Origin of the sequence: Aequorivita sublithincola DSM 14238 (assembly GCF_000265385.1) — a bacterium.
Lineage (GTDB): Bacteria > Bacteroidota > Bacteroidia > Flavobacteriales > Flavobacteriaceae > Aequorivita > Aequorivita sublithincola.
The window spans coordinates 172,884-272,500 of the sequence record NC_018013.1; the positions used below are offsets into that span (position 1 = coordinate 172,884).

Genomic DNA, 99,617 nt, shown 5'->3' on the forward strand with positions numbered 1-99,617 from the left:
AATACCAGTGTAATATGACTTGTCAGAACATTCTAATATGTAAACATAGTATTGGTAGTACATTTTTGTTATGTTAGTTTGAAAACCTTCGACTTTAGTTTATCATGAGCGCAGCCCAACCTTACAACGACACTCTACTGTCATACTGAGCGCAGTCGAAGTGCTTTGCTATCCAAAACAACATCGTTCTAACTAAGGGGTTCGACTGCGCTCTCCTTGACATTTGGATTTTTGATTAACATTCTGCTGTCACACTGAGCGTAGTCGAAGTGCTTTGTGGGTAGCAACATGTTTTTTACCACTAAGAGGGGTCGACTGCGCTCACCCTGACATTTGGATTTTTGATTAACATTCTGCTGTCACACTGAGCGCAGTCGAAGTGCTTTGTGGTTAGTAACATGTTTTTTACTACTAAGAGGGTTCGACTGCGCTCACCCTGACAACCGAAAACAGACAACCGACGACTAATTAGCCGGCGTAATCATAATATGCGATCTATGCGTACCCGCATCCATTAACCAAGGCATACCGGGATCTTGTGGTTTTGTGGGCAGGCCTGTGCTTTCGCCAGTCATATAAGGTTTGTAAATTACGTAACGTATTTTACTGTTTTGAAGTTCGCCGGTTTCGGGATTATAATCTTTTTCCTCTCCAGCTACTATATACGTCATAGAGGGTTCAGTAGGCATTATTAGCGTTCCATTATCTATTTCATTCTTTCTTGCTTCCCGCTTTTCTTCATTGGTTTTACCTTCTGCGGCCAACTGTCTGCCTCGCGCCATAAAAGGTTCTAACTCGGCACCATAACAAGCTACACTTATGCCTTCGTTATTGGGGTCGTCTGCCAAGCAGACCATGCGGTTTGTACCTTCTTTTAAGGTAACCAATTTTCCTTCGGGATTATAACCAAGAACTGTAACACCCACCTTATACATTTCTGGCGCAGCCAAAATTGCTGTTTTTATCTGAATGTCTTTAGGTAAGATTTTAGTTTGCGAAAATGCAGAAAATGTAAATGCAAAAGCGAGGAGGAATAGTAGTTTTTTCATAGTTGAGGTTTTTTTAAAGTGAAGGTTTAAGATACGGCTTTTTGGAGAAATATAGTACAGTTGAATAAGTTAGAGTTTTAGATGTTGGGGAAAAATGAGTTATTAATAGTAATGTTGAAGTGTTCACGGGCAAAAGACCAAAGCTATCGGGAGTCGCAGAAGCTGGGAAATTACTATTTTCATAGCCTACAAGTCAATTAATCGCCCTTAAAGAAAAAGGAGCCTTTGCTTTATGTAAGCAAAGACTCCTTATTTTGATTTTGAAAGGTTAAATATTTTCAACCTCTAAAATTTCCAGTTTTCTTTCTCCTTCCCTAAAAGGCCAATTTATAATATCGCCTACCTGTCTGCCCACTGTGGCAACGGCAACATCGCATAAAATAGAATATTTCCTTTTTTTATTGTTTGTTTTAGTGGTTGACACAAATACATATTCATTTTCTTTGTTACCCGTATGATCTTTAATTTTTACGCGACGGTTTACCGTGACAATATTATCTGGTAAATCTCGCCTATATACTTGTTCGGCATTTTTTAATTCTAATAGTAATAATTCTTCTTCTTGTTTAGTTACCTTATTTCTTCGTATATGATCTTTAATCATATCATATATTCCGGTTGTTAAAATTACATTTTTTGACATACTATTATTTTTTTTAGAATTTCCTTCTTAATACTATTTAGTAGTGACTCAAACATTCAAAATAGTGCGCAATATATTGAGCTCCTGTTTTTGAGTGCTAACAGCAGTTAAGAAGAAAAATAGATTAAATTTTGAGAATAATTTAAAGAGTAGCCCTGTTATGAGTCGTAACAGGGATTAATGTATAAACTCTTTTGAATCTTTTAAAAAAATATCGTCCAGTAAGTAGGATAATGACAGCGCTACCCCTAAAGGAGTTTTTGTAGTATATAGAATGCGAGCTGCTACCATTTTATTAATAATTAACGAGTTACAAAGATAATCATTATAATCAATCTTTCCAATGTTAGAGCTAAGTCTTGGGTTATTTCGTTATTTGTTTAATGCTAATGCTGGTATTCGACACGGTAGATAATGATACTTGCAGAGGTGGGGATACGAGCGGGACGCTCGGGTTAGCCGAAAGTTATTATAAATTAAATTTCTCTTTTGCTCCTTTCCAATTTTTATTTAATATAGGTTTATTTACCGATGTTTCCCCGTTAGATAATTCACCGGAAAAGTGGCAATATTTTTCAGGGAAATCTGGGTTTTTATATTTGTTCCACAATTTAAAAGCTTCATATTGCATTGGCTTTTTAATATCAAAAGCTATTTCTTTTCCTGTCCTAATGCACTAACCATTTTCGTTTTTAGAAATGTCAGTGTTTTTAGTTTCTGCTTTTTGAATATTTTTTTTGAATACTTTGCTATAGCTTTTATTATTAAAAAATTCAGAAAGCTTATCTATTTCAATTTCTGATTTTACATATTTATTTGAACTTAAAATATTCTTTTTTTCATAAACGGGTACTTTTTTATAAAGTAACTCAGCTTGATCGACAACGGTTGAAAAATACTGCCAAGCTTCTTCATCTAAATTATTTCCCCCAGTGAAAGAAGCTATTGATTTTTTCTCCATTAAAACACCAGCTTCTATATTATTATTTTGAGAAAAACCATACAAATTCATTGTAGTTAATATTGCTTTAGACTCATTTGCATAATATTTGGCATGAAGTCTTTTTTCATGTAATATTTCAATATTTGGAAATTGCTTAAAGAAATCGAAATCCTCTTGCTTCATACTTTTTGACATATCCTCCTCATTCTTGCCGAACAAAACAGTGATTCTTATTCTATCATCGTGAACCTTTGTGAGCAATGAAGATTTGTATCTCTCATGTAGTTGGATGTATGGTGAAATTAATATAATATCACCATGAGCTGTTTCAAATATTTTCTCTAGCTCTGAGTTTAACTCATTTCCTTTTAAAAATTTCGCCATAATTTTAATTTAATGTTTGCTTTTTTAGAGACACGTGCGGGACGCTCGCGCCAGCAGGGAATTTAACTATCAATAATATAAAACATTACGGAATACATTTATATTTCATAAATAAAAAATGGCTCTATGCTTCAAAGTAATTATTTGGATTCTGATTAATAGACCAGTGTAGAGATTATTTTACTATATCAAGGAATTTAGTCGCCTTTTTTTCGATAATTAAATCTGCAACCTTATTTGATTCTTCTGGGTGAATAACAGAAATTAATGAATTATAACAAACAGATTCCCACAGCTTGTGTTCTTTACTACCTACTTTTTCTGGTTCTTCAGAAATGAGATAAAAATTATTATCCTTCAATGATTTATTATACTTGTTCGTTAAGGATGATAAAAGCGTAAAATAATGGCTAATATCTTTATCTAAAACTTGTAAAGATTTATTAAAAGAAAGGGATTTAGCACCAATAAGGGATCCGTTTAGCCCAATACAGTCCATTTCAAAAGGGAAGTAAATTGATGGGAAGGTTTCTGGGTTAAATTTATAATAAGTGTGAACTTTATGGTCTACTTTATTTATTAATTTTCTTTTAATTATACTTCTTGAAACCGAAATATCATTATCTGCTATATCAAAATTTTTATGTACAGATTCCTTGAACAAAAAGTTAATTAACTGTTCAAAAGATGTTTCACTAACCTCATCATAAAGTCCTTTTGGCTTAGAAAATTGTAGCAGACCATTAGCGTAATTGCTCAAATAATTAAAATATGATATATCAGATAATTTATCAAAATTATAGAAGATTTTTAACTCCTCTTTATCTGCATTTATACTTTCGCACTTTTCAATAATTTGATTAATAATGAAATTTACATTTACATTTTTATTATCAAGCAATGTATTTGCCAATCTCTTTTTATTGTCTGAAAAATAATATCGAAACTTTTCACCATCAAACAAAAGCATACCTATTGCTACAGAATCTTCTGTTGCAATGTTAGGTGACAGTTTAAGGATGGAGTAAAAACTTTTCATTGGTGTAATCTATAAACGTACTCGTCAAAAACTTTATTGTTTCTTTCTTTATTGAACAAAAACTCTTTTAATGCGATAACAGAATCTAAATCAATGTTATAAAAACCAGCTATTTGACTCATAAATTTATCAAAATCTTTTTCGCAACGTCCTATGCAAAGATAAAAATATTCTCTTTCGTTGTTGATAAAACTGTTAGTAACTTGAATGTACTTTTTAATCAAATAGCCTAAATCTGAAACTAAAAGATGGTCATTACCACTTGCGGCCACAAATTCAGGGTTTAAATCTTTATAGGACATTGTACTAAATATAAAAGCATTATCTATGGCTATTACATTAAATTTATTTTTGTGTGGCTCTAATATTAAATTGTAATTGGTTGGTTTTCTGTCATCATTTTCAACCCACGTATCAAATAATGTTATATGAAAAACGTCTAGCGGATTGTTTATTTTATTAAATGCTTTCTTTTTTTCTGTAACTATTAAAGCATTTACATCAATTGCATTTTCTATATACTTTGAGCCAAAACAGGGCGTATTGTAGTAATGCGGCTTGTGGTTTATTGATAAATTATCTTTGGCTAAAATTAATGCGGGCGCAATGGTTATTAATTTAATTTCTGGTGTTGCAACTTCCCATTTATTTAAGAAATAAGAAGCCAAAAATTCATTTATTAGTGAATAGGGCGGCACTTTGCCTTTATCATTTTTTGCTACATACATTTGATAATCGCTCCCTAAAACTCTTAAAGGACTGTGCCCTTCAGTGGGAATTTCTTTTAGTATTGCGTTTGTATGTATTGCTTTAATAATCATTTATGCTTTCCATATTCATTTTGGGGCTCCGCAACCATCCCCAACTCCCCTACACGCTCACCATAACCATCCCAAACACGAACCTGCCCATTCATCAACATAGGCAATAACCAATCCCGAAGCTCTGTGAGCTTTTGGTTTTGTTTTGAATTAACTATTATTTTATGGTGTAAGGGATCAGCTATTTTTTTGAAAGATTCTAAAATGTTCTTTTCAGGAATACAAACTTTTAAACCAAAAAGGTCATCTTTTGTTATTGAACCGAATGTGGTTCCAGAAGCATTTCTACGATCAAAAATTTGTTTGAAATATTCCATTTGACTCCATAGAAAAGAAACAGATCCTTCTTTTTCTCTCAATGCTGCCAATCCACGACCAATACAGCAATCTTCCATTGCTTGATTTAATGTTCCTACAGGCGCTCTTACCGATAATAGGATATCATTCTCTTCAGCCATTCGGGATGGTTCGGTTGTATACTTTCTAACAGTGGGGAATCTTGAACCAAAATCTGTAGAACCTTGATAAAAAACCGTTCCAATTCCATCTTCATTATATGAACTTCCAGATGGTGATTGTCCCATTGTAATATCTGCTATATCTGATAAAACACCATCTTCCCACCCCTCAGGAATCTCCCGCTTCAACTCCGCATTAAAAACCATCTTCCCACCAGACGATTTATAAGGTTTCCCATTAGCATCAGGAAAATCAAACTGCACAAACGAATAATCATAAAGCGTTTTTGCCATCGCTTCTAACTCTTGGTTTATTTTGTTGTTTACTTCTATTTTGGCATCTAAATCGGAAAGGACTTTGGCTATTTGTTTTTGGGTTTCAAGATTTGGCAACTCTATTTCTAAAGTATTTAAAAAACTAATAGTTAAAGCTTTCTGAACGGCTCCAATATTATTATTATTGATTTGCCTAAAAAAGAAACTTGATTTTAACCATTGAATTAAATAATCTTTGTTAATAATTGTCGGATCAATATTTTTGAGCCAAGTCAAATTTCCATCTTTAAAATAAAAATCATAGTCAAGATTGACTAAAAGAGTAATTCCTAAAGTACCAACAGATGTAATAAGTATGTCTCCATTTTTCGGAGCTCCAAACTTATCTTTTAAAAAGTCGAATCGCTTTTTTGAAATATAATGGTTCTCTTACATTTTCACCTTTAGAAATTTCAATAATTTCTTTACTTCTGTAAAAAGGTATGCCAATCTTGACATATTCACTTTTCAAGATTCTTTTACTAGAGGAAACCTGACAAAATTCTGAAAATTTATATTTATTCTTCAAAATGAAAATGTTTCAAATTATCCTGAATCTCCTTTTCCAAACCTTTACTTTCAGCAAAAAGAATTTCTAAATTACTTTCAATACCTTTCATTTTAGCAGTAAATTCTTCCGCAGTAATGTCTACGTATTCTATTTTAACTTCAAAATATTGCCCTGCGCTTAGGCTATAATTTTTGGCTTTTATATCATCGTAACTAACAACAACAGAGAAATCTTCCTTTGCTTCTTTCGCATTAAAAACATCTATAATTTGTTGTTCCTCAGCTTCGCTTAAAACTGTTTTTTGGTTTTTTCCTTCTTTTACTTTGGTACCTAAATTAGAAGCATCTACCAAAACCACATCTTTTGTATTCGTTTTATCTAAAAACAAAATGCTTACATTGGTTCCCGTAGTTGCAAAAATATTTGAGGGCATACTTACTACGCCTGCCAGCATTTTGCTTGCTACCAGTTTTTGTCTAATTTTTTTATCTATACCAGATTGTGCGGTTATAAAACCTGTTGGCACCACAATGGCTGCTTTTCCTTTTGCAGTTAAGCTGTACATAATGTGTTGTATAAACAACAAGTAAATAGCCATAGATTCCTTTTTGCTTTTTGGAATATTTGGGATGCCTGCAAAAAAGCGTTCTTTATTGGCTTTACTGTCTAAATCTGCACTATAATCACTAAAGTCTAGTTTAAACGGCGGATTGGAAACTATATAATCAAACTGTTCTAATTGTCCGTTTTCTTGTTTGTGATAGGGTTTCAAAATTGTATTGCCCTGTATAATATTGCGTATAGAATGTACTAGATTATTTAAAATAAGGTTTAAACGCAATAAGGCAGAAGACTTTTGGGAAATATCCTGCGAGTAGATGGTACATTTATCTTCGCCAATGGCGTGTGCAATATTCATTAACAAAGTTCCGGAGCCCGCACTTGGGTCGTAGCAGGTTACATTGTTTACATTGGTATCTGTTACCAAACAGGCTGCCATAATTTTGGCTACGGCATGCGGTGTAAAATACTCTGCATATTTACCACCACTATTGGTGTTGTAATCTTTTATTAAATACTCAAAAATAGTTGCAAAGAAATCAAATTTCTGCGTAAAAATATGCTCAAAACTAAAGTCAACTAATTTGTTTACCAAGGCTTTGCAAAAAGCATCTCTATTGTCGGAAACATATTTGCTTATATTTTCAAACAACACAACTTTTTCGCCACCTTGTGTAAGTACCGAGAAAATATCGCTATTTGTTTTGGCAACGTCTAATAGGGTTTGGTCAAAAATATCGGCAAATTGGTCTTCGTTTTGATGTACAAATAAACGCGATAATAGATTTTTAGGTGCTATGCGTGCTGTGTTTTCACTTATTTGCATGCTTAGCATTTCTAAATCATCGTCTGTATATTTTTCTAAGGCTTTATCAAAAGCAGCTGCTTCTGCTAATGCTGGTTCTAGTTGTTTTAATTCGTAAACGTATTTGTCGTTTAGGAATTTATATAAAAACACTTGGGTAATTATCTTAAATTCGTTTCCGTCATTTCCTAAACCATAATTGGCGCAGACGCTTTTAAGGTCGTCTATAAGTGCTTTGGTTTGGGTTTCAAATAGTGCAGTTTTTGACATTTATTATATTTTCAATTTTAAATTATTTTATTTCTATTTAGTACGCTAATTACTAATCGTTTTACGGTTTCCATTTCTTCTGGTTTGCTTGAAGCTATAAAAAGTGTTAAACTTGCTAAAGTATCGTTACTAATTATTGGCTGATTATTATTAGTAAAAAGAATTTTATTTTGGTGTAAAAACTTAAGAAAACAGGCTGCTGCAATTCGCTTATTCCCATCTACAAATGAATGATTCTTTACTATGAGATATAAAAGCATAGCTGCTTTTTCTTCAATAGTAGGATAGAAATCACGGTTCCCAAATCCCTTTTCAATTTGAGCAATAGAGCTTTGGAAACTTTTATCTTTTTCTTTTCCAAAAATCCCTGAATTAAATTCAGTTTGCATCTGGTTGATTAGTTTTTGGTAATCTGCCAAACTTGGATAATCGGCTTGTTTTAAAGTTAAACCCTTTGTGTCTAATTGTTCGTGATCATAATCATCTAATAGGCTTAAACCACTCGTAAAAATTGTAAGCCACTTATCATCAGTTGTTTTTTCTTCAATAGCTCTACTTAAAATTTGAATACCATTTTTTAAGATGTGTAATTCTTGTTCCTTTTGGGCTAATCGTTTTTCGTTAATAGCGTACCCTTCAGTTAAATATTGTTTTAAAATACTATTTGCCCATATTCTAAACTGTGTACCTCTTTGTGATTTAACTCTATAACCTACAGATATTATTACATCAAGATTGTAATGCTCAATTTTTCTTTTTACGTTCCTTTCCCCTTCTTTTCGAACTGTCAAGGATTCCTTGACAGTTGCATCTCTATTTAATTCACCTTCATTGAAACAATTATTAATATGAAGACTAATGTTTTGTTTTGTTTGTTCAAATAATTGACTTAATTGATTTTGAGTTAACCATACTGTTTCACCATCAAATTCAACATCAACTTGTATTTGATTCTTGTTTGTCTTATAAATTAGTACTTCATTCATATGCTTTCTATCAAACTGTCGCATATTTTGCGACAGTTGCATCCTTACTCAATTCACCTTCTTTAAATACATTATTTACATGTTTAGCAATAGTCTTAATATCTCTATCAAAAAAAGTAGCAAGTTGATTACGATTTAACCAAACTGATCTATTGTCAAGCTGAACATAAACTTCAACTTGATTATTTTCAAACTGAAAAATTTTTATTTGATTTTGTTCTTTCACTATTTCTTTTTGATTAAATATTTTAGGCAACTCTTCCGTTGTATTCATTCATATATTCTTTTACTATAATGCTGTTTATCCGTTTTACATCGGTTGTATTAACTGCTATATTTTGATCTGTTTTAAATTGGTTAATCACCAAACGCATTACCATCCTCTCTACATAACTCTCGTTTTCTAAAATCTTTGAGTTTTGTAGAATTTCTTTATCTACCGCTGTTTTTAATCCTTTTAAAGCATCAAATAATTTGCGTTCGCTATCTGTTAAAGGGTTCTTTTCCATTAAACGTTTATGGATTCGGGCGTACTTGGCATCATAATCATACTTTGCTCTTAATAGTTGATTTTCGCGTTCTAATGTTTTGGCTTTATCGTAAATAGTGTTTAAGGCTTTAATATTGGCTTCCATTTCTTCTTTAGAAACTTCACTTAAATTTTTCTTTTTAAATAAACGCTCTAATTCTTCGCGCAAGGATACAAACACAGGGTCGCGAGGATCAAAATTTCCGCCAAGCATTTCGCGTGTTTTCTGTAAGATGTTTTTAAGCTCGTCTGCCAATACCATTTCTTCTTCTTTTATTTTGGTAAAAGCGAAGATTACGTCTTCTAAAGCGAGGTTTAAAATATTTGTAGTATCTACGTTATGTTCTAATGCGTCTCTTGTATTTATTAAACTTAATCTATCGTTTGCTAGACGTGCAAGAACCGTTAGTTTTCTGAACTCCAGTTTTTCAAGTAATTCAAAATTACCAGACAAACGAATAAGATTGTAGAGTTCTTTGGCGTTATTTAATGCTTTTGCAATTTGGCGTATTTCTGTGCGGTCGTTTATGTCGCTTATTTGCTCGCCAAAAACAGTTGCATTCTCTGTATTGAATTTAAAAAGAACGTCTTTAATCTCTTCAATTTCTTGTTCTATTTCTTCAGGCTTCTTAAATAGATTAGAGTAATGCTGCATTTCATCACCTAATTCAGATTGCAATTCATTAAAATAATCTTGGTTGGTTTTATCAAACTCCTTTTGAATATCGGCAAAGTCAACTACATACCCATATTTGTGCTTCTTGTAGGTTCTGTTTACGCGCGTAAGGGTTTGAAGTAAATTGTGCGATTTGATTTTACGACCGATATATAATTTCTTTAAACGCTTGGCATCAAAACCAGTTAGCAACATATTATATACGAACAGGAAATCTATGTTACCAGCTTTATAATCTGCGACCCAGTCGTTTCGGTCTTGCTTGGTGCCAATGTCATGTAAAATTACCTGTGCGGTGTTTACTTTGCTGTCGTCATTCTTTTTTCTTCCATAACTCGCAGGTTCTTCTGCTGCAAGATTTAAGATAGAAGTTGTAGTATCAGCATACTTTTCCTGAAAAACCTCGTGCATCATTTTAGCCTGATCGGAAGAATCACAGACTACCATTCCACCAATCGTATTATCGTCCATTGAGATTCGTGCTTGTTCCATATCTTTTACAATATAGTCCAGCATGGGTTCTACAAATCTATGATGAGAGTAAATAACTTTCTTTTCTGAATTGCCTTGTAGCACTTTAAGTTCTTCAAGGGTTTTCTTTAATGCCAGTTTATAATTGGTTTCAATTTCTTCACGAATCAATCGTAAAGTATATCCATCTTTAATAGATAAATTGTAATAGTATTTATGAATATAATCGCCAAATAAGGTTTTGGAATTATATTCTTTTCCTAATAATGGCGTGCCTGTTAAGCCTATTTTAATAGAATGTTTATCGGCTAATTCTAGATTGGCTAAAAAGCTTCCTTTGGGATTATAGCTTCTGTGTACCTCATCTAAGAAAAACACACGTTGTACCCCTAAATTATAGTCATTGTTTTTTATTACATCTGGATCATCTTTAAATTTCTGAATATTTACTACTGTAATTTCAGCTTTTCCAGAATCGTTGTGAATGACTTTTGTGGATTTTATATCTCTTGTAAACGCATCTCTACTATTTACTTTATGAACCACTAAGCCGCGAGCTGTAAATTCCTTGGCAGCTTGGGTTAATAAATCCAATCGATCTACAATAAAGTAGAATTTTGGAATAATGTTTTTCTTTTGATAATAATCTGTAAGATGTTTTACATTAAAATACGCCAAGGCTGTTTTTCCAGAGCCTTGTGTATGCCAAATAATTCCTTTTTTTATCCCAGCTTCTAATTTGTTTTCTATCGCTTTTGTTGCAAATAACTGCGGATAACGCATTACATGTTTTTCTAATCCATTTTCTTCTTCTACGTAAGCGAGAGCATATTGTAATATGAATTTTAAACGATCTCTTTGAAATAAAGATGTGGAAATAGCATTCGTTGGAGTAGTTGGACTTTTATTGGATAGATACTCATTCGAGTTTTTAATACTAAGAAGGTTCGTATCTTTTAATATAAAGTTTTCGTCCTCTTCTGAAAGTGGCGCGAGCAACTCATTTAAATCAAAAGTTTCTTCTTCCCTGAAGTAATTGAAAATTGGTTTAAAATAATTGGTGGTACTATAAAATGCACCTTCTAACATTTGAGTATCATCTTCTGAATACTTCATATTGTTAGAAAACACCATTAGCTGAGTGATGTTTATGAACTTTCGGAATTTCTTATTCTGAAAACGGCGTTGCATCCGTCTGTGTTCATCTTGAACGCCATCTCTATTATTAGGTTTTTTCACCTCAATAAAAACCAAAGGCATTCCGTTTATTAAAAGTATGATGTCTGGCCTAAACGTTTCATCATCCTTTTGATACGGTAATTCAGTAACTACGTGAAAAGAGTTATTATCGAAGTTTTTAAAATCAATTAGTTTTATTCCAGATTGGTCTATTAATTTGTTATAAAACGCTCGCCCTAAATCTTCATTTTCCAAAGAAAGACTTACTTCTTGATAAAGACGATTTATATCCGCCTCAGAAATTCCTTGATTAATTTCTTTAATAGATTTTTTGAAAATATCAGAAAAAATATTGGTTTCAATATCCCACACCTGTTCTTTTAGAGATAGGTACTTATAGCCCAACTGTGTAAGATGGAGAATAGCCGGTATTTTTACTCGGGAGTCTTCGTTGAAAGCCATAAATTGGTTAAAGGTTTTTCAAATATAAAACAATAAAAAAGCATCCCAACACAGAAATCCGTATTGGAACAAGTTAATCGGGGAGAATATCAAATATATCAAAACCCTAGAAAACTTTACCTATAAAAGGAACTTTCTCGATAAAATAGCATAAAACTTACCCCGCAATCCTAACAGTTATCGGGACCAAAAAACAACGAACAATTCATTTTCAAGGCTTTCATATTTTGTAATTAAAAAAAATGTTTTATTTTAGTATTAAATCTCCCCGCTAACCTTTAAATATTTTTAATTATGGATTCAAAACGAAAAAAAATTAGAAGAGATTGGAAAAAGAAGATCGCTCTAAGGGAGGAAGAAGTTATGGAGATGCTTGGATTAAGCAAAAGTACTATGAGAAGGCTTCACAGCAATAGAGAGATCCCACATTCAAAATTGGGAATTACCAATTTATATATGCCAAAGGAACTCAAAAAGACATAGTCTTAAAGTAATGATTTGTTTCATGGTTTTGTGTTTCTAAGTGTTGCGAAAACCAAAAGTATATTCAATCAATTTAAAAATATATTAAACCACCAAAGCATTAACAAATCATAGTCTTATTCACCCACTACATTCAATAAAACACCCTTGCTCAAATCTGCATCCCCTTACCAAACAGAAAATATTTCTTAATGAATAGATGGGTATTTAAGGGCAAATATGTTTGCCTATCATATACTTTGTAATTGGTTTAAGAGTTTTTCCAGTCTCTGGATGTAAGCCATAACCCGTAAAGTATTGAAGCCTGCCTTCCTTGTTTTTTCCATACCACACTTTAACACTGCCATCATCATTAAAAAATTGGGTTTCACAATTAGGCAGTATTTTTCTAAAGTCAGTTATCCGCTCCTCCTTATAAACTTTTAAATTTCCGTCCTTTAGTTTCTGCGAATCAAAGGACGTTTCTACATATTGTGTCCCCTCCCATTCCATCCAAGTTTGTTTGTTAAAATAATGATATCCAAAAAATCCAATACATATTAAAAAACATACTGCTATAATTAATCCCAAAACATTTTTTATCCTTCTGGATTTATCAGCCTTATCCCCTTCCTTTGCTGTAAATGCCTCAGTCTCGCTCCCGCCATTCACTATATCCACCTCTTCCTTTAGATTGCTATTTTTATTTTCAAAATCCCGATAATCCGCATATCCCAAATATTTAGCCAAGGCCTGTACAACTCTTGGCTGCTTAATAATAATCTCATCCCCAATATTTGCTTCGTTATATAAATTCCGTAGACTTTTTTCACCATAGGGGAAACTATACGTCAATATTCGCGATAACTCTTCCCCACAAGCGGTTAATGAAGGCTCAATTCCATTTTCCTCTAGCAGGCTTTCCTTCACTTTTTCATAAGCCTTTAAAAGTAATTCTCTATGCATATCGACTGTTTTCAATGTTTTAAAGCTACAAAAATCAGATGGAAAATACTTGGAAATTCTTTTCCAAAACCTTTCCATTCCCTTTCCACCCTTTCCAAGGCATTCTTCCTTCATTTGCCTCAGTATTGCAATGCCGCCCTGGGTGTAACAGGGTTTACAAAACATTTCAATACTACTATTGGAGCCGCAGCGTAAAATGATTGGCCATTTTGGGAAGTAACCTCTCGCCTTACTCCTGTGCTCCACACTTCTCAAATTGGAAGGATTCTCTTCCACCTTAACGTGTTGCTGTAAAATTCTCCAGATAAGTATCTGGACAGTTACACTAGTATCAACTATCAAATCAAACAAAATGAAGAAACTAATTTTAATATTACTTACGGTTTTCCTCAATATGGGTGTCTTTTCCTGTACCCCACAAGCAATTTCAGAGGATGTAAAGAGCACACTGGCTTGTTGTGGAGGTACTGGTAATTTTCCGCCCCCGCCACCACCCCCTGACGGAGGAGGATAAAAATATCCCAAATTCTTAGTACTTTAGAGGAATGAAAAACAAAACATTTTCATTCCTCTTTTTTTGTCTTATCTCTTTATGGGGAGGGCGGTTCACCCTTGAAGCACAAATACAGCGAGACACCATTAACAAATATTATAATTCAATAGTGAGCCCCAATGGAAAAATTGCCATTTCTGAAGGTATTAAATTCTATACCAGTAAAAAAGAATATGACACCAACTTAAATGACACCTTAAAAATTATTCAGGATTTAAGATTGATTGCGATGGGACAATTCGAAATTGGTAATATATATGATAGTGAAAGTGCAGTAGTAGAAGCCATTACATTAATTGATAATTATCAACAAAAAGATACTTTGATTGAGAGTAGAAAAGCACTTTATAATCAACTAGGCAACATATACGGTGAAACAAAAAATTATAATAAAGCTATCGAGTCCTACAATCTGTCACTAAATTTTTCTAAAAATGCATCTCACAGTATTACACTAATCAACAACAAAGCCTATATTTATATAGATTGGCGCAAATATCAAAAAGCTGCAGAAGAACTTAATTTTGCCCATAAAAAATTTGGGGCTGATACAAATTCACTCCAGCTAGCATTTATTCTCGATAATTTGGGATTAGTACAATCCAAATTAGGAAATCCTGAAGCGCTGACAAACTTGAAAAAATCACTAATGATTCGTGAATCAAAAAACAATCTATCTGGTATTTATTCCAGCAATAAGAATCTAAGCATTTTCTATTTTGACAGAAATAAAAAAGCAGATGCTTACGCTTACGCAGAAAAAGCATTTCAAATAGCCACCCAAATGAATAGCGTCTCCTATCTACAAGACGCCCTTTCCCTTTTTGCCATAATGAACGACGATCCAAAAATTGTGCAGTTTAAAAAAATAACGGATAGCATTGCCAAAGAGAAACAACTTACCGAAAACAAAAATGCCTTTATAAAATACAATGTGGCCAATGAAAAAAAGAAAACCTCGGAAGCCCTTTTGGAAAAAGAAAAAGAAAAAAATCAAAAACTTATATTCCTAATCCTTGGAATCATCATTGCACTCACTTCAATCTTTATATACTTCGCATTGCGCATACGGCATAAAAAAGAAAAAATAATACAAGTCCACAACACCGAAAGCCGTATTTCCAAAAAAGTACATGATGAAGTTGCAAATGATGTGTATCATCTAATGGCAAAAATCCAAGGAAAAACCACCGGCCAAGAAGAACTGCTAGACGATCTTGAAAAAATCTATAATAGAACCCGAGATATTTCAAAAGAAAACAGCGCCATAGAAATAGAGGAGGATTTTAGTAGTCAACTCAACGACTTATTGTTAAACTATCAAAACGAAAAAATAACCATATCCACCCGAAACATCTCAAAAATTGATTGGGAAGATATTTCAGATATTAAAAAAACCATTATCTATAGAGTACTGCAGGAATTAATGACCAATATGAAAAAATATAGTGAAGCCTCCGCCGTAGTCCTCGTTTTTCAACAAATCAATAAAAAAATCAGCATCGAATATACCGATAATGGCATAGGCTGCACCCTAAAAAATAAAAATGGACTCCAAAATGCGGAAAACCGTATTCATGCATTAAACGGAACTATTACTTTTGATTCTGAACCCGGAAAAGGATTTAGATCAAAAATTATAATATGACTATGTTTAAAAAAGTTTTGGTTTCAGATGACCTCGATTGTATTAATCAAGGAATAATATCTGTATTGAATACATTGAATATCGAATATATTACACAAGTTGCCTATTGTGATGATGCCTTTCTGAAAATAGAAAAAGCCATCTTGGACAATGCCCCATTCGATCTATTAATAACCGACCTCTCCTTTATAGCAGACCATCGCAAACAAAAATACCCCTCAGGAGAAGTTCTTATTAGAACATTAAAACAAAAACACCCCCAACTTAAAATAATAGCCTATTCCGTAGAGGACAAACTGCAAAAAGTTAGAACTGTTATGTTGGAAAGTAAAGCGGATGCTTACGTTTGTAAAGGACGACATGGCCTAGAACAAATTACAGAAGCTATTCAAGAAGTCTACAAAGGAAACCAATATCTATCCCCCCAAATCCAAAACGCCCTCAATAAAAAACTCTCAGTTGAAATTAGCGATTATGATATCGAAATTCTTAAACTATTATCCCACGGCCTTTCCCAAAAGGAAATAAGTGAGGACTTTTTAAAAAATAACATTACCCCCTCCAGCCTAAGTTCCGTTGAAAAAAAAATCAGCAAATTATGCGATCATTTTAAAGCCAACAACACTACACACCTTGTGGCTATAGTTAAAGACTTAGCACTTATATAATAATTCATTTCCTTCTCCCGCCCATAGCTTATAGCTTATGGCTTATGGCTTATGGCTCAAAGTTTATCTACCTACTTACGGAATACCGTAAAAAAACACAGAAATCAAGTATTAAATTTGTTATGTGAATAGCCAACTTACATATCCTGGGGAAAATATGTAGGTTATTCTCAATCCCTTACGGAATCCCGTAAGGGATTTTTATTTGATGATTGTATGTTTGAAAAATCTTAAAACAAAATTATTATGGAGTACAAAGTAATTCCCTTCGCTGCACACATAGACCATAAAACTGGCTCATCAAACAATGTGGCACTTCAACTAGAACAAATAATAAATAAATATAATCAAGATGGCTGGACATACATTCGTATGGAAACTATAAGCAATAATGTAGCCTCGGACGCGGGTTGTTTTGGGCTGGGAGCTAAGCCCGGATTTACCGTGGTTAGTAATATGCTGGTTTTCAAAAAATGATAAAAATTATCCTCCTTTTAAGTATTAAATACTATTGGAGATTTGTTCCAGAGTCCAAGCGCAGAAAATGTTTGTTCAAAACCTCTTGCTCCCATTATGTATATCAACAAACTAAAGAAAAAGGTATACAAGATGGATTACGGGCGCTAATTTTCAGAATAAATAATTGCAACAACCAATATCAAATAATTGAAATAGGGGATGAAAAAATAATGCTTACCAAAACCAATAAAATCTTTCCAGAAAAGGAATTGAGTGATTTTATTTTAAAAAAATCTAATACTTACGGAATCCCGTAAAGAATTGTTTTTCAAGAGATTTAAATTTGAATATTAATTCTAAAACTTTTTAATTATGGCAACTTATTATGTAAACAAACAAGAACAATCAAATGGAGATCACGAAGTACACACAAGTAATTGTCGATATCTACCAAGTTCAGAAAATAGAAAACATCTTGGCGAATTTTCAAATTGTAAGGAAGCAGTAGCTGAAGCCAAAAAAACTTATTCTCAATCAAACGGATGCTATACATGTTCTAGAGATTGTCATACTTCTTAACCTTAAATTTTAAGATATGAAAAAACTTTTATTATATGGAATTTTTGGAATTCTTATAAATATAACCAGTGCCTGCGATTCAGAGGAAAGTGATTCAGAAATTTATGAAAGTAATTATAATGGTTGTGGAACGCACAATGGACAAACATTGTATGAAGGGCCAGAAGGTGGCTGCTATTACTATAATGGTAATGGTAATAAAACTTATGTAGATAGGTCAGAATGCAACTGTTAATCTTATGGGCTTCAGATATCAAAAAAGAATAAACCTTGGAAAAGGTTTGGGAATTAATATTAGCAAATCCGGCATCAGCCCTAGCTATAGATCCAAGCGAGGTACATTAAGTTCAAAAGGATACTCCATACGCTCAGGCATTCCTGGTATGACCTATCGTAAGTCCTTTAGCAAAAGCAAGAATAGTGGATGCATGCTTATTATACTTATTCTATTCAGCACCTTCTTTTTTACTTCAATCTTAGCGTGTAGCTATAGTGGTATATCACATTAGATGTTATGAAAAAGCTTTTACACATACCGATTATTTTATACACTATTCTATATCGCCAAGCTCTATATAGAATTAAGAAACGTAAGCTAAATTTTAGTCACGCCAATGTTGATGCCCCTATTGGCATCATAGGACAGCCCAACAAAATAACTTGGGATGCGCAAAATTTTATTTACGTAAAAGTTTCAAATGGAAAGAAGAATACACTAATAACAAAGAACGAATTCCATTTCATAAACAGCAACACTAACAAGAAAATCGGCATTACATGCTACGGAATTAATCAAAAATCAGTCAAAACCTTTGACCTCCATTTTCTAGAAGTTCAAAAAAATCCTCCCCCAGAACCCTTTTTCAAAAAAGAAAATAGCTTGAAATTAAAATCAGAATTCAAAACCATAAATGTCATTCCTTATTTAAAGCCTTCCTTTTCATTAAAACCTTCAACTATAGAAATCACTTCAAATATTCCCGAAACAACTGATTTACAAATTATGATCCATCCCTTGGATTTTTCAGAATTAAAAGAGGAAATACTAAAAGTAGACAAAACACAAGATATTAACATACTAACCAATACCTTAAAAAATGAAAAGAGATTACTACCACAGCCCGACCCCAGACCGTATCATGAAGTTATTATGGAAAGCCGCTGGTTCGGATAGCTATATTCTGCAAAGGTCTACTTATTCAGATCAAGTTAAATACGCCTGTTTGGGCGGCGTTGTTGTTGCCACTGGATTCATGGCGGCACTTGCTGGCGGTTATGCCATGTACACCATTTTTGAACCCAACGGCTCGGTACTTGAAACAGAGACCCACTGGCCCACTGCCATTAAAGCCATTCTATTTGGAGTAATATGGGGTTTGATAATTTTTAATATCGATCGTTTTATTGTAGCTGCAAGTGGTGTGGGTGATGGTACCGAAAAAATCACTTTGAGTGAATTGGGTGGTGCAATCCCGCGCTTGTGTATGGGTATTATCATCGCTATTACCATATCAAAACCTGTTGAGATAAGGATGTTTAAAAGCGAAATTGATTCTGCTCTTTATGCAGAACAGCAAGAATTACAGAAAACGTATGAAGTAAATACCAGAGAAAATTATGCTGAGAGATTTAATGCCCTAGAAGCCCAAGTCTCGGATATTGATAGCAAAAGAGGCGAAATTATGCAGCATCTTACTGATGCTGAAAATAATTATGCGGATGAAATTAAAGGTAAAAATAATGCTCCCGCGGGTGTAGGCAGAAGAGCAGAGGCACTCAAAGTTTTGGCAGATAAATATCAAGTGGAACTTGTAGATTTTGATAAAAATAACGCTGATGAGTTATTAAAATTTAAGGAACAAAGAGAAATCCTATCACAAGAACTCGATACCGAATTAAAGAAAAACCAAACAGTAGCTGCAGGTCTCGATGGTCTTTTGGAACGTATAAAATTAGCCCACGAACTTGCAGGTTTCTGGATTTCTTTATTTATCACCCTTCTCTTTATGGCAATAGAGTTAACGCCCATATTCTTTAAGATGATGCTCACTAAAGGCCCTTACAATTATATGGGAGATAATGTTCGTGAATTATTGCTCGCAGATCAAGGCATAGAAATCCATTATGATTATTATCAGGACAAAAAAGGTCAGGAACGTATAAAAATTGACCACCACCAAGCCCTGAAATTGATTCACCAAAAGAAACAGCTTCTTTTAGCGCAGCAAAAACTGAATGAAAATATAATAGATAAATGGGTTCAAAAGGAAATAGATAAACTGGACAGCAATCTTGAAGACTACATAACCACCAATAAATCATAACACGCATGCAGCTCGTTCTCTGGAAAATTGCTTGTGAGGATTACCAAGTATTACTTCGTGCTTCCAAAAATAGTCGAAGAGCATTCTCATATTCCGGAATAGTAATGTGTCTAAACTATCTTATTGCCTTATTGGGTTTGTATCAATTTTTTGAGATTATTTTCATTAATATTTTTATCGCGCTTATTCTTGGAGCATTCGTTACTGTAGTCTTTATGAACATCTATAAACTTTGTCTAACCACCTTAAACAAAGACGAAAAGAGTTTCAGTCTCAGTTACATTCTTTCTTTGTTGGGCAGATTGATTTTTGTTGGCCTTATAGGTCTATTGGCTATAAAAGGCTTAGAGAGCTTTTTGGTTTTTACAATTTTTGAAAGATTAAATCTAGTTGATTATGAAGGAAAAATACTTTTAAGTCTAAAAGACATCAATAACAAAATACCTTGGATATGGGTTTCCTCTATTTTGTTGTTATTGGTCTTTATTTCACCTTTTCTCGTAAAATTTAGTATTAAACCAAGTAGCAAGTATGTTTTAGAAAAGAGAGCTATCGAAAAGAAAATAATACTTGATGACTATAAGAGATTTAAAGAAATCTACAAGAATATCTTTTATCGTGATTACAAACTGCCCATTGAATACAAGGAAAATTATTTAGACCCTCCATTCAATAACATCCCAATTGTCATTACTAAAAAACTTGGAAACAACGAAGATTTCCTAAACTCACTGACCACTGAAGAAATTAGTTGAAATAAAGAAAGAACGGATAAAAGAAATTTTTATCAAAGGTGATTTTGTTGGCCAATATACTGGTTCAAAAGATTACCTAAAAGCGCTATTTGAAACCGAATACACCTATAACGATTTAAAAATTGATTGGGGTGAGCTCAGTAATTATGTGCAAATTTCAGAGGAGGAATTCAATTCCACAAAAACAGATCGAATTGCAGAACAGACTTACCTTAAAACCGTTAAAGCTTTTCCTTCAATAAAAAATTCAGACTTTGACGGGTATAATCTTTCGCTCTCAGAAATAAAAGCCGAAAATGTTCAAATAGTCCGAGCGCCCCAACAAGACCTGCAACCTTATCTTGGGGATATTCGATTTACCCTTTATGGTAAAATTAGCAAGACGGAATTATTTTCAGAATATGTAGAAGTTGAAGAAGGATCCCCTGTGAATTTCCTTCCAATTCCAGATAATGATCCAACCATTCATACTGACGAGCCAACTATTTCTGAGAATGACCCACCTATTCCGACGCCTCGAGTCAATAGCGGATGTTTTGACGGATGTTTTACAAGCCTTGGATATCTCTTTGCTCTAATTCCATTAATTGGATTACTTTTCTTTTTTACAAGCATTGGTTGGTTGCCAACTATCATAATTCTCATAATTGCCTTATTGGTTTGGTTAATTAACAGATTTCCCTCTTTTGGAAACACCATTGGAAGCAGCCTTGGCTGTGTGCCAAGAATATTTTCAGGTATATTTTCAGTAGGTTTCTTTTTATTGATAGGTTGGGCATTGCTTTCCATGATTATGAAAGGATGCGGAAACGGGTCATCCAATAGTACTTTTCAACCTCCAACCCCAGTGGTGGAAGAAACCGAAAATCTTCAAAAAGAAAAGATAATCAAAACAAAAAATGATGAATTTTCGGATAACCGCGGTAATTCCGATGTGCCAGAAGCAATTTATGACACTCTAAATTCAGGAAAAAACGACCCCATTTTTGATACCTTAATAATCAATAACAGAGTATGGAAGGACTATCACGGCGACATACATAGAATGGATATTGTGTTATCAAAAAGAGATATCCGTATTAGCAGAAACAACAGAAATCAAAACTATATGACCAATGGCTTCGGTGGCCTATACCAAGATTTATCCATTTTTAATGATGCGTTGTTGGAAAGGCTATACATTAGCTTAGATTCTTTAAGACTTACGAAGACAATGGATGAAAAAACATTCGCGGAAGCTATTGTAAGTATGGTTCAAGATATACCTTATAAACTTATTCTTGAAACAGATTGTGAACAAGGCGCACAACAATCTCGCTTTGTTATGGAATATCTTAGCCATTGTTCTGAACCCTGTTGCCTAGGCAACACCAAATTCGGGGTACAGTCTCCACCCGAGTTTTTAGGTAATCTTTATGGTGATTGTGATACAAGAACCCTATGCCTATATACCATTCTAAAACATTTTGATTACGACGTCGGAATAATAAATAGCAACCAATTGGCACACAGCATGCTCGCTATTAATTTACCTTATGAAGGAGTATTTAAACTATATAACAACAAGAGATACTATTTGTGGGAAACAACCAATGTAGGCTTTGTGCCAGGTTACGTATCACCAGATTATAATAATATGAATTTGTGGGAAATGACATTAACTTCTAAATAATTAACTATGAAAACCTCAATCCTTGAAATTACAGTTGCATTACTTTTTAGTGTCCTATTTTATATTCTATACTTAAAATTTGCCATACTAAGAGTTTATAAAAAATACGATTTTGAAATAACCAATGTCTCCGCTGCCATTTATACAACAACTTTAAGCATCGCATTTATTCTAATATACACAGCCATGCCCCAATCCGTTCTCTACGCATACGGTATTATTAAAATGAATTCTATATCCACACTACCCCTATGGAAATCATTTGCTCCTTTATTGGGTCAGTATCTATTACTATTAGTTGTAGTTTATTTTCTTCTTGTATTTATAAGCCGCTATATATTCAAATTATTTATTGGTAAAGAAGGTATATATAATAGGATTGTAAATGAAGAACGAATAAAAGTTATTTTCTTTTCTATGATAACTATTTCCATTTCAATAATTACAAGGTACTTTGTAGAGCAAATTGCCCAACAAATGATTCCAATAAGTAATTCAATCTTTTAAAATTTGAAAAATATAACTTTATTAATCTTATTACTTTCTTTCATTCCTTGCCTCTCCCAAACCCTAACAGGTAAAGTAGTAGGAATAATGGACGGCGACACCTTTAAACTCCTAACCCAAGATTCCACAGTAATAAAAGTGCGACTAGCAAACATAGACTGCCCCGAAAAAAAGCAACCATTCTCCAATAGAGCTAAAGAATTTACTTCACAGAGCATTTTTGGAAAAATGGTCTGCATTGATGTTTTAAAAAAAGACAGATATAGGCGCAGTATTGCCAATGTATTCTATAACGATTCACTAAATTTAAGCTCCCAATTAGTAAAAAACGGTTTGGCTTGGCATTACATAAAATATTCCAAGGATGTAGAACTCCAAAAAATAGAGGACAAGGCAAGAAAAAACAAAATAGGTCTCTGGCAAGATCCAAAGGCAATTCCGCCCTGGGAATGGCGAGATAATAAAAAGAAAAAAATCAAAAAATGAAATTTTTCCAACTACTCCTATTTCTGATTTTCATAGGCTGCTCCACCAAAAGCCCCGCCCAAACAGTTTACACCACCAAAACAGGCGAAAAATACCACACAGCCACCTGCCATTATCTCAAATACTCTAAAAAAGAAATCACACTGGAGCAAGCCATCAACCTAGGCTACCAAGCCTGTTCTGTTTGCAATCCAAACTCCAGTCCAAAGCAGATACAAAATTTGGTGTCACAGTCAAACCAAAACACATCATCGCAAGAAACCGCTACCCAAAAAACCACCGCCACCCAGTGCACCAGCAAAACAAAGGCCGGCAAGCGTTGCAAACGTATGACCAAAAATGCCTCAGGACGTTGCTATCAACATTAATGCGATTAATTTAGCAGTCGGGCAACCTCAATAAAAATTTGAAATTATCAGCGCATTTCAAATTTACTCGGTAACCTTGAACCCCTTCACCTACCTATCCACATTAAATAAAATCATCACGGTATCCGAGTGAATTTTAGTGAGCGAAGCGAAATAAAATTCGCCTGTGCTGAGCTCGCCGAAGAATTACGAGGTTACCAAATTCCAAAAAACCCGACGAATGAATATTTTTAAATTCATATACTAATTCAAAAAGGGAGTGAAGCTTAAAATATAATTTCAAACTCCACTCCCATCCCAATAAGAATAAATGCTTATTACTTGCACCCATTTTTATCACAAGTAATTTTATCATTGGTGTTTACCCAATGGTCTTCTTCTTCCTTGGTATCGGTTCCACATCCCGTGCTCCCGCCTTTATGTCCACTGTGGACAATTCCTGTTGGTGTGTGTTTTACTGCCATAATTTTGAGATTTAAATTGTTAATAAAACTAATATACCTTCCAAATTTTAGCTTTCCTTACGGTTTCCCGTAACTACGTTACTATTTTCCAAAGTAATTTTATGCATATTAATTTAAACAATAAAATGATGGAAAAAATCCAAGCAATTAAACCCGGTCCTAAACCAAAAAAAGAGGATGGGACACCAGACGAGAGAAGACGTGTTACACCGGAGACAAAACCTAAACACCCCGGATTAAAACCGCACAAGCACAAGCCCAAAGATTAACTTAGTTAGCCTAGAGTTAAAAGCCTCTGTATTAAGAGGCTTTTAATTTTAAATCAATTCGGTTGTTGGTTTTAGGCAGGCCCTTCTAACTTTTATCTTCTTGCAGCAGAACCTCCACCGCCAAGTCCTCCTATTCCAAAAATAAACCCCAACCAATAAGTAAATCCAGTATTATTTTCTGCATAAATTCCAATATCAGCACCAAATAACTTACCCACGAGAGAAAATATAATGATGAAGCCATGCCACAATCCCGAAAAAAACCCACATTTACTGTATGTGTAGTCAGCTGGAGCACAGGAGGTGGCACAAGTCAGTGTGATGAGGAGCAAGAGAAATATAATTTTTTGACTTTTCATTTTTGTATTAGTTAATTATTGTACTCCAAAAATAAAACAATCGCAAAGCCATCTTTTACGGAAAACCGTAATTCAAAACTTTTAAAAAGGTAGTAATTACTTTTGTTGCTCAATCAACCCCCTAATTTCTTCTGCTCCCTTTAATTCAGGCTTTATTTTTAAGGCATTGTCAATGTTTTTAATCATATCCCTAAGAACACGGTTTGAATTAGGTTGTTTTTTAACCAGCGTGATTGCGTTAATATAAGTTTCTGTACCCTCTATTTCCTTGTCAAGTATCAGTTGAGCAAGCCCTTTAGTAGCTAAAACCCACCCCAATTCATATTCAGCCATTGCTTTATCACAATATTCAACACATTTATCATATGCTCCATTATCAAATTGTGTTTTTGCCAAGACGCCATACATTTCTGCTTTTTCTTGTTCCTCCGTTTTTGCAATCTTTATTCTAGTTTCGGTAATTGCTACTACTTCAATATTTATTTTAATTGCATCCAGTGAACTGGGGTTCATTAAGCCTAAATAGCAAGTGCCTCGTTTTATATCATCAACTTTTACAATTGCTTGTTTTGTGTTTTGCACCATTCCTTCTGGATATTGAAGAAAGGTTCCACCATTCGCATCCACTTTTTGTAGAAAAAGTTGCACATTTATTTGATCTACTAAGTAAATATCAACAGCAGCTACTCCTTCTGGTACCTTAACTATAGAAATAGTTTGTGAAGTAAGGCCACTTGGATCCATTAGCATAGAGGCCAGCTGTATAGCCAAGTTAAGATTTCCAGTACCGCTTTCCCCTTTAGTAGTAGTAAAGCTATAGTACCATTCCACCGTATTAGGAGGCAAATCAATCTTTATAGAGGTGCGAGATTTTCCTCCAAACTCTGCACGTGTTCCACCATTGAGGTAAATGTCTCTACTATCAATCAATTTTTTGGTTTCTCTGACAATTTTAAATTCTTGACCGAAACTAAACTGCAACATTGAAATAAAAAACAAGGTGATGATAAGCTTTCTTTTCATTGGAGATTTCTAAGCATTCATATTTTCAAATGTAATTATAAATGTACAAAGCAGTTTACGGAAAACCGTAAAAGCGTGCATTTTAATCGGGGAGAATACCAAATATAAAATTTTTTGTTAAATAAAGTGGCTATCTATTTAATCTTTAGAAGATAACCAAAAAAAGCCTCTTAAAGCGGCTTATATTAGTTTGGTTTTTAAAAATTATGGGGTTGTGCAGGGTTTCTGTTTGCTTAATGCTTATTCGAGGTATTTAATTCCAATGCCATTTTAATAAAATCAGAAATACTCTTTCCCATAATCGCCATTCCAGCATCATGGGGATTTTCCAATTTATATCGTCCTTTAGCAGAGCCATTCAATGCGTAATCGTGTCCATCGATAGTAATAATACACCAGTGCCTTTGCCGACACTCAATTATCACATCATCTGCGTAAAATGGCCAATCTCCATCATATTCTGATTTATTAATTTTTTTCCATTTGAAGTTAGGATCTGTTTTTCGTTGAACTTCATCGACAACTGTTCGTCTATGTACCTTTTTTGGCGTCTCTTTATATTTGGTTGTTTGTTTTCTATAATCTTTTGTTCCAAAATCTTTATCGTACAGCAATCCAAAATCCATAAAAGTCGAAGCCGTTATTGCCAATCCTCGTTGACCTAAACACTTAAATACAAATTGTCTTGAAAGTGCGGAAACAAATTTTTCAAATATGATGATTATGTGGTTCGAAATTTTGTGATATACTTCTTGAGCCAAATCAAGGTCTATGAGATTTTCATAATCATTTGAAGTAAGAATACTGTTCTCAAATTTTTCCCAGAGTTTATTTGTGTTAACTCCAATTTTGCTATTATCTGTAATTATATCGAAATTATGATAGCGAGATAGTTTGCCAAACTCTGAAAGAATAAACAGCAATTGACGTAATTCGGAATCATTTTTTATAAAATCCTCGTCTAAATCATATTGCGTTCGGTTAAAATCAAAATAATAATTATCAATTATTTCGCTCAACAATTTCTCTAAATCGTGCCCTAATTCTTTAAGATATTTGAAATTCGGAAGTTCTTTGTGCAGATGGAAATGACCTAAGCAAATATATGCTTTCATAAATCTTTCAAAACCCTGCGATAAAAGCTGAAAGGGAAGAAAGTAAAAACTGTTACTCAAGTTTATATTTTGTAATTCGCCGAAACCTAGTTTAATTAGCTTATCGGACGTTTCAAACTCTTCCAAAAGCACAAAATATTTAAGGTTTTCAATTTCAGCCATAAGATTCTTTCAACATTGAGAACAACTTTTTTATATGCCCTATTTATTATCTTTTATATAATTACCGATATGCTAAGTGCTAATATGCTTTTAATTTGCCTATGAGCCATATTTATGCAAATATAGAACAAACAAAAACTCACACATTACGGAAATCCGTAAAGGGGCTTATTTAACTAGGGAGAATACCAAATATAAAATTTTTGCCGAATTAAATGGTAAACTATTTCATTTTAAGAAGTTATCAAAAAATAAACAATGGAAAGCGGCATATATTTTTTTTAGTTTTTAAGAATTATGGGCTTGTGCAACGGTTACTATCTTTGTTTTACGACTTTTTTAATAAAGTATTTTAAGTATTCTTCATTTAAGTCTTTCTCCAATGAAATATAGTCAAGGTTTCCATTGTCATATTTTGAATTCAAATCTATTTCACTACAAACTGATTTACTAGTTGTTTTGAAGTAGTGATTATCTAAAAGTTTATCGTAGATGAAAAATTTTCCCTTTTCGGAATTGAAAAAGTTATTTATATGAACTTGAGATACAAAATGATGGTTTCTAGGGATACTCATTCGAATGTTGCACAACTTTTTTATACTACCAACTTAGCTAGGTTTAGTTCTCCAATAGGGTTGTCAATGCACAAATTTTTAAAAATTTTTCTTTAATTTGTTTCCAAATTTATAACAAATACAAAACTAACCACGACGGTAAACCGTAAAGAGATTTTTTAATCTTAGAGTGGAATTTATTTAACATTATGTTTCTCATATATACTTTCACAAAGTTTTGAAACAAATTCTTGCATAGCATACTTAACGAATTGGAGTTCGGAAGACGAATATTGAATTTTTTCGTTTGGTTCAATTTGGAGCTTAATATCTCTTGGCCTTGCTGGATTTATCTGATTAATAAATTTCTGATCCGCGAAACCCAATGAATGCACTATTGCATGTCTTGAACATTGAGCCAATATTATAGTATTACAGATTGAATCCTTTTTTATTTCAATATTAAGATATTTCTTATATGTTTTCATAATAGAATTCATATTTTGGAAATTGACATCATTGTTTTGCTTTATCAATTTTATATCTAAATCGGGTCTTTGATTATGGGAATTTAATCTGTAAATCGTATGCTTAAAAATGTCATCAACTATAGAGGTGAAATATGAAACTTGTAAAACCAAGCATGAATTGAACATTGAAAGATATTTAATTCTCAGTGAGTTATTTTCTCTAACCGTTTTCATAGTCTGCAAAGTTCCTTCAGCTAAATACAAAGGGTTATTTATTTCAAAGGGGCCAGATTTTAATCTTTCATTTAAATTTTCAATATGATTTATACATAAATCAAGAATGATTTTATCAAATGATATTAATTCATCCACTGTTCGTAAATGTTCATCAAAACGGTCTTCAATTTTTTGTAATGTATTCATTTAATAATATTATTGAGGCTTATTACAATGAATGTTATTTTTCAAATATAAAACAAACACAAACCCACCCATTACGGAAAACTGTAGGAGTGGGTTTAATATTGGGGAGAATAATAAGTACTTCTTAATTTATTTATTTTTCTTTCAGTTCCTTAATGTATTTTTCGACATCAATTTGCATATCGAATAGATTAACTTTCTTTAAATTTAATCCCTGCGCAAATAGAATTAATTTATCTAAAGTAGTATTACCTTCACCTCTTTCGATAGAACCAATTGTAAATTTAGTTAACCCAGGATGATTATCTGCCAGTTCCTGTTGAGAAATATGAGGTTTATTATATTCTTTACTAGGAATTTTCTCCCTTAATTTAAATAAGTAATTACCAATTTTTTCCTTCTCAGTCACTTTGATTCTCTTTAACTATTGATAAATTTCTTACTTATTAATAATATTTATGGTATGATATATCTTACCGTTAAGTATTTTTTATTATATTTGTTTTTATAATATAAATTTGCGATTCTTCTAAGAGCAAAACATTAGAAGCTTTCGCTTTGATTCTCGGATTGAAAACTGGTAATTTTAGGAACGAGATGATAAGCAGATTGCTCACGACCCGGGCGTGGGCTCTCTTATTGTCTCAAGGTAACTAGTACCTCTAACGCAATAAGTTGAGTTCCGCACCTACTTTTTTCTATGGGTTTTAAAACCAGGTAGTATTGTGGTGTAGCTATATTCAACTGTCTTGTTTATAAGATAAAACGGTGCAGATAGCGCTGGGAAAATTAATTTCCTCTAAAATAGCAATGCTATGCCTAATGGTACATCACATCTCAAAAAATTGGCGGGGTATAGATCGCTCTTTGATGCGCTCTATCCACCCCTTTGCCTATTTGCCAATAAGTACCTCAACGACATGGATACTTCCAAAGACATCGTTCAGGAGGTGTTTATTAAAATCTGGGAGAAGCAGCCAGCATTTACACACCTCAACACTACCAAAGCCTACTTTTATACCACGGTTAAAAACCATTGTCTTAATTACTTAAAAAGCAAGCACTACAAAACAATAGCGAATGCCAACCCCTTAGATTTGACAATGCAACAATCCGAAGAATATTTTTATTCGGAAATAGTTACGGCAGAAACCTATAATCAGCTATATAAGGCCATAAATACACTCCCAAAAAAATCAGCCAAAGTCATCACGCTTTCCCTAAACAAGTATACCACGAATGAAATTGCCGAAGAACTCAATATCACCCCGAGTACGGTAAGAACCCAAAAAAGTCTCGCCTATCAAAAACTTAAAGGTCTATTGGCTCCTTTAAAATATTTATTTTCATTTTTTCCATAATAGCGTCCTAAACGTTTTTTAATAAATCCAATTGCTTCAGGTTGCTTTTATTATCTCACAGACCAATATATTTTCAGCTGCAGTTGTGGGCGCAGAGATATTTGATCTTACAACAACTTATCACACCATAAACAGGGACACCGGCATTGAGGAACATTGGCACTCTGAAAATCAACAGTAACAAATGGGCAAAAGTTTTTATGAAGGTAAGGAGCTGTACAATCGGAACTCCCCATTGGTATATGCCCAGAACAGAAAGACCCCGACCCTAATTTGGACGGGTAACAAGAATTATCAGGTATATTGGCATTAAAGCGAAGCCAATTACCTTGCCTTACGACGCCTAAATATGGAAGTGGAATTACCCCCGCTGGCGCAAGCGTCCCGCTCATGTCCCCACGCTGGCGCGAGCGTCCCGCTCGTGTCCTCAATAGTTAGAATTAAAGTAAAAAGACTAATTCTCCACCTAAATGGAATAAATAATTTTCCTGATCGGTCTTAAATTTTGTCTATGGTGGTTTAGCTCTAAAGTTCATCAGTTTTATAAGTGATTTCCGGTCTTCACTATTAGTTATTTCTAAATTAAATAATAAGGGTTTAACTTAAAATCTATTCAAAGCTAATTCTAACTCCGGTAAGTATTTTACGGAAAACCGTAATGGCTAAAATTTTAATTCATTGCAAACCTCTAGCACCCACAAGTAAAATCAAAGTAAGGTTCTCCCCCCCCTGTCCGCGTAAATTTCAAAAAGCGCAGCGAAACTATATTCATCACGGTGCCCGAGTGAATTTCAAAAAAGCGAAGCGGTTTTGAAATTAGTGTCGAGGCCACCAATCTCGGTCCCTTCGATACAACCTCCTATCGTCGGCCACTCAGGGACCTGCATTGCGTTAAAAAAAGTAAAGATCATGACGGTGTCCGAGTGAATTTGAACCAGCGTTAGCAGATTCAAATTAGTATCGAGGACACCAGCACCAAAACCTACCCGGTGACCGAGTGAATTTGAAGCAGCGACAGCAAATTCAAATTAGTATCGAGGCCACCACAAACCAAATCATCACGGTGTCCGAGTGAATTTTAAGCAGCGACAGCAAATTCAAATTAGTATCGAGGCCACCACCATCCAAACCTCCCCGGTGTCCGAGTGAATTCCAAAGAGCGCAGCGAATTGGAATTAGTATCGAGGCCACCAAATCCCCAAATATTCACTAATTTTATAATATGGCCAACGGCTTTATGTACATATTACTATGCAATGATTGCACCTATTATACAGGAAGCACAAAAGATTTGGAATTAAGATTCATCCAACATCAAACAGGTGAAGGATCAAATTACACAAAAAACAGGCTACCAGTCAAACTGATTTATTTTGAAGAATATGATAGAATAGATTTAGCCTTTTACAGAGAAAAACAAGTACAGCGATGGTCTCGAAAAAAGAAAGAAGCATTAATCTCCGGAGAAAATTATTTATTACCTGAATTGGCTAAAAAATCTTCAGAAATTAAATTTTCATATCCTGGGTAACTGAGTAAATTCTAAAATTCAAGGCTAAACCTCCCCGGTGTCCGAGTGAATTTCAAAAAAGCGACGCGCCTTTGAAATTTGTATCGAGGCCACCACAAAACAAATCATCATGGTGTCCGAGTGAATTTCAAAAAAGCGCAGCGGCTTTGAAATTTGCCTGTGCTGAGCCTGTCGAAGTGTATCGAGGCCACCCCTTACGTCCACCGCATAAAGTTTCTAATTTTTTATTAAAATATTTCGCCGGTGGCCACCTTCCCCTATTATGATGCAGCTATTTTATTAAAGTTTTTGCTGAGGGGAAGGAGCTTTTATAATTAGGTCTATAAAAATCGAAGCAATAATATCCAAGGTGTCCGAGTGAATTTCAAAAGAGCGCAGCGGCTTTGAAATTAGTATCGAGGACACCAATGCAATATTTCCCGGGTGTCCGAGTGAATTTCAAAGAGCGAAGTGTATCGAGGCCACGCAACCGTCTCACGTCTAACTCATAAAGACTGACAACCTAAAACCTCAAACCCAACACTAGAACTTAGGCTATAAATTTTGTATGTCAGGAATATTGAACACAAAATGTAAACAAATTTGTTTATATTTGCAGTATGGATACACTACTAAAATATAAAGGCATACACCCAGGGATTGTTTTGGAACGTGAATTTAAAAAACGTTCCCTAAAACAACGCCCCTTTGCTATTGCTATAAATGAGCATCCGCAAACATTGAATGCCATAACTAAAGGCAAGAGAAGCCTAAACACAGCTTTGGCACTTAAGATTGAGGAAAAAATGGGATTGGAGGAAGGCATCTTGGCAATCCTTCAGACCTATTACGATATCCGTATAGAAAAAGAAAAACAGCATCCTGAAACCCCTAATCTTGCTTTACTGCGCAAATCACTTTTTTGGGATACAGCTATTAACCATATTGATTGGAAAAAACAATATAAAGCAGTTATTAAAAGAATATTTGAACGTGGTAATGAAATTGAGAAAAGTGAGATTATTCGTTTCTATGGTAAACAGAAAGTAGATGATGTGTTGAATTCAATAAGCAGAAAACCTTATACACTTTCCGCCAACTAAACTATGGAAGATGCTACACTACAACACAGTAAACAATTTACTTCGCAATTGCTTATTGCAGTTAATGACTGCCAAAGAATTCAGTAGCTTCAGACTTGTTGGTGGTACTTCCCTTAGTCTTCAAATAGGCCACCGGGAGTCTGTGGATATAGATCTTTTTAGTGATGTTCCCTACGGCACAATAGATTTTGAAGGGATAACAGCATACCTAAAAGCGCATTTTCCATATGTTGACCACCTAGATATAGCTCCTGCAATCGGTAAATCTTATTTTATAGGAGAAAATAAGAATAATGCTGTAAAGCTGGATGTTTACCATACTGATACTTTTATAGAACCCCTGTTATTAATCGATTCAATTCGTCTGGCCACAGTAACGGAAATTATTGCAATGAAATTAGATGTGGTCCTGCGTGGGGGACGAAAAAAGGATTTTTGGGATTTGCATGCGCTGTTTGACAACTACACTATTGAACAAATGCTAGCATTACACAAGCAGCGGTATCCATATACTCACGACGCAGAACTGATACTCCACAATCTCACAGATTTTTCACAGGCAGATGATGATTTTGATCCCATTTGTTTATTAGGTAAATACTGGGAATTCATTAAGGATGACATTCTTACTATTGTTGAAGCTTATAGAGATACTAAAAATGGAAATGTCTGATCTGGGAAATAAGTCTTATACTACAAATAGAACAAAACGCTATACCTCCACGGTGTCCAAGCAAATATCACCAAGACTCATCACGGTGTCCGCGTGAATTTCAAAAAAGCGCAGCGACTTTGAAATTAGCCCGTGCTGAGCCTGCCTGTCCTGAGCTTGTCGAAGGGTCGAAGTATATCGAGGCCACCCCGCAATATCTCCCCGGTGTCCGAGTAAATTTCAAAAAGCGCAGCGAAACTATATTCACCACGGTGTCCGAGTAAATTTCAAAAAGCGTAGCGGCTTTGAAATTAGTATCGAGGCCACCACAAGCCCTAAACCTCAACCCCCAAAACATCAACCCCAACAGCATTCGCACTCTTAAACAAATAATAAGTACTCTCCACCTTTTGATAAAACTTCATCCCCAAAACCGCAACGGCAAATCCACCCACATCAGGTAATTCAGTGTTCATCTCAAAAGAAGTTGCACTATACTGTTTATCCATATAAAGCGGTGAACTATTCTTTAAACTGAATTCCAACGTATTGAAATCAAAGTGCAAAAGTCCTAAAGTGAGCGCAATATGTGTGGCCCCAGCAGGAAAACTGACGTTCTTAACATCAAAATTCGAAACACTAAGAGTTCGGGTATTAAAATCAAAGTTTAAAGAAGCAGCCAATACCTCAATCACATTACATGATGGAGTAAAAACAAAACTGCCAAGTAACTCCACTCCCAAAGGTGTTCTTAATCCTTCACCCACGCACCTTTTACCTCTGCTATTCACAGGGTCTAGATTCTTCAACTTTGTAAACAATTGTATCATCCGCCCATGCAACGCTCCATCCTTGCGCACGCATAAAAAGGGAGCAAGGGCAATCCGAAAAACCTTCTTTGTCCTACTACACCGGCCAAACTCCGTTGCGTTTTCCATAGTCCGAACTAAACTCTCCTTATTTTTCGGATTCTTGCTGAAACCACCTCCAGCTGCCCGCGCCAGATGCCCCCCAACTTTGGATTTATAATAATTAATACCATCAATAGTGCCTTTTAACTTAATAGTTCCTGTTTGCTTCGCCATAATACTGGTTTTTAAGCTTCTAAGATAATAAATAATTTATAGTTCAAACAATATATAGTATATTTATAGTGTGTTTAAAGTATACATATAGTAACTTTATAGTATGTCTAAACCGCTAAGAAAATACTACATATTTAATATAAATCAATACCATTCTGTAAAAACTCAATGGTTTACACACCCAAATCAGTTAAGTTTAAAAAAAACGGCTAAGAAATAAGGCAAATAGTATCTTAAAAGAATAAACGCTTATAGTTATTTAATTACAACCCATAATTTTATTTGCACTGAATATTCCATTCATCATTTAGAAATTATAACTTCGTACCAATTAAGTTAAACTATGATAGTTCACGATTTTAGCAACAAAAAGTCAGTTCTCAACCAATTTATTTCGGAAATGCGCGATGTTTCCATTCAAAAAGATTCGATGCGTTTTCGAAAAAACATTGAACGCATTGGCGAAATTCTAAGTTACGAAATGAGTAAAACTTTGAATTATAAATCGCAACTTGTGAGGACGCCATTGGGAGAAAAAGAAATGCGAGTTCCCGTAAATGATTTGGTTGTTTGTTCCATATTACGAGCTGCTTTACCGTTTCATAATGGTATTCTGAATTTTTTTGACAAGGCTGAAAATGCTTTTATTTCAGCTTTTAGGCATCATCCGGATGGCGATGATGATTTTGAAGTAATCGTGAAATACTTAGCTTCCCCGTCTATTGAAAATAAAACGCTGATTTTAACGGACCCGATGTTGGCAACAGGAAAAACCTTGGAAAACGTTTTGAAAGCTTTTGAAAAGCACGGCACGCCCAAGCAGATTCATATTCTTTCAATTATTGGTGCCAAACCTGGCATTGAATATATAAAACCCATTTTCCCTGAAAACACCCATCTTTGGATTGCCGCCGTGGACGACACACTAAATAGTCGAGGCTATATAGTTCCCGGACTTGGCGATGCCGGTGATCTTGCTTTTGGCGAAAAACTCTAGAGTTTCAAATTATTTCTTGGTGAGTGTAAAAAACAATTCACTGCCAGCTCGCGGTGGTATTGAATTATAAGCACTCTCCATCTTTTCAATTTTAAATTCTTCTGAAAAAAGAGTGCGATATTCACTTTCGCTTCCTCCGAAAGGTGGCTTGTCATTGTTTAAAGGAATGTTGAAAAGCAATCCAACCAATTTCCCATAAGGTTTTAATAATTGAAGCATTTTTGATACGTAATCTCTTCGAAGTTCCGGTTCTAAGGCACAAAAAAAGGTTTGTTCCAGAATCAGATCGAAAGTATCTTGAAGTTTAAAAAAGTCTGAATGCAAAAGATTTTTCTTAGGAAAGGAAGGAATTCGTTTTGACAAATTCTTTAAAGGAATCGAAGAGATATCAATCACAAAAACGTTGTTGAATCCTTTATCAAAAAGATATTCCGTCTCGCATGAATTACCGCCGCCTGGAATTAATATTTTCAGGTTTTTATCTGAAAGTCGATCAATATATTCTTTTAAAGGTGTAGAAACATAGCCAATATCCCAGCCTGTTTCGCCGCTAAGATATTTTTGATTCCAAAAAGATTCTAGATCTTTCATAAGTCATTTTTCAATTTATACAACTAATTCTAATTATCTCTTTTTGTCTTTCTTTGTTAAGGGATCAACTCACATTAATTTGCAGTGATCCTCAAACTATTCAGATTATTCTATTTCATTGTCATACATATAATCGGCTATTTGGCGAATAGTGTTCTCTGGATAAAATTGATAAGGCATCAAGCCAAATTTCTTAACTTCTTCTGGCATTTTTGATTTTTCCGAAGAAGGATTTTTAGTCCATTCAATTATTTCCGCTACAAAATCTTCTTTTGAAGTATCTTCAGAAATATAATTCATTTTCACTGCAATCATTGGCGGTGCCATCATTTCTTCCTCTGTAGATTTCGGATTGTGGCAAGCATAACAGTTGTTTTCCATTAATTTTTTTCCAGGATGTTCTTGGCTCAGTTTAAATTCAACACTTTCATTCTTTTCAGTTATTGTCAAATAACTACTGTGATTTTGATTATTACAAGCCGCTAAAAGTATTATGAAAAAAAGTGTTGCTAAAAATCTCATATATCAAGTTTTAGGTTGTGAACAAATTAAAATTTATGTAACAGAGTATTATTAATGCTAACAAAAGTTAGAATTCCAGCAAATATAAAGAAAGCTCTGATTAGCAAAATTAAAGCGAAACTATCTGAATACTATTTCTATAGAGTTCTATTTTCCCAAGAGATTCAAGCTTTTTAAGCAAGCGCGAAACCACTACACGAGATGTGTTAAGCTCATAAGCAATTTCCTGATGTGTGGAATTAATCACAGAATCATTGGTTACCTTTTGCTTATTCTGAAGGTATTTTACGAGGCGCTCATCCATATTAAGAAACGCAATGCTGTCAATGGTTTCAAGCATTTCGGTAAGGCGTTTTTGGTAACTTTGAAATACAAAATTCCGCCAACTTTTATACTTGCCCGTCCATTCCTCCATTTTTTGGATGGGAATCATAATTAATGTTGTGTCAAGTTCCGCAATTGCCCGAATTTCGCTCTTTTTCTGACCTAAACAACAAGTTAAAGTCATTGCGCAAGTATCGCCGCGCTCTAAGAAATAGAGCAATAGTTCGTCTCCATTATCATCTTCTCTCAAAATTTTAATTGCACCCGAAATTAGCAGAGGCATAGACCTCACATAATCACCAATTTCTATCAATTTTTCGCCTTCTACTACTTCTTTTAAAACACCTACCTCATTGATTTCCAGAATGAGTGCTTCTTCAAAAATATGAGTGAAATTTTCTCTAATATTATCAATCATGAAAAAGTTTTATTGGCAGAGTATAAAGAACGAAAATACCGATTTTAAATTTGTTATTTAGAATTTTTGTCTGGTTCAGATGGTTCGAATTGTTTCTAAGTATCAATAGAAATTGAATTTTGTTATGGAAACAACACTCCCTTTTTAATCTTTAAATAAAAAGCTATAAAATTAGAACACGCACTAAATTCCAATTTCAAGCTTAATGGGGCAATGATCGGAGCCAAAATATTCCGATAATATTTCTACTTTATTTACTTTTTCAACCAAAGGGTTGCTAACTAAAAAATAATCTATTCGCCATCCAGTGTTTCGCTCTCTAGATTTAAAACGATAGCTCCAATAGGTGTAAGCAACTGTTTCTGGATGGAAGTGTCTAAATGTATCTACAAAACCTTCATTTAGAAAGTTGTCCATCCCATCAATTTCTATTTGCGTGTAGCCCGCGGTTTTATTGTAATTTGCTTTGTCATTTTTAAGATCAATGGCTTGATGTGCAACATTTAAGTCGCCACAGAGGATTACAGATTTCGTTTTCTCTATATTTTTGAGATAGTTATGAAAATCGGTATCCCAACCTTTTCTATAATCTAGTCTTTCCAATTTTTGTCCCGAATTAGGAACGTAAACGTTCACCAAATAGAAGGTATCATATTCTGCGCAGATTACGCGTCCTTCTGTATCGTGCTCTGCAATTCCCATATCATAAGTAACTGATATCGGTTCTTTTTTACTCAAAATAGCAACTCCAGAATATCCCTTTCTTTCTGCCGAATTATAATATTGGTGATAATCTGTCATTTCAGACAAAGCTTCCTCAACTTCCTCGTTCTGCGCTTTTGTTTCTTGAAGACAAAGAACATCCGGATCCATTTTAGAGATATCATCAAAAAAATCTTTTTTAGTGATTGCTCTTACGCCATTTACATTCCAAGAGATTATTTTCATCGTTTAGTTTATCTTTTTGTAAATATCAGAAAGGCCTATTGAATTTCCAATAATATGTTTATGAAATATGTAAACTGAATTCTCAAAAAATCAAAATTCCCAAGCCAAGCCTATTCCGAAGGAAATATAATTGAGTTTAAGCTCTGTTTCCACATTAGCGATTTCCGCATCTCTTGAAAGTGAACGATATCTAATCTCAGGTCTAAAAGAGAGATTTGAGGCAAATTCATAATCAACACCCAATGCCGCTTGCCATCCAAATCCGTAACCCGAATCCGCATTAATAGTGTTGGAATTATTTTCCAGTTGTATATGGTTGTACACTGCTCCTGCTTTTGCTAAATAAGAAAATGCTGAAGTTCCAATGGGGCGGATAATCTGGAAACCAAAGGTAAATCCTGTTTCTTCAAAAGTGAAATTTTCTTTTAATAATCTATCGTCTCCTTTAAATTGATTTAAACCCCAGCCTGCGTAAACAGCTAAGTGAGGCATTAATTTATAGGCGCCTATAAGTTCAAAACCATATCCTACTTTTGAATCGATATTACCAGAATCACTTGTGGGGAAATTTAAACCCGGTCTAAACTCCATTGACCATTTTTCCTGTGTTTTTGCAGTGAATGAAATCAGAAGGATTGCTGTAGCTATCAATAAAATGTGTTTTTTCATTGTGTTTTGGGTTCTCATTAAATTCTAACCCAAATTACTTTGAAAAAAAATCTTTAACTATGACTTAAGTCAGTTTAAAACTGTTTTTTAGTTAATTAAAATACCAATCACTCAAACGTTAACACTGGCATCAATCTCGTTTATAACAAATCTTTCAAACTAATAAAATGTAGTGAAATATGACGAAAATTTATAACGGAATATTGCCGTGTTTTCGGTTTGGTCGCGGAACGTCTTTGGTTTCTAGCATCGCGAAAGCTTTCAAAAGTTTTCTACGAGTTTCTCTTGGTTGAATTACCTCATCAATAAATCCGCGTTGAGCTGCTTTAAAAGGATTAGCAAATGTTTCGGCATATTCAGCTTCTTTTTCTGAGAGTTTTAACTCAGGGTTTTCGGCTGCAGCAATTTCTTTTCTAAAAATAATCTCACTCGCTCCCTTTGCTCCCATCACAGCGATTTCAGCCGTTGGCCAAGCGTAGTTCATATCTGCGCCTATGTGTTTACTGTTCATTACGTCATACGCTCCACCATAAGCCTTTCGTGTAATTACGGTAACTCTTGGAACGGTCGCTTCGCTTAATGCGTAAAGTAATTTGGCCCCGTTCAGAATAATTCCGTTCCATTCTTGGTCGGTTCCCGGAAGAAATCCTGGAACATCAACCAAAACTAAAAGCGGGATATTGAAGCAATCGCAAAAACGTGTGAATCGTGCTCCTTTTTTGGAACTGTCTACATCCAAAACTCCCGCTAAACTCATCGGCTGGTTTGCAACTATCCCGATGCTTCTTCCGCCAAGTCTCGCAAAACCTACTATAATATTTTCTGCGTAATCTTTATGAACTTCAAAAAAGGAATCTTCATCTATTGTTCCTTTTATTACATCGTGCATATCATAAGGCTTGTTGGCAGAATCTGGTACAATGGTTTCCAATTCATCACGAAATTCATCAGCAGCTTTAAACGGTAGTTTTTCAGTAAGGGTTTTATTATTCTGCGGAAGATAACTGAGCAAAGTTTTTATTTGTTCTAAGCACACAATATCATTCGCAGCTGTAAAGTGTGTTACGCCACTTTTTGTAGCGTGAGTTCTAGCGCCACCAAGTTCTTCTGAAGTTACATTTTCATTGGTAACGGTTTTTACAACGTTTGGACCAGTAACAAACATATAACTACTATCCTGCACCATTAATGTGAAATCTGTCATTGCTGGAGAATAAACCGCTCCGCCTGCACACGGCCCCATAATAGCTGAAATCTGCGGAATTACGCCTGAAGCTTGCACGTTTCTATAAAAAATATCTGCATAACCACCTAAAGACCGAACGCCTTCCTGAATACGTGCGCCACCTGAGTCATTTAAGCCAATAACCGGTGCGCCAACGCTCACGGCGTGATCCATTATTTTACATATTTTCTCAGCGTGAGTTTCTGAAAGCGCGCCTCCAAAAACCGTAAAATCTTGGGCAAAAATATAAACTAAACGTCCGTTTATTGTGCCATAACCGGTAACCACGCCATCGCCGTAGTAGATTTCTTTTTGCATATCAAAATCTGTGGTTCGATGGGTTACAAGAATGCCCATTTCTTCAAAAGAACCTTCGTCTAAAAGATATTCTACGCGCTCACGAGCGGTTAGTTTTTTCTTTTCGTGCTGTTTTGAAATCCGTTTTTCGCCGCCGCCTTTTTTGGCTTCTTGAATTATTTCTTGCAATTTTTTATTATTGTCAGTCATAGAGTTAATTATTTCTCTGCGCAACTCTGTGTTTTTCTCCGTGTAACTCTGCGTAATAGCTATTTCACGGAGTTACACAAAGAACCGCAGAGGTTCACAGAGTTTTTGGTAATCGAAGTTTTTCTGAATCTTTTAAATATTGTTGTAATGCGAAAAGTGCTGCTATTTTTGCTTCTTCTTCATTGATTGCTTTTAACTTTTCTTCGGAATAGTATTTCTTTACAAAGTTAGTGTCGAAATTTCCACTTCTAAAAGCTTCATGCTCAAAGACAAATTTTCCAAACGGAAGTGTTGTGCTAACACCTTCAACTTTATATTCTGAAATGGCTTCCAGCATTGTTTGCATCGCTTCATTCCGCGTTTTTCCGTAGGTTATCAATTTGGAAAGCATTGGATCATACTGAATTGGAACTTGCATTCCTTCCGTAAACCCATCGTCCACACGAATATTTTTTCCGCTCGGCGGACGATAAACTTCCAGTTTTCCAACGCTCGGCATAAAATTGTTTAGCGAATCTTCTGCGTAAACGCGAAGCTCAAAAGCGTGTCCTGTTATTTTTAAATCTTCCTGTAAAAAGGAAAGTTTTTCGTTATTGGCAACGTTTATTTGCTGTTCTACCAAGTCGAGTCCTGTGATAAGTTCTGTAACGGGATGTTCCACTTGTAAGCGCGTATTCATTTCTAGAAAATAGAAATTGAGTTTATCATCTAAAAGAAATTCCACAGTTCCTGCTCCTACATAATCACAAGCTTTTGCAACTTTTACAGCTGCTTCGCCCATTTCTTTGCGCAATTCTGGCGTCAAAACTGAAGATGGTGCTTCTTCAACCACTTTTTGGTGGCGACGCTGAATGCTGCATTCTCGCTCAAAAAGATAAACCGTGTTTCCAAAGTTATCAGCTAAAACCTGAATTTCGATATGTCTAGGCGAAGTCACAAACTTTTCAATAAAAACCGAGCCATCACCAAAAGCATTTTCGGCTTCGCTGATGGCGCGTTTCATTTGGTCTTCAAATTCTTCTGAATTTTCAACAATTCGCATTCCTTTTCCGCCGCCACCTGCTGATGCTTTTATGAGGATTGGAAAACCTATATCTTTTGCAATTTCTTTTGCTGCGTTAACATCTTTGATGGCTTCAGCAGTTCCAGGAACCATTGGAATATTGTATTTTTTCACCGCATCTTTCGCTGCGAGTTTGCTTCCCATTATACGAATAGCGTGCGACCTAGGACCGATGAAAATCATTCCACTTTTTTCAACGTGTTCGCCAAATTCAGCGTTTTCACTTAAGAATCCGTAACCTGGATGAATTGCATCTACATTTAATTCCTGTGCAACTTTTATAATATTATCTCCTAAAAGATAGGATTCGTTGGAAGGTGGTGGACCAATACAAACTGCTTCATCTGCAAACTTTACGTGTGGTGCATTTCTATCTGCTTCGGAATAAACGGCAACCGTTTTAATGCCCATATTTCGGGCGGTTTTCATTATTCGCAAAGCTATTTCGCCTCTATTGGCGACTAATATTTTCTTAATCATTTTTCTGAAATTCAATTAGCAACTTACCCTTATCAACCGTTTCGCCTTTTGCGATTTTTACAGATTTTATAATTCCGTCGCGCGGCGCGGTTAAGGTGTTTTCCATTTTCATCGCTTCCAAAACACAGAGGAAATCACCTTTTTTAATGTTGTCTCCTACTGAAACATTTACTTCTAAAATCAATCCGGGCATAGGGGCGTTAATTTCATCTTCAACTGAAGCATTGCCCAATGAAAGACCCATTTTGGAAATAAGCGCGTCAAGTTCATTTTCTATTTTAACTTGATAGCGATTTCCATTGATTGATAATGTATAGTTTCTTTTAGTGAAATTAGCTTCAATGGTTTCAACCTCAACCGATTTGTTATTGTAGATTATGTTGGATTTTATGTCGTCGGAAATGACGTCTAGTGTTTCCAAATCTTTCGAGTTCAATGAAAATTCAAAATTATCATTGACAATCGCTTTATATTTTTCTTCCATAAACTGAAATTTTGATAAAGGTAAGATTTGTGGAAAGATTATACCAATAGGAAATACTTATATATAGAAAAGGTGTCTAAAAGGTAGTTTAAATATAGGTTTCAATCGCTCAGATTAGCTAAAAGAACCAGAAGTTCAACCTGACAATTGTAATAATTAACTTTTTAGACACCAGCCTATGCTTCTAATTTATTGTTTCAATTATTTTTTTGTGTTTGGTTTTGGTTTTGGTTTCGAGTCTGGTTTTGGTTTTGATTGCGATTTCTTTCCTTTAGCTATCGGGATCGATTTCGTCTCGATAGCTTTGGGGATCGCTTCAGTTTTGACTTCAACGATTGTCTTAGACTTTAGCTTTTTTCTTACTCCGCTCAACGCAGCTCTTAATTCGTTTATTCGGGTTTCTAAATCTTTTTGCGATTTATAACCTTCGCCTTTTAAACCTGCGACTGCATTGAGAGATTGGGTTAAGAATTCTAGATGTTCTAATTCTGCAGCTTTTTTCGCTTCGGAACCTGCTTTTCGCCAAATATTCTTAAAGTTTTTAGTTACCTCGTCCCATTTTGATTCAATTTTTTCATCTTCAACAACTAAGAGAAGACATAAATCAATATTTAAAGAAGCAATCAAATCCCAATAGTCAAGATCATCTATATTAGATCTTTCTTCTAATTTATTTTCTAAATCAATAAGCGTTTGCTTAGCCTCGGAAAAGGATCTTAGTTTGTATTTCTCCTTCTCAATAATAAACTCACCTCCATCTTTTATTGCTTCATTAAATACTAATAAGCAACCAAGTTCAATTGAATTCACTAACGAATATGTTTTGTTAGAATTAAATTCGTTACCATAAGCTCGCTCGTAATGAGAGATTGCAGCTTTATAAGCATTCACTCGTTTTTTAGAATCTGAAGCCAACATAGCTAGGCGTTTGTAGACGCTTCCCAAAAGATTATGACGTTCACCTGTTTCTCCAGCAAAGAGCAATACCGTAAGATCACTAATTACGCGTTCAATTTTTTGATATGCCTCTTTTTTTGACTCTGAGGAAGTATTTTCACTTTCAAAAATTTCCCTGATATAAAGTTTTGAACGTGTGTTGCAGTATTTTTCCATACAAGAAAAGGAAAATTCTGCATTTTCTTTTCTTAGTAGCTCTTCATAGTTTCCGTTAGCTTCAATATACATTGCTAGTTCCTGATAGATTTTAGCCACTCTTTCTATAATCTGCGGAGTTCTGAAAACATCTCTATCTACGGCTGTCAATATGGTGTTCAATTCTGTTAAATGATCATTATCTGTGCCAGTTGCCATCTGTAATTGGTTGAGCAAATTATCTAAATGAATCTCAGCCTCTTGCGGAACAATATAGCTTGGCGACCAAGAACCTGATCCAACAGAGATACCTTTCAGCTTAAAGAAAGGGTCTCCATAACATTGATAGGCACCCCAAGTATTGTTTCCTGGGTGTTTTTCATAAATGTAATTACGTGCATTTTTAACGGCATCCCCAAAATTATATCCGGCAAACATGCTACTGTAAAAAACCTGTGCAAAATCCAACGCTGCGGCATCATTAACAGCCCAACCAGCCGCGATTACGACTTTTACACCTATACTTATCAATTCAGTACCTATGTTAGCGGCCAGTTTATAGCGATCTTGATAAAATCTTTCGTCTTCCGAATTAGTATAACCAAGGTGACAGCAGTTTACGAAAACGAGTTCTGGAACTACTGGCATCTGTTTAATTTCGAATACAGTAAGGAATATTTCTTTTCCGATAACCATTCCTGATTTATTAGGGAATTTGGAATTGTAAACCCCGTGACCTGCCATATGGATTATTGAATAATCATTACAGAAAAAATTCTTGACAATGCTTTCGGCGCCAGTTCCTATAAGATGTGTGGTAGGATAACCCACGTTTTCCAGAGTATCTTTAACCATCATTCCTTCCTCTCTTGCGCCTGGCAATTGAGAAATGAAACCGTCTAATATTGGGTCGGCAATAATCAAGGCTCCTTTATCAGCTACACGTTTTATATTGATTCTGTAATCCTTCGTGGACAGTTGTCTAATCATTCCTGCGTTAATACACAATGGTTTCGCATTGGTTGTATTATCTTGAAGCAATTCCCAAGGATAGGAAGCAGTTTTGGTATCGAGAATCCAGGAAATGTTTCCTTTTCGTTTAAGTTTTTCTTTTAAGTTATTTGGAATTAATAATTCGAACAGTGTTTTTGCAGTACAGGCAGACCATTGATTACTGCTAGAAACTTCAGAAATAAATAGGTCTATTAATGGAGTACTGCTGTAAAGTTGGTTCTCTTCTTCTCTAGAATCCCCAGTTGAAGAACCGAAAACCATACTGGAAGGCTCCCCTGTTTGCTCGTTGGCTTCTTTATACTTAATTGTTATCCTGTTCCACCAATCCTCTGCATTGTCCAAAGGAGTTCTCTTTTGAATTCCCAATAAGTTTTTGATTCGTTTGTTACCAATAATAATATTGTATGTTGAATTTTCTTTATTAGCAATTTTGTTGAGGACATACATACAATTTAAAGCTCTGTTTGCATAACGCTCCACGATTTCTATGTGTTGAACGGTTTTGTAACCATCGTCCGACAGCAATTTTATCTTTTCATTTGCTCGGTTCACGCCATCAATAATTGCTTTTAGGGAACCTTCAACCGAAAGACCGCCATAGCCTGTCGCGATGATAAGGGAAGAAATTCCAATGCCTTTTTTAGGAACGTCAGCGCCACGAATAATTAGTAAATAATTCAAGACTCCTTGTTCAATAGATTCTGAAAGCTGAAAGGACGTGAGTTGATCTGGTTCTCCGAGACCTACTATAATCGCGCCTTCATAGTCGCTATTATTCAATTTACGAAATATGGCGTTTGTACCGATTTCACCAGGATAGAGCCCTAATCTATGTTTTGAAGTTAGGCTTCCTTCCATATAATTATCTATGGACTTTTCGGCATAAAGCACACCATCATTCAAAAAGTGACCCGCAACAACAGGATAATCTGCATATCGTAAATCGCCATTGCTAACAGTAACTGTAACAGGAATTTCGCTACCAACTGGTTCTATCTCACCACCAAGACCTAAAATTGTTTTTTCCAATCCGCTTTCTGAAAGATCAAAATCAATATCTGGTTCGGCACGGAATATTTTTTCTTCACCTCGTAATAACGGTTTTGTATTTCGGAGCAAATTGGTTTGGCCTGTGGAAAGTATTTCCTCTATGGCATTAAACAAATCTGGTTCATTGGCGAGCGCACCGTGGGTTACACGTGAATAATAGACTGCATTAGCTTCAACAAGCTGTTTTGGAATTCCGGAGGCCCAGGTTACACTTTGATCTCCTTCACTTGTATAAAGGAAATACAGTTGTTTTTTCGGTGGAATTTCATCAAGATAGTAACCACAAGGAGTCATTTTATCTTTTCCAGCGATATAAACCATGCTTGAATAATCTATGTCATCTCTTTTGTTTAGGATGTTATCGCGGTAATTTTTAAAATAATCAAGATCAGATTGAAGCGGTAGTGGCCAATCAGATTGTCCGAAATATTTACGCATATTTTCCCAGGTTTCCATTTTTGCGAAATCGTTTTTCGGATCGGTTGTTAAAGGTAACAAAGCTAATATTCCCGGGAATTGAGAGAACATTTTAAGCAGCCCTTTTTTAGTATTAAAAAGATCTAATTTGCTTAACTTTTGAATTATAGCATCCTCTCCAAACAATACAGAAGGAATTCTAAACGAACCTCCAAGTGGCGATCCAAGAAAGAGCATTCTAAAGCCTTTTGAAGCTTTTAAGTCTTGCCAAGTATCGTCGTGATTAAGAATAAAATCACGCGCCAAAAGTCCGCCCATTGAATGCCCAATAATCTTTATTGGTTGTCCAATTTTCAGTAAACTTTTAATTTTTATATTGAATTCACTGGCGCATTCTGGAAGTGGTTTTCGCCAATCGAAAGGAAATACTACTACATCATATTTGCCCGACAACCATTTATAAAGTTTATAATATGAAGTTTTTACAACGGAATCTGCAACAATTTTATTCACGTTAGAATACCCAAGTTTTATCAATCCACCAGTAAGAACTCGACCATAATGAAGCCATATCTCCTTGTCATTTTGTGTTAGGTTGGAACCCATAATTCCTGGGAGCAACACCACCATAGGCTTTCTGCCTGATGGTGGATCTGAGGAAGGATACAATTCACCAGATTCTACAAGAGCTCTATCGCTTCCGGGAATTTGATCTTGTGCAAAACTTTTAAAACCTGGAATAATTTGTCCTTCAGCAGTTTTAAGTACTAATTCTATCGCTTCTCGTGTCTTATCATTTTCAAAGTACTTAACGTGATTTACATCGACTCCTTGGTCAAAGAAATATTGAATGTTGTCTTTACGTTTTACGCCTAAATACATAGAATCTGTATTCACAACTAAATCATTACGTTGCATATAGAACAGTTTTCCAAGAATCACAAAAAGACCTTGTTTAGAAAAACTCAATTTTCCATTCCCCGAAATTATTGCCAAAGCTTGCCCGTTAATAGCGGTTGCTGGTGATGGATCATTCAATATTTTTATAAAGGGCGATTCGGGTCGTTGAGCTTCTACACCCGGAAGCACGTTTACGTCATCTTTACTTTCAACGGCTGCGGAAAGTAATTCTTTCAAAATATCTCCAAATGGACCTCCAACTATAGTTACCAAGTTAAAAAATACATTTAGTATATGATCCAATCTTTTTGAAGCCAGCTTTGTTCCTGCGGCGGGACAGCCAACTCGAATAAACTTAGCGACTGTTATTTTTTTGTCCCTAAAAATTTTGTTGAGTGCCTCTATATTTTTAATATCTTCTTCCCTATCGTCTTCCTTTTCCAGCAATGCAAGGTGGTTGCTTGTAAACCCTAGAGAAGATTCATCATTATCACTGCTATATTTATTCAAAATATCTCCAACAATTCCACCTCTAGAATGGGTAAGCAAATGCACCACGGAATTATTAGGAAGCATTTGGGCGAGTTTCACAACATTCAGCAATGGGCTCTCTGTAAGGGTTCTATGCTGAAAAGCAATTACGTTTTTACCATAAACCTCATGTAATGTATTCCAGACAGGAGTATTTTTCAAATCTTGAAACGCCCCAAAAGTGTCTGAGTTTGTTCCATGAATAAATAGAAAAAACGGACTGTTGGATGGTTTTCCATCAAAAGTTCCGAATTTAAAATCTTTATCAACAGTGAATAAACCTGCACCGATTTTTAAAAAGTTTGTTGGGATAATAGAACTGTCTATTTCATTCTGCAAATGCTTGTCTTCAAGTTTTTCTGAGAGCTCTGCCACTCCTTTCCCTATGGCCTTTTTTGCGAATACTTTTAAAAGTTTAAGGGCTATTTTACCGATAAGACCTCTTTCTGTTGAAGGTGCTTCCACAGAACTGGGCAGTACAAAAATATCGGGCTGCATATCGCGACTTCCAGGAGGTTTTAGAGCCGGATCAAGCTCAGGAAAAACTTCATGCATTGTGGACGCATCGCACATCCAAGTAGTGCCATCAACAAGAACTAGGTGCAACAACTTATCATTTCCCTCTAGTTCGATTTCGTGCTGATTGGAAACATCTCTATTACTAGACTGTAAATCATAGACAATCGCTCCATCTTCATCGATTTCCTTACTACCATAAACTACAAGTTTTTTGATTGGTTCCATATTATTGGGTATTAGGTTATTTTAAAAAATAGATTGGCCTTTCTTAATGGAAAAAGCTGAATTTTAGCATACAATGCTCAAATACAACAGTTTGAATGAACTTTAATTTTACGGTTAAATTAATTAACCCAAACATAAAGTACTGGCCAATAAGCACTTGATTAAAAAAGAGAATGTTTCGTGAGGAAATTAAAAGTTACAATAATTTTTTAAATTCTATCATAATTTTATTGGTTGAATTTTTTTGTGCTTAAAAGAATATTTAACCACTTCATAAAATTTTAAATGGTTTCCAGATTTATAACTTAATTTCAGTATCTTTTTGAAAACAAAATGAATATGAAAAAGTACATTTTTTTGGCAACAATATTCGCTGTTCTCACCTCTTGCGCTCAACAAAAAAAGAAAAGTGATGTTGCACTAAAAACAGAGCCACAATCCTATAAAATTGAAGAAGCGGTTAAGGATCTTTCCAACCCTTGGGGAATGACTTGGTTGCCCGACGGAAGTATGCTTATTACCGAAAAAGATGGACGACTAATACATTTTAAAAATGATAAAAAGACCGAAATAGCAAATGTTCCAAAAGTTTACAACAGCGGACAAGGCGGTTTGCTTGATATTGAATTGCATCCAAACTATAAAGAAAACGGTTGGATTTATATGACTTATGCTTCAGAAGAAGGGGGTGGCAATGGCGGACACACAGCTTTGATGCGTTGCAAATTAGAAAGTAATTCACTCACAAATATTGAAACACTCTACAAAGCCACACCCAACACAACTGCAGGACAACACTTTGGTTCCCGGATTGAGTTTGACAACGAAGGTTTTGTATATTTTTCTATTGGCGAACGTGGCGAACGAGAAGTGAATCCGCAAGACATAACTCGCGATGGCGGAAAAATCTACAGATTGAACGATGATGGAAGCATCCCAACTGACAATCCCTTTTATAACGAACCGAATGCCAAAAAAGCAATTTACACCTACGGAAACCGAAATCCACAAGGAATGGCAAAGCATCCCGAAACTGGAAAAATCTGGATGCACGAACACGGCCCAAAAGGTGGCGACGAAATAAACATCGTAAAAAAAGGCGCAAATTACGGCTGGGTGACGGTTACATATGGTATTAATTATAGCGGTACAAAAATAACAGATGAAAAAATTAAAGAAGGAATAGAACCGCCCGTTTATTATTGGGTTCCATCCATCGCTCCTTGCGGAATGGCGTTTGTAACTGGCAATAAATATCCGCAGTGGGAAGGGAAGTTATTGGTTGGCTCCTTAAAATTTTCTTATGTTGAATTACTTACTTTGCAAGGCGACAAAGTAACAAACCGAGAGAAAATCGCGCAAGATATCGGCCGCGTTCGAAACGTAAAAATGGGACCCGATGGATTGATTTATATTGCTGTAGAAGGACAAGGAATATTTAGATTAATTCCTGAATAAAATATAAACCAAAAATTCACGAATGACTTTCTAAAAAAAATTCGAGAATTCTTGGTTTTTTAAAATTTACTTTTTAACTCCTTTTTTCCTTTTTCTCCAGAAATCATAAGCGAACCAACCGATTACCAGAATCACGAAATACATTAAGTATGAAACTGGTTTACCACTTCCACCAACGGTTGTGAATAGACGTTCCCAACGTACTTTTTTATTGATTCCATCCCAGCTCATCCATACAAAAACAGGTTTTCCAACAACGTGGTTGAAGGGTACAAAACCCCAAGTTCTAGCGTCTTCACTGTTATTTCGGTTGTCACCCATCATCCAATAATAATCCATTTTGAAGGTGTAATTGGTTAACGCCTTTCCGTTCAACAAAACTTCAGTGCCAGATTGGGTGATTTTATTGTCAATTCCTAGTTCACTTCCTTCGTAAACTTCAATCACACGTTTGTATAATGGTAGCGTTTCAGGAGTGATGGAAACGGTTGCGCCTTTCTTCGGAATATATAAAGGTCCAAAAAAATCGTTGTTCCAAGTATAGTTGTGGTTGTTTGGAAAAATGCTTTGATCCCATTGCCCCTTTTCACCACGCATGCGTGTAATTTCAACCACATTTGGGTTGTTTTTCAGCAAATTCAGAGATTCTTCTGAAATAGCTGCAAATCTATATGCGCTACTATTACTATCGTAGCCGTACCTATCGGTTATATTGTAGCGGTTATGAAGCATTTCCGGGTTTAGCTGTCCATTTACTTTTACTTCATAAGAAAACTGAATTCTTGCACGATCTGGCAAATCATTCTTTTTTCCGTTGATGAAAACATATCCGTCTCGAACTTCCAAAGAATCACCTGGCAACGCAACGCAACGCTTTACATAGTTCGATTTCTTATCGATCGGCTTGTAATAATATTTTCCATCACCGTACTGCTGAAAAGCATTCACTGTATCTACAGGCCAGTTAAAAACTACAATATCATTATGTTTTATATCCTGAAAACCAGGAAGTCTAAAATATGGAATTTGTGGTTCTGTAAGGTATGATTTTGAATGAACCACCGGAATTGTATCGTGCACCATCGGAAAAGCAATTGGCGTCATTGGCGCCCGCGCACCGTAATGAAACTTACTCACAAAAAGAAAATCACCAACCAACAATGTTTTTTCCAAAGAGGAAGTTGGAATCGTAAACGGTTGCATTACATAAGTATGAACAATCGTGGCAGCAACGACCGCAAATAAAATAGAACTAACCCACTCTCCTGTTGAAGTTCGTGGTTTAAGACTTCTATCTTTTATATGAGTTACTTTTTTAGTATAGTTTATGTAGTAAATATATAGTCCCAAAGTCAAGATTCCCAAAACGGTATCGGTTGTAGAATTTCGTCCAAAACTGCGAAGCGTTTCTACCCAAAGAACTGGAAACATAATTAAATTCACAATAGGAACGAAAAGTAAAATTGTCCACCACCACGGACGGTTTATGATTTTCATCAAAATCACTGCGTTGTAAACTGGAACTGCAGCTTCCCAAGCTTTTCTACCTGCTATTTGGTATAACCTCCAAGTCCCAGCAAAATGGATTACTTGAACTATTAAGAAAAATAAAAACCAACCTGTCCAACTCATTTTTAAATATGTTAATTGTTAAATGTTAATGGGGCCCTTCGACTGCGCTCAGGTTGACATCTTCGTTAATTTGTGATTGGAAAATCTTCAATCGTCAATCAAAATTCGTCAATCCTTAGCACATCTTTCATTGTAAAAATACCTTTTTTATCTTTTAGCCATTCCGCTGCTAAAATTGCACCTTTTGCGAAACCTTCGCGGCTGTGTGCTTCGTGTACAAATGAAATAGTATCTATCTCTGAATCGTAAGAAACTAAATGCGTTCCCTTTACGTCTTCTTCCCTTTTCGCGATGATATTCAGACTATTTTCTTCGGAAGTATTTAGCTTCCAATTCTTTTTATTACTGTGTTTTAAAATTCCTTCGGCAATCGTAATTGCTGTTCCGCTTGGCGCATCTTTCTTTTCAAGATGATGTATTTCTTCAACTGAAACATTGTATTCCTTCCAAGGAGCCATCAACTTTGCGGCGTATTCGTTGATACTGAAAAAAAGATTAACTCCTATGCTGAAGTTGGACGCAGAGATGAAACTTCCGTTACGTTTTTCACATAACTTTACCATTTCATCATATTTTTCAAGCCAGCCTGTTGTGCCTGAAACTACAGGAATTCGAGCTTCCAATGCTTTCGAAATATTTTTAACAGCAGCTTCAGGTGAAGAAAATTCTATGGCAACCTCAGCATCTTCAAAATTTCCTTCGGAAGAATCTATGCTACTTTTAAAGACTACAGAATGTCCTTTTTCTAAAGCCAACCTTTCAATGGTTTTACCCATTTTTCCGTAACCAAGAAGTGCTATTTTCATAAGTTAAATGACAGGTGACGGATGACCGAAGACGAATGGCGGAAAACGGAAATTCTAAAATATTGATTCTTGATTCTTTGTTCTTTCATCTTTGTTCTTTTTTCTTTCTACCAACTGTCCACTATCCACTACCAACTACTTAAACCGATACGTCAGCGACATTCCATATTGCGGCGCTGCATTAAACTGATTATAATCAAAATTGGGTTGGAGCGAAAGGTCTTCACTTACTTCATATTGCCTTAAATGCGCATCTACATTGGCATCTACAACGTTCAACAAATAGAATACTACTGTTACAATAACGCTATAGCTTTTGTTTTTCTGAGCGGTTTTCTGAGCGTTTATTAAACGGTCTGTAGAAACACCTTGAAATTCATCATCCGTGTAACCGGCAAGTCTTCTTTTGTAAGCATCACGGAAACGAGTATAATCATCATCTTGCTGCTTGTAAAAATAAACTCCAGCCGCCATTCCTGCATAAATGATAGGAATTTTCCAATATCGTTTGTTATAAACTTGCCCTAAACCTGGAACTACCGCAGAATAAAAAGCAGCTTTTGCAGGTGCCAGCGGATTGTATTCTTCCTGTGGCAAAAGTGAATCGTTTACCACGATTACTCTTTCATCCTTTTTCACTGTTAAAGAATCAGATGTCTGCGCGAACAGTGTTGTGGCGAAGATTAAAAAAAAAATATGTAGGAATCTATTTTTCACTTTTAATTAGCTTCAAAATACGTTCGAAGTCTTCTTTATTCTTAAAAGGAACAACGAGTTGCCCTTTTCCCGATTTAGAAACTTTCACTTCAACAGAAGTTTCAAAAAGATCAGTCAATTCTTTCTTTGCTTTTTTGGCGAAAGGAGGTGCGCTCGTTTTTTCAGTTGCGGTCTTTTGGTTTGGATTTTTATAATTTCGAACCAAAGCTTCGGTATCGCGAACGGAAAGGTTTTGACTTAAAATCTTTTCGTAAATATCAAGTTGGTCGCTTAAATCGTCAACATTTATCAATGCTCGACCGTGGCCCATGCTGATGAAACCGTCGCGCATTCCGGTTTGGATGATTGGATCCAATTTCAGCAAACGCAAGTAATTGGCGATTGTGGAACGGTTCTTCCCTACCCTGTCGCTAAGTTCTTCTTGAGTAACGTTTATTTCTTCAATTAAACGTTGGTATGAAAGTGCAATTTCAATAGGATCTAAATCTTGACGCTGGATGTTTTCAACCAGAGCCATTTCCAAAGATTCCTGATCGTTCGCAATACGAATATATGCAGGAATGGTTTCTAACCCAACCAATTTTGAAGCCCGAAAACGGCGTTCGCCACTTACCAATTGGTATTTATTGAAATCTAATTTACGAACCGTAATTGGTTGAATAACGCCAAGTTCCTTTATAGATGAAGCCAATTCACGAAGCGATTCTTCATTAAAACTGGTTCGTGGCTGAAAAGGATTTACTTCAATACTACCTAAATCCAACTCCACGATACTGCCAACAACCTTATCCGCATTTTTATCGGAAGCCGATTTTATATCGTTGGAAGGATCTTTCAACAATGCTGAAAGTCCGCGGCCTAAGGCTTGTTTTTTGGTCGCTTTCGCCATTTATTCTTTTTCGTTTTTTTGGATTAATTCGTGCGCCAAACTTAAATAATTATCGGCTCCTTTACTTGAAGCATCGTAACTAATAATACTCTCGCCATAACTGGGCGCTTCACTTAAACGCACATTGCGCTGAATGATTGTTTTGAAAACCATTTCGTCAAAATGCTTTTTCACTTCATCTACAACTTGGTTTGAAAGTCGCAAACGCTGATCATACATTGTAAGTAACAAACCTTCAATATCTAGGTTTGCATTGTGTATTTTCTGAATGCTTTTAATCGTGTTCAACAGTTTTCCAAGGCCTTCCAAAGCAAAATATTCACATTGAATTGGAATCAGAACTGAATCTGCTGCCGTTAATGCATTCAAAGTAAGCAAACCCAATGATGGTGCGCAATCTATAAGAATATAGTCGTAATCTGCTTTTAAGCCTTCAATGGCTTTTTTCAGCATATATTCACGGTTTTCTACGTCAACCAATTCAATTTCAATGGCCACCAAATCTATGTGGGACGGTATTAAATCTAAATTTGGAGAATTTGTGGCAACGATGGCTTCCTTTGCAGTCGCGCTGTGCTCTAACAATTGGTAGGTACCAACCTCAACACTTTCAACATCAATTCCTAATCCTGAGGTTGCATTTGCCTGAGGATCTGCATCTATAAGTAAAACTTTTTTCTCCAAAACGCCCAATGAGGCCGCTAAATTCACTGAGGTAGTAGTCTTTCCCACTCCTCCTTTTTGGTTTGCAATTGCAATTATTTTACCCATTAATTTGCTCGAAATTTTGAGGGTTAAAAGTACGATTATTTATATGGATAGAAAATGAATTTGTTAACAGGAAGTCAACAAAATAAGTTATGTGTTCAGAGTTATAAGTTTTCAATTTCATAACTCTGAACTCATATCTCATAACTTTTAGGATTTCTTTTTATCCCGTATCATCGCTTCCAACATATCCCACATTTGTTGCGGAACTTCTTCTAAAAGATTCATTTGTCCCGCGCCTTTTAACCATTCGCCACCATCTATTACTACTACTTCTCCGTTTATGTATGCTGAAAAATCTGAAACTAGATAAGCTGCAAGATTTGCAAGTTCTTGGTGTTCACCAACTCGTTTTACAGGAACCTTTTTTGCAGGATCGAATTTTTCTTTTAAATCGCCCGGAAGCAATCTATCCCAAGCTCCTTTTGTTGGGAAAGGTCCTGGAGCGATTGCATTAAAACGGATTCCGTATTTTGCCCATTCAACGGCTAAAGAACGCGTCATTGCTAACACACCTGCCTTTGCCGTTGCACTCGGCACCACGTATGCAGAACCTGTGAAGGCGTAAGTTGTTACAATATTAAGAACGGTTTTATTGGTTTCTTTCTTTTCAATCCAATGTTTTCCGAAAGCAAGTGTACAGTTTTTTGTTCCTTTTAAAACGATATCTATAATTGTATCAAAAGCATTTGCTGAAAGTCTTTCTGTAGGTGAAATGAAATTTCCTGCGGCATTGTTCAAAAGAACGTCAACGCTGCCAAATTCCTTTACGGAAGCTGCTACCATTGCTTCTACTTCATCATAATTTCTTACATCGCATTGCACTGGAAGTACTTTTCCACCTGTTGATTCTTCAAGTTCCTTTTTTACGGTTTGAAGTTTTTCAATGTTTCGGGAAGTGATAACCACATTGGCTCCAAGTTCCAAAAAGTAGGTTGTCATTGCTTTTCCTAAGCCGCTTCCGCCGCCTGTTACAACTATTGTTTTTCCTTTTAAAGCGTTGTCGCGAAGCATTTTTGCAGTATAATCCATAAAATATTTTGTTTGTCAGTAAAGATAAGAAGTAAAACTAGGAATGAATAATTAGTTAGAAAGAAATAGCAGCAATAAATCAATTCCACAGTATTTCCAGAAATAGAATCTAGAAAGTTAACGTAGGCATAAAAGAAAGCATTTTAAGGGTTAAAGACTGTGAAAATATTCATCTTCACTAACAACAAATGGTATATTGACCTATGGAAAAAATATTAGTAGCAGGTGCAAATGGCACCACAGGGAAAAAAATAATTTCGATATTAAAAGAATCTAATAAATATGAACCTATTGCGATGGTTCGGAAAGAAGAACAAGCTTCACATTTTAAAACTGAAGGTGTAAAAACGATGCTTGCAGATTTAGAAAATGATGTGAGCCAAACCACAAATGGAATTGACCGCGTAATCTTCGCAGCGGGTTCTGGTGGCAAGAAAGTGATGGAAGTAGATCAAGAAGGTGCAAAAAAACTGATGGATGCTTCTAAAGAAAAAGGAGTGAAAAAATTTGTAATGCTAAGTTCAATGGGCGCTGACAATCCAGAAAAAGCAGAAGATTTAAAAGAATATCTAAAAGCAAAACACAACGCAGATGAATATCTGAAACAATCTGGCGTTCAATACACCATTGTACGTCCCGGAGCCCTAACTAACAATGATGGAAAAGGGAAAATTTCTTTAGAAAACAAACTTAATAAACAAGGCGAAATATCCCGAAGTGATGTAGCGGAAACGCTTGTAGCTTCTCTGGAAGATGCAGTTGCAAAAAATAAAACCTTTGAAATTTTAGAGGGCGAAACTTATATTAAAGCGGCGCTAGAAAAGATATAAAATTTTCAGAATATTCTATTAAACAAAAAGCACCTGAAAAATTTAAGGTGCTTTTTTTATGGGTTTCTGTTATTAAAATTATTCAGATTTCCAAAGTAATTTTTGTGCGGTTCCGTGATCACCTAGATGATAAACGCTTATTGACGTTGCTTTAAAGCGAATTGGCTTAAAAATAGTTGAAGCTAAACTATCCAATAGCGTTTTTTGAGCAACTCCCAAACTAATGTGCGGATCAAAGTTTTCATAACTATGTTTCTCCACAAATTCAGGAACATACGTCACAGTAGATTCACTGATTGGACTACCGTCTGGGTTTTGTATGAAAGCTTCGTCAGAACCGTTTTTCAATATAAATGATTTCATCAACTCAATAGTTTTCTCGTGAAGTTTTAATAATTGCTGACTTTTTTCAACTGAAATCATTGCGAAGCTTTCTTCTTTTTCCTTATAATAGAAAAGATTTTCTGCTTTTAAGGAATCGTTTTCAATTGTGCTGAAAAGTCCTTCCAAAGCATTATTCACTTTCGGTAAATCTTCTTCATTGATGAAACATTGCAACAACGTGATGTGGGGAATGTGGTTTTCATCAAGTGTTATGGTTTCAGGATTGTTCTGCTTCATCAACGCGTTTAGATAAATGGCTTGCGCGTGCATCTCTTCCGAAGGTGTTAACAATACGTCTATTGCGATTATATTTACCTCCTTTGGCGTGCAGGAAAAAATCATCAAACCTAAACCGATTGCGATTAGATATTTCTTCATATTAAAAAATTTACTGAACCACCACTTTTATGGTTTGGGTGGAAATACCGTTGTCTATTTTCAACAAATAGATTCCGCTGGAAAGATTTTGATTCCAAGAAATTTCTCCTTGTGGTGTGTTCCAAGTTTGCTGCATCAGTTTCTGTCCAGTTATACTGAAAACTGAAGTGGTTACTTGAGTGTTTAAAGAATTCTTCGGAATTGCTATAACAATGTTGCTAGAAACTGGATTTTGTGAAAGAACAAATTGATTGTTTAACTGATTTTCTGAAATTCCTATGGTTCCATTTCGTATTTCATCTAAAGCAAACTGAGCGCTTGCAGCAGTTACAGTTACGTGATCTTCGTTAGTATTTTGAATAAAAACATTTACAAAAGGTGAATTGGCCAAGTTGGGCGTAGCATACCAATCTGGATTGTCTATCGCCAAAGAACTCATTGTAGGAATAAAGGAATACAGATCCTGTTGCAGGGCATTGATAAAATCTATTAAAACTTGGTTGCCGCCACCATCGCCAAGAGCATCGCTGATGCTTCCAGTTCCACCAGGAGAACTATCTAAACCTGCACTAGTACTAGGCGACTGTGAAGTAGTAGCATAAGTGTTTACAGGAATACCTGCAAAGAAAACCGTTAGGTCTGTAACGGTGTTGGTCTGGTTTGTTGGCGGAGTGAACTTGAGCGCAACATCTATATTTGTTAAAGCATCTATAGTAAGATTGGTGTCTACCACTGTGGCGCCGGGGCTTCCTGTAGTTGTTCCGTTGCCGCTACCGTTTATCATTGTTACGTTTCTCACACTACTTGGGAAACCTAGAGCTTCTAACTCTGCCTGAAATTCATTTCTAAAACCAGGAGCACCCAAAGGCAAAACTTTAGTTGGATCTTGCTCAAAGTCAGAGCCAGCCAAAAGATGACCTTTTAAATGATCCAGCAGCATTTCCTTCGCCGCAGGAGAATTCAAAAGTTGATCCACAACTTGTTGCGCAGTTGCGTCGCCTACTTGAATTGCGAAATAATTTATTAAATACTGAAGACTGATAGGAATATTCGCCCCGCGATGTGGTGAATCAAACGAAATATAAAGACGTGTTTCGGCATCTAGACTATTGGCTTCCATATATGCCAACCCATAACGAGCAATCAAGCCACCCATACTTGGACCGAGAACTACTAGTTCTTCATTACCTACTTTGTCTGCGTTTAATTTTTGAATCATTGCAATCAAAACCATCGCGTTCCGCTGAATGTAGTCTGCGCCGCCATCTATGTCTTTTCCGCCTGTGTTATATACTGGTGCGTTTAGGATTACAATATCAAAACCTTCATTACGAAGAATGTCTGCCATGTTTTGTCCGTCAAAACTTAGGCTGGCGTAGAGACCGTTGATGTCTCTAGCATCTCCTGGATCAAAACCGTCTAGGATTATTATGGGTTTGTCTAAAACTCCATCCAGATTGTCTAAAAATATTTCATATTCACCTTGACCAAAATAGGCTTGCGTTTCTTCATAACCTTGATAGGGAATGGTTGCGGTAATTGTTTCAACGGCTTTGCTCTCCGGATATATTGCGTTTTCAGGAATATTTTGAAAACGTATTTGGGCGAAGGTGAATTGGGTGGTGAGGATTAAAAGGAGAATGTAAAACTTTTTCATTGGGAATTAATTTTGGTTTTGATGGGAAGGTAAGAAAAATTTGGTTGGCAGATTTCAATTATAGGCTTCTTTAAGAGGATTACTCCTATTTTAAAATTAAGATATGCTTTTTACCATAACATCATCGATTAACCAGACATCATTTTTTTTCCGAATAAAAATTGTACCAGAGAATCCACATTTAGGACCACAAGAAAAACTTCCTTCCATAATTCCAAATTTTTTGGATTTATCAAAAGAAATTCTAGAGAAACGAACTATGCCGACAAAAGGAAAGTCATACTTTTCTCTCCAAATTAAAGTTCCTTGTGGGAACTCAGAACGATATCTATATTCAAAATTCTTATCATTATTTATATGAGAAAAGTTAATTCGATATGCCTTCTTATAGATAGAATCAATTTTCAAATTATATGAATCAAAATGTCTTTGAAGTTGATAGTTTACTCTACCGTCTATTTCATAAATTGTGTCATAAACAACCAAAACTCTTTTTGTTGTATCGGCTGCAAGTTCTGCCTTTTTTATTTTGTATTTCTTCCACATCTCTCCTTGACCAGTCGTATCGATTCCAATAATGCTATCATTTTCATCAAAAATTGGAATTGGAGGTGGAGGCGGCACAATACGAACACCAGGATGTAATGAATCTATAAGTTTAGGAAAAATTTCCTTAAAAACGGATTTTTCAAAATCCAATTCAGAAATATTTGATTCACAACTCGAAAGAATACAACAGCCTGAGAACAATAAAAGAAAAATTTTCAAACTCATTTTAATTAAATAATAATAAATTCTATTCTTAAAACTTCATAAACCTCCGCATCAATTTCAATCGAAACGGTGAATGTGGATAATAACGAATTGAAGGATCTAACCAAGTAGGTTTATCCATCACACTTTTATAATGTGTAAAAGTTTTAAAACCTGCTTCGCCGTGGTAATTTCCCATTCCGCTATGGCCAACGCCTCCGAAGGGAAGGTTTTCGTTGGTGATGTGCATAACGGTTTCATTGATCGCGCCGCCACCGAAGGAGATTTCTTTTAGAACTTTCTTCTTGATAGAACTACTTTTTGTGAAAAGATAGCAAGACAACGGTTTAGGGAGGCTGTTTACTAAGGCAATTGCTTCCTCTATGGTTTCATAAGTTATAACGGGAAGGATTGGGCCAAAGATTTCTTCTTGCATAACGGCATCTTCCAACGTTACGTTTTGCATTATCGTTGGCTGAATGCAGCGAGTTTCTACATTAGTTTCGCCACCATAATATATTTTTTCTTTGACGAGCATCTTCGTTAAACGCTCAAAGTTATTGCTATTAATTATTTGAAGATAGTTATCATTTTCAAAAGCGAAGTGTTGGCTTTCAATTTCCTTTTTTGTCTGTTCCAAGAATTGCTTTTCAATACTTTTATGAACGAGCACGTAATCTGGCGCAATACAGGTTTGCCCTGAATTGAGGAATTTCCCCCAGACTAAACGCTTCACTGAAATTTTAAGGTTACAGTTTTCGGTAACTATGGCGGGACTTTTTCCTCCGAGTTCTAAAGTTACTGGAGTCAGATTTTCTGCGGCAGCTTTGTAAACTATCTTTCCAACCTTGGTGCTTCCTGTGAAAAACATTTTGTCGAATTTCTGTTTTAAAAGTTCTTGGGTTTCTTCTACTCCGCCTTCAACCACTGTGAAAAAAGCTGGATCAAAATTTTCCTTTACAATTTTTGCCATTGCTGCGGCGGTGTTTGTTGGTAATTCGCTAGGTTTTAAAATTACTGTGTTTCCTGCTGTGATTGCTGCAATGATTGGTGCGAAAGAAAGTTGATACGGATAATTCCACGCGCCAATGACCAAGCAGACACCCAAAGGTTCTGGAATTATATAACTAGAAGCTGGAAAGTTAAGAATGCCCGTAGAAACATTTTCTTTGCGAGCCCATTTAAAAATCATTTTTCGGGCTTCTTTGATGTCTCTGTAAAGCAACGAAAGTTCGGTAGTATAATTATCGAATTCTGACTTTTTAAAGTCATTGTATATTGCTTCGTGGAGCAATGCTTCGTTTTGCTCTAACGCTTTTTGAAGGGTTTTTAATTGTGCTCTTCTAAAGTGAATGTTTTTTGTGGCGTGGGTGTTGAAGAAGTTGCGTTGGGCGGTGATAATTTCTTTCATAGTTTATTTATTTTAATTGAATAAGCAAACGCTACGATGAATTTGTCACCACAGAGGCACAGAGAACACAGAGAACACAGAGCTCTAACAATCTATTTAAAATTATCAATTTCGATTTGACTTTCGTTCCGATAGCTATCGGAATCGATTTCGATTTCCCTCCTACTTATCCCTATTCAAAACCTTATATTCTTCATAACAACCACTTATGGCATCTAGAATTTGAAGGTCGTTTGCGGTACGGATGAAGTCTTTGGAATAGCTGCATTTGTTTAGAATTTCATCTATATCTGCGCGTTCCAGTTGGAGTACAGCCATTAAAGTTTCACGGTCGAACTTACTTTGAAGTAGATTTCGTATCTCGTCATCATCCTTCATTTTACGAAGTTTTTTCATCTGCCTTGGTCGTTTTCCGAAGACATTATAGAGAAAATCTGCCGGATTGAAAATAGAACTAAGCACCTTACTTACTGCGCCTGGTTGGTTGCTTCCGCCTTCGTAGCCTGAGTTTAGGCCTGAAATTCTATAACGGTAATTATCATAAATAGGAATGAGTTTCGCGTCAATTTCTACATAACCTGTTAGCTGAACAGGTCTAATAACAACTTCTTCCAAAGCAATTCCCAACTCAGTCATTTTCACTTTAATATCGCCAAATTTAAGCCAGTCATTGGTTACACGAACGCGAATGGATTTAAAACCTAGATAAGAAAAAAACAGAGTGTCATTTACTGCTGCTTTAATTGCGAACTCCCCTTTTTCATTGGTGGTTGTTCCTTTTACTTGGTTTAGGTTTACGATGTTTACGTTTTCCAAAAGCTTGTCGTCTGCATCGTTCATTACGGTTCCTTTGATGGTATTGTTATCTTGTGCAAAAGAGTTTGCAGCGATAAAAAGAAGGGTAATAAGTAGGATAATTTTTTTCATAAACGGTTTTAATATACGGAAAAATTTCACTGAGGCGAAATGTTCCTTTCTTTTTCAAATTTATTTAGGTTACTGAGCTAAGTCGAAGTAGCAATGTTTCTTTGACGCCGCCGAACCATTCGCCTTTCAAAATACTTAGAATAATACTGTCTCGTCGTCCTTCAAGTGCTGCGCAATTACTTCTTAAAATGCCTTCAACAGTGCAGCCTAAACTTTTCATTGCCGCAATACTTCGTGCGTTGTTTGCATCTGCACGAAACTCTACACGCTCTATGCCAAGTTTTTCAAAGGCGAATTCAAGCATCAGTATTTTGCATTGTTTATTTAACCCTATGCCTTGAAATTCCTCGCCGTACCAAGTGTAACCCAATTGAATGGTGTTGTGTGTTTTTTGATAATCATAAAAACGAGTGCTACCAGCAATTTGCTGCGTATGTTTATCGAAAACAATAAAAGGGTATGAAGTTTCTTCTTTTCTTCCGCGTAAAGCGTGACCCATATAAGTTTTCAAATTCTCTAATCCGTCTGCGGGTTGAAGCGAATATTTCCAAAGGTCAGGTTGTTGTTCTGAAAAATGAATCAGCTTATCAATATCCTGATGATGCATCGGATTGAGCCGCACAGCGTCGTTTTCGAGTATATGTTCCTGCAGAAAGTTGAAGGTTTCCATAAGTATTAAAAAAATACGGGCCTCTTTATTTGAGGCCCGTAAATATAATTATATAGACGTTAATGTGGTACTAAAGTTTTTGAAAATGCTGGGTGTTTGATGTTAGATGATGAATGTGAAAAAATTCGTCCGAACTAATAAACTCATCAACTTTTAAACCCTAAACTTTTCAATATATCAACTTCTTAGTCCTTTCTTCTGCGTCTTCCGCCAGTACCTTTAGTATCTGGGCGCTCACTGCTTCTTCGGCTTTTACCTTTAAAAGCTGGTTTGTCGCCTCCGCCGAAACCACCGCTGCTACGCTTTTTGAAACTTCCTTTGCGTTCGCCGCGATCTCCACCTCTGTCTCCACGATCTCCTCGATCGTTTCTATCGCCTCTTCTTTTGCTACGGTCGCGATCGCGTCCGCCACCACCACTGCTTCTACCGCCGCTACGACCTGTGTCTTTAGAAATTTCGACATTAATCTGACGTCCTTCTAGTTGGAAATCCTTGAAGATACCCATCACTAATTCTTGGTGTGTCGTATCTGTATTAAAGAAAGAGAAACTGTCTTTTACGTCAACTTTATAAACATCGTCTTTTCCTAGTTGCAACAAATCACGAAGGAAATCCTTCAAACTCATCCAATCGAAATCGTCTTTATTACCGATGTTTAAGAAATAACGCGTACTGTCTTTATTTTCTTCAGCATAATTGCGTTCGCTGCCTCCTGAAATATTAAGATCTTTACTGTTTTTGTAGTAATTCAAGAAACGAGTAAATTCAACTGAAAATACTTTTTGGATTAATTCTTCCTTAGAAAAATCAGCCAATACTTCATTTATATTCGGAAGATAAGCATTTATTTCAGGGTTAATTTTCGTGTCTTTTATATTATTTGCCAAGTGAAACATCTGAACTTCACAGATTTCCATTCCAGAAGGAATTTCCTTTGCTATGAATTTCTTTTGAATCATTTTTTCAATTGTGTGAATTTTTCGCACTTCACTTTTTGAAACGATAACCATAGAAATCCCAGTCTTTCCTGCACGACCCGTACGACCGCTTCGGTGAGTGTAGATTTCAGTTTCGTCTGGCAATTGGTAATTTATTACGTGTGTAATATCGTCCACGTCAATTCCACGAGCGGCAACGTCTGTTGCAACAAGCATTTGTATTTGGCGTGCGCGGAATGATTTCATTACCGTATCACGTTGGCTTTGGCTTAAATCTCCGTGAAGTGCTGCAGCATTGTATCCGTCTTCAATAAGTTGTTCGGCAACTTTTTGTGTGTCGCGTTTTGTTCTACAGAAAATTACAGAAAAAATTTCTGGATTTGCATCTGCCAAACGTTTCAAAGCGCTATAACGGTCGCGAGCGTTCACTAAATAATATTCGTGTGAAACTTGGTCTGAACCTACGTTCTTTGTTCCAACGGTAATTTCTACCGGAGTATGCATAAATTTCTTTGCAATGGTAGAAACCTCTTTCGGCATTGTTGCGCTAAACAACCAAGTACTTTTCTCTTTTGGCGAGTGTGAAAGGATTTCGGTGATGTCTTCATAAAAGCCCATGTTGAGCATTTCATCTGCTTCATCTAGCACGCAATATTCAATTTTTGATATATCGATCAACCCACGGCCAATCATATCTTTCATACGTCCCGGCGTGGCAACGATAACCTGCGAACCTTTTTTAATCTGGCGTGCTTGGTCGGTTATACTCGCTCCACCATAAATAGCGGTTACGTTTAGCCCTGGCATATACTTACCATAAGCTATCATTTCATTTGTAATTTGAAGACAAAGTTCGCGAGTTGGCGAAAGGATAAGACCTTGTGTGGTGCGACTTTTTACGTCAATTTTTTGCAACATTGGGAAACCAAATGCTGCGGTTTTACCAGTTCCTGTTTGCGCAAGGGAAACCATATCGGTTTCGCGCTCTAAAAGGATTGGAATTGCTTTTTCTTGTACTTCCGAAGGGGTTTCAAAACCCAAGTCGGCGATCGCTTTTAGAAGATGTTCTTCCAAGCCGAGTGCTTTAAATGCTGTCATTATAATTTAATAAAATTTTTATATGCGTGCTAATGGGAAGCGACTGGACATATAAAAACGGACAGCTTCACTATAACACTCCTCACCCTGAGGATTTTTCCTGAAAATTCAAACCATCAAGGCTGTGATTTTTCAAGGGCGCAAAAGTAACTTAAAGTTTTCAGTATTCAGTTACAGTTGGCAGTTTTTTTACAGAAGGAAAAATCTTTGCTCAAACTAACGATTTATTTCAGTTCGAATTAATGATTAAAAAACTCCAAAATAATATCTGCTATTTTACTTTTGTATTTCTATTTTTGAAAAAAAATCATTTCATCTAAATTGTAATTATGATTAAGCGTTTACTATTTCTAGGGGTTCTTCTAAATTCGTTTTTGGCAATTTCCCAAACTATTGAATTTGGACCTTTAGTTCAATATCATCGTTCAGCCTTTATTTTTGAAGATAGAACAAAAATAATTGTTGGAGACGACAATATAAATTACGGAAACAAAACAACCGAAAGCGACAGCCATATTGGCTTTGGTGGTTATGCGGCTTATTATACCGAGAATACCTTTTCGTATGCCGTGGACTTATTTTATGTTGCCACCTCATCTCCAAATTATGGCGATAATACCTTTCATAGTATCAATCTAATTCCAACGGTTGGCGCAGAAATTGGAAATTCTAACTTGCATTTTAATTTAGGAATTGGAGCTGGGTTTATGTTGAACAAACCTTCCTTCGACAATGTAAAAGACGTACAACCAAGAAATTATAGCGCCATTGATGGTCTTGTGAAATTGGCCCTTCAATATAGAATTAAAGAACTTATGAGCATTGACGGAGGTGTTCTTTACGGTGTAAACAATGTAGTTGACGAGCAGCGTAGATTCCATTTTTATATAGGAGCTCGCGTGCCTTTAAATTTGTTAATTGATTAAAGAAAGTGATTGACAGATCCCAAAGGTTAGATTGCTTCGTGCCTCACAATGACTATTTGGGGTCTAAAACTGCCTACTGCAATTGCAAACTGCGACTGAACACTACCAACTTATTTAGAAAGATAATCAATCAATTGACGCATTGCTTTTCCTCGGTGGCCAATTTCGCTTTTTTGTTGAAGTGTCATTTGGGCGAAGGTTTTGTCAAAGTCTTTTGGTTGAAAGATTGGATCATAACCAAAACCTGAATCGCCAAGAATTTCTTTGGATATCTCACCTTCACAAATTCCTAAAAACATAATATTGGAATGATTCATTGAAAGGGCAATAGCCGTTTTAAATCTTGCAGAACGATCTTCTTTATCTTCCAGATTTTTCAACAGTTTTTGAATGTTTGCGTTGGAATCGTGAGAAACTCCAGCATATCGGGCACTGTAAACTCCGGGTTCGTTATTGAGGGATTTTACTTCTAAACCTGTGTCATCTGCAAAACAGTCCAAATTATATTTGTTTCGAACGTAATTTGCTTTCAAAATAGCGTTGCCTTCAATGGAGTCTGCGGTTTCTTCAATGTCTTCGTCGCAGCCTATGTCGTCCAGACTTAGTAATTCAATATGATGCGGAAGCATTGCTTTTACTTCTATGAATTTATTTTTATTGTGGGTAGCGAAGACGAGTTTCATTTTGATTTACGATTGTCGATTAACGATTTTTGATTTTTGAACCTTAGTTTTTGTAATTTATTTGGAATTTGATGTTTGCTATTTGGAATTTACCTCGTTATATCTTTCAATAATTTCTTCCGAAGCCTTAATCGTTTTCTTCAACCATTGCATTTCAACTTCAAATTTTTCTTCTTCGGAAAGCTGCCAATTTACATTGCTTTGCTTCATTTTTGAAACTACGCTTTGTAAAATAATTGCTGCAGAAACCGAAATATTCAAACTCTCTGTGAAACCATACATTGGGATTTTCAGAAAACCATCGGCTGCATTCATAACCGTATCGCTCAATCCATCTGTCTCTTTTCCGAAGAAAAAAGCACTTTTTTTTGAAACATCAAACTCGTGAAGCATCGTAGAATTTTCGTGAGGCGTGGTTGCAATAATTTGATAGCCGGAACTTTTCAAATTTGAAATGCATTCCTTTATAGAATGATATCTTTTAAAATCTACCCATTTTTGGGCTCCCATTGCAATTTCCTTATCAATGCGTTTGCTTACCTTTTCTTCCACCACGTGCAAATCTTGAATTCCGAAAACATCGCAAGTTCGCATTACAGCGCTAGTATTGTGAAGTTGATAAACATCTTCCGTAACTACTGTAAAATGACGCGTACGTTCAGAAAGCACTTTTTGAAAACGTGTATTTCTGTGTTCTGTGAGGTAAGTTTGAAGGTGATCTAAAAGTTCTAAATTCAAAGTTAATGAGTTAGGAGGTTATTGAATTTTGGCTAAGATAAAAGTTATTGGTTTAATAGATTGTTTCTTAAATCAGCAATTTTGAATAACTTAGTAACAAATAAGCAAATAATGAAAATTGCAGTACTAACAGGAGCTGGAGTTAGCGCCGAAAGCGGGATAAAAACTTTTAGAGATAGCAACGGACTCTGGGAAGACCACGATGTGATGGAAGTTGCCTCGCCTGAAGGTTTTGCACGTAATCCAGCTTTGGTATTGGATTTTTACAATCAACGTCGTAAAGAATTATTGACGGTTCAACCAAATGCCGCACATTTTGCTTTGGCGGAACTTGAAAAACTTTACGATGTTACTATAATAACTCAAAATGTGGACGATTTACACGAACGGGCTGGAAGTACGAATGTAATTCACCTTCACGGAGAACTTTTAAAAGCGCGAAGTACGTTTGACGAAGACCTAATATTCGACAGGAAAAAAGATTTAAACTTAGGCGATTTCTGCGAGCACAACCATCAACTGCGCCCACACATTGTTTGGTTTGGCGAAATGGTGCCAATGATAGAAGTGGCTGCAGAGATTGTTGAAAAGGCAGATGTAGTAATTATTGTTGGAACTTCAATGCAAGTCTATCCCGCGGCAGGTTTGATGCAATATGCGAAGGAAAACGCGCATATTTATTTCGTTGACCCAAAACCAAGCATTTCAAAAAGCAAAAGAATTACTGTTTTTGCCGAAAATGCCTCAACAGGGATTCCAAAGGTTGTTGAACTTTTAAAATAATGAATTATGCTTCCCGAAGATTTAAAAGAAAAATTGATGGAGGTTGACAGCAGTCGTGAAAAGAGGCTCGAAATTGCCTATTGGATAACCAAAAAACCTCATTTTGTTCGTGAAACACTTCAATGGTGTTTTACAGAAGAAAGTGAACTTTTAGTTCAATCTGCTTGGATTTTGGAGATTATCTGCGAGCATAAAGCAAAGAACTTCTTTAAATATATGCACTTATTTTTTGAGCAGCTTCCCAATATAAAAAATGATTCTGCGCTGCGTTCCTGTGCAAAAATTTGTGAAATGCTTTGCCATTATCATTTTATGTATGGTTTTGGTATATTTTATAGTGTCTTAAATAAAAACGAAAGACAGTGTATTACCGAGTGTTGTTTCGATTGGCTAATAACGGACCAGAAGGTTGCTTGCCAAGCTCCCGCGATGCAATGTCTTTATTATCTAGGAAGAGATAAAGACAAGAAATGGATTTACCCCGAATTAAGAAACATTCTAACTGAAAATGCCCCAAATAAAAGTGCTGGATATCAAGCAAGAGCTAGAAAAATTTTGAAACGGATTTCATAAATAATCTTCGGAAACTGTTAAAATATCTTTAAGTTTCAAAGGCTTGAGTAGCCAGTTGTTTAATTTTATAAATCCCAAAATTCAAAACGAATATGAAAAAATATCTTTTAATTTTTGCCGCCATTGGTTCTATTGCAATCACTTCTTGCAAAAACGAAACCAAAAATGAAGATCCTGAAGTTGTGTCTCCAGAAGATGGAGATATAATGGAAAGCGATGTGAATCCTCCTGAAATAGCTTGCTATCGCTATGTTTCAGAAAAAGATACCGTTTTGCTCCAAATGGAAAAAATGAACGATGATGTTGCAGGAACTTTAAGCTATAATTACTTCGAAAAAGACAAAAACGATGGCACTTTTGAAGGAATCATGGTTGGAGACACTTTAAAAGCGGACTACACATTTGAATCTGAAGGTTCAGTTTCAGTCAGGGAGCTTATTTTCATCAAGAAAGAAAACAAACTTGTAGAAGGTTATGGCGAATTGGAACAAGTAGCTGGGAAAATAAAGTTTAAGAAGAAAACAAAATTCAACTTCAATTATCTTATGCCTTTGGAAGAAGTAAATTGTGATTAAAATAATTTAAAACCAATCAATTATGATTAAAGAATATTGGCTCAACCTTCCCGTAAAAGATTTAAAGCGGTCAAAAAAGTTTTTCACTGAAATAGGTTTCTCTTTCAAAACCGAACGCGAAACAGATACTATGACGGCCCTTGTGGTCTGGAAAGCCACAATGCCTATTATGTTTTTTGAAGAAAAAATGTTTGAAAACGTTGTTCAGAACAAGGTTTCAGATGCTTCAAAAGCAACAGAATTAATGATTTCCTTTGATGCTGAAAGCGAAAAAGAAGTTGATGAAATGGCCGAAAAAGTAAAGAAAGCCAGAGGAACTATTTTCAGCAAACCGCAAACAATTCAAGGATGGATGTACGGTTTCGCTTTTAGCGATTTGGACGGCCATCGTTGGAATATGCTTTTTATGGATCAAAAGAATATGCCGAAATAATTTCAGTTTGAAAATGACTTTTTTCCACAAAAAAACTTGACAAATTTTAAAATCTGTCAAGTTTAAATTTTTAGAAAAAGGTTCTTTTAAGCGGTATCTCGAGGTTGGTGTTTTTCCTGCTTTTGTTTTACTTGAGGATTAATTTCCTTTCCGTGTGTAGCGCTTTTATTGATTGCTTGTTCTTTTTTAGATTGTTTTTCTGGTATTACGTTTTTATCATCCTTGTCCATAACTTTTATTTTTTTTGTTCAATCTATAAGGTACACAACTTTAAACCGCCATTAAAATTTTTAAAAGAGAATTAACATCTATCTGTTAACTCCTTTAAGCAACCAATCTTCTACTTTTACGTTTTCATCTTTGCTGTGTAGAACGGCAATATCACCGGTACATTCAAAAATTACAGCACGAACTTGCGATAGTTCCAAAATATTTGCTTCTCTCAGTTTGGAGCGTAAATCCGCTTCAGTAACTCTCGCCTTCCTCAGGTTAGTGTGTAAAATGTTTTGACCGTCCATTAATAGCAACGGCTGATTATCTACTATTTTTTCAACGACATCAAATCTCCTCAAAACAGCCAAAAAAATCTGAAGTAAATAAACTGCAGCCAACCCCACAACACCTTCCAATAAACTTACTGACTTTGAAAGCACCGTCGTTGCAATAAGAGAGCCTATAGCTACTGTCATCGCAAAATCAAAACTGCTCATTTTTGAAAAGCTACGTTTACCAGCAAGTCTTGTGAAAACTATTGTGGCTATATAAATTCCAATAGTCGTTAATACAATTGCTATAAGTGATGTCGGGGACGATTCGAACCATTTTTCCATTATTATGTTTTGATTTTAATTAAAATTTATCTGTTGAATTTATAATATTCAAGATATGGATGCGGGGTTTTATTGATGGAATGAATTATTGCATCCATTCCCATTGCGCTAAAAGTGATACCATTTCCGCCAAAACCCAATATATAATGTTCGTTCTTTTGAGGATCAGTTTTTCCAAAATAAGGCAATCCGTCTTTTGTTTCGCCAAAAGTACCAGCCCACGAATAATCTGCTATAAAAGGTATTTCGGGAAAACATTTTTGAAACTTTTTGGCAAGTTCTCTTTCTTTCTTGGGAAGCAACGCATCGCGGCGTGTTGCATTTTTAAAATCTCGGTCGCCACCGCCCATTACAATGCGTCCATCTTCTGTGCTTCTAAAATATAAATAAGGAGCATCGGTATTCCAATAAATATGTTTTTTGAAAGCCTGAGGAAGTGTTTCATAAGCTTCGGAAGCCAAGGCAAAAGTGCTTTTTAGATTTACAATATTTTCTTTAACAGTTTCGGTGCTCTCATAGCCTGTGCAATGTACAACGTGATCTACTTCAATCGTTAAACCACTTTTTGTCTTGGCTATTGTTTTCTCCTTATTCGTTTTTATCTCTTCAATTTCTGTTCTGTCATAAATCTCTAAACCTTTCTTACTACAGTATTTTAAGATGTCATTTGCTAATTTATAGACATCCATAATAGCACCAGATTGTGATTCTATGGCAGCGAATGCTTTTAAACCAAGATCTTGTAATTCATCTTTCAAGAGCCATTTCACCTTAAAACCATGTTCTTGTCTCGCTTCAAATTCATCTTTCAAAAACGAAATATCTTTTTTAGAGGAAGTGAAATAAACACTCTTCTTATATTCAAAATCACAAGAGCTCTTGACTTTAGTTGCAACTTTTTTTAGTTCCTTGATTGCTTTTTCACAATTTTGATAGCTTGATACTGCGCAAGTAAGTCCAACTTGTTCAATCAATTTATGAAGCGGCACATCAATTTCATATTGAAGCATTGAAGTGCTTGCGGCGGTACTTCCGTTGCAGATATCACGACGATCCACCATTATCACCTTTTTGCCTTCTTCAATAAGTTTATAAGCCGTAAGAGCGCCAGTTATACCTGCACCAATAACCAATACTTCCGAAGAAATTGATTTTTGCAATGAAGGATAACTTTGAGGAAGGGAATTAACTATAAGCCAATAAGGCTCGTTTGAACGTATATCCATAGTTTTTTTATTGAAAGATACTGAAAGCATGCCATTTTTACTGAATTGCTATTGGTTATTATTTGCAATTTTCTTCAAATCAAAAATTCCTTAACACTTATCGTTAAACACTTCTCAATTGTGAAATTGATAAGAACTTTTTTTGAACTACCAGTGTACCTTTAGAAAAAAATTAAAACAAAAAACTATGAAAACTACAAATGAAGAAGCAAAAGAGCACAACCACGATAAATTGGTAAACAATTTACAAGAGTTGTTAGAAAAAAATTATGATGCTGAAAAAGGTTTTACTAAGGCAATGAAGGACGCCAAAAACACAAGGTTAAAATCATTTTTACAGCAACAAGCTGCTCAAAGAGGCCGTTTTACTAATGAGCTTACACAAGAAATTAGAAACCTAAACGAAACGCCAAAAGATAGCGGTAGTTTCACAGGAGATCTTCACCGTACTTGGATAGACATTAAAAGTGCAGTAACGGGTAATGAAGACGAAGCCGTTCTGGAAGAATGCATTAGAGGTGAAAAGGCAAGTTGGGATGAATATGAAAACAAGTTAAAAAATGAAAACTTCCCTCCGAACGTAGCTAATGTTGTCCAAAAGCAAGCTTCAGAAATTCACAATACATTGTCTAAAGTGAAAACTTTAGAAGACCTTGCCGATAAGGTAGAATAATACAATGAAGAAGAAAAATGGCAAGAAAAAAGCCCTGAAAACATTATGTTTTCAGGGCTTTCGATTTAACCAAATTAATCAAAAACAACATTAATTCTTAACAAACTTCTTATTTGCAATTACGCTATTACCATCTAAAATAGTAAGATTATAAATTCCTTTATTTAAATTACTCACAATTATACTGTTGTCACTATTAGTTACGCCTTTAGAAATTTGGCGTCCCAACATATCTGAAATTATCATAGAATATTGGCTTAGGTCTATGCCATTCGTGTTAATGTTTAACTTTTCAGAAGTAGGATTTGGATATATCGAAAAATTAGAGACATCAAAGTCAGAAACGCTAAGAGGAACAACTGGAAGAGCTAATAATGCACCACCTAAAGGGCTTGCAACGTACAATCCAAAAGCAGGACCATTTGAATTTTGCGAAGGATCTAAAAATCCAGAAGCTAAAACTGTTAGAGCTGCACCGTCCAATCCTAAAGTTGCCAATGGAGCTTGATATCTAGCAACAGTAACCGCACCAGTTGCATCGGTTACATCAAGAACATAATCTGCGGTTGGAAGTTCCAAATATCCTTGAAATTCTGAGTATGAAATATTGTCAACAATAGTTCCAGCGCCAGCGCCAGTTTCAACAACGTCAACAGTTGGAGCGTCTGTAGAACCGTGATGTACTAAAACATCTACGTTCGCAGAATTTGAAGCCATTTCACGAGCCATCGGGAAAACTTGCAGTGTTAAAGGTGGCGCAGGATTGTATCCTGTTGGGCTTGCTATACCGTCTGCGACAACCACATATTTTTCATTTGCCGTAAGTGTAACAGGAACCGTTATTATCGCGTCGCCCACACTTGTGCTGTTTCCTGGAGCTACAGCTATTTCAATTTGAACACCTGCCGGAAGATCTAAAAACGGAGTTGCTGTTCTAAAAGCAAAATCGTCTAAGGCAAGGTTGCCATTTATGTAAACATCAACGGTTGATGCAGCCGCATCGGATGAGTTGTGTATCACTTGGACACGTGCTGTTTGTGCAATCGAACTTAATGTGAATAAAGCAATTGCGAGAATTGGTAGTACTTTTTTCATGATAAATGATTTTTAGTTTGAGTAAAACTACAAAACAAACTATTTTGTTTAATCTTTTTTCAGAAAAGTTTAACAAAATGAATTTTACACCTGATTAATAGCACTTTATAAATAGGTAAGGATTCTGAACTTTAAGAGTTTTCAATAATTAGGGTGAAAAACTCATTATTGAGCATAAAGAAAGAGGCTTCCTATAAAGACAGTACCTTTTATATGATACCTACGAAAATGCAATAGCAAAGCGAATAAATGGAGTTTTAAAACAAGAATTTGACATAGCGAAAAACGTCAAGGACTTTGGCATAAAGCAGAAACTTACTATAAAAATATACAACAATGTGAGACCACATTTGTCAAATCATATATTGATAGTAATACAAATACACCAACAAAACATATTGAAAAGAAAATAATACAAATCAAAAAACCTGAACAATGAGGTCATTGTTCAGGTTTGATTAATAAATTTAATCCTTTAATAATCTGTATCGGTTATTTAGGACTAAACGATGTTTTCCTTAATCTAGAATTTTAAGGAATTTACTCTTACTTACTCTTTAATCAAGCGTTTCACAGTGCTTGCGTTGTTACCAATTATCTGAACTACATAAACGCCAGAAGCAAGTGATGAAACATCTACTGCTTTTTCACCTTGCATTGTGCGAAGGTCTGTTGTGTTTACTAGTTTTCCGTTTATGTCATAGATCATCATTTTCTCTAAAGAAATGTTGGTCTTGTTCACAAGGTTAACCACATTGCTCGCTGGGTTTGGATATAATGCCAAACCTTTGTCCAATGAGTTTTTACCAACACCAATTGTGGTTTCCACAGTAAGTACAAAACTACAAGTAGAAACGTTTCCGTATTCATCCTCGGCAGTTAGTGTAATGGTGTGTGTTCCATCAGGAAGCGGAGTTCCCACTGCTGGAGACTGGCTTGTGATGGTTACTGGGTCGGTACAGTTGTCAACAGCTGTAGCTTCGCCAGTTGCAAAATAGTCTGGCAAGATGTAGAACAAGCCACCAGCTCCTGGATCAACAGTTTGATCTGCTGGGCAGGTAATTACTGGAGCAAGTTTGTCTACCACATTTACTTCGGCAGTACAAGAGGCAATGTTGCCACTAGCATCACTTACAAACACGGTAATCATTATTGGAGTTCCAATATCTGCACAGCTAACTGTGGTTACATCTACTGCGATGGTGCTAATTCCACAAGCTTCAACTATATCAGAAAGAAGGCTATAAGGATCGATGGTTGTAGTTCCATCAGGTCCAAGCTCAACTTCTACAACATTGCCTGTTCCAGCAAGTTCATAGCTAAGATCAAAATTATCTACGCCAGCTGCCCAGCCCCAACCGCCAAGATCGTCAAAAGTCCAACGAACTTGGAACGCTGCATTTGCAAAAGCAGAAGCATCAATTGACTCCGTTTGGATGTTTGGAACCAAATCTGCATCGTAAAGTGCTATTTGTTGCCAAGCTGTTCCATCATAAACCTCAACAGTGAATGTTTGGTCTCCAGATTCCTGGAAAGCAACATCATAGCCAACCAATACATTGGTTGCGTCTGTAAGGCCGTATACTGGAGAAGATAAGGAAACTTTATTGGTTTGTCCACTACCAGCTGCGTCATCATTAAAGATTGCTGCGTTGGATGTGAAATCATCACCAGTAGGCATTGCGCCAGAACCAAAGGTCCAATCTGCAACTCCAGCTAGAATCTCAGTAGACCATCCTGCAGGAACGGTAGTTCCTTCAAAATCTTCTGTTTCTGAAACTGTTGGATTTGTTCCACAAGTAATTACAGGAGCAATGTTGTCAATAACATTAACTGTTGCAAAACAAGTCGCAGCATTTCCACTGTCGTCCGTAACCGTAACTTCAACAAGCTTTTCACCTAAATCTGAACAAGTAAAATCTGCTGTGGTATTACCGTTTACAGTAGTTGTATAGTTACAAGCTTCCTCCACACTCTGTAAAAGTGTGTTAGGGTCTATACTCGCCATTCCGTTAGCATCAAGAAAAACATCTACTGAGGAAGAAGTTGGGACAACATACGTTTGCCCTACGTTTAAGGTTCCTGGAGTCGCTGCAGTTGGTGAATTCCAAGTAAAATCTGGATAGAAAGTACCTGTTCCGCTTAATTGCAAAGATTCGCCAATTGGAGTACTATTTGGTTCTGAAACACCAATATCTGTTGAAGTTAGACCAGCTGCAACGCCATCTACTGCCGTTAAGCTTCCTTCGTAGCTCAAAAACTGAATAACATTTCCATTATTCACTAAAGCGATCGCATCTGGCGAACCATTTTGAATACCCGCTATTTCAAAGTTTACGGCACCAAAACCATTGCCTTCATCATCAATAGTTCCGCTTAAATTCACCGTATTGTACTCAGTACCTCCGCTTCCATTATAAAAAACCAATGAATAAGTACTTAAAACCGTACCTGAAGGACCAGCAACTTCTACGCCTTCGTCTTCGTCTGTTCCTGCATTATCGTAATGAATTTCATTTATAAAAACTGAAGCGCCAGATGCTTCGCCAAGACAGGTAATTATTGGCGCGGTAGTGTCCTGCACAGTAACTGTGGCGGAACAATTTGAAGAATTTCCAGCAGCGTCAGTAACTGTAAGTGTTACAGAGTTAGCGCCTACCATAGAACAATCGAAAGTTGAAACATCCAAACTCAAAGAAACAGCGCCACAAAGATCTGAAGAACCGTTATCAACTTCAGACGGGGCAACTGTAACCATTCCTGTTATCGGGTCAAGTTCAACGGTAATATTTTGGCAAATAGCTACAGGAGCTTCATTATCAATAACGGTTATCAAAAATTGACAAGTTGAATTGTTATTATCACTATCAGTTACTGAAAGCGTTACAGTATTAACGCCAACTGGGAAAGTACTTCCGCTTGCAGGTGTTGCCACAATTAATGAAGAAATGTCTCCGTCTTCAGCATCCATAGCTAGACCAACAAAGCTCACTGCTGCACCACAGGTTCCAGTAACATTGTTTACAGTAATATCTGCTGGGCAAGAAATCATTGGACTAGAACCAGAGCCAGAACCCGCAAAGGTTTGTCCTGCATTGATAAGACCTGACGAACCAACTACTGGACCGCTCCAAGTAAAATCTGTATAAAGACTGCCTGTGCCCATAAGTTGAAGTGATTCACCAACTGGCGTAGAACTAGGTTCTGAAACTCCAATATCCGTTGAAGTCATTCCGTTTGCTGCTCCCGAAGTAGCTGCAAAAGAACCTTCATAACTCAAAAACTGGATTACAGTGTTTCCAGCATCAATCAACGCTAAACCATCTGGAGCTCCATTTTGCATGCCAGAACTTAAAAACCAAACTGTTCCAAATCCTGCACCTTCATCTGGAATTGTTCCCGATAGGTTTATAGTTCCATAATCTGTACCATTGGAACCGTTGTACAATTCAACTTTCCAGCCGGATAAATCTGTTCCCGCAGGACCAGCAATTTCAAATCCTTCAGCAACATCCGATCCAGCATTATCGTAATGTAATTCATTAATAAAAATAGCTTGCGCCTGCAAAAGCATCGTTGTTGCAATCAATAAGATTGTTAATGTAATTTTTTTCATGTGTGTATAATATTTAGTTTAATTAGAAAGACAAGTTTTTAGGCAGCACTATGGAATGCAAGAATATTCATCGTTTTAAAACGTTTCATAGATAATTTGTAAAAAGTTTTGAGCGCCAAATATAATTTATACCTCCATTATTTAAAAGTCTAAGAGTATTGGGTTATAATTAGTTTTCAACAGGAATACCCGCATTTTTAATTGCTGCAAAACCTCCTGCAACATCCACAACATTATGAATTCCGCGACTCTTTAATATTGAAGCCGCAATTACCGAACGATAGCCACCTGCACAATGCACATAAAATTTTTCGTTCTGCGGAAAATCATTCAAATGATTGTTAAGAAAACCAAGTGGTGCGTGAGTCGCCCCTGGAATATGTTCGTTGGAAAATTCGCCGTCGTTACGAACATCAAAGATTGGAACGTTGTTTTCCATTTCCTGCTTTAAGGTTTCGGCGTCAACAGATTCTAAAGTATCGATTTCTTTTCCAGCTTCTATCCAGGCTTCAATTCCGCCCTGCAAATAACCAAGCGTTCTATCAAAACCAACTCTGGATAATCGTGTAATTGCTTCTTCTTCTCTTCTTGGAGAAACAACTAAAAGTATTTTTTGTTCCACATCTGCCAACAAAGCACCAACCCAAGGCGCAAAACCGCCATCCAAACCAATAAAAATGGAACGTGGAATGTGCCCATCTATAAATTCAATCTGGTTGCGAACATCTAGAACAATTGCTCCAGTTTCATTTGCTATATTTTCAAAAGTATTTGGGTCCAAGGGAGTTGTTCCTTGCGCCATAACTTCATCAAAGTTTGTATAACCTTCGCGGTTCATTTTCACATTCATCGGAAAATAGAGTGGCAGCGGTGCTAAACCATCCGTTACTTCTTTTATAAATTCTTCGCGAGTCATATCTGCCCGCAAAGCATAATTCATCTTTTTTTGATTGCCCAAAGTATCAACGGTTTCCTTCATCATATTTTTTCCGCAGGCAGAACCGGCACCGTGTGCAGGATAAACTATAACATCATCTGCCAAAGGCATTATTTTATTTCGAAGGCTATCAAACAAAATTCCAGCTAAATCTTCCTGCGTAATTTCATTTGCTTTTTGGGCTAAATCTGGACGACCTACATCACCCAAAAACAAGGTGTCGCCACTAAAAATTGCGTAGTCTTTTCCGTTTTCATCTTTCAATAAATACGTCGTACTTTCCATAGTATGACCTGGTGTATGAATAGCTGTGATTGTAACATCACCCAATTTATAAACTTCTTCATCTTTGGCCAGAAGCACTTCAAAAGTTGGATTTGCGTGTGGTCCGTAAACAATGGAAGCACCAGTTTGCTGTGCTAATGTTAAATGTCCGCTCACGAAATCTGCGTGAAAATGGGTTTCAAAAATATATTTAATTTTTGCGCCATCTCTTTCAGCACGCTCTAAATAAGGCTTTGTTTCACGCAAAGGATCAATAATTGCAGCTTCACCATTGCTTTCTATGTAGTAAGCCCCTTGAGATAGGCAACCTGTATAAATTTGTTCAACTTTCATCGTTTTCTGTTTTCAGCAAATATAATGATTGTAAGCACTAAAGTTTTAAGAAGAAATATTGAAAGTGCCTATTTTCACAAAACTTTTGCATTAAGACATTCAAGTTATTTTATCTTTACCCTTTAACATAACTATATAATCATGAAAAAATTAGCTTTTATTTTACTTACATTATTAGTGGTTTCTTGCTCTACGGAAGGAAAACAAGAAGATGTAGTTCGCGAACTTTCCAAAAAAGATGCCATTGAAAAATTGCAGCTTCCAGAAGGCACTAGTTTCAATAATGAAAACATTGAAGTTACAGAAATGGAAACTGGAGAAGCTTCAATCGGTACAAGTTATTTAGTGAAAATAACAATAAAATCTCAAGACCGTGAGGGTAATGAAATTGTAAAAGTCCATACAATGACTTATAAAAAAACAGGTGAAGGCGGTTTGTCTCCTGAAGATTATGAACTTGTTTCTTTTGAATAATATTTAGTATTTCCATTATATGAAAATTATCCTTTTTTTAATTTTTTCACCTCTTTTTGTTTGTTGCAATGCTACACAAAATCAAGTCGGTTCGAAAAAAACAAACGTTGATTACGCAAATACAATAACTGCCAACGCTCTTAAAAAGCATTTATACATTTACGCAGGTGATGAAATGGAAGGCCGCATGACTGGTACTAAAGGTCAGTATATGGCTTCCAATTACATACGTGATTTTTATGTGAAAGAAGGCATTGAAGAAGCACCAGGAACGGACAATTATTTTCAAAATATTTCTGCTAGCTTTTTCGCTGGAAGACGGGATGCACAACCGTCTGAAAATGTGGTGGCTTTTATAAAAGGCTCTGAAAAACCTGAAGAAATTATTGTCATTTCAGCACATTTAGATCACGTTGGTACCGATAAAGAAGGAAATGTTTTCAATGGAGCAGATGATGATGGTAGCGGCACAGTTTCAATTTTGGAAATAGCGCAAGCCTTCCAGCAAGCGGTAAAAGATGGAAATGGACCAAAACGTTCTATTCTTTTTCTACACGTTACTGGGGAAGAAATTGGGCTATACGGTTCTAGATATTATACCGAAAACCCGTTATTTCCTTTGGCAAATACCGTTTGCGATCTTAATATAGATATGATTGGAAGAGTTGATCCCGACAAAAAGGACAATCCAAACTATCTTTATTTAATTGGAAGTAATATGTTAAGTCAGGAATTACAAGATGTTTCAACTGAAGTAAACAATAAATACACAAAGTTGGAACTGGATTATAAATATGACGATCCCAATGATCCAAACCGTTTTTACTACCGAAGTGATCATTATAATTTTGCAAAAAACGATGTTCCTATTATTTTCTACTTCAACGGTGTTCACGAAGATTACCACAAAATGACGGACACACCAGATAAAATTGAATACGATTTAATGGCAAAACGCGCTCAGCTTATATTTTACACCGCTTGGGAAATAGCCAACCGTGACCAAAGAATTGCGGTAGATAAAAAACAAAAGAAACAGGTTTGAAGGGAATCATGAATCACGACTGAAGTGAATCACGAACCACGACGGTTTGACCCACGACATTGGAAACGAGTCTAAATGGTTGGCTAAACGCACAAAACCTGAAACAAGAAACTAAAAACCAAAGATTTCGAAAACAAAAAAAGCTTCCCATTTCTGAGAAGCTCTTGTCTTGGGTGGAAGACCGGGTTCGAACCGGCGACCCTCGGTACCACAAACCGATGCTCTAACCAGCTGAGCTACAACCACCATTTTGCTGTGCTTTAAAACACAACTTCGCTAAGCGGACGCAAATATAAATCAAATCTTACGGTTGCGCAACAACCTTCTTCAAGATTTTTCTTAAATTTTAAATTTCGTCTTTATTGCGTAAAGATTTAAATTAAATCGAAAATCGAATCTACTGCTGGAAAGCGTTCTACTGTAAAACCTTCGGCATATTCGGTGCCTATAAGTCTTCCCAAATCCTGAGCTCTGTATGTTATGCTATCTCTAAAATTAGTTGAAGAAATCGGCGTTTCCGGTTCATCTGCTTCTCTTTTATGGAATTGGCTTTTATAAGCAAAAACTGCTTCCAACTTTTGGTCCATAAATCCAGTTACGTCTACAACAAAATCTGGTTCAATGTTTTTCCATTGAATGTAATGATAAACATATTTAGGGCGCCAAGCCTTTTGATGATTGCCTTCAAGAATGGTTTCAATTTTTTGTAAACCGCTTAAAAAGCAGGCGTCACTAACTAGCTTACTCGCCATTCCGTGATCAATATGGCGATCGTCAATTGCATTGCAAAGCACCATATCTGGCTGGTATTTTCTGATGATTTTGATTATTTCAAGTTTAGAGGCGGCGTTGTTTACTATAAATCCATCCGAAAACTCCAAATTATGTCGAAACTTTACGCCTAAAATTTCTGCGGCGTTTGCAGCTTCTTGATCGCGAATTTCAGCCGTGCCTCGGGTTCCAAGTTCGCCACGAGTTAGGTCTAAAAGCCCTACTTTTTTTCCGTTACTTATTTCTTTTGCCAAAGTTGCTGAACAGCCCAATTCCACATCGTCTGGGTGAGCGCCAATGGCGAGTATATCAATTTTCATAATCTATTTTAAATTTTTTCCATTTTTGAAACCGATTGAAAAGCTTCTTCCAAATCGGCTATAATATCTTCTACTTCTTCAATTCCAACTGAAAATCGCAATAAGCCATCACTTATTCCTTGTTCTTTTCGTGCTTCCGAAGTTAATAAACCGTGAGAGGTTTTTGCTGGCGAAAGAATAGTAGATTCCACTCCCGCCAAACTCATTGATGGTTTTATCATTTTTAAACCTTTCAAGAAATCTCCAACATTCAAAGATTCATTTATTTCGAAAGAAAGCATTCCAGTGTAACCATTCATTTGCTTTTTTGCAAGTTCGTGTTCTGGGTGACTCTTTAATCCAGGATAATAAACTTTCTCAACCAAAGGATGTTTTTCTAACCATTTCGCCATTTTTTTAGCGTTTTTGTTTTGTGCTTTTACGCGAAGTACCATAGTTTTCATACTTCGTTCCAAAAGCCAAACTGTATAATCACTAAGGCTTCCACCTAGGTTTTTGGCAAGATTCCAGATTATTTTTATTTGTTCTTCACTTGCAGCTACTGCTCCCGCACAAATATCACTATGACCACCCATATATTTGGTAGCGCTGTGAATCATAATATCAATTCCGAAATCTGCTGGGGTTTGATTTATAGGTGAAGCAAACGTATTGTCTATCATCGTTACGATGCCGTGTTGTTTTGCTATTTTTGAAATCATTTCCAAATCTGTAATTCGCATTAATGGATTGGAAGGCGTTTCAACAAAAATAACTTTGGTATTCTTTTGAATTTTTTCAGAAAAATCTGCTTCCGAAAAACCTTCAGCAAAGGAATATTCAATTCCGAATTTATGAAATTCTTCAACTACAAAATTATACGTTCCACCATATAAAGTCTGCGGAAGAACCACGTGATCGCCTTTGTGCAAAAACGCCAACATTGTAGTGCTCACAGCTGCCATTCCGCTTCCGAAGATAAGGGCGGCTTCACTTTTTTCTAGCATCGCTATTTTTTTGCAAAGCGCTTCCTGGTTTGGCGTGTTGAAGTAACGCGGATAACGCTTTACGTCCACATCTTCATAAGCATAACTGCTAGACATAAATAATGGTGAAATAGCGCCTTTAAACTGCTTGTCTTCAACTTCACCAACATGAGTGCAAATGGTGTTGGGACCTAAATTTTGTGATTTCATGGTATACATTTTTTTGGAGAGTTTAAAGGTATGATTTTTTCAAGAACACTACATTAAGGTAGCGATATATATCTTTTTTCTGAACATTTTTCGCTTCATATAAATAGCTTTGTATCAATTTTTATGACTTCATTAACTGAAAATTTGCCTGCATTCTATCAAATTTGTTAAAATTAATTTTAATAATATAATGTCAGAAAATAAAACTAGGAGAGGCTTCAAAAAGAAGCGATATACTATTCCAATCATAATTTTAATTCTACTTATTGCATTTAGATTATATCTTCCTATTCTCGTGAAAAACAATATTAATAAGGTCTTGGCAGATATTCCTGGCTATTATGGACAAGTTGATGATGTAGGTATTTCTTTATATCGTGGCGCTTATGTAATTAATGGAATGTACCTAAACAAAGGAACTGCGGAAAGCCAAATTCCGTTTTTAAACTTTCCTAAAAGCGATATTTCCATTGAATGGAAATCACTTTTCAAAGGAAAAATTGTGAGCGAAATAATTATGACCAGTCCCGAAATTGTTTACATTTTTGAAGACCAGAAAGAGGAAAGCGGTGATGCGAATGTGGACGATTGGACAAAAGCACTCACAGACATCGTACCTATAGACATTAACCATTTTGAAGTGCACGACGGCAAAATTGCATTCGTTCAACTTTCTGCAGACCCAAATATAGATTTGCAAATAGACAAACTCGAGCTAACTGCGGACAACCTGCGAAACGTGGTGGAAAAAGGACGCATTCTCCCCTCGCCCATTCGCGCGAGTGGTGTTTCCATTGGAAACGGAAAAGTTTCTTTGGAAGGAAATATGAATCTTGTGAAGGAAATTCCAGATATGGATTTGTCTTTTTCACTTGAAAATGCTGATGTTACGGCTTTAAACGATTTCACAAAATACTATGCCGGTTTAGATTTTGACAAGGGTACATTTGGAATTTACAGCGAAATCGCCATCGCTGATGGTCATCTTATTGGCTACGTAAAACCACTTTTCACCGACACTAAATTAATAGGTGAAGGCGATAGTTTTCTTGATGTTTTATGGGAAGGATTTGTAGGAATCTTCAAATTTGTTTTGAAAAACCAAGGCACAGACACTTTAGCGACCAAAGTTCCTTTTGAAGGAGATCTGAATAATGTGGAAGCCGGCGTTTGGCCTACCGTTAAAAATATTTTTGAAAATGCTTGGATCGAAGCTTTTAAAGGCGAAGTTGATGACGATATCAATTATAAAGATGCCTTTGATAAAGGTGAAATTACTCGCGAACAAAAACGTGAAATCCGTAAAAAAGAACGTGAAGAACGTAAGACACAGCGCAAAAAGGAACGCGAAGTTAAGAAAGGCTGATTTTTAAATAAGACGTATAGCCAAAGGACGTAAGAACTTTTTGTTTTACGAAAATTTAAAATATCATAAAAAAATTTAGCCTTACATTCTAATTTCTAATACCTTACAACAAAATCACGAGCATTTATCAATCTAACTATATGAAAGTAATTACAGCTACAATTTATAACCTTGAACAGCTCGTTCCATTATTTGACGGCTTTCGCGTTTTTTACAAACAAGCTTCAAACCCCGACGCAGTCAGAAATTTTTTGAACGATAGGTTCTTAAAACAAGATTCAGTAATATTTCTATGCTTAGATTCTTCTGAAAAAGCTCTGGGTTTTACGCAGCTTTATCCTAGTTTTTCTTCAGTTTCAATGCAACGCGTTTATATTTTAAACGATCTATTTGTAACTTCAGAAGCTAGAAAACAAGGTGTCGGCGAAGCACTGATGGAGCGTGCAAAACAATTCGGAATAAAAGAAGGTTGTAGAGGGATTACCCTTGAAACTGACGCTGACAATCCCGCACAAACGCTTTATAAAAAGTTGGGTTGGAAAAAAGATGATCACGTAAATCATTATACTTGGGAAGTATAATCTGTTTCAATTAGCGTATTTTTACATTTCAAACTTTATTGCAATGGACCATCTCACCAAACTCGAAGAACTTCTAAATGGAGCCAATAACGACATAAAAAATGGCGCTTTTGACGAAGCCACCAACAAACTTGAAAAAATAATTGATATGGATCCTGATTTTGGAAAGGCATACAATCATATGGCTTATCTATACGATGTAAAATTTAAGGAATATGAAAAAGGCGAAACGCTCTACAAGCTTTGTTTAGAAAAAAGCCCGATGTATCCACCCGTTTATTATAACTATGCCGTACTTCTTTCCACACTCAGAAAATATGATGAATTAGAAGAACTGCTCAATACTGCCATCAATATTCCTGGCATCACCAAATCCACTATCTACAACGAATACGCAATAATGTACGAACAACAAGGCAAATTGGACCAAGCCATTGAGTTCTATAAAAAATGCGGGATGGACACTTTAGACAAAGCCACTTTGGAACGCGCCAAAGCTTCCATAGACCGCTGTAAACTGAAAAAAGACTTTCTATAATGCGAATAGACATAATAACCGTAGTTCCGGAATTGCTCCAGAGTCCGTTTGAAGTTTCAATATTAAAACGCGCTATTGAAAAAGGCATTGTAGAAGTACATACCCACAACCTTCGCGATTGGTCCACAAACAACTACAAACAGATAGACGATTACCAGTTTGGCGGCGGCGCAGGAATGGTGATGATGATTGAACCTATTGATAAATGCATTTCAGAATTAAAAGCTGAACGTGATTACGACGAAATAATCTATATGACGCCGGATGGAAAGACTTTCAATCAACACGCAGCCAATGAACTTTCATTGAAAGAAAACATCATAATTCTCTGCGGACATTATAAAGGAGTGGACCAGCGTGTACGCGACCATTTTATAACCCGCGAAATATCTGTGGGCGATTTCGTTTTGAGTGGTGGCGAACTTGCGGCGGCTTTGGTTTGCGATGCAGTTATTCGTTTAATACCTGGGGTTTTGGGCAATGAAACCAGTGCGTTGACAGATTCTTTTCAAGACGATTTATTAGCGCCACCCGTTTATACACGTCCTGCAGAATATAAAGGTTGGGCAGTTCCTGAAATACTTACCAGCGGCAATACTCCAAAAATCGAAGAATGGCGTGAAGATCAAGCTTACAAACGGACTCAGGAACGCAGACCTGATTTGTTGGAGTAGCTGATGGCATAAATAACTGAGTGAAATTTGTAAAACATCAAAAACTTACAAAATAAATTAAAATGAGTGTATTCTCTTATCATCTTATTGAGTTGCCTTTTTATAAAGCGATAAAGGGAATGTTCTCAAATTCAATTTCAAAAAATACCAACGGACTAATTCACTCAGAATATATGACTGCAATGACCTTAGGTGCTCCAATTCTATCTACCTCAAGACTCTTAATAGGACAAGTAGCCGTTTTCATACAATGGGAAAACGAAATTGCATTGGACGCATTTTTGGAAGAAGACAATTTTGGTAGAATACTAGCAAAAGGTTGGCACTTGCGTTTGTCTTTTATCAGAGAATGGGGGAAGTTTAGTGGGTTCGAAATACCTGAATATAAAGATTACTTAGAGAGGCCGAATTCTCCAGTTGTTGCAGTAACCATTGCAAGAATGAAACCTTTTGCAGTTCCAAGATTTATTCATTGGGGAAGACCTGTAGAAAAATTAGTGCGAGATCATCCAGGAACTACTCTTTCATTAGCATCAGTAAAATTTCCAAATACAGTTTCAACATTTTCCATTTGGAAAACAGAAAAAGAAATGACCGATATGGTTCACGGACATAGTGCTGTTGAAAAACCTAAAAGGCATGCGAACGCAATGAAAGAAAGAGAGCGGAAAAACTTTCACTTTGAGTTTACAACTTTAAGATTTAGACCCATTGCAGAATTTGGCAAGTGGAAAGGACAAACAGGTTTTATTCCAGGCCTTTAAAAGACTTAAGCAGAAATGGGAACTCCAAATAGGAAACAAACCTTTCAAGATTGGATTACTCAAAAATGGGTTATTCTTTTTGGAAATAAAATTGATGCTGAAGAACACAAATGGCTTATAGGTCCTTTTGGTTCTACAAACGGTATTGGCTTAAAATTTATTCAGCAATTAGCCAAAAAGGAACATCTAGTTATTGACAAACACAAAAAAGACAGAGGTCTAATTCAATCAATAAACCAACTAAAACTATCTGAAAATGAATTAGAAGCATTATCTCAAAGTGTCATTGATTTTTATGAAAACACATCTAATTACGACCTTGATTTAAAAGTAAAGTGGAATCCATTCTTTAAAGGATTTGGCTTTTTGATAAAAATAATTTTCAGCAATAGAATAGAACAATTAAATGTCCCAATTCAAAATTCGAAGGGCTCGAAAGGGTTAAAAAGTGAAATAATACACTTATTGGAGCCTACAAAAAATGAAATTAAACGCACAATTTGGCTCAGAGCATATAAAACTACAGGCCAAGTAGTATATTCAGGCGTTTATGAAACTTGTACTATTCCATCAGGTGAGACGTGTATAAAAGCAATTTTCCCTTTACCGAACGGAAATGCAATAGTCATTTTAAAACCTAGAGTTGGAATTAATGGTGAACTTATTTTAGAATCTTCAGGACGAAGAATTGGTGATAGCGGTTTTTATTTTTTGCTCAGGGATTCAAAAGGACAGTTGTGGACTAAATTCATTAAATCATTTAAAGATAAGCTAGTCGTAAGCTGTGAAAATGATGAAATTACTGCTGTGCAAACTTTAACGCTTTGGAATTTAAGAGTATTGAAATTTGAATATGAAATAAAAAAAATACAAAGAAATGTGTAAAACAATTGTTTAATTTTAGGCTTATTATAAACTCGTTGCAATTATATTACTTCAAAATCAATCAAACCAACACAAAATGAAAACCAATCAAATAATAACAATACTACTAACAATAGCTCTTTTCGCCGCCTGCAAAAACGAATCAAAGGAAAAAGAAAACACTAAAACCGAAAATACCGTGAGTGCAGATTTCAACAAAATGCTCGACAATTACTACCAAGAAGGTTTAAAGTTAAACCCGCTAAACGCAACATTTTCAGGAGATACGCGCTACAACGACAGTTTTCCGAATTTTCTTTCGGACGAATATACTTCGCAATTGAAAACCTTTTATACAAACTATAAAGAAGAAGCTTCAAAGTTTGATGATTCCACTTTAAGCGAAACTGAAAAGATGAGCAAAGACATTCTTCTATGGGAATGCAACATCAATCTGGAAACGCTTACTTTCAAGAACAGCACTTATTTTCCTATCGACCAGATGTGGACTGTGAATTTAATGATGGGGCAATTGGCAAGTGGAAGCAGCGCCCAACCTTTTAAAACAGTAGAAGATTACAACAATTGGTTGAAACGTTTGGATGGTTATGTAGTTTGGTTAAATTCAGCAGAAACACGAATGAAAGAAGGAATGGCAGCAGGTTATGTGCTTCCAAAATCATTGATTGTAAAAGTAATTCCACAATTAAAAGCAATGACGGAACCAAATCTGAATAAAAATCTATTCAATTCGCCAGTAAAAAATTTCCCTGATAATTTTTCCGATGAAGACAAAAATCAACTAACGGAAGCCTATTCAAAAATGGTTTCAGAAAAAATAATTCCAGCATACCAAAATCTTCACGATTTTATGGCTGGCGATTATTTAAATGCGGGAAGAACAACTACGGGAATTGCAGATACACCAAGCGGAGAAGCATATTACAAACACCAAATAAAACAGTACACTACAACGGAAATGACCGCCGATGAAATTCACCGATTGGGTTTAAGCGAAGTGGCGCGAATTTCTTCAGAAATGGAAAAGGTGAAAGAACAGATTGGTTTTAAAGGTGATTTGAAAGCATTCTTCAATTTTGTGCGAACCAATGAAAAGTTGATGCCATACAAGGAACCACAACAAATCATCGATCATTTCTATGCTATTTACGATACAATGAAACCTAAACTGGAAGTACTTTTCGATCACAAACCCAAAACTACTTTCGAAGTAAAACAAACTGAAAAATTTCGTGAAAGTTCTGCTAGTGCCGAGTATAATCCTGGCAGTTTAGATGGCACGCGTCCTGGAGTTTTTTATGTTCCAATCCCAAATGCTTCAGAATATAATATTTACAGCGATGAATCTTTATTTTTACACGAAGCCATCCCAGGCCATCATTACCAAATTTCATTAACACAAGAAAATGACGAATTGCCAATGTTTCGCAAAACGCTTTTCTACAGTGGTTACGGCGAAGGTTGGGCACTTTATAGTGAATCCCTTGGAAAAGAACTCGGTCTTTATACAGATCCCTATCAATATTTCGGAATGTTGGACGCAGAAATGCACCGAGCAGTTAGATTGGTTGTAGACACAGGAATGCACTCTAAAGGCTGGACGCGCGAGCAAGCTATTCGATATTGTCTAGAAAACGAAGCCGAACCAGAAGCCGGAATAGTTTCAGAAATAGAACGCTATATGGCAAATCCTGGACAAGCATTAGCTTATAAAATTGGCCAATTAAAGATTTTAGAACTCCGCCACAAAGCAGAAAAAGAACTTGGAGACAAATTTAAAATAGGCGAATTCCACAATCAGGTTTTGGAAACAGGCTGTATTCCATTGCAATTGCTTGAAAATAAAATTAACTTGTGGATTGCTAATACGAAGTAAATAACCAATTCAATATAATAATGTAGGCGCGCGATTTATCGCGCGCTTTTTTTCATTCAAAAAATATTGCACATTCAAAAAGTTATTTAGATATTTGTCTAAATAACTAAACAAATTTTGAAAGATATTTTCAAAGCATTAAATGATGACACCCGAAGGGAAATACTGGAACTGCTGAAAAAAGAAGATTTAACCGCTGGGGAAATAGCGGACAATTTCAGAATTTCAAAACCCAGTATATCTCATCATTTGGATATTTTGCAACGGGCAGATTTAATTTCGGGTGAAAAAAAAGGACAGTTTATTCACTATTCAATAAACACCACAATTCTTGACGATGTTTTTACTTGGCTACTAACCCTCAAAAAATAAATATTATGCAATTCAATTTAAAAAAAGAGCTTCAATTGCTCCTACTTTCGGTTTTGCCAGCTTCATTTCTGGCGTATGTTTGGAACGGCTTACCAGCCAAAGTGCCTTTACAATGGGGCATGGACGGTGCAGTAAACCGTTATGGCTCCAAGATGGAATTGTTACTTATCGGTATTCTACCCATTGTACTTTATGCACTATTTCTCTTTATACCGAAAATTGACCCCAAGAAACGATTAGATTCAATGGGTAATAAATACTATACTATAAGATTGATAACAGCTTTGTTTATAACAGTGTTATTCACTTTTATTATTTACTCTATAAAGGAACAATCCCTTGGCAACCCAAACTATATATTTATGATTATTGGCGCGTTTTTCGTGTTACTCGGTAATTATTTTAAAACGATTAAGCCAAATTACTTTGTAGGAATAAGAACACCTTGGACTTTAGAAAATGAAAGTATCTGGAAAACAACACACAGATTTGCAGGAAAATTATGGGTAGCTGGCGGCCTCATTATAATAATTTCCTGTTTCATATTTAATGAACAAACTGCATCAACTTTATTTCTAATAATTACAGGAATAATAACGTTAATTCCTATTGCACATTCGTACATCCAATTTAAAAACCCTCCAAAGGAGTCTATTTCCTGATATAAATTAACTCAGGAACTATCAATTAAGTTACTTAGCGCATTTAAATTAAAAATCACTTGCCAAATTACTTAATTTACTTACTTTTGCACCCACTTAATTCAACCTCTGGCGAGAACCGCGAACGTTGTTTTAATTTAAACCTTATCAAATTAACAAAATGGAAGCGTTAATAAAATTTGTACAAGACGAATTTGTAACAAAAAAAGAATTTCCTGAATTCGGAGCTGGTGACACTATTACTGTCTATTACGAAATCCGTGAAGGTGAAAAAACTAGAACCCAGTTCTTTAGAGGTGTTGTAATCCAAGTGAAAGGAACAGGTATTACCAAAACTTTTACAATCCGAAAAATGAGCGGTACTGTAGGTGTGGAACGTATCTTCCCACTTAATATGCCAGCTCTACAAAAAATTGAGATCAATAAAAAAGGTAGCGTGCGTAGAGCTCGTATTTACTACTTTAGAGGTCTTACTGGAAAGAAAGCTCGTATCAAAGAAAAACGTTCATAACTCATTCTTTGTTGAAAACTCTCAAAAGCCCTGTATTTGCAGGGCTTTTTTTATGAACAATTGTTGATAAGCGATGTTTGTAAACTGTGGATTCTTAAAGGGTTACAACCTCTTGCCAATTCAATTATACGTTCTATATTAGCTGTATCAAAATGGTGTTACAGCCAAGATGATAAACTAAAGTAACGTTCTTTTACACTATTTTTTCCAAATTGTTCACGAAGCTAACGCTCGCAAGAATGTTAGTCTCCAGATTAGAAAAAATAAAAAGACTACACTTTATAGGCTTTTTTTAATTGCCTGAAGTACTCACGATCTTTAGATTATTAGTACTGAGATTAAAAAAAGTTTTTGGGTCAGTTATTGAAAATGGTATCAACCTCACGGAAGATGGAAATTACAAAAACGGAACCCGTGTAAGTAAAGCACAACCGCAAGAATATAATAACCTTGCTTAGAATTCACTCCGGTGAATTGGTTGGTAAAAGTTTACTTTACAAGGAGCCATATCACAATGTATTTATACAGTGATATGGCTTTTCTTGTTTTAAATGCTTTTGGTTTTTTACCGCAAATTCACGAATACTAATGTATAATTATTCGTGAATTCGTGGTAAGCTAATCAATCAGCTCGACTACTCAACTTCTCAATTCTAAACAACTCAACTTCTAAACTTTTAAACTCATAAACCCTCTTTCAAAACCCCTTACAAATCGCTATATTTGCATTCTTTAAAATTTAAAATATTTTAGTTTCAAAAAACCATTCAATGACAAAATCTTCCAAAATTATATATACTAAAACCGATGAAGCACCGGCTTTGGCAACTCACTCATTTTTACCTATTGTTGAAGCGTTTACGGCTCCTGCAAACATAGAACTTGAAAGCAAGGACATTTCGCTAGCAACAAGAATCTTAGCGGTTTTTCCTGAGTTTTTAAAAGAAGAACAACGTGTAAACGACGATTTAGCTGAATTGGGCGAACTTGCCAAAAAACCAGAAGCTAACATAATCAAACTTCCAAATATCAGTGCTTCTTTACCACAGTTAAATGAAGCAATTGAAGAACTTCAAAAGAAAGGTTTCAATATTCCAGATTACCCAGAAGCTGCAACTTCTTCTGAACAAAAAGAAATAAAAGCTAAATACGATAAAATTAAAGGAAGTGCTGTAAATCCAGTACTTCGTGAAGGAAACAGTGATCGTCGCGCGCCAAAAGCAGTAAAAAATTACGCTAAAAAACATCCGCACAGTATGGGGGCTTGGAGTAGCGATAGCAAAAGCCACGTTGCCACAATGCAACACGGCGATTTCTTTCACAATGAAAAATCATTGACTTTGACTGCAGATGATACTTTAAGTATCGTTCTAGTTCAAAATGATGGCAATAAAACTGTTTTAAAAGACAATTTAAGAGTATTAAAAGGCGAAATAATCGACGCTACGGTTATGAGCAAGAAAGCATTGGTTTCCTTTTTAGAGGAACAAGTTAAAGATGCCAAAGAAAAGAAAGTACTATTTTCAGTGCATTTGAAAGCTACGATGATGAAGGTAAGCGATCCGATTATTTTCGGTTATGTTGTTAAAGTTTATTTTGAAGATCTTTTCAAAAAATATGAAGATACTTTCAAAAAGTTAGGTGTTGACGCAAATAACGGCCTTGGTGATCTTGAAAACAAGCTTTCAGAATTAACCGCTGAAAAAAGAAACGAAATTCTAGCCGATATTAAAAAAACAATTGATGAAAACGCAGACTTGGCAATGGTTAACAGTGAGAAAGGCATTACTAACCTTCACGTTCCAAGTGACGTTATTGTGGATGCCTCTATGCCTTCAATGATCCGTAATTCTGGGAAAATGTGGGGTTCAGATGGAAAAAGCCACGACACTAAAGCTGTGATTCCTGACAGTAGTTACGCAGGTATTTACGAAGCCACGATTGAATTCTGCAAAAAACATGGAGCCTTTGATCCAACTACGATGGGAACGGTGCCAAACGTAGGTTTAATGGCTCAAAAAGCAGAAGAATACGGAAGCCACGATAAAACTTTTGAAATTTCAGCAGATGGAAAAGTTCAAGTTTTAGATGCCTCTGGAAAAGTAATAATAGAACACAACGTTGAAGAAGGTGACATTTGGAGAATGTGCCAAGTGAAGGATTTGCCTATTCAAGATTGGGTAAAACTAGCAGTATCACGTGCTCGCGCAACAGGAGATCCTGCAATTTTCTGGCTAGATGAAAACCGTGCACACGATGCAGAACTGATCAAAAAAGTAAATAAATATCTTCCAGAGCACGATACTAATGGTTTGAATATAAAAATTCTTTCCCCAGAAAAAGCGACCGAATATACTTTGGAACGCGTAAAAGCTGGCAAAGACACTATCTCAGTTTCAGGAAATGTGTTGCGTGATTATTTGACAGACCTCTTCCCTATTTTGGAATTAGGAACCAGTGCAAAAATGCTTTCCATCGTTCCGTTAATGAATGGTGGCGGTTTGTTTGAAACTGGAGCCGGTGGTTCTGCGCCAAAACACGTTGAACAATTTCTAGAAGAAGACCATTTACGTTGGGATTCTTTAGGTGAATTTCTGGCTTTAGCTGTTTCTTTGGAACATTTAGGAACCAAATACAACAATCCAAAAGCCTTAGTTTTGGCGGATGCTTTAGATGAAGCAACGGAAAAATACTTGGACAACAGCAAATCTCCTTCGCGAAAAGTAAACGAAATTGACAACCGCGGAAGTCATTTTTATTTGGCTATGTATTGGGCCGAAGCGCTTTCAAAACAAGACAAGGATCAGGATTTGAAAACAATATTCACTCCAATAGCTAAAGAATTGAAAGAAAACGAATCCAAAATAAATCAGGAATTGATAGCCGTTCAAGGTCATTCAGTTGATATTGGCGGTTATTACGAACCAACCGAAAAGTTAGTTTTTGAAGCCATGAGACCAAGTAAAACTTTTAATAACATACTTTCAGAAATAAAGTAAAAGCTAAAACGTTTTAAAACCTTCAGCGCTGCTGAAGGTTTTTTTATACATAAAAACAAGCATTTGAAAAAAATAATACTTTTTCTACTTTTCTTCGGAAGCATCGCAACTTTCGCACAGGAAAAATTTACGATCAGCGGCACCATTTCCGAAGCAGATTCTGGCGAAACTCTTTTTGGAGTAAACGTACTTATTCCTTCGCTTCAAACGGGAACTGTAACCAATCAGTACGGTTATTATTCCATAACGCTTCCAAAAGGCGATTATGAAATTTATTATAGCAGTATTGGTTTCGCCACTCAAAAAGTTGAAATTTCCCTTTCAGAAAACATAAAAAAAGACTTCGAATTAGCAACCGATACAGAAAGTCTAGATGAAGTTGTAATAGAAGCTAATGGTGAAAATCTAAACATTCGCAGTTCGCAGATGAGCGCCAATACGCTTTCTTCAAATACCATTAAAAAGATTCCTGTAGTTTTGGGCGAAGTTGATGTTATAAAAGCCATTACCTTACTTCCCGGAGTTACAAGTGCAGGTGAAGGCGCCAGTGGTTTCAACGTTCGCGGCGGTGCGGCAGATCAAAACCTAATCTTATTAGATGAAGCTACACTTTATAATTCTTCTCACTTGTTTGGTTTCTTTTCGGTTTTCAATCCAGATGCGATTAAGGATTTGACGCTTTACAAAGGAGGAATTCCAGCGCGCTACGGCGGACGGATTTCTTCAGTATTAGACATTTACCAAAAAGATGGTAACAAGCGAGAATATCACGCAAGCGGCGGAATTGGTCTTGTTGCAAGTCGTTTGCTTTTGGAGGGCCCAATAAAAAAAGATGAAGCTTCTTTCTTAATTGGCGGCCGTAGTAGTTATGCACATTTATTTCTTCCGCTATTTAACAATGATAACGTGGCCTATTTTTACGATCTAAACGCCAAACTAAGCTACAACGTTGACAATAACAATCGGCTATTTTTATCAGGTTACTTCGGAAGAGATGTTTTTGAAATTTCTGACACTTTCGCGAATAGCTTCGGAAATACAACTTTAAACCTTCGTTGGAATCATCTTTTTTCAGATAAATTATTTTCAAACCTTTCGCTTATCTATTCAGATTACTACTACGGTTTGGAGTTGAAATTTGTTGAATTTGATTTTGATAGCGGGATTCGAAACTTCAATTTAAAATATGATTTCACAAATTACATTTCAAACAACGTAGATTTACGCTACGGGATCAATAGTATTTACTACAATTTCAATCCCGGAGATGTAACGCCAACAACTGAAACTTCAGGAATAAACCCCTTCAAACTAACCGATAAATACGCTTGGGAAAACGCTGCCTATGTTGATGCTGAAATTGATTTCTCAGATAAAATTTCCGTTCAAGCAGGGCTTCGTCTTTCTACTTTTAACCGATTGGGGCAAGATGAATTGTTTTTATATGAAAACGACAGCCCAATAAATTACAACCTAAGTTTAGATATTTACCAAAAAGCAAAACCGATTGATACCGTTTCTTTCAGCCGAAGCGAAACCATAAAATCCTTCGCTAATTTGGAGCCGCGTTTTTCAATTTCCTATTTATTGAATGATGATTCGTCCATAAAAGCCAGTTATAATAGGATGGCGCAGTACATTCACTTAATTAGCAACACCACTTCGCCTACGCCGTTTGATATTTATGCTCCCAGTGGAAAATATATTGAACCACAGTTGGCAGACCAAGTAGCTGTGGGTTATTTCAGAAATTTTGAAAATTATTCTTTGGAAGTGGAAAGTTTTTATAAAAAGGTGAAAAATCGTTTAGATTATGTTGATGATGCAGATTTAATAGCCAATGATGCTATAGAACAAATTCTGCTGAATGGTGAGGCAAGAGCTTATGGTTTAGAGGTTCTTTTCAAAAAGACAACAGGGAAATTTCAAGGTTGGCTGGCTTATACCCTTTCAAAAAGTGAACAGCGCACACCAGGCAGGACAGCTATTGAAACTGGGATAAACAATGGCGAATGGTACAATTCTGCTTGGGACAAAACACACGATATCTCTTTAACTGGGCAATACGAGCTTTCAAAAAAATGGTCGTTTGGCGCAAATTTCATCTTCCAAACTGGAATACCAACCACCTATCCAGAAGGACAGTATGAATATAATGGCGTTGTAGTTCCGGTTTATGAAACTCGCAATAGCAGTCGTCTTTCTGCATTTCATCGTTTAGATCTCTCGGCTACTTGGACTCCAAAACCTGAAAGCACAAAACGTTGGAAAGGCGAATGGGTTTTTAGTATTTACAACGCTTACGACCGAAAAAACGCAGCTTCAATCAGTTTCAGTGAAAATACGGATATTGGTCAAAACGAAGCTGTTCGGCTTTCTATTTTCGGGATAATCCCTTCGGTTACCTATAATTTTAAATTTTAAAACTATGAAGAAGTTATTTTTATTAGTGATTTTCTTCGGAATTCTAACTTCTTGCGAAGATGTTATTGATGTTGAACTTAACGACGCACCGCCACGATTGGTAATTGAAGCTAATTGTAATAAAACCATTGAATCAGAACAAGTTCAGGCCAGAGTGAGGTTGACAACAACTAAACCATTTTTTGGAAACGAAAATACTATTGTTGATGATGCTGAAGTAAGAATAATTACTGAAGAAGGATATATTGTAAATCTAGAATATTTTAACGATGGTACTTATACGGCACCTTTCCCCGTAGAAAGTGGAAAAGATTACAAATTAGAAGTTATTTACAAGGATGAAATTTACACAGCTACTGAACAATTGTACACAACTTCACCTTTAGAATTTGTTGAACAGCGCGACGACGGAGGCTTCACGGGAGAAGACATTGAATTGAAAGCGTTCTTCACAGATCCAGCCAATGAAACAAATTTTTACTTTTTTGAAGGACTTTCACAACGAGGAAGAGTTTTAGACGTTTCTAATGATGAGTTTTACAATGGCAACACAATTTTCGGTTATTATTTGGTAGAAGATTTGGCTTCAGGAGATAAAGTTCAGTTCAACCTTTATGGTGTGAACGAAGCATTTTACAATTTTATGTTTGTGCTTTTGCAACAAACCGGCGGCGGCGGCGGACCTTTTGAAACACAACCTGCAACAGTTCGTGGAAATATAGTGAATCAAACAAATCCAGAAAATTATCCTTTGGGTTATTTTAGGATTTCTGAAATATCTACACTTAATTACACCGTTGAGTAAAACACTATTCCAAAATCTCACATCGTCAATCGTAAATCGTAAATTTGTCTATGTCTTTCATAAAAACAACCGAGTCCGATTCAAAATACAATCATTTAGAGAAAATGAGCGTTTCTGAATTGCTTCAAAACATCAACAACGAGGATAAAACTGTTGCTTTTTCAGTTGAAAAAGCACTTCCGCAGATAGAAAAACTTACTGAAAAAGTAGTTGAAAAATTGAAAGACGGAGGAAGGTTATTCTACATTGGCGCTGGAACTAGCGGCAGATTAGGAATTGTAGACGCAAGTGAATGCCCACCAACATTCGGTGTTCCTCACGATTTGGTTGTAGGTTTAATTGCTGGTGGCGATATTGCAATCCGAAAAGCGGTTGAATTTGCAGAAGATTCCGAAAATCAAGGTTGGGAAGATCTTCAAAAAGAAAATATTTCGGATAAAGATGTTGTTATTGGCATTGCGGCTTCAGGCACCACTCCTTATGTAATTGGCGCGTTGAAGAAGTGTAATGAAGGTAATATTCCTACAGGCTGCATAACTTGTAATGAAGGCAGTCCATTGGCACTAACAGCGCAATTTCCTATAGTTGTAACCGTCGGGGCAGAATTTGTAACTGGAAGTTCACGTATGAAAGCAGGCACCGCTCAAAAGCTAGTTCTTAATATGATTTCTACCGCAGCAATGATTCAATTGGGGCGAGTTAAAGGAAACAAGATGGTTGATATGCAATTGAGCAATAATAAACTTGTAGATCGTGGTGTAAAAATGATTATGTCTGAATTGGACGTTTCAGAAAAAGAAGCACAATCACTTTTAGAAAAATATAAAAATGTTCGCAACGCAATAAATAATTTTCAAAATGGGTAAAAAGCACACGGACTTCGATTTGCTCAAAAAAGGAATTAAATTCATGGCTTTTGCTTTGCCACTACTTTTTTTAAGCCCTTATTTACTCACCTTGTCTTTCCTTAACAAAGAAACCTATATGTTCTACGTGTTCCTTTTCTTCGGAATTGTAGCTGGTGCCGGAGCTATTTACCTTTGTTTTAGAGGTATTAATACAATAATGAAATCTATTTTTTAATTTTATAAAATTAAAAAGGCTATCTCGAAAGACGGCCTTTTCAAAATAATTCAATATAATATTACTCTTTCATAATTTTAACGGTCTTTTCATTTTCATTTATCTTCACTGTTACTAAATAAATACCTTTTGCCAAAGGTGACAGATCCAGTTCCACCTTAGGAGTTTGGAGTTGTAAATGTAGAATCTTCTGACCCAATAAATTGCTAATGTAGATTTCTGAGATATTTTCAGAATGTTTCAATATCAGTAAATCTTTTGTTGGATTAGGATAATATGTGAAATTGGCATCACTAAAGTCTGAAACACCTAAAGTTAAATTCAATCTTCCAAAAAATTGAGCGGAAGCATCATCAATTAACACACTTACTCCGGTATTTGGGTCTAACCGACTAACACCCGCACCGCTTGAATATAAAATTTCTCCACTTCCAAGTTTCACCACACCTCTTAAGGCACCAACACTCCAATAATCAATGACAGAACCGTCTGTTTCAGAAATGCGGTAAAGCCCATTTTGGTTACCTCCATTTACACTACTAAACACAGCAGCAAGTATTACACCTGGTTGCTCTATTTCTATTTGTTCAATAAAAGAAAGAACATCTGGTTCCACAATATTACCTAGGAAGGCACCATTATAATCACGTCGATCAATATTGTTACTTGCAATATAGGAAATATACACTTCACCATTTCCGTTATCTATAATATCAAATGGCGAATCAGACTGCGGAGTTACCAAAAAAGATCCCAAATTATTACCGTTAAGATCAAAGCGGATAATTCCATTTCCCGGGGCGCCGTTATTGTCGCCAGCATTACAAACCCAGACTTCACTTCCATTAACAACAGCCAATCCCCGGATATTATCTAATCCAGTATCTATACTAAACATTAAATTGCCGTCCAGATCGTAGCGTTCAATTTTATCTGCTAATTGATATGTAATCCAAATTTCATCTTCTACTTGAATCAAAGCTTTGGGAGTTCCTGAATCAAGAGTTATAAATGAAGGATCAATAATTTCACCTGTTTGAGAATTCAAGAGACGTACTTGGGAATCTTGTATAACGGCGATGCGTTCTTGTGTATAAACTAAACAAACGCTGAAAATTAATATTAGAGCGAAGAGTTTTGTCAAAAATGTATTTTTTTTCATAATAGCTTTATTTGTATGTAGTTAAGATATATAGAATTATGCTTTAACACAAGTTAATTCTCTTATACTAAATATCCGATTTCTAAAATATTTGGTTTACTAGAAAATTTAATCACGTCTGTGTCATAGTTCAATACTACATTTGGATACCTCTTTTAATATAAATGCAACCAGAATGCCACTTTTCAAAAAAATGAATTAGAAATAATGCTACATGAATACATTTTTATAACTATCTAATTGGAACATTTGAAATTAAAAAATACAGAGTTCGAAATTAAGATTCGAAAAAAATGGATTACAATCTGACTCTATCTTGCAAGTAACTAGACTATTCAAATACATCTTTTTTTTGAATCAAAGAATCTCAATCAAATAGATGACGGAGGTCTATGAAGGAAGATGGCTCTATTAAAGTGAAGCGGCAAATTCCACTCTTGGATAGATTTTTAATCTTGACTACAAAAAAACCGTATCAAAATAAAATGATTGAATATTTAAGGAAAACCTCAAACTGTCAACACTTTCTGAGGGAGCGTTTACTCCATAAAAAAAGTCCCAATCAATTAAATGATTGGGACTTTAAAGGAAGGCGGCGACCTACTCTTCCACATAACTGCAGTACCATCGGCGCAAACGGGCTTAACTTCTCTGTTCGGAAAGGTAAGAGGTGAGCCCCGTCGCTATAACCACCTTAGTGTTTAGTTAGGAGTTATGAGTTAAGAGTTATGAAAGTCATAACTCAGCACTCTGAACTCTTAACTTCTAGCCATAGGCTAGAGAATATCTTGACATATAGAAACAAAGTATAGGGGAAAAGTGAATTTACTTACTTAAAAGAGTTGCTTCCCTCCACCGAAATGGAGGGATGCGTCGTACATAAGCTTACGGGCTATTAGTACCACTCGGCTGGGACATTACTGCCCTTACACCTATGGCCTATCAACGTGGTAGTCTCCCACGGCCCTTTAAAGAAATCTCATCTTGTGGTGGGTTTCGCG

Annotated in this window: 98 protein-coding genes, 1 tRNA gene and 2 rRNA genes (2 of these 101 cut by a window edge); 44 read left to right on the plus strand and 57 right to left on the minus strand. The window is 35.8% G+C overall.

Annotated features, from left to right (window positions below):
- From AEQSU_RS00820 to AEQSU_RS00880, 12 genes are all read right to left on the minus strand, one after another.
- A protein-coding gene (locus tag AEQSU_RS00820; protein WP_014780953.1) for a GIY-YIG nuclease family protein crosses the window boundary here: on the minus strand, positions 1 to 63 show its start. Its footprint begins 261 nt before the window's first position; only the first 63 of its 324 coding nucleotides appear in the window; its start codon is at positions 61 to 63; the stop codon falls past the left edge of the window.
- 401 nt (positions 64 to 464) lie between these two features.
- Complete coding sequence (locus AEQSU_RS00825; RefSeq protein ID WP_014780954.1) at positions 465 to 1,049, minus strand: hypothetical protein; 585 nt, start codon at positions 1,047 to 1,049, stop codon at positions 465 to 467.
- 268 nt (positions 1,050 to 1,317) lie between these two features.
- On the minus strand, positions 1,318 to 1,692 hold the full coding sequence (locus AEQSU_RS00830; protein WP_014780955.1) for a GreA/GreB family elongation factor: 375 nt from the start codon (positions 1,690 to 1,692) through the stop codon (positions 1,318 to 1,320).
- Between the two features lie 469 nt (positions 1,693 to 2,161).
- Positions 2,162 to 2,323 carry a hypothetical protein gene (locus tag AEQSU_RS16555; RefSeq protein ID WP_157429232.1) on the minus strand — a complete coding sequence of 54 codons (162 nt, stop codon included), beginning with the start codon at positions 2,321 to 2,323 and terminating at the stop codon, positions 2,162 to 2,164.
- Between the two features lie 45 nt (positions 2,324 to 2,368).
- Positions 2,369 to 3,019, minus strand: a complete 651-nt coding sequence (locus tag AEQSU_RS00840) for a phospholipase D family protein (RefSeq protein ID WP_042491539.1) — start codon at positions 3,017 to 3,019, stop codon at positions 2,369 to 2,371.
- A 175-nt stretch (positions 3,020 to 3,194) separates the two neighbouring features.
- Entirely contained in the window at positions 3,195 to 4,058 is an 864-nt protein-coding gene (locus tag AEQSU_RS00845; protein WP_014780957.1) for a DUF3037 domain-containing protein, read from the minus strand.
- Positions 4,055 to 4,879, minus strand: a complete 825-nt coding sequence (locus AEQSU_RS00850) for a HipA family kinase (protein WP_014780958.1) — start codon at positions 4,877 to 4,879, stop codon at positions 4,055 to 4,057. Before AEQSU_RS00850 ends, AEQSU_RS00845 begins: the two co-directional genes overlap by 4 nt.
- Complete coding sequence (locus tag AEQSU_RS00855) at positions 4,876 to 6,030, minus strand: restriction endonuclease subunit S (RefSeq protein ID WP_083834422.1); 1,155 nt, start codon at positions 6,028 to 6,030, stop codon at positions 4,876 to 4,878. Before AEQSU_RS00855 ends, AEQSU_RS00850 begins: the two co-directional genes overlap by 4 nt.
- A 140-nt stretch (positions 6,031 to 6,170) precedes the next feature.
- Positions 6,171 to 7,799: an HsdM family class I SAM-dependent methyltransferase gene (locus tag AEQSU_RS00865; RefSeq protein ID WP_014780959.1), complete on the minus strand. Its 1,629-nt coding sequence runs from the start codon at positions 7,797 to 7,799 to the stop codon at positions 6,171 to 6,173.
- Between the two features lie 17 nt (positions 7,800 to 7,816).
- Positions 7,817 to 8,785, minus strand: a complete 969-nt coding sequence (locus AEQSU_RS00870) for a virulence RhuM family protein/type II toxin-antitoxin system death-on-curing family toxin (protein ID WP_157429233.1) — start codon at positions 8,783 to 8,785, stop codon at positions 7,817 to 7,819.
- A gap of 10 nt (positions 8,786 to 8,795) precedes the next feature.
- Complete coding sequence (locus AEQSU_RS00875) at positions 8,796 to 9,059, minus strand: virulence RhuM family protein (protein WP_014780961.1); 264 nt, start codon at positions 9,057 to 9,059, stop codon at positions 8,796 to 8,798.
- Complete coding sequence (locus tag AEQSU_RS00880) at positions 9,034 to 12,102, minus strand: type I restriction endonuclease subunit R (RefSeq protein ID WP_014780962.1); 3,069 nt, start codon at positions 12,100 to 12,102, stop codon at positions 9,034 to 9,036. The genes AEQSU_RS00875 and AEQSU_RS00880 overlap by 26 nt, the downstream gene beginning before the upstream one ends.
- A 294-nt stretch (positions 12,103 to 12,396) precedes the next feature.
- Between AEQSU_RS00880 and AEQSU_RS00885 the strand changes: the two genes are divergently transcribed.
- Positions 12,397 to 12,585 carry a helix-turn-helix domain-containing protein gene (locus tag AEQSU_RS00885; RefSeq protein WP_014780963.1) on the plus strand — a complete coding sequence of 63 codons (189 nt, stop codon included), beginning with the start codon at positions 12,397 to 12,399 and terminating at the stop codon, positions 12,583 to 12,585.
- 207 nt (positions 12,586 to 12,792) lie between these two features.
- Here AEQSU_RS00885 and AEQSU_RS00890 read toward each other — a convergent pair whose 3' ends face one another.
- On the minus strand, positions 12,793 to 14,055 hold the full coding sequence (locus tag AEQSU_RS00890; RefSeq protein WP_014780964.1) for a hypothetical protein: 1,263 nt from the start codon (positions 14,053 to 14,055) through the stop codon (positions 12,793 to 12,795).
- 20 nt (positions 14,056 to 14,075) lie between these two features.
- Between AEQSU_RS00890 and AEQSU_RS00895 the strand changes: the two genes are divergently transcribed.
- The 13 genes from AEQSU_RS00895 to AEQSU_RS16560 all read left to right on the plus strand — a co-directional run bounded on the left by AEQSU_RS00895 (position 14,076) and on the right by AEQSU_RS16560 (position 23,549).
- Positions 14,076 to 15,731 (plus strand): tetratricopeptide repeat-containing sensor histidine kinase, encoded by a 1,656-nt coding sequence (locus AEQSU_RS00895; RefSeq protein WP_014780965.1) that lies wholly within the window; start codon positions 14,076 to 14,078, stop codon positions 15,729 to 15,731.
- Positions 15,732 to 15,733: 2 nt separating this feature from the next.
- A complete protein-coding gene (locus AEQSU_RS00900) occupies positions 15,734 to 16,399 on the plus strand; it encodes a response regulator transcription factor (protein ID WP_042492202.1) in 666 nt (221 codons plus the stop codon).
- A gap of 246 nt (positions 16,400 to 16,645) precedes the next feature.
- On the plus strand, positions 16,646 to 16,876 hold the full coding sequence (locus AEQSU_RS00905) for a DUF4177 domain-containing protein (protein WP_014780967.1): 231 nt from the start codon (positions 16,646 to 16,648) through the stop codon (positions 16,874 to 16,876).
- The gene (yidD, locus tag AEQSU_RS00910; RefSeq protein ID WP_014780968.1) at positions 16,873 to 17,175 is read left to right on the plus strand and encodes a membrane protein insertion efficiency factor YidD; all 303 of its coding nucleotides are present in this window, start codon (positions 16,873 to 16,875) and stop codon (positions 17,173 to 17,175) included. The genes AEQSU_RS00905 and yidD overlap by 4 nt, the downstream gene beginning before the upstream one ends.
- Positions 17,176 to 17,453: 278 nt before the next feature.
- Complete coding sequence (locus AEQSU_RS00920) at positions 17,454 to 17,672, plus strand: hypothetical protein (RefSeq protein WP_014780970.1); 219 nt, start codon at positions 17,454 to 17,456, stop codon at positions 17,670 to 17,672.
- Between the two features lie 4 nt (positions 17,673 to 17,676).
- A complete protein-coding gene (locus AEQSU_RS17055; protein WP_083834424.1) occupies positions 17,677 to 17,946 on the plus strand; it encodes a DUF4236 domain-containing protein in 270 nt (89 codons plus the stop codon).
- A 5-nt stretch (positions 17,947 to 17,951) separates the two neighbouring features.
- Positions 17,952 to 18,611 (plus strand): hypothetical protein, encoded by a 660-nt coding sequence (locus tag AEQSU_RS00925; RefSeq protein ID WP_014780971.1) that lies wholly within the window; start codon positions 17,952 to 17,954, stop codon positions 18,609 to 18,611.
- The gene (locus tag AEQSU_RS00930) at positions 18,577 to 19,761 is read left to right on the plus strand and encodes a DUF4407 domain-containing protein (protein WP_014780972.1); all 1,185 of its coding nucleotides are present in this window, start codon (positions 18,577 to 18,579) and stop codon (positions 19,759 to 19,761) included. The genes AEQSU_RS00925 and AEQSU_RS00930 overlap by 35 nt, the downstream gene beginning before the upstream one ends.
- 5 nt (positions 19,762 to 19,766) lie before the next feature.
- Entirely contained in the window at positions 19,767 to 20,516 is a 750-nt protein-coding gene (locus AEQSU_RS00935; protein ID WP_014780973.1) for a hypothetical protein, read from the plus strand.
- A gap of 148 nt (positions 20,517 to 20,664) precedes the next feature.
- On the plus strand, positions 20,665 to 22,188 hold the full coding sequence (locus AEQSU_RS00940) for a hypothetical protein (RefSeq protein ID WP_014780974.1): 1,524 nt from the start codon (positions 20,665 to 20,667) through the stop codon (positions 22,186 to 22,188).
- 6 nt (positions 22,189 to 22,194) lie between these two features.
- On the plus strand, positions 22,195 to 22,695 hold the full coding sequence (locus tag AEQSU_RS00945; protein ID WP_014780975.1) for a hypothetical protein: 501 nt from the start codon (positions 22,195 to 22,197) through the stop codon (positions 22,693 to 22,695).
- A gap of 3 nt (positions 22,696 to 22,698) precedes the next feature.
- Positions 22,699 to 23,181, plus strand: coding sequence for a thermonuclease family protein (locus AEQSU_RS00950; RefSeq protein ID WP_014780976.1), 483 nt, complete (start codon positions 22,699 to 22,701; stop codon positions 23,179 to 23,181).
- On the plus strand, positions 23,178 to 23,549 hold the full coding sequence (locus AEQSU_RS16560; RefSeq protein WP_157429235.1) for a hypothetical protein: 372 nt from the start codon (positions 23,178 to 23,180) through the stop codon (positions 23,547 to 23,549). The genes AEQSU_RS00950 and AEQSU_RS16560 overlap by 4 nt, the downstream gene beginning before the upstream one ends.
- Positions 23,550 to 23,866: 317 nt before the next feature.
- Here AEQSU_RS16560 and AEQSU_RS16565 read toward each other — a convergent pair whose 3' ends face one another.
- The 7 genes from AEQSU_RS16565 to AEQSU_RS00975 all read right to left on the minus strand — a co-directional run bounded on the left by AEQSU_RS16565 (position 23,867) and on the right by AEQSU_RS00975 (position 28,797).
- Entirely contained in the window at positions 23,867 to 24,013 is a 147-nt protein-coding gene (locus AEQSU_RS16565) for a hypothetical protein (protein ID WP_014780977.1), read from the minus strand.
- 361 nt (positions 24,014 to 24,374) lie between these two features.
- Positions 24,375 to 24,641 carry a hypothetical protein gene (locus tag AEQSU_RS16570; RefSeq protein ID WP_014780979.1) on the minus strand — a complete coding sequence of 89 codons (267 nt, stop codon included), beginning with the start codon at positions 24,639 to 24,641 and terminating at the stop codon, positions 24,375 to 24,377.
- Positions 24,642 to 24,737: 96 nt separating this feature from the next.
- Positions 24,738 to 25,664, minus strand: a complete 927-nt coding sequence (locus tag AEQSU_RS00955; protein ID WP_014780980.1) for a hypothetical protein — start codon at positions 25,662 to 25,664, stop codon at positions 24,738 to 24,740.
- Between the two features lie 233 nt (positions 25,665 to 25,897).
- Positions 25,898 to 26,941, minus strand: a complete 1,044-nt coding sequence (locus AEQSU_RS00960) for a hypothetical protein (RefSeq protein ID WP_014780981.1) — start codon at positions 26,939 to 26,941, stop codon at positions 25,898 to 25,900.
- Positions 26,942 to 27,258: 317 nt separating this feature from the next.
- Positions 27,259 to 27,516 (minus strand): DUF4238 domain-containing protein, encoded by a 258-nt coding sequence (locus AEQSU_RS00965; protein WP_014780982.1) that lies wholly within the window; start codon positions 27,514 to 27,516, stop codon positions 27,259 to 27,261.
- Between the two features lie 176 nt (positions 27,517 to 27,692).
- Positions 27,693 to 28,388, minus strand: a complete 696-nt coding sequence (locus AEQSU_RS00970) for a hypothetical protein (protein ID WP_014780983.1) — start codon at positions 28,386 to 28,388, stop codon at positions 27,693 to 27,695.
- Between the two features lie 133 nt (positions 28,389 to 28,521).
- Positions 28,522 to 28,797, minus strand: a complete 276-nt coding sequence (locus tag AEQSU_RS00975) for a helix-turn-helix transcriptional regulator (protein ID WP_014780984.1) — start codon at positions 28,795 to 28,797, stop codon at positions 28,522 to 28,524.
- Positions 28,798 to 29,203: 406 nt separating this feature from the next.
- Between AEQSU_RS00975 and AEQSU_RS00980 the strand changes: the two genes are divergently transcribed.
- From AEQSU_RS00980 to AEQSU_RS00995, 4 genes are all read left to right on the plus strand, one after another.
- Positions 29,204 to 29,749: an RNA polymerase sigma-70 factor gene (locus tag AEQSU_RS00980; protein ID WP_014780985.1), complete on the plus strand. Its 546-nt coding sequence runs from the start codon at positions 29,204 to 29,206 to the stop codon at positions 29,747 to 29,749.
- A 1,237-nt stretch (positions 29,750 to 30,986) separates the two neighbouring features.
- Entirely contained in the window at positions 30,987 to 31,280 is a 294-nt protein-coding gene (locus tag AEQSU_RS00985; protein ID WP_157429236.1) for a GIY-YIG nuclease family protein, read from the plus strand.
- 599 nt (positions 31,281 to 31,879) lie between these two features.
- Complete coding sequence (locus tag AEQSU_RS00990; RefSeq protein WP_014780987.1) at positions 31,880 to 32,362, plus strand: helix-turn-helix transcriptional regulator; 483 nt, start codon at positions 31,880 to 31,882, stop codon at positions 32,360 to 32,362.
- 10 nt (positions 32,363 to 32,372) lie between these two features.
- A complete protein-coding gene (locus AEQSU_RS00995; RefSeq protein ID WP_014780988.1) occupies positions 32,373 to 33,035 on the plus strand; it encodes a nucleotidyl transferase AbiEii/AbiGii toxin family protein in 663 nt (220 codons plus the stop codon).
- Between the two features lie 314 nt (positions 33,036 to 33,349).
- Here AEQSU_RS00995 and AEQSU_RS01000 read toward each other — a convergent pair whose 3' ends face one another.
- Positions 33,350 to 34,099 carry a hypothetical protein gene (locus AEQSU_RS01000; RefSeq protein ID WP_014780989.1) on the minus strand — a complete coding sequence of 250 codons (750 nt, stop codon included), beginning with the start codon at positions 34,097 to 34,099 and terminating at the stop codon, positions 33,350 to 33,352.
- Positions 34,100 to 34,442: 343 nt separating this feature from the next.
- On the opposite strand from AEQSU_RS01000, the gene upp reads away from it, so the two are divergent.
- Positions 34,443 to 35,096, plus strand: a complete 654-nt coding sequence (upp, locus tag AEQSU_RS01005; protein WP_014780990.1) for a uracil phosphoribosyltransferase — start codon at positions 34,443 to 34,445, stop codon at positions 35,094 to 35,096.
- Positions 35,097 to 35,105: 9 nt separating this feature from the next.
- Here upp and AEQSU_RS01010 read toward each other — a convergent pair whose 3' ends face one another.
- From AEQSU_RS01010 to AEQSU_RS01050, 9 genes are all read right to left on the minus strand, one after another.
- Positions 35,106 to 35,687, minus strand: a complete 582-nt coding sequence (locus AEQSU_RS01010) for a methyltransferase domain-containing protein (protein WP_014780991.1) — start codon at positions 35,685 to 35,687, stop codon at positions 35,106 to 35,108.
- A gap of 105 nt (positions 35,688 to 35,792) precedes the next feature.
- Complete coding sequence (locus AEQSU_RS01015) at positions 35,793 to 36,209, minus strand: c-type cytochrome (RefSeq protein ID WP_014780992.1); 417 nt, start codon at positions 36,207 to 36,209, stop codon at positions 35,793 to 35,795.
- Positions 36,210 to 36,318: 109 nt separating this feature from the next.
- Positions 36,319 to 36,951 carry a Crp/Fnr family transcriptional regulator gene (locus tag AEQSU_RS01020; RefSeq protein WP_014780993.1) on the minus strand — a complete coding sequence of 211 codons (633 nt, stop codon included), beginning with the start codon at positions 36,949 to 36,951 and terminating at the stop codon, positions 36,319 to 36,321.
- A gap of 183 nt (positions 36,952 to 37,134) precedes the next feature.
- Positions 37,135 to 37,899: an exodeoxyribonuclease III gene (locus AEQSU_RS01025; protein ID WP_014780994.1), complete on the minus strand. Its 765-nt coding sequence runs from the start codon at positions 37,897 to 37,899 to the stop codon at positions 37,135 to 37,137.
- Positions 37,900 to 37,989: 90 nt separating this feature from the next.
- Complete coding sequence (locus AEQSU_RS01030; protein ID WP_042492208.1) at positions 37,990 to 38,568, minus strand: outer membrane beta-barrel protein; 579 nt, start codon at positions 38,566 to 38,568, stop codon at positions 37,990 to 37,992.
- Between the two features lie 190 nt (positions 38,569 to 38,758).
- On the minus strand, positions 38,759 to 40,300 hold the full coding sequence (locus AEQSU_RS01035) for an acyl-CoA carboxylase subunit beta (protein WP_014780996.1): 1,542 nt from the start codon (positions 40,298 to 40,300) through the stop codon (positions 38,759 to 38,761).
- A 94-nt stretch (positions 40,301 to 40,394) separates the two neighbouring features.
- Entirely contained in the window at positions 40,395 to 41,840 is a 1,446-nt protein-coding gene (gene accC / locus AEQSU_RS01040) for an acetyl-CoA carboxylase biotin carboxylase subunit (RefSeq protein WP_042492210.1), read from the minus strand.
- On the minus strand, positions 41,836 to 42,327 hold the full coding sequence (locus tag AEQSU_RS01045; protein WP_014780998.1) for an acyl-CoA carboxylase biotin carboxyl carrier protein subunit: 492 nt from the start codon (positions 42,325 to 42,327) through the stop codon (positions 41,836 to 41,838). Before AEQSU_RS01045 ends, accC begins: the two co-directional genes overlap by 5 nt.
- Positions 42,328 to 42,528: 201 nt before the next feature.
- Positions 42,529 to 48,075 (minus strand): CHAT domain-containing protein, encoded by a 5,547-nt coding sequence (locus AEQSU_RS01050; RefSeq protein WP_014780999.1) that lies wholly within the window; start codon positions 48,073 to 48,075, stop codon positions 42,529 to 42,531.
- 339 nt (positions 48,076 to 48,414) lie between these two features.
- Between AEQSU_RS01050 and AEQSU_RS01055 the strand changes: the two genes are divergently transcribed.
- Positions 48,415 to 49,533 carry a PQQ-dependent sugar dehydrogenase gene (locus AEQSU_RS01055; RefSeq protein WP_014781000.1) on the plus strand — a complete coding sequence of 373 codons (1,119 nt, stop codon included), beginning with the start codon at positions 48,415 to 48,417 and terminating at the stop codon, positions 49,531 to 49,533.
- A gap of 66 nt (positions 49,534 to 49,599) precedes the next feature.
- On the opposite strand, the gene lepB is transcribed toward AEQSU_RS01055, so the two are convergent.
- From lepB to AEQSU_RS01085, 6 genes are all read right to left on the minus strand, one after another.
- A complete protein-coding gene (gene lepB, locus AEQSU_RS01060) occupies positions 49,600 to 51,165 on the minus strand; it encodes a signal peptidase I (protein ID WP_014781001.1) in 1,566 nt (521 codons plus the stop codon).
- Positions 51,166 to 51,263: 98 nt separating this feature from the next.
- A complete protein-coding gene (dapB, locus tag AEQSU_RS01065; RefSeq protein ID WP_014781002.1) occupies positions 51,264 to 51,971 on the minus strand; it encodes a 4-hydroxy-tetrahydrodipicolinate reductase in 708 nt (235 codons plus the stop codon).
- A gap of 135 nt (positions 51,972 to 52,106) precedes the next feature.
- Positions 52,107 to 52,610 carry a DUF5683 domain-containing protein gene (locus AEQSU_RS01070; protein WP_245529097.1) on the minus strand — a complete coding sequence of 168 codons (504 nt, stop codon included), beginning with the start codon at positions 52,608 to 52,610 and terminating at the stop codon, positions 52,107 to 52,109.
- Between the two features lie 67 nt (positions 52,611 to 52,677).
- On the minus strand, positions 52,678 to 53,577 hold the full coding sequence (locus AEQSU_RS01075) for a ParB/RepB/Spo0J family partition protein (protein WP_014781004.1): 900 nt from the start codon (positions 53,575 to 53,577) through the stop codon (positions 52,678 to 52,680).
- A complete protein-coding gene (locus tag AEQSU_RS01080; protein ID WP_014781005.1) occupies positions 53,578 to 54,348 on the minus strand; it encodes a ParA family protein in 771 nt (256 codons plus the stop codon).
- A 147-nt stretch (positions 54,349 to 54,495) separates the two neighbouring features.
- Positions 54,496 to 55,377, minus strand: a complete 882-nt coding sequence (locus AEQSU_RS01085; RefSeq protein ID WP_014781006.1) for an SDR family oxidoreductase — start codon at positions 55,375 to 55,377, stop codon at positions 54,496 to 54,498.
- A gap of 203 nt (positions 55,378 to 55,580) precedes the next feature.
- Between AEQSU_RS01085 and AEQSU_RS01090 the strand changes: the two genes are divergently transcribed.
- On the plus strand, positions 55,581 to 56,207 hold the full coding sequence (locus AEQSU_RS01090; protein WP_014781007.1) for an SDR family oxidoreductase: 627 nt from the start codon (positions 55,581 to 55,583) through the stop codon (positions 56,205 to 56,207).
- Between the two features lie 78 nt (positions 56,208 to 56,285).
- Here the strand turns inward: AEQSU_RS01090 and AEQSU_RS01095 are convergent, their stop codons facing one another.
- From AEQSU_RS01095 to AEQSU_RS01125, 7 genes are all read right to left on the minus strand, one after another.
- On the minus strand, positions 56,286 to 56,969 hold the full coding sequence (locus AEQSU_RS01095) for a 2'-5' RNA ligase family protein (RefSeq protein WP_014781008.1): 684 nt from the start codon (positions 56,967 to 56,969) through the stop codon (positions 56,286 to 56,288).
- 10 nt (positions 56,970 to 56,979) lie between these two features.
- A complete protein-coding gene (locus tag AEQSU_RS01100; protein WP_014781009.1) occupies positions 56,980 to 58,626 on the minus strand; it encodes a T9SS type A sorting domain-containing protein in 1,647 nt (548 codons plus the stop codon).
- A 96-nt stretch (positions 58,627 to 58,722) separates the two neighbouring features.
- Positions 58,723 to 59,325, minus strand: a complete 603-nt coding sequence (locus tag AEQSU_RS01105; protein WP_157429237.1) for a hypothetical protein — start codon at positions 59,323 to 59,325, stop codon at positions 58,723 to 58,725.
- A 103-nt stretch (positions 59,326 to 59,428) separates the two neighbouring features.
- Positions 59,429 to 60,790, minus strand: coding sequence for an aldehyde dehydrogenase (locus AEQSU_RS01110; RefSeq protein ID WP_014781011.1), 1,362 nt, complete (start codon positions 60,788 to 60,790; stop codon positions 59,429 to 59,431).
- 162 nt (positions 60,791 to 60,952) lie between these two features.
- Positions 60,953 to 61,717 carry a carboxypeptidase-like regulatory domain-containing protein gene (locus AEQSU_RS01115; RefSeq protein ID WP_014781012.1) on the minus strand — a complete coding sequence of 255 codons (765 nt, stop codon included), beginning with the start codon at positions 61,715 to 61,717 and terminating at the stop codon, positions 60,953 to 60,955.
- A gap of 64 nt (positions 61,718 to 61,781) precedes the next feature.
- The gene (locus AEQSU_RS01120; protein WP_014781013.1) at positions 61,782 to 62,387 is read right to left on the minus strand and encodes a GNAT family N-acetyltransferase; all 606 of its coding nucleotides are present in this window, start codon (positions 62,385 to 62,387) and stop codon (positions 61,782 to 61,784) included.
- Positions 62,388 to 62,572: 185 nt separating this feature from the next.
- Positions 62,573 to 64,423: a DEAD/DEAH box helicase gene (locus tag AEQSU_RS01125; protein ID WP_014781014.1), complete on the minus strand. Its 1,851-nt coding sequence runs from the start codon at positions 64,421 to 64,423 to the stop codon at positions 62,573 to 62,575.
- Positions 64,424 to 64,752: 329 nt separating this feature from the next.
- Between AEQSU_RS01125 and AEQSU_RS01130 the strand changes: the two genes are divergently transcribed.
- The gene (locus AEQSU_RS01130) at positions 64,753 to 65,349 is read left to right on the plus strand and encodes a hypothetical protein (RefSeq protein WP_014781015.1); all 597 of its coding nucleotides are present in this window, start codon (positions 64,753 to 64,755) and stop codon (positions 65,347 to 65,349) included.
- 110 nt (positions 65,350 to 65,459) lie between these two features.
- On the opposite strand, the gene AEQSU_RS01135 is transcribed toward AEQSU_RS01130, so the two are convergent.
- Positions 65,460 to 66,032, minus strand: coding sequence for a non-canonical purine NTP diphosphatase (locus AEQSU_RS01135; RefSeq protein ID WP_014781016.1), 573 nt, complete (start codon positions 66,030 to 66,032; stop codon positions 65,460 to 65,462).
- 78 nt (positions 66,033 to 66,110) lie between these two features.
- Positions 66,111 to 66,770, minus strand: a complete 660-nt coding sequence (locus tag AEQSU_RS01140) for a TrmH family RNA methyltransferase (protein WP_014781017.1) — start codon at positions 66,768 to 66,770, stop codon at positions 66,111 to 66,113.
- A gap of 108 nt (positions 66,771 to 66,878) precedes the next feature.
- Here AEQSU_RS01140 and AEQSU_RS01145 point away from each other — a divergent pair, with 108 nt between their 5' ends.
- The 4 genes from AEQSU_RS01145 to AEQSU_RS01160 all read left to right on the plus strand — a co-directional run bounded on the left by AEQSU_RS01145 (position 66,879) and on the right by AEQSU_RS01160 (position 69,134).
- Positions 66,879 to 67,553 carry an SIR2 family NAD-dependent protein deacylase gene (locus AEQSU_RS01145; protein WP_157429311.1) on the plus strand — a complete coding sequence of 225 codons (675 nt, stop codon included), beginning with the start codon at positions 66,879 to 66,881 and terminating at the stop codon, positions 67,551 to 67,553.
- A gap of 6 nt (positions 67,554 to 67,559) precedes the next feature.
- Positions 67,560 to 68,126, plus strand: a complete 567-nt coding sequence (locus AEQSU_RS01150; protein ID WP_014781019.1) for a hypothetical protein — start codon at positions 67,560 to 67,562, stop codon at positions 68,124 to 68,126.
- Between the two features lie 92 nt (positions 68,127 to 68,218).
- On the plus strand, positions 68,219 to 68,701 hold the full coding sequence (locus AEQSU_RS01155; protein ID WP_014781020.1) for a hypothetical protein: 483 nt from the start codon (positions 68,219 to 68,221) through the stop codon (positions 68,699 to 68,701).
- Positions 68,702 to 68,723: 22 nt separating this feature from the next.
- Complete coding sequence (locus AEQSU_RS01160) at positions 68,724 to 69,134, plus strand: VOC family protein (protein ID WP_014781021.1); 411 nt, start codon at positions 68,724 to 68,726, stop codon at positions 69,132 to 69,134.
- Between the two features lie 86 nt (positions 69,135 to 69,220).
- On the opposite strand, the gene AEQSU_RS16740 is transcribed toward AEQSU_RS01160, so the two are convergent.
- The 3 genes from AEQSU_RS16740 to AEQSU_RS01170 all read right to left on the minus strand — a co-directional run bounded on the left by AEQSU_RS16740 (position 69,221) and on the right by AEQSU_RS01170 (position 71,190).
- Positions 69,221 to 69,364 (minus strand): hypothetical protein, encoded by a 144-nt coding sequence (locus AEQSU_RS16740; RefSeq protein ID WP_014781022.1) that lies wholly within the window; start codon positions 69,362 to 69,364, stop codon positions 69,221 to 69,223.
- A 78-nt stretch (positions 69,365 to 69,442) separates the two neighbouring features.
- Complete coding sequence (locus tag AEQSU_RS01165; RefSeq protein WP_014781023.1) at positions 69,443 to 69,964, minus strand: DUF421 domain-containing protein; 522 nt, start codon at positions 69,962 to 69,964, stop codon at positions 69,443 to 69,445.
- Between the two features lie 26 nt (positions 69,965 to 69,990).
- Positions 69,991 to 71,190 carry an NAD(P)/FAD-dependent oxidoreductase gene (locus AEQSU_RS01170; protein ID WP_042492213.1) on the minus strand — a complete coding sequence of 400 codons (1,200 nt, stop codon included), beginning with the start codon at positions 71,188 to 71,190 and terminating at the stop codon, positions 69,991 to 69,993.
- A gap of 187 nt (positions 71,191 to 71,377) precedes the next feature.
- On the opposite strand from AEQSU_RS01170, the gene AEQSU_RS01175 reads away from it, so the two are divergent.
- Positions 71,378 to 71,863, plus strand: coding sequence for a ferritin-like domain-containing protein (locus AEQSU_RS01175; RefSeq protein WP_014781025.1), 486 nt, complete (start codon positions 71,378 to 71,380; stop codon positions 71,861 to 71,863).
- A 90-nt stretch (positions 71,864 to 71,953) separates the two neighbouring features.
- Here the strand turns inward: AEQSU_RS01175 and AEQSU_RS01180 are convergent, their stop codons facing one another.
- The 3 genes from AEQSU_RS01180 to AEQSU_RS01190 all read right to left on the minus strand — a co-directional run bounded on the left by AEQSU_RS01180 (position 71,954) and on the right by AEQSU_RS01190 (position 78,129).
- Positions 71,954 to 72,958 (minus strand): T9SS type A sorting domain-containing protein, encoded by a 1,005-nt coding sequence (locus tag AEQSU_RS01180; RefSeq protein ID WP_014781026.1) that lies wholly within the window; start codon positions 72,956 to 72,958, stop codon positions 71,954 to 71,956.
- A gap of 550 nt (positions 72,959 to 73,508) precedes the next feature.
- Entirely contained in the window at positions 73,509 to 76,574 is a 3,066-nt protein-coding gene (locus tag AEQSU_RS01185; protein WP_014781027.1) for an HYR domain-containing protein, read from the minus strand.
- Positions 76,575 to 76,743: 169 nt separating this feature from the next.
- Entirely contained in the window at positions 76,744 to 78,129 is a 1,386-nt protein-coding gene (locus AEQSU_RS01190; RefSeq protein ID WP_014781028.1) for an MBL fold metallo-hydrolase, read from the minus strand.
- Between the two features lie 141 nt (positions 78,130 to 78,270).
- Between AEQSU_RS01190 and AEQSU_RS01195 the strand changes: the two genes are divergently transcribed.
- Together AEQSU_RS01195 and AEQSU_RS01200 are read left to right on the plus strand one after the other, a co-directional pair.
- Positions 78,271 to 78,603, plus strand: coding sequence for a hypothetical protein (locus AEQSU_RS01195; protein WP_014781029.1), 333 nt, complete (start codon positions 78,271 to 78,273; stop codon positions 78,601 to 78,603).
- Between the two features lie 19 nt (positions 78,604 to 78,622).
- A complete protein-coding gene (locus tag AEQSU_RS01200; RefSeq protein WP_014781030.1) occupies positions 78,623 to 79,648 on the plus strand; it encodes a M28 family metallopeptidase in 1,026 nt (341 codons plus the stop codon).
- Positions 79,649 to 79,819: 171 nt separating this feature from the next.
- On the opposite strand, the gene AEQSU_RS01205 is transcribed toward AEQSU_RS01200, so the two are convergent.
- From AEQSU_RS01205 to AEQSU_RS01215, 3 genes are all read right to left on the minus strand, one after another.
- A tRNA-His gene (locus AEQSU_RS01205) sits at positions 79,820 to 79,895 on the minus strand.
- A 127-nt stretch (positions 79,896 to 80,022) separates the two neighbouring features.
- Positions 80,023 to 80,739: a bacillithiol biosynthesis deacetylase BshB1 gene (bshB1, locus tag AEQSU_RS01210; RefSeq protein ID WP_014781031.1), complete on the minus strand. Its 717-nt coding sequence runs from the start codon at positions 80,737 to 80,739 to the stop codon at positions 80,023 to 80,025.
- A gap of 8 nt (positions 80,740 to 80,747) precedes the next feature.
- Positions 80,748 to 81,914 carry a trans-sulfuration enzyme family protein gene (locus AEQSU_RS01215; protein ID WP_042491541.1) on the minus strand — a complete coding sequence of 389 codons (1,167 nt, stop codon included), beginning with the start codon at positions 81,912 to 81,914 and terminating at the stop codon, positions 80,748 to 80,750.
- A 190-nt stretch (positions 81,915 to 82,104) separates the two neighbouring features.
- On the opposite strand from AEQSU_RS01215, the gene AEQSU_RS01220 reads away from it, so the two are divergent.
- The 15 genes from AEQSU_RS01220 (at position 82,105) to AEQSU_RS01290 (ending at position 97,454) form a co-directional block, all read left to right on the plus strand.
- Positions 82,105 to 83,280, plus strand: a complete 1,176-nt coding sequence (locus AEQSU_RS01220; RefSeq protein WP_014781033.1) for a DUF748 domain-containing protein — start codon at positions 82,105 to 82,107, stop codon at positions 83,278 to 83,280.
- Between the two features lie 140 nt (positions 83,281 to 83,420).
- Positions 83,421 to 83,861, plus strand: coding sequence for a GNAT family N-acetyltransferase (locus tag AEQSU_RS01225; RefSeq protein WP_014781034.1), 441 nt, complete (start codon positions 83,421 to 83,423; stop codon positions 83,859 to 83,861).
- Positions 83,862 to 83,904: 43 nt separating this feature from the next.
- On the plus strand, positions 83,905 to 84,399 hold the full coding sequence (locus tag AEQSU_RS01230; RefSeq protein ID WP_014781035.1) for a hypothetical protein: 495 nt from the start codon (positions 83,905 to 83,907) through the stop codon (positions 84,397 to 84,399).
- Positions 84,399 to 85,073, plus strand: coding sequence for a tRNA (guanosine(37)-N1)-methyltransferase TrmD (gene trmD / locus AEQSU_RS01235; RefSeq protein ID WP_014781036.1), 675 nt, complete (start codon positions 84,399 to 84,401; stop codon positions 85,071 to 85,073). The genes AEQSU_RS01230 and trmD overlap by 1 nt, the downstream gene beginning before the upstream one ends.
- A 62-nt stretch (positions 85,074 to 85,135) precedes the next feature.
- Positions 85,136 to 85,837, plus strand: a complete 702-nt coding sequence (locus AEQSU_RS01240; RefSeq protein WP_014781037.1) for a hypothetical protein — start codon at positions 85,136 to 85,138, stop codon at positions 85,835 to 85,837.
- 15 nt (positions 85,838 to 85,852) lie between these two features.
- Positions 85,853 to 86,722, plus strand: coding sequence for a hypothetical protein (locus AEQSU_RS01245; protein ID WP_014781038.1), 870 nt, complete (start codon positions 85,853 to 85,855; stop codon positions 86,720 to 86,722).
- Positions 86,723 to 86,798: 76 nt separating this feature from the next.
- Entirely contained in the window at positions 86,799 to 88,598 is a 1,800-nt protein-coding gene (locus tag AEQSU_RS01250; protein ID WP_014781039.1) for a DUF885 domain-containing protein, read from the plus strand.
- A 117-nt stretch (positions 88,599 to 88,715) separates the two neighbouring features.
- Complete coding sequence (locus tag AEQSU_RS01255; RefSeq protein ID WP_014781040.1) at positions 88,716 to 88,970, plus strand: autorepressor SdpR family transcription factor; 255 nt, start codon at positions 88,716 to 88,718, stop codon at positions 88,968 to 88,970.
- 5 nt (positions 88,971 to 88,975) lie between these two features.
- Complete coding sequence (locus AEQSU_RS01260; RefSeq protein ID WP_014781041.1) at positions 88,976 to 89,632, plus strand: SdpI family protein; 657 nt, start codon at positions 88,976 to 88,978, stop codon at positions 89,630 to 89,632.
- 160 nt (positions 89,633 to 89,792) lie between these two features.
- A complete protein-coding gene (rplS, locus tag AEQSU_RS01265; protein ID WP_014781042.1) occupies positions 89,793 to 90,143 on the plus strand; it encodes a 50S ribosomal protein L19 in 351 nt (116 codons plus the stop codon).
- Between the two features lie 770 nt (positions 90,144 to 90,913).
- Complete coding sequence (locus AEQSU_RS01270) at positions 90,914 to 93,142, plus strand: NADP-dependent isocitrate dehydrogenase (protein ID WP_014781043.1); 2,229 nt, start codon at positions 90,914 to 90,916, stop codon at positions 93,140 to 93,142.
- A gap of 63 nt (positions 93,143 to 93,205) precedes the next feature.
- Positions 93,206 to 95,566: a TonB-dependent receptor gene (locus AEQSU_RS01275; protein ID WP_014781044.1), complete on the plus strand. Its 2,361-nt coding sequence runs from the start codon at positions 93,206 to 93,208 to the stop codon at positions 95,564 to 95,566.
- 4 nt (positions 95,567 to 95,570) lie between these two features.
- The gene (locus tag AEQSU_RS01280) at positions 95,571 to 96,371 is read left to right on the plus strand and encodes a DUF4249 domain-containing protein (protein WP_014781045.1); all 801 of its coding nucleotides are present in this window, start codon (positions 95,571 to 95,573) and stop codon (positions 96,369 to 96,371) included.
- Positions 96,372 to 96,421: 50 nt separating this feature from the next.
- Positions 96,422 to 97,237 (plus strand): N-acetylmuramic acid 6-phosphate etherase, encoded by an 816-nt coding sequence (gene murQ / locus AEQSU_RS01285; RefSeq protein WP_014781046.1) that lies wholly within the window; start codon positions 96,422 to 96,424, stop codon positions 97,235 to 97,237.
- Positions 97,230 to 97,454, plus strand: coding sequence for a DUF6095 family protein (locus AEQSU_RS01290; RefSeq protein WP_014781047.1), 225 nt, complete (start codon positions 97,230 to 97,232; stop codon positions 97,452 to 97,454). The genes murQ and AEQSU_RS01290 overlap by 8 nt, the downstream gene beginning before the upstream one ends.
- A gap of 61 nt (positions 97,455 to 97,515) precedes the next feature.
- Here the strand turns inward: AEQSU_RS01290 and AEQSU_RS01295 are convergent, their stop codons facing one another.
- The 3 genes from AEQSU_RS01295 to AEQSU_RS01305 all read right to left on the minus strand — a co-directional run.
- Positions 97,516 to 98,616 (minus strand): T9SS type A sorting domain-containing protein, encoded by a 1,101-nt coding sequence (locus tag AEQSU_RS01295; protein ID WP_014781048.1) that lies wholly within the window; start codon positions 98,614 to 98,616, stop codon positions 97,516 to 97,518.
- Between the two features lie 587 nt (positions 98,617 to 99,203).
- Positions 99,204 to 99,313 (minus strand): 5S ribosomal RNA (rrf, locus tag AEQSU_RS01300).
- A 178-nt stretch (positions 99,314 to 99,491) separates the two neighbouring features.
- Positions 99,492 to 99,617, minus strand: a 23S ribosomal RNA gene (locus AEQSU_RS01305) (it continues 2,710 nt past the right edge of the window).

Coding starts and splice junctions, on each gene's coding strand:
- AEQSU_RS16555 (WP_157429232.1), bottom strand. CDS start 2,323: ATGCAATATGAAGCTTTTAAATTGTGGAACAAATATAAAAACCCAGAT.
- AEQSU_RS01080 (WP_014781005.1), bottom strand. CDS start 54,348: ATGGGTAAAATAATTGCAATTGCAAACCAAAAAGGAGGAGTGGGAAAG.
- AEQSU_RS00955 (WP_014780980.1), bottom strand. CDS start 25,664: ATGAAAAGAAAGCTTATCATCACCTTGTTTTTTATTTCAATGTTGCAG.
- AEQSU_RS16740 (WP_014781022.1), bottom strand. CDS start 69,364: ATGGACAAGGATGATAAAAACGTAATACCAGAAAAACAATCTAAAAAA.
- AEQSU_RS00980 (WP_014780985.1), top strand. CDS start 29,204: ATGCCTAATGGTACATCACATCTCAAAAAATTGGCGGGGTATAGATCG.
- AEQSU_RS01230 (WP_014781035.1), top strand. CDS start 83,905: ATGGACCATCTCACCAAACTCGAAGAACTTCTAAATGGAGCCAATAAC.
- AEQSU_RS01010 (WP_014780991.1), bottom strand. CDS start 35,687: ATGAAAGATCTAGAATCTTTTTGGAATCAAAAATATCTTAGCGGCGAA.
- AEQSU_RS00935 (WP_014780973.1), top strand. CDS start 19,767: ATGCAGCTCGTTCTCTGGAAAATTGCTTGTGAGGATTACCAAGTATTA.
- AEQSU_RS01175 (WP_014781025.1), top strand. CDS start 71,378: ATGAAAACTACAAATGAAGAAGCAAAAGAGCACAACCACGATAAATTG.
- AEQSU_RS01290 (WP_014781047.1), top strand. CDS start 97,230: ATGGGTAAAAAGCACACGGACTTCGATTTGCTCAAAAAAGGAATTAAA.
- AEQSU_RS01200 (WP_014781030.1), top strand. CDS start 78,623: ATGAAAATTATCCTTTTTTTAATTTTTTCACCTCTTTTTGTTTGTTGC.
- AEQSU_RS01150 (WP_014781019.1), top strand. CDS start 67,560: ATGCTTCCCGAAGATTTAAAAGAAAAATTGATGGAGGTTGACAGCAGT.
- AEQSU_RS01190 (WP_014781028.1), bottom strand. CDS start 78,129: ATGAAAGTTGAACAAATTTATACAGGTTGCCTATCTCAAGGGGCTTAC.
- AEQSU_RS00840 (WP_042491539.1), bottom strand. CDS start 3,019: ATGGCGAAATTTTTAAAAGGAAATGAGTTAAACTCAGAGCTAGAGAAA.
- yidD (WP_014780968.1), top strand. CDS start 16,873: ATGATAAAAATTATCCTCCTTTTAAGTATTAAATACTATTGGAGATTT.
- AEQSU_RS01035 (WP_014780996.1), bottom strand. CDS start 40,300: ATGACTGACAATAATAAAAAATTGCAAGAAATAATTCAAGAAGCCAAA.
- AEQSU_RS01050 (WP_014780999.1), bottom strand. CDS start 48,075: ATGGAACCAATCAAAAAACTTGTAGTTTATGGTAGTAAGGAAATCGAT.
- AEQSU_RS01090 (WP_014781007.1), top strand. CDS start 55,581: ATGGAAAAAATATTAGTAGCAGGTGCAAATGGCACCACAGGGAAAAAA.
- rplS (WP_014781042.1), top strand. CDS start 89,793: ATGGAAGCGTTAATAAAATTTGTACAAGACGAATTTGTAACAAAAAAA.
- AEQSU_RS00990 (WP_014780987.1), top strand. CDS start 31,880: ATGGATACACTACTAAAATATAAAGGCATACACCCAGGGATTGTTTTG.
- AEQSU_RS01025 (WP_014780994.1), bottom strand. CDS start 37,899: ATGAAAATAATCTCTTGGAATGTAAATGGCGTAAGAGCAATCACTAAA.
- AEQSU_RS01100 (WP_014781009.1), bottom strand. CDS start 58,626: ATGAAAAAGTTTTACATTCTCCTTTTAATCCTCACCACCCAATTCACC.
- AEQSU_RS00865 (WP_014780959.1), bottom strand. CDS start 7,799: ATGTCAAAAACTGCACTATTTGAAACCCAAACCAAAGCACTTATAGAC.
- lepB (WP_014781001.1), bottom strand. CDS start 51,165: ATGAGTTGGACAGGTTGGTTTTTATTTTTCTTAATAGTTCAAGTAATC.
- AEQSU_RS01185 (WP_014781027.1), bottom strand. CDS start 76,574: ATGAAAAAAATTACATTAACAATCTTATTGATTGCAACAACGATGCTT.
- bshB1 (WP_014781031.1), bottom strand. CDS start 80,739: ATGAAAATTGATATACTCGCCATTGGCGCTCACCCAGACGATGTGGAA.
- AEQSU_RS00970 (WP_014780983.1), bottom strand. CDS start 28,388: ATGAATACATTACAAAAAATTGAAGACCGTTTTGATGAACATTTACGA.
- AEQSU_RS01280 (WP_014781045.1), top strand. CDS start 95,571: ATGAAGAAGTTATTTTTATTAGTGATTTTCTTCGGAATTCTAACTTCT.
- AEQSU_RS01245 (WP_014781038.1), top strand. CDS start 85,853: ATGGGAACTCCAAATAGGAAACAAACCTTTCAAGATTGGATTACTCAA.
- AEQSU_RS00845 (WP_014780957.1), bottom strand. CDS start 4,058: ATGAAAAGTTTTTACTCCATCCTTAAACTGTCACCTAACATTGCAACA.
- AEQSU_RS00965 (WP_014780982.1), bottom strand. CDS start 27,516: ATGAGTATCCCTAGAAACCATCATTTTGTATCTCAAGTTCATATAAAT.
- AEQSU_RS01160 (WP_014781021.1), top strand. CDS start 68,724: ATGATTAAAGAATATTGGCTCAACCTTCCCGTAAAAGATTTAAAGCGG.
- AEQSU_RS01125 (WP_014781014.1), bottom strand. CDS start 64,423: ATGACAGCATTTAAAGCACTCGGCTTGGAAGAACATCTTCTAAAAGCG.
- murQ (WP_014781046.1), top strand. CDS start 96,422: ATGTCTTTCATAAAAACAACCGAGTCCGATTCAAAATACAATCATTTA.
- AEQSU_RS00850 (WP_014780958.1), bottom strand. CDS start 4,879: ATGATTATTAAAGCAATACATACAAACGCAATACTAAAAGAAATTCCC.
- dapB (WP_014781002.1), bottom strand. CDS start 51,971: ATGAAAATAGCACTTCTTGGTTACGGAAAAATGGGTAAAACCATTGAA.
- AEQSU_RS00895 (WP_014780965.1), top strand. CDS start 14,076: ATGAAAAACAAAACATTTTCATTCCTCTTTTTTTGTCTTATCTCTTTA.
- AEQSU_RS00920 (WP_014780970.1), top strand. CDS start 17,454: ATGAAAAAACTTTTATTATATGGAATTTTTGGAATTCTTATAAATATA.
- AEQSU_RS01170 (WP_042492213.1), bottom strand. CDS start 71,190: ATGGATATACGTTCAAACGAGCCTTATTGGCTTATAGTTAATTCCCTT.
- AEQSU_RS00830 (WP_014780955.1), bottom strand. CDS start 1,692: ATGTCAAAAAATGTAATTTTAACAACCGGAATATATGATATGATTAAA.
- AEQSU_RS00930 (WP_014780972.1), top strand. CDS start 18,577: ATGAAGTTATTATGGAAAGCCGCTGGTTCGGATAGCTATATTCTGCAA.
- AEQSU_RS01270 (WP_014781043.1), top strand. CDS start 90,914: ATGACAAAATCTTCCAAAATTATATATACTAAAACCGATGAAGCACCG.
- AEQSU_RS00985 (WP_157429236.1), top strand. CDS start 30,987: ATGTACATATTACTATGCAATGATTGCACCTATTATACAGGAAGCACA.
- AEQSU_RS16565 (WP_014780977.1), bottom strand. CDS start 24,013: ATGGCAGTAAAACACACACCAACAGGAATTGTCCACAGTGGACATAAA.
- AEQSU_RS00870 (WP_157429233.1), bottom strand. CDS start 8,785: ATGAATGAAGTACTAATTTATAAGACAAACAAGAATCAAATACAAGTT.
- AEQSU_RS01000 (WP_014780989.1), bottom strand. CDS start 34,099: ATGGCGAAGCAAACAGGAACTATTAAGTTAAAAGGCACTATTGATGGT.
- AEQSU_RS01250 (WP_014781039.1), top strand. CDS start 86,799: ATGAAAACCAATCAAATAATAACAATACTACTAACAATAGCTCTTTTC.
- AEQSU_RS01095 (WP_014781008.1), bottom strand. CDS start 56,969: ATGAAGAAATATCTAATCGCAATCGGTTTAGGTTTGATGATTTTTTCC.
- AEQSU_RS00875 (WP_014780961.1), bottom strand. CDS start 9,059: ATGAATACAACGGAAGAGTTGCCTAAAATATTTAATCAAAAAGAAATA.
- AEQSU_RS01220 (WP_014781033.1), top strand. CDS start 82,105: ATGTCAGAAAATAAAACTAGGAGAGGCTTCAAAAAGAAGCGATATACT.
- AEQSU_RS01215 (WP_042491541.1), bottom strand. CDS start 81,914: ATGAAATCACAAAATTTAGGTCCCAACACCATTTGCACTCATGTTGGT.
- AEQSU_RS01110 (WP_014781011.1), bottom strand. CDS start 60,790: ATGAAAGAAATTATCACCGCCCAACGCAACTTCTTCAACACCCACGCC.
- AEQSU_RS17055 (WP_083834424.1), top strand. CDS start 17,677: ATGGGCTTCAGATATCAAAAAAGAATAAACCTTGGAAAAGGTTTGGGA.
- AEQSU_RS01020 (WP_014780993.1), bottom strand. CDS start 36,951: ATGATTGATAATATTAGAGAAAATTTCACTCATATTTTTGAAGAAGCA.
- AEQSU_RS01130 (WP_014781015.1), top strand. CDS start 64,753: ATGATTAAGCGTTTACTATTTCTAGGGGTTCTTCTAAATTCGTTTTTG.
- AEQSU_RS01015 (WP_014780992.1), bottom strand. CDS start 36,209: ATGAGATTTTTAGCAACACTTTTTTTCATAATACTTTTAGCGGCTTGT.
- AEQSU_RS01195 (WP_014781029.1), top strand. CDS start 78,271: ATGAAAAAATTAGCTTTTATTTTACTTACATTATTAGTGGTTTCTTGC.
- AEQSU_RS01030 (WP_042492208.1), bottom strand. CDS start 38,568: ATGAAAAAACACATTTTATTGATAGCTACAGCAATCCTTCTGATTTCA.
- AEQSU_RS00995 (WP_014780988.1), top strand. CDS start 32,373: ATGCTACACTACAACACAGTAAACAATTTACTTCGCAATTGCTTATTG.
- AEQSU_RS00945 (WP_014780975.1), top strand. CDS start 22,195: ATGAAAACCTCAATCCTTGAAATTACAGTTGCATTACTTTTTAGTGTC.
- AEQSU_RS01120 (WP_014781013.1), bottom strand. CDS start 62,387: ATGGAAACCTTCAACTTTCTGCAGGAACATATACTCGAAAACGACGCT.
- AEQSU_RS01260 (WP_014781041.1), top strand. CDS start 88,976: ATGCAATTCAATTTAAAAAAAGAGCTTCAATTGCTCCTACTTTCGGTT.
- AEQSU_RS16560 (WP_157429235.1), top strand. CDS start 23,178: ATGAAATTTTTCCAACTACTCCTATTTCTGATTTTCATAGGCTGCTCC.
- AEQSU_RS00900 (WP_042492202.1), top strand. CDS start 15,734: ATGTTTAAAAAAGTTTTGGTTTCAGATGACCTCGATTGTATTAATCAA.
- AEQSU_RS00925 (WP_014780971.1), top strand. CDS start 17,952: ATGAAAAAGCTTTTACACATACCGATTATTTTATACACTATTCTATAT.
- trmD (WP_014781036.1), top strand. CDS start 84,399: ATGCGAATAGACATAATAACCGTAGTTCCGGAATTGCTCCAGAGTCCG.
- AEQSU_RS16570 (WP_014780979.1), bottom strand. CDS start 24,641: ATGAAAAGTCAAAAAATTATATTTCTCTTGCTCCTCATCACACTGACT.
- AEQSU_RS01165 (WP_014781023.1), bottom strand. CDS start 69,964: ATGGAAAAATGGTTCGAATCGTCCCCGACATCACTTATAGCAATTGTA.
- AEQSU_RS01155 (WP_014781020.1), top strand. CDS start 68,219: ATGAAAAAATATCTTTTAATTTTTGCCGCCATTGGTTCTATTGCAATC.
- AEQSU_RS01115 (WP_014781012.1), bottom strand. CDS start 61,717: ATGAAAAAAATTATCCTACTTATTACCCTTCTTTTTATCGCTGCAAAC.
- AEQSU_RS00905 (WP_014780967.1), top strand. CDS start 16,646: ATGGAGTACAAAGTAATTCCCTTCGCTGCACACATAGACCATAAAACT.
- AEQSU_RS00825 (WP_014780954.1), bottom strand. CDS start 1,049: ATGAAAAAACTACTATTCCTCCTCGCTTTTGCATTTACATTTTCTGCA.
- AEQSU_RS01240 (WP_014781037.1), top strand. CDS start 85,136: ATGAGTGTATTCTCTTATCATCTTATTGAGTTGCCTTTTTATAAAGCG.
- AEQSU_RS01085 (WP_014781006.1), bottom strand. CDS start 55,377: ATGGATTATACTGCAAAAATGCTTCGCGACAACGCTTTAAAAGGAAAA.
- AEQSU_RS01225 (WP_014781034.1), top strand. CDS start 83,421: ATGAAAGTAATTACAGCTACAATTTATAACCTTGAACAGCTCGTTCCA.
- AEQSU_RS01295 (WP_014781048.1), bottom strand. CDS start 98,616: ATGAAAAAAAATACATTTTTGACAAAACTCTTCGCTCTAATATTAATT.
- AEQSU_RS01180 (WP_014781026.1), bottom strand. CDS start 72,958: ATGAAAAAAGTACTACCAATTCTCGCAATTGCTTTATTCACATTAAGT.
- upp (WP_014780990.1), top strand. CDS start 34,443: ATGATAGTTCACGATTTTAGCAACAAAAAGTCAGTTCTCAACCAATTT.
- AEQSU_RS00880 (WP_014780962.1), bottom strand. CDS start 12,102: ATGGCTTTCAACGAAGACTCCCGAGTAAAAATACCGGCTATTCTCCAT.
- AEQSU_RS00960 (WP_014780981.1), bottom strand. CDS start 26,941: ATGGCTGAAATTGAAAACCTTAAATATTTTGTGCTTTTGGAAGAGTTT.
- AEQSU_RS01075 (WP_014781004.1), bottom strand. CDS start 53,577: ATGGCGAAAGCGACCAAAAAACAAGCCTTAGGCCGCGGACTTTCAGCA.
- AEQSU_RS00885 (WP_014780963.1), top strand. CDS start 12,397: ATGGATTCAAAACGAAAAAAAATTAGAAGAGATTGGAAAAAGAAGATC.
- AEQSU_RS01055 (WP_014781000.1), top strand. CDS start 48,415: ATGAAAAAGTACATTTTTTTGGCAACAATATTCGCTGTTCTCACCTCT.
- AEQSU_RS01135 (WP_014781016.1), bottom strand. CDS start 66,032: ATGAAACTCGTCTTCGCTACCCACAATAAAAATAAATTCATAGAAGTA.
- AEQSU_RS01045 (WP_014780998.1), bottom strand. CDS start 42,327: ATGGAAGAAAAATATAAAGCGATTGTCAATGATAATTTTGAATTTTCA.